This is a genomic window from Microbacterium sp. 2MCAF23 (genome assembly GCF_052115565.1).
GTDB lineage: Bacteria > Actinomycetota > Actinomycetes > Actinomycetales > Microbacteriaceae > Microbacterium.
Genome location: NZ_JBFRGY010000012.1, coordinates 1 through 112,074, shown reverse-complemented (window position 1 = coordinate 112,074; position 112,074 = coordinate 1). Strand labels below are relative to the sequence as shown.

The 112,074-nt window shown below is 68.3% G+C and carries 116 protein-coding genes and 1 rRNA gene (1 of these 117 only partly in view); 32 read left to right on the top strand and 85 right to left on the bottom strand.

What is annotated here, in order from left to right; genetic code table 11:
• Both AB4078_RS13865 and AB4078_RS13860 read left to right on the top strand, forming a co-directional pair.
• A protein-coding gene (locus tag AB4078_RS13865) for a UDP-glucose dehydrogenase family protein (RefSeq protein WP_441977618.1) crosses the window boundary here: on the top strand, positions 1-684 show its 3' portion. 627 nt of this gene lie to the left of the window's left edge; the window shows 684 of its 1,311 coding nt (coding positions 628-1,311); the start codon falls outside the window, past its left edge; its stop codon occupies positions 682-684.
• Positions 681-1,283: an acyltransferase gene (locus AB4078_RS13860; protein ID WP_441977617.1), complete on the top strand. Its 603-nt coding sequence runs from the start codon at positions 681-683 to the stop codon at positions 1,281-1,283. The genes AB4078_RS13865 and AB4078_RS13860 overlap by 4 nt, the downstream gene beginning before the upstream one ends.
• On the opposite strand, the gene lhgO is transcribed toward AB4078_RS13860, so the two are convergent.
• Positions 1,276-2,466, bottom strand: coding sequence for an L-2-hydroxyglutarate oxidase (lhgO, locus tag AB4078_RS13855; RefSeq protein ID WP_441977616.1), 1,191 nt, complete (start codon positions 2,464-2,466; stop codon positions 1,276-1,278). The genes AB4078_RS13860 and lhgO overlap by 8 nt on opposite strands.
• Positions 2,467-2,699: 233 nt before the next feature.
• On the opposite strand from lhgO, the gene rplM reads away from it, so the two are divergent.
• The 5 genes from rplM to AB4078_RS13830 all read left to right on the top strand — a co-directional run bounded on the left by rplM (position 2,700) and on the right by AB4078_RS13830 (position 6,197).
• Positions 2,700-3,146, top strand: coding sequence for a 50S ribosomal protein L13 (gene rplM / locus AB4078_RS13850; protein ID WP_441977615.1), 447 nt, complete (start codon positions 2,700-2,702; stop codon positions 3,144-3,146).
• Between the two features lie 26 nt (positions 3,147-3,172).
• Positions 3,173-3,655 (top strand): 30S ribosomal protein S9, encoded by a 483-nt coding sequence (rpsI, locus tag AB4078_RS13845; RefSeq protein ID WP_441977614.1) that lies wholly within the window; start codon positions 3,173-3,175, stop codon positions 3,653-3,655.
• A gap of 14 nt (positions 3,656-3,669) precedes the next feature.
• Positions 3,670-5,025 (top strand): phosphoglucosamine mutase, encoded by a 1,356-nt coding sequence (gene glmM, locus AB4078_RS13840; protein ID WP_441977613.1) that lies wholly within the window; start codon positions 3,670-3,672, stop codon positions 5,023-5,025.
• A gap of 95 nt (positions 5,026-5,120) precedes the next feature.
• Positions 5,121-5,567, top strand: a complete 447-nt coding sequence (locus AB4078_RS13835; protein WP_441977612.1) for a VanZ family protein — start codon at positions 5,121-5,123, stop codon at positions 5,565-5,567.
• A gap of 210 nt (positions 5,568-5,777) precedes the next feature.
• Positions 5,778-6,197, top strand: coding sequence for a VanZ family protein (locus AB4078_RS13830; RefSeq protein WP_441977611.1), 420 nt, complete (start codon positions 5,778-5,780; stop codon positions 6,195-6,197).
• A 33-nt stretch (positions 6,198-6,230) separates the two neighbouring features.
• Here AB4078_RS13830 and AB4078_RS13825 read toward each other — a convergent pair whose 3' ends face one another.
• From AB4078_RS13825 to AB4078_RS13795, 7 genes are all read right to left on the bottom strand, one after another.
• The gene (locus AB4078_RS13825; protein WP_441977610.1) at positions 6,231-8,039 is read right to left on the bottom strand and encodes a DUF4012 domain-containing protein; all 1,809 of its coding nucleotides are present in this window, start codon (positions 8,037-8,039) and stop codon (positions 6,231-6,233) included.
• A 58-nt stretch (positions 8,040-8,097) separates the two neighbouring features.
• Positions 8,098-9,084, bottom strand: a complete 987-nt coding sequence (locus AB4078_RS13820; protein WP_441977609.1) for a Gfo/Idh/MocA family oxidoreductase — start codon at positions 9,082-9,084, stop codon at positions 8,098-8,100.
• The gene (locus AB4078_RS13815; protein WP_441977608.1) at positions 9,084-10,181 is read right to left on the bottom strand and encodes a DegT/DnrJ/EryC1/StrS family aminotransferase; all 1,098 of its coding nucleotides are present in this window, start codon (positions 10,179-10,181) and stop codon (positions 9,084-9,086) included. Before AB4078_RS13815 ends, AB4078_RS13820 begins: the two co-directional genes overlap by 1 nt.
• Positions 10,178-10,789, bottom strand: a complete 612-nt coding sequence (locus AB4078_RS13810) for a DapH/DapD/GlmU-related protein (RefSeq protein ID WP_441977607.1) — start codon at positions 10,787-10,789, stop codon at positions 10,178-10,180. The genes AB4078_RS13815 and AB4078_RS13810 overlap by 4 nt, the downstream gene beginning before the upstream one ends.
• 37 nt (positions 10,790-10,826) lie before the next feature.
• The gene (locus AB4078_RS13805; protein ID WP_441977606.1) at positions 10,827-12,119 is read right to left on the bottom strand and encodes a nucleotide sugar dehydrogenase; all 1,293 of its coding nucleotides are present in this window, start codon (positions 12,117-12,119) and stop codon (positions 10,827-10,829) included.
• A gap of 71 nt (positions 12,120-12,190) precedes the next feature.
• Positions 12,191-13,090: a nucleotidyltransferase family protein gene (locus AB4078_RS13800; protein ID WP_441977605.1), complete on the bottom strand. Its 900-nt coding sequence runs from the start codon at positions 13,088-13,090 to the stop codon at positions 12,191-12,193.
• Between the two features lie 32 nt (positions 13,091-13,122).
• Positions 13,123-13,929 (bottom strand): glycosyltransferase, encoded by an 807-nt coding sequence (locus AB4078_RS13795; protein WP_441977604.1) that lies wholly within the window; start codon positions 13,927-13,929, stop codon positions 13,123-13,125.
• A 208-nt stretch (positions 13,930-14,137) separates the two neighbouring features.
• Between AB4078_RS13795 and wecB the strand changes: the two genes are divergently transcribed.
• The 3 genes from wecB (at position 14,138) to AB4078_RS13780 (ending at position 17,957) form a co-directional block, all read left to right on the top strand.
• On the top strand, positions 14,138-15,208 hold the full coding sequence (gene wecB, locus AB4078_RS13790; RefSeq protein ID WP_441977603.1) for a non-hydrolyzing UDP-N-acetylglucosamine 2-epimerase: 1,071 nt from the start codon (positions 14,138-14,140) through the stop codon (positions 15,206-15,208).
• Between the two features lie 203 nt (positions 15,209-15,411).
• Positions 15,412-16,566, top strand: a complete 1,155-nt coding sequence (locus tag AB4078_RS13785; protein ID WP_441977602.1) for a glycosyltransferase — start codon at positions 15,412-15,414, stop codon at positions 16,564-16,566.
• Positions 16,563-17,957, top strand: coding sequence for an O-antigen ligase family protein (locus AB4078_RS13780; protein ID WP_441977601.1), 1,395 nt, complete (start codon positions 16,563-16,565; stop codon positions 17,955-17,957). The genes AB4078_RS13785 and AB4078_RS13780 overlap by 4 nt, the downstream gene beginning before the upstream one ends.
• A 31-nt stretch (positions 17,958-17,988) precedes the next feature.
• Here the strand turns inward: AB4078_RS13780 and AB4078_RS13775 are convergent, their stop codons facing one another.
• From AB4078_RS13775 to AB4078_RS13750, 6 genes are all read right to left on the bottom strand, one after another.
• On the bottom strand, positions 17,989-19,086 hold the full coding sequence (locus AB4078_RS13775; protein ID WP_441977600.1) for a glycosyltransferase family 4 protein: 1,098 nt from the start codon (positions 19,084-19,086) through the stop codon (positions 17,989-17,991).
• Between the two features lie 61 nt (positions 19,087-19,147).
• Positions 19,148-20,449, bottom strand: a complete 1,302-nt coding sequence (locus tag AB4078_RS13770) for a lipopolysaccharide biosynthesis protein (RefSeq protein ID WP_441977599.1) — start codon at positions 20,447-20,449, stop codon at positions 19,148-19,150.
• 8 nt (positions 20,450-20,457) lie between these two features.
• Positions 20,458-20,772, bottom strand: coding sequence for a glycosyltransferase (locus AB4078_RS13765; protein ID WP_441977598.1), 315 nt, complete (start codon positions 20,770-20,772; stop codon positions 20,458-20,460).
• The gene (locus AB4078_RS13760) at positions 20,730-21,911 is read right to left on the bottom strand and encodes a glycosyltransferase family 4 protein (RefSeq protein ID WP_441977597.1); all 1,182 of its coding nucleotides are present in this window, start codon (positions 21,909-21,911) and stop codon (positions 20,730-20,732) included. The genes AB4078_RS13765 and AB4078_RS13760 overlap by 43 nt, the downstream gene beginning before the upstream one ends.
• A gap of 2 nt (positions 21,912-21,913) precedes the next feature.
• A complete protein-coding gene (locus AB4078_RS13755; RefSeq protein ID WP_441977596.1) occupies positions 21,914-23,716 on the bottom strand; it encodes an NAD-dependent epimerase/dehydratase family protein in 1,803 nt (600 codons plus the stop codon).
• A 185-nt stretch (positions 23,717-23,901) separates the two neighbouring features.
• Positions 23,902-25,782, bottom strand: a complete 1,881-nt coding sequence (locus tag AB4078_RS13750) for a polysaccharide biosynthesis protein (protein WP_441977595.1) — start codon at positions 25,780-25,782, stop codon at positions 23,902-23,904.
• 299 nt (positions 25,783-26,081) lie between these two features.
• Between AB4078_RS13750 and AB4078_RS13745 the strand changes: the two genes are divergently transcribed.
• The 3 genes from AB4078_RS13745 (at position 26,082) to AB4078_RS13735 (ending at position 29,430) form a co-directional block, all read left to right on the top strand.
• On the top strand, positions 26,082-26,372 hold the full coding sequence (locus AB4078_RS13745) for a PqqD family protein (RefSeq protein ID WP_441977594.1): 291 nt from the start codon (positions 26,082-26,084) through the stop codon (positions 26,370-26,372).
• A 39-nt stretch (positions 26,373-26,411) separates the two neighbouring features.
• The gene (galE, locus tag AB4078_RS13740; RefSeq protein ID WP_441977593.1) at positions 26,412-27,440 is read left to right on the top strand and encodes a UDP-glucose 4-epimerase GalE; all 1,029 of its coding nucleotides are present in this window, start codon (positions 26,412-26,414) and stop codon (positions 27,438-27,440) included.
• A gap of 73 nt (positions 27,441-27,513) precedes the next feature.
• Positions 27,514-29,430 (top strand): DUF4012 domain-containing protein, encoded by a 1,917-nt coding sequence (locus AB4078_RS13735; RefSeq protein ID WP_441977592.1) that lies wholly within the window; start codon positions 27,514-27,516, stop codon positions 29,428-29,430.
• 6 nt (positions 29,431-29,436) lie between these two features.
• On the opposite strand, the gene AB4078_RS13730 is transcribed toward AB4078_RS13735, so the two are convergent.
• From AB4078_RS13730 to truA, 4 genes are all read right to left on the bottom strand, one after another.
• Positions 29,437-30,603: a hypothetical protein gene (locus AB4078_RS13730; protein WP_441977591.1), complete on the bottom strand. Its 1,167-nt coding sequence runs from the start codon at positions 30,601-30,603 to the stop codon at positions 29,437-29,439.
• Between the two features lie 176 nt (positions 30,604-30,779).
• Positions 30,780-31,448, bottom strand: coding sequence for an endonuclease/exonuclease/phosphatase family protein (locus AB4078_RS13725; RefSeq protein ID WP_441977590.1), 669 nt, complete (start codon positions 31,446-31,448; stop codon positions 30,780-30,782).
• Between the two features lie 62 nt (positions 31,449-31,510).
• The gene (locus tag AB4078_RS13720) at positions 31,511-32,431 is read right to left on the bottom strand and encodes a hypothetical protein (RefSeq protein WP_441977589.1); all 921 of its coding nucleotides are present in this window, start codon (positions 32,429-32,431) and stop codon (positions 31,511-31,513) included.
• 213 nt (positions 32,432-32,644) lie between these two features.
• A complete protein-coding gene (gene truA, locus AB4078_RS13715) occupies positions 32,645-33,571 on the bottom strand; it encodes a tRNA pseudouridine(38-40) synthase TruA (RefSeq protein WP_441977588.1) in 927 nt (308 codons plus the stop codon).
• A gap of 255 nt (positions 33,572-33,826) precedes the next feature.
• On the opposite strand from truA, the gene AB4078_RS13710 reads away from it, so the two are divergent.
• Positions 33,827-35,401: an AMP-binding protein gene (locus AB4078_RS13710; RefSeq protein ID WP_441977587.1), complete on the top strand. Its 1,575-nt coding sequence runs from the start codon at positions 33,827-33,829 to the stop codon at positions 35,399-35,401.
• A 115-nt stretch (positions 35,402-35,516) separates the two neighbouring features.
• Here AB4078_RS13710 and AB4078_RS13705 read toward each other — a convergent pair whose 3' ends face one another.
• Positions 35,517-36,014: a GtrA family protein gene (locus AB4078_RS13705; protein WP_441977586.1), complete on the bottom strand. Its 498-nt coding sequence runs from the start codon at positions 36,012-36,014 to the stop codon at positions 35,517-35,519.
• 162 nt (positions 36,015-36,176) lie between these two features.
• Here AB4078_RS13705 and AB4078_RS13700 point away from each other — a divergent pair, with 162 nt between their 5' ends.
• Together AB4078_RS13700 and AB4078_RS13695 are read left to right on the top strand one after the other, a co-directional pair.
• Positions 36,177-37,043 (top strand): glycosyltransferase family 2 protein, encoded by an 867-nt coding sequence (locus AB4078_RS13700; protein ID WP_441977585.1) that lies wholly within the window; start codon positions 36,177-36,179, stop codon positions 37,041-37,043.
• Positions 37,040-38,623: a hypothetical protein gene (locus AB4078_RS13695; RefSeq protein ID WP_441977584.1), complete on the top strand. Its 1,584-nt coding sequence runs from the start codon at positions 37,040-37,042 to the stop codon at positions 38,621-38,623. Before AB4078_RS13700 ends, AB4078_RS13695 begins: the two co-directional genes overlap by 4 nt.
• A gap of 337 nt (positions 38,624-38,960) precedes the next feature.
• Here AB4078_RS13695 and rplQ read toward each other — a convergent pair whose 3' ends face one another.
• From rplQ to AB4078_RS13450, 49 genes are all read right to left on the bottom strand, one after another.
• On the bottom strand, positions 38,961-39,650 hold the full coding sequence (gene rplQ, locus AB4078_RS13690) for a 50S ribosomal protein L17, sunset domain variant (RefSeq protein ID WP_440734020.1): 690 nt from the start codon (positions 39,648-39,650) through the stop codon (positions 38,961-38,963).
• Positions 39,651-39,716: 66 nt separating this feature from the next.
• A complete protein-coding gene (locus AB4078_RS13685; protein WP_233312352.1) occupies positions 39,717-40,706 on the bottom strand; it encodes a DNA-directed RNA polymerase subunit alpha in 990 nt (329 codons plus the stop codon).
• Between the two features lie 126 nt (positions 40,707-40,832).
• The gene (gene rpsK, locus AB4078_RS13680; RefSeq protein WP_017829189.1) at positions 40,833-41,231 is read right to left on the bottom strand and encodes a 30S ribosomal protein S11; all 399 of its coding nucleotides are present in this window, start codon (positions 41,229-41,231) and stop codon (positions 40,833-40,835) included.
• 27 nt (positions 41,232-41,258) lie between these two features.
• Entirely contained in the window at positions 41,259-41,633 is a 375-nt protein-coding gene (rpsM, locus tag AB4078_RS13675; RefSeq protein WP_440734021.1) for a 30S ribosomal protein S13, read from the bottom strand.
• Between the two features lie 185 nt (positions 41,634-41,818).
• Positions 41,819-41,935, bottom strand: a complete 117-nt coding sequence (gene rpmJ / locus AB4078_RS13670) for a 50S ribosomal protein L36 (RefSeq protein ID WP_005050492.1) — start codon at positions 41,933-41,935, stop codon at positions 41,819-41,821.
• Positions 41,936-42,001: 66 nt separating this feature from the next.
• Complete coding sequence (gene infA, locus AB4078_RS13665; RefSeq protein WP_017201569.1) at positions 42,002-42,223, bottom strand: translation initiation factor IF-1; 222 nt, start codon at positions 42,221-42,223, stop codon at positions 42,002-42,004.
• Positions 42,224-42,369: 146 nt separating this feature from the next.
• Entirely contained in the window at positions 42,370-43,041 is a 672-nt protein-coding gene (locus AB4078_RS13660) for a DsbA family protein (RefSeq protein WP_440734022.1), read from the bottom strand.
• 128 nt (positions 43,042-43,169) lie between these two features.
• Positions 43,170-44,021 (bottom strand): type I methionyl aminopeptidase, encoded by an 852-nt coding sequence (map, locus tag AB4078_RS13655; protein ID WP_441977583.1) that lies wholly within the window; start codon positions 44,019-44,021, stop codon positions 43,170-43,172.
• 1 nt (position 44,022) lies between these two features.
• Entirely contained in the window at positions 44,023-44,637 is a 615-nt protein-coding gene (locus tag AB4078_RS13650) for an adenylate kinase (protein WP_441977582.1), read from the bottom strand.
• Positions 44,634-45,956, bottom strand: coding sequence for a preprotein translocase subunit SecY (secY, locus tag AB4078_RS13645; protein WP_233312356.1), 1,323 nt, complete (start codon positions 45,954-45,956; stop codon positions 44,634-44,636). Before secY ends, AB4078_RS13650 begins: the two co-directional genes overlap by 4 nt.
• Before the next feature lie 104 nt (positions 45,957-46,060).
• Positions 46,061-46,588, bottom strand: coding sequence for a 50S ribosomal protein L15 (rplO, locus tag AB4078_RS13640; protein ID WP_440734025.1), 528 nt, complete (start codon positions 46,586-46,588; stop codon positions 46,061-46,063).
• Positions 46,588-46,773 (bottom strand): 50S ribosomal protein L30, encoded by a 186-nt coding sequence (rpmD, locus tag AB4078_RS13635; RefSeq protein ID WP_018171461.1) that lies wholly within the window; start codon positions 46,771-46,773, stop codon positions 46,588-46,590. The genes rplO and rpmD overlap by 1 nt, the downstream gene beginning before the upstream one ends.
• On the bottom strand, positions 46,773-47,465 hold the full coding sequence (gene rpsE, locus AB4078_RS13630) for a 30S ribosomal protein S5 (RefSeq protein ID WP_440734026.1): 693 nt from the start codon (positions 47,463-47,465) through the stop codon (positions 46,773-46,775). Before rpsE ends, rpmD begins: the two co-directional genes overlap by 1 nt.
• The gene (rplR, locus tag AB4078_RS13625) at positions 47,462-47,821 is read right to left on the bottom strand and encodes a 50S ribosomal protein L18 (RefSeq protein WP_267920971.1); all 360 of its coding nucleotides are present in this window, start codon (positions 47,819-47,821) and stop codon (positions 47,462-47,464) included. Before rplR ends, rpsE begins: the two co-directional genes overlap by 4 nt.
• Before the next feature lie 2 nt (positions 47,822-47,823).
• The gene (gene rplF / locus AB4078_RS13620; protein WP_440734027.1) at positions 47,824-48,360 is read right to left on the bottom strand and encodes a 50S ribosomal protein L6; all 537 of its coding nucleotides are present in this window, start codon (positions 48,358-48,360) and stop codon (positions 47,824-47,826) included.
• Positions 48,361-48,366: 6 nt separating this feature from the next.
• The gene (gene rpsH, locus AB4078_RS13615; protein ID WP_233312358.1) at positions 48,367-48,765 is read right to left on the bottom strand and encodes a 30S ribosomal protein S8; all 399 of its coding nucleotides are present in this window, start codon (positions 48,763-48,765) and stop codon (positions 48,367-48,369) included.
• Between the two features lie 151 nt (positions 48,766-48,916).
• Positions 48,917-49,507, bottom strand: coding sequence for a 50S ribosomal protein L5 (rplE, locus tag AB4078_RS13610; RefSeq protein WP_440734028.1), 591 nt, complete (start codon positions 49,505-49,507; stop codon positions 48,917-48,919).
• A complete protein-coding gene (gene rplX / locus AB4078_RS13605) occupies positions 49,507-49,866 on the bottom strand; it encodes a 50S ribosomal protein L24 (protein WP_045249916.1) in 360 nt (119 codons plus the stop codon). Before rplX ends, rplE begins: the two co-directional genes overlap by 1 nt.
• Before the next feature lie 3 nt (positions 49,867-49,869).
• Entirely contained in the window at positions 49,870-50,238 is a 369-nt protein-coding gene (rplN, locus tag AB4078_RS13600) for a 50S ribosomal protein L14 (protein ID WP_045271048.1), read from the bottom strand.
• Positions 50,235-50,552, bottom strand: a complete 318-nt coding sequence (gene rpsQ, locus AB4078_RS13595; RefSeq protein WP_052674221.1) for a 30S ribosomal protein S17 — start codon at positions 50,550-50,552, stop codon at positions 50,235-50,237. Before rpsQ ends, rplN begins: the two co-directional genes overlap by 4 nt.
• Positions 50,552-50,866: a 50S ribosomal protein L29 gene (gene rpmC / locus AB4078_RS13590; protein WP_441977581.1), complete on the bottom strand. Its 315-nt coding sequence runs from the start codon at positions 50,864-50,866 to the stop codon at positions 50,552-50,554. The genes rpsQ and rpmC overlap by 1 nt, the downstream gene beginning before the upstream one ends.
• The gene (gene rplP / locus AB4078_RS13585; RefSeq protein WP_045271046.1) at positions 50,866-51,285 is read right to left on the bottom strand and encodes a 50S ribosomal protein L16; all 420 of its coding nucleotides are present in this window, start codon (positions 51,283-51,285) and stop codon (positions 50,866-50,868) included. The genes rpmC and rplP overlap by 1 nt, the downstream gene beginning before the upstream one ends.
• On the bottom strand, positions 51,285-52,040 hold the full coding sequence (gene rpsC, locus AB4078_RS13580) for a 30S ribosomal protein S3 (protein WP_440734029.1): 756 nt from the start codon (positions 52,038-52,040) through the stop codon (positions 51,285-51,287). Before rpsC ends, rplP begins: the two co-directional genes overlap by 1 nt.
• Positions 52,040-52,420, bottom strand: coding sequence for a 50S ribosomal protein L22 (rplV, locus tag AB4078_RS13575; RefSeq protein WP_375903449.1), 381 nt, complete (start codon positions 52,418-52,420; stop codon positions 52,040-52,042). The genes rpsC and rplV overlap by 1 nt, the downstream gene beginning before the upstream one ends.
• Positions 52,420-52,701: a 30S ribosomal protein S19 gene (gene rpsS / locus AB4078_RS13570; protein WP_233312364.1), complete on the bottom strand. Its 282-nt coding sequence runs from the start codon at positions 52,699-52,701 to the stop codon at positions 52,420-52,422. The genes rplV and rpsS overlap by 1 nt, the downstream gene beginning before the upstream one ends.
• Positions 52,702-52,713: 12 nt before the next feature.
• On the bottom strand, positions 52,714-53,553 hold the full coding sequence (rplB, locus tag AB4078_RS13565) for a 50S ribosomal protein L2 (protein ID WP_233312365.1): 840 nt from the start codon (positions 53,551-53,553) through the stop codon (positions 52,714-52,716).
• A 20-nt stretch (positions 53,554-53,573) separates the two neighbouring features.
• Positions 53,574-53,891, bottom strand: coding sequence for a 50S ribosomal protein L23 (rplW, locus tag AB4078_RS13560; RefSeq protein WP_045249924.1), 318 nt, complete (start codon positions 53,889-53,891; stop codon positions 53,574-53,576).
• Positions 53,888-54,544 (bottom strand): 50S ribosomal protein L4, encoded by a 657-nt coding sequence (rplD, locus tag AB4078_RS13555; protein WP_440734030.1) that lies wholly within the window; start codon positions 54,542-54,544, stop codon positions 53,888-53,890. The genes rplW and rplD overlap by 4 nt, the downstream gene beginning before the upstream one ends.
• A 5-nt stretch (positions 54,545-54,549) precedes the next feature.
• On the bottom strand, positions 54,550-55,209 hold the full coding sequence (gene rplC / locus AB4078_RS13550; protein WP_233312367.1) for a 50S ribosomal protein L3: 660 nt from the start codon (positions 55,207-55,209) through the stop codon (positions 54,550-54,552).
• Positions 55,210-55,219: 10 nt separating this feature from the next.
• On the bottom strand, positions 55,220-55,528 hold the full coding sequence (gene rpsJ, locus AB4078_RS13545; protein ID WP_017201594.1) for a 30S ribosomal protein S10: 309 nt from the start codon (positions 55,526-55,528) through the stop codon (positions 55,220-55,222).
• Between the two features lie 441 nt (positions 55,529-55,969).
• Positions 55,970-56,899, bottom strand: coding sequence for a class C sortase (locus tag AB4078_RS13540; protein ID WP_441977580.1), 930 nt, complete (start codon positions 56,897-56,899; stop codon positions 55,970-55,972).
• 171 nt (positions 56,900-57,070) lie between these two features.
• Positions 57,071-58,477, bottom strand: a complete 1,407-nt coding sequence (locus AB4078_RS13535; protein ID WP_441977579.1) for a SpaH/EbpB family LPXTG-anchored major pilin — start codon at positions 58,475-58,477, stop codon at positions 57,071-57,073.
• An 80-nt stretch (positions 58,478-58,557) separates the two neighbouring features.
• Positions 58,558-61,086: a SpaA isopeptide-forming pilin-related protein gene (locus AB4078_RS13530; protein ID WP_441977578.1), complete on the bottom strand. Its 2,529-nt coding sequence runs from the start codon at positions 61,084-61,086 to the stop codon at positions 58,558-58,560.
• Between the two features lie 368 nt (positions 61,087-61,454).
• Positions 61,455-61,679, bottom strand: coding sequence for a hypothetical protein (locus tag AB4078_RS13525; RefSeq protein ID WP_440734035.1), 225 nt, complete (start codon positions 61,677-61,679; stop codon positions 61,455-61,457).
• A 160-nt stretch (positions 61,680-61,839) separates the two neighbouring features.
• Positions 61,840-63,030, bottom strand: coding sequence for an elongation factor Tu (tuf, locus tag AB4078_RS13520; RefSeq protein ID WP_105686027.1), 1,191 nt, complete (start codon positions 63,028-63,030; stop codon positions 61,840-61,842).
• A gap of 168 nt (positions 63,031-63,198) precedes the next feature.
• Positions 63,199-65,313: an elongation factor G gene (gene fusA, locus AB4078_RS13515; protein WP_440734036.1), complete on the bottom strand. Its 2,115-nt coding sequence runs from the start codon at positions 65,311-65,313 to the stop codon at positions 63,199-63,201.
• A 121-nt stretch (positions 65,314-65,434) separates the two neighbouring features.
• Complete coding sequence (gene rpsG / locus AB4078_RS13510; RefSeq protein ID WP_045271034.1) at positions 65,435-65,905, bottom strand: 30S ribosomal protein S7; 471 nt, start codon at positions 65,903-65,905, stop codon at positions 65,435-65,437.
• 5 nt (positions 65,906-65,910) lie between these two features.
• On the bottom strand, positions 65,911-66,279 hold the full coding sequence (gene rpsL, locus AB4078_RS13505) for a 30S ribosomal protein S12 (protein ID WP_017201609.1): 369 nt from the start codon (positions 66,277-66,279) through the stop codon (positions 65,911-65,913).
• A 281-nt stretch (positions 66,280-66,560) separates the two neighbouring features.
• Positions 66,561-70,640 carry an SCO7613 C-terminal domain-containing membrane protein gene (locus tag AB4078_RS13500; protein WP_441977577.1) on the bottom strand — a complete coding sequence of 1,360 codons (4,080 nt, stop codon included), beginning with the start codon at positions 70,638-70,640 and terminating at the stop codon, positions 66,561-66,563.
• A complete protein-coding gene (locus tag AB4078_RS13495; RefSeq protein ID WP_441977576.1) occupies positions 70,637-70,852 on the bottom strand; it encodes a helix-turn-helix domain-containing protein in 216 nt (71 codons plus the stop codon). Before AB4078_RS13495 ends, AB4078_RS13500 begins: the two co-directional genes overlap by 4 nt.
• Positions 70,852-71,328, bottom strand: a complete 477-nt coding sequence (locus AB4078_RS13490) for a DUF2975 domain-containing protein (protein WP_441977575.1) — start codon at positions 71,326-71,328, stop codon at positions 70,852-70,854. Before AB4078_RS13490 ends, AB4078_RS13495 begins: the two co-directional genes overlap by 1 nt.
• 145 nt (positions 71,329-71,473) lie before the next feature.
• Positions 71,474-72,121 (bottom strand): spermidine/putrescine ABC transporter substrate-binding protein, encoded by a 648-nt coding sequence (locus AB4078_RS13485; protein WP_440734037.1) that lies wholly within the window; start codon positions 72,119-72,121, stop codon positions 71,474-71,476.
• A 187-nt stretch (positions 72,122-72,308) separates the two neighbouring features.
• Positions 72,309-72,746 carry a hypothetical protein gene (locus AB4078_RS13480; protein ID WP_441977574.1) on the bottom strand — a complete coding sequence of 146 codons (438 nt, stop codon included), beginning with the start codon at positions 72,744-72,746 and terminating at the stop codon, positions 72,309-72,311.
• 96 nt (positions 72,747-72,842) lie between these two features.
• Complete coding sequence (locus tag AB4078_RS13475) at positions 72,843-73,967, bottom strand: ABC transporter (protein ID WP_441977573.1); 1,125 nt, start codon at positions 73,965-73,967, stop codon at positions 72,843-72,845.
• Between the two features lie 161 nt (positions 73,968-74,128).
• Positions 74,129-74,272, bottom strand: coding sequence for a hypothetical protein (locus AB4078_RS13470; protein WP_440734040.1), 144 nt, complete (start codon positions 74,270-74,272; stop codon positions 74,129-74,131).
• A gap of 100 nt (positions 74,273-74,372) precedes the next feature.
• On the bottom strand, positions 74,373-76,265 hold the full coding sequence (locus tag AB4078_RS13465) for a glycoside hydrolase family 13 protein (protein ID WP_441977572.1): 1,893 nt from the start codon (positions 76,263-76,265) through the stop codon (positions 74,373-74,375).
• 97 nt (positions 76,266-76,362) lie between these two features.
• Positions 76,363-77,295 (bottom strand): sugar ABC transporter permease, encoded by a 933-nt coding sequence (locus tag AB4078_RS13460; protein ID WP_441977571.1) that lies wholly within the window; start codon positions 77,293-77,295, stop codon positions 76,363-76,365.
• 1 nt (position 77,296) lies between these two features.
• A complete protein-coding gene (locus AB4078_RS13455; RefSeq protein ID WP_441977570.1) occupies positions 77,297-78,925 on the bottom strand; it encodes an ABC transporter permease subunit in 1,629 nt (542 codons plus the stop codon).
• A gap of 87 nt (positions 78,926-79,012) precedes the next feature.
• Positions 79,013-80,251 carry a sugar ABC transporter substrate-binding protein gene (locus tag AB4078_RS13450; protein WP_441977569.1) on the bottom strand — a complete coding sequence of 413 codons (1,239 nt, stop codon included), beginning with the start codon at positions 80,249-80,251 and terminating at the stop codon, positions 79,013-79,015.
• Positions 80,252-80,575: 324 nt separating this feature from the next.
• Here AB4078_RS13450 and AB4078_RS13445 point away from each other — a divergent pair, with 324 nt between their 5' ends.
• Together AB4078_RS13445 and AB4078_RS13440 are read left to right on the top strand one after the other, a co-directional pair.
• Complete coding sequence (locus AB4078_RS13445; RefSeq protein WP_441977568.1) at positions 80,576-81,595, top strand: LacI family DNA-binding transcriptional regulator; 1,020 nt, start codon at positions 80,576-80,578, stop codon at positions 81,593-81,595.
• A 25-nt stretch (positions 81,596-81,620) separates the two neighbouring features.
• Positions 81,621-82,109 (top strand): YajQ family cyclic di-GMP-binding protein, encoded by a 489-nt coding sequence (locus AB4078_RS13440; protein ID WP_440734046.1) that lies wholly within the window; start codon positions 81,621-81,623, stop codon positions 82,107-82,109.
• A gap of 386 nt (positions 82,110-82,495) precedes the next feature.
• On the opposite strand, the gene AB4078_RS13435 is transcribed toward AB4078_RS13440, so the two are convergent.
• Complete coding sequence (locus AB4078_RS13435) at positions 82,496-83,956, bottom strand: hypothetical protein (protein ID WP_441977567.1); 1,461 nt, start codon at positions 83,954-83,956, stop codon at positions 82,496-82,498.
• A 225-nt stretch (positions 83,957-84,181) separates the two neighbouring features.
• Here AB4078_RS13435 and AB4078_RS13430 point away from each other — a divergent pair, with 225 nt between their 5' ends.
• From AB4078_RS13430 to AB4078_RS13420, 3 genes are all read left to right on the top strand, one after another.
• Complete coding sequence (locus tag AB4078_RS13430) at positions 84,182-84,571, top strand: VOC family protein (RefSeq protein WP_441977566.1); 390 nt, start codon at positions 84,182-84,184, stop codon at positions 84,569-84,571.
• Positions 84,568-84,852 (top strand): DUF1905 domain-containing protein, encoded by a 285-nt coding sequence (locus AB4078_RS13425; protein WP_440734049.1) that lies wholly within the window; start codon positions 84,568-84,570, stop codon positions 84,850-84,852. Before AB4078_RS13430 ends, AB4078_RS13425 begins: the two co-directional genes overlap by 4 nt.
• A 188-nt stretch (positions 84,853-85,040) precedes the next feature.
• Entirely contained in the window at positions 85,041-85,676 is a 636-nt protein-coding gene (locus AB4078_RS13420; protein WP_440734050.1) for a GntR family transcriptional regulator, read from the top strand.
• Between the two features lie 54 nt (positions 85,677-85,730).
• Here the strand turns inward: AB4078_RS13420 and AB4078_RS13415 are convergent, their stop codons facing one another.
• On the bottom strand, positions 85,731-86,780 hold the full coding sequence (locus tag AB4078_RS13415; RefSeq protein ID WP_441977565.1) for an alpha/beta hydrolase: 1,050 nt from the start codon (positions 86,778-86,780) through the stop codon (positions 85,731-85,733).
• A gap of 90 nt (positions 86,781-86,870) precedes the next feature.
• Between AB4078_RS13415 and AB4078_RS13410 the strand changes: the two genes are divergently transcribed.
• The gene (locus AB4078_RS13410) at positions 86,871-87,305 is read left to right on the top strand and encodes a hypothetical protein (RefSeq protein WP_441977564.1); all 435 of its coding nucleotides are present in this window, start codon (positions 86,871-86,873) and stop codon (positions 87,303-87,305) included.
• Between the two features lie 53 nt (positions 87,306-87,358).
• Here the strand turns inward: AB4078_RS13410 and AB4078_RS13405 are convergent, their stop codons facing one another.
• Genes AB4078_RS13405 through AB4078_RS13390 form a run of 4 tightly spaced genes read right to left on the bottom strand, consistent with a single transcriptional unit; the run spans position 87,359 to position 91,176 of the window.
• On the bottom strand, positions 87,359-88,732 hold the full coding sequence (locus AB4078_RS13405) for an FAD-dependent oxidoreductase (RefSeq protein WP_440734065.1): 1,374 nt from the start codon (positions 88,730-88,732) through the stop codon (positions 87,359-87,361).
• 25 nt (positions 88,733-88,757) lie between these two features.
• Positions 88,758-89,819 carry a polyprenyl synthetase family protein gene (locus AB4078_RS13400; RefSeq protein ID WP_441977563.1) on the bottom strand — a complete coding sequence of 354 codons (1,062 nt, stop codon included), beginning with the start codon at positions 89,817-89,819 and terminating at the stop codon, positions 88,758-88,760.
• 43 nt (positions 89,820-89,862) lie between these two features.
• Entirely contained in the window at positions 89,863-90,585 is a 723-nt protein-coding gene (locus tag AB4078_RS13395; RefSeq protein ID WP_441977562.1) for a class I SAM-dependent methyltransferase, read from the bottom strand.
• A gap of 9 nt (positions 90,586-90,594) precedes the next feature.
• A complete protein-coding gene (locus AB4078_RS13390) occupies positions 90,595-91,176 on the bottom strand; it encodes a hypothetical protein (protein ID WP_441977561.1) in 582 nt (193 codons plus the stop codon).
• A 74-nt stretch (positions 91,177-91,250) separates the two neighbouring features.
• Between AB4078_RS13390 and AB4078_RS13385 the strand changes: the two genes are divergently transcribed.
• Complete coding sequence (locus AB4078_RS13385) at positions 91,251-92,564, top strand: isochorismate synthase (protein WP_441977560.1); 1,314 nt, start codon at positions 91,251-91,253, stop codon at positions 92,562-92,564.
• Between the two features lie 96 nt (positions 92,565-92,660).
• Here the strand turns inward: AB4078_RS13385 and AB4078_RS13380 are convergent, their stop codons facing one another.
• The 3 genes from AB4078_RS13380 to AB4078_RS13370 all read right to left on the bottom strand — a co-directional run bounded on the left by AB4078_RS13380 (position 92,661) and on the right by AB4078_RS13370 (position 95,674).
• Complete coding sequence (locus AB4078_RS13380; RefSeq protein WP_441977559.1) at positions 92,661-93,518, bottom strand: polyphosphate kinase 2 family protein; 858 nt, start codon at positions 93,516-93,518, stop codon at positions 92,661-92,663.
• Positions 93,519-93,581: 63 nt separating this feature from the next.
• On the bottom strand, positions 93,582-95,249 hold the full coding sequence (gene menD / locus AB4078_RS13375) for a 2-succinyl-5-enolpyruvyl-6-hydroxy-3-cyclohexene-1-carboxylic-acid synthase (protein ID WP_441977638.1): 1,668 nt from the start codon (positions 95,247-95,249) through the stop codon (positions 93,582-93,584).
• A 77-nt stretch (positions 95,250-95,326) separates the two neighbouring features.
• Positions 95,327-95,674, bottom strand: a complete 348-nt coding sequence (locus tag AB4078_RS13370) for a PLDc N-terminal domain-containing protein (protein ID WP_440734071.1) — start codon at positions 95,672-95,674, stop codon at positions 95,327-95,329.
• Positions 95,675-95,844: 170 nt separating this feature from the next.
• Between AB4078_RS13370 and AB4078_RS13365 the strand changes: the two genes are divergently transcribed.
• Positions 95,845-96,141 (top strand): DUF4229 domain-containing protein, encoded by a 297-nt coding sequence (locus AB4078_RS13365; protein WP_441977558.1) that lies wholly within the window; start codon positions 95,845-95,847, stop codon positions 96,139-96,141.
• A 38-nt stretch (positions 96,142-96,179) separates the two neighbouring features.
• Here AB4078_RS13365 and AB4078_RS13360 read toward each other — a convergent pair whose 3' ends face one another.
• The 3 genes from AB4078_RS13360 to AB4078_RS13350 are packed head-to-tail and all read right to left on the bottom strand — an operon-like array spanning position 96,180 to position 97,536.
• Positions 96,180-96,824 carry a dihydrofolate reductase family protein gene (locus tag AB4078_RS13360; RefSeq protein ID WP_441977557.1) on the bottom strand — a complete coding sequence of 215 codons (645 nt, stop codon included), beginning with the start codon at positions 96,822-96,824 and terminating at the stop codon, positions 96,180-96,182.
• A gap of 34 nt (positions 96,825-96,858) precedes the next feature.
• Positions 96,859-97,152 (bottom strand): DUF4287 domain-containing protein, encoded by a 294-nt coding sequence (locus AB4078_RS13355; RefSeq protein WP_441977556.1) that lies wholly within the window; start codon positions 97,150-97,152, stop codon positions 96,859-96,861.
• 27 nt (positions 97,153-97,179) lie between these two features.
• Positions 97,180-97,536: a cupin domain-containing protein gene (locus AB4078_RS13350; RefSeq protein WP_441977555.1), complete on the bottom strand. Its 357-nt coding sequence runs from the start codon at positions 97,534-97,536 to the stop codon at positions 97,180-97,182.
• 67 nt (positions 97,537-97,603) lie between these two features.
• Here AB4078_RS13350 and AB4078_RS13345 point away from each other — a divergent pair, with 67 nt between their 5' ends.
• Entirely contained in the window at positions 97,604-98,620 is a 1,017-nt protein-coding gene (locus tag AB4078_RS13345; protein WP_441977554.1) for a DUF5937 family protein, read from the top strand.
• Between the two features lie 3 nt (positions 98,621-98,623).
• Here AB4078_RS13345 and helR read toward each other — a convergent pair whose 3' ends face one another.
• On the bottom strand, positions 98,624-100,813 hold the full coding sequence (helR, locus tag AB4078_RS13340) for an RNA polymerase recycling motor ATPase HelR (protein ID WP_441977637.1): 2,190 nt from the start codon (positions 100,811-100,813) through the stop codon (positions 98,624-98,626).
• 403 nt (positions 100,814-101,216) lie between these two features.
• Here helR and AB4078_RS13335 point away from each other — a divergent pair, with 403 nt between their 5' ends.
• Positions 101,217-102,503, top strand: coding sequence for a M18 family aminopeptidase (locus AB4078_RS13335; RefSeq protein WP_441977553.1), 1,287 nt, complete (start codon positions 101,217-101,219; stop codon positions 102,501-102,503).
• 135 nt (positions 102,504-102,638) lie between these two features.
• Here AB4078_RS13335 and AB4078_RS13330 read toward each other — a convergent pair whose 3' ends face one another.
• Positions 102,639-104,012 (bottom strand): pyridoxal phosphate-dependent decarboxylase family protein, encoded by a 1,374-nt coding sequence (locus tag AB4078_RS13330; protein ID WP_441977552.1) that lies wholly within the window; start codon positions 104,010-104,012, stop codon positions 102,639-102,641.
• 332 nt (positions 104,013-104,344) lie between these two features.
• Between AB4078_RS13330 and AB4078_RS13325 the strand changes: the two genes are divergently transcribed.
• Complete coding sequence (locus AB4078_RS13325) at positions 104,345-105,805, top strand: purine-cytosine permease family protein (RefSeq protein ID WP_440734079.1); 1,461 nt, start codon at positions 104,345-104,347, stop codon at positions 105,803-105,805.
• Positions 105,802-106,407 carry a cysteine hydrolase family protein gene (locus AB4078_RS13320; RefSeq protein WP_441977551.1) on the top strand — a complete coding sequence of 202 codons (606 nt, stop codon included), beginning with the start codon at positions 105,802-105,804 and terminating at the stop codon, positions 106,405-106,407. The genes AB4078_RS13325 and AB4078_RS13320 overlap by 4 nt, the downstream gene beginning before the upstream one ends.
• Positions 106,408-106,479: 72 nt before the next feature.
• On the opposite strand, the gene AB4078_RS13315 is transcribed toward AB4078_RS13320, so the two are convergent.
• Positions 106,480-107,076 carry a TetR/AcrR family transcriptional regulator gene (locus tag AB4078_RS13315; protein ID WP_441977550.1) on the bottom strand — a complete coding sequence of 199 codons (597 nt, stop codon included), beginning with the start codon at positions 107,074-107,076 and terminating at the stop codon, positions 106,480-106,482.
• 69 nt (positions 107,077-107,145) lie between these two features.
• On the opposite strand from AB4078_RS13315, the gene AB4078_RS13310 reads away from it, so the two are divergent.
• The 3 genes from AB4078_RS13310 (at position 107,146) to AB4078_RS13300 (ending at position 110,487) form a co-directional block, all read left to right on the top strand.
• Complete coding sequence (locus AB4078_RS13310; protein WP_441977549.1) at positions 107,146-108,180, top strand: agmatine deiminase family protein; 1,035 nt, start codon at positions 107,146-107,148, stop codon at positions 108,178-108,180.
• A 107-nt stretch (positions 108,181-108,287) separates the two neighbouring features.
• Complete coding sequence (locus AB4078_RS13305; protein WP_441977548.1) at positions 108,288-109,979, top strand: amidase; 1,692 nt, start codon at positions 108,288-108,290, stop codon at positions 109,977-109,979.
• A 160-nt stretch (positions 109,980-110,139) separates the two neighbouring features.
• Positions 110,140-110,487: a hypothetical protein gene (locus tag AB4078_RS13300; RefSeq protein ID WP_440734084.1), complete on the top strand. Its 348-nt coding sequence runs from the start codon at positions 110,140-110,142 to the stop codon at positions 110,485-110,487.
• 50 nt (positions 110,488-110,537) lie between these two features.
• Here AB4078_RS13300 and AB4078_RS13295 read toward each other — a convergent pair whose 3' ends face one another.
• Positions 110,538-111,026 (bottom strand): FBP domain-containing protein, encoded by a 489-nt coding sequence (locus tag AB4078_RS13295; RefSeq protein WP_441977547.1) that lies wholly within the window; start codon positions 111,024-111,026, stop codon positions 110,538-110,540.
• A gap of 280 nt (positions 111,027-111,306) precedes the next feature.
• On the opposite strand from AB4078_RS13295, the gene AB4078_RS13290 reads away from it, so the two are divergent.
• Positions 111,307-111,735, top strand: coding sequence for a hypothetical protein (locus AB4078_RS13290; RefSeq protein ID WP_441977546.1), 429 nt, complete (start codon positions 111,307-111,309; stop codon positions 111,733-111,735).
• Positions 111,736-111,972: 237 nt separating this feature from the next.
• Here AB4078_RS13290 and rrf read toward each other — a convergent pair.
• A 5S ribosomal RNA gene (rrf, locus tag AB4078_RS13285) occupies positions 111,973-112,074 on the bottom strand; the annotation flags it as partial.

The following is a 112,074-nucleotide window of genomic DNA, read 5'->3' as shown; positions in this document are numbered from 1 at the left end:
AACGCCTTCCTCGCCACCAAGATCTCGTTCATCAATGCGATGGCGGAGATCGCCGAGGCGACCGGGGCGGACGTCACCCAGCTCGCCGACGCGCTCGGTCACGACACTCGCATCGGCCGCCGCTTCCTGGGCGCGGGGATCGGGTTCGGCGGAGGCTGCCTCCCGAAGGACATCCGCGCGTTCGCGGCCCGCGCCGAAGAGCTCGGACTGCGCGACTCCGTCGCGTTCCTGCGCGAGGTCGACGCGATCAACCTGCGCCGCCGCGAGCGCGCCGTGCAGCTCGTTCTGGAGGAGACCGGCGGATCCGTGGTCGGCAGCCGGGTTGCGGTACTGGGGGCGGCGTTCAAGCCATTCAGTGATGACGTGCGCGACTCGCCCGCGCTCGACGTGGCCGTGCGGCTGCACGGCCTCGGCGCCAGCGTCATCGTGACGGATCCGCAGGCTGTTCCGAATGCGCGCGCGCTGCATCCGCAGCTCACCTACACGACGTCGCGGGACGAGGCCCTGCGCGATGCGGACGTACTCGTCGTCGTCACCGAATGGGACGAGTACCGCCGCCAGATGTCACCGGAGGACGTCGCCGCCCTCACCGACGGCAGGATCGTGATCGATGGGCGCAACTGCCTCGACGCCGCCCTGTGGCGAGCCGCCGGGTGGCGCTATCGAGGACTGGGCCGGCCATGACCGACGACGGCCCGGCTCTCATCGCGACCACCGCCGATGTCGACCCGCGCGCGATCATCGGCGCAGGGACGCGGATCTGGCATCTCGCTCAGGTGCGCGAAGGGGCTCGGCTCGGTGCCGACTGCAACATCGGCCGGGGCGCCTACGTCGGACCGGACGTCATCATCGGGAACAACTGCAAGCTGCAGAACTACGCCCTCGTCTATGAGCCGGCGCGACTGGGTGATGGTGTGTTCATCGGGCCGGCCGCGGTGCTCACCAATGACGAATTCCCCCGGGCGGTGAATCTCGACGGCTCGCTGAAATCGGGCGACGACTGGCACGCGGTCGGCGTGGTCATCGGCGACGGTGCGTCGATCGGCGCCCGCGCGGTGTGTATCGCTCCTCTGACGATCGGCGCGTGGGCGCTGATCGCCGCCGGAGCCGTGGTCACCAAGGACGTCCCCGCCCATGCGCTCATGGTCGGCGTTCCGGCCCGCCGGATCGGCTGGGTCGGGCGGGCGGGGCGGCCGCTCGTGCAAGACGGCGAGGACTGGGCATGTCCCCAGAGCGGCGAGCGCTACCGCGAGCAGGACGGGGCGCTGCAGCTCATCAGCTGAGGTGGTGCCGGATCAGATGGTCGGCGATGGCGAGCGAGCTCGTGGCCGCAGGCGAAGGCGCGTTGCGCAGCAGCGTCACGGATCCGACCTGATCGATCGCGAAGTCGTCCAGCAGCTCTCCCCCGCGCCCCCAGGCCTGGGCCCGAACCCCCGCCGCGGACGTGCGGCGCAGATCCGCCATCCGCAGCTCGGGGATGAAGCGCTGCGCCTTGCGGAAGTACCGCGGCTTCAGCAGGGATCCGCTGATCTCGTCCGCTCCCATGCGCCAGTGCTGTCTCGCGAGCGGCCACGCGCCTGGCCACCTCAGCGAACCCCAGGTGTCGGCCGCCGACCAGTGCAGCCAGCTGTAGCCTTCACGAGCGAGCGCGGGCACCGCGTTGGGGCCGACGTGCACGTCGTCGTAGACGCCGCGGGTGAAATGCACGCCGAGGAAGGGGAACCGCGGATCCGGCACCGGATAGATCATCCCGCGCACCAACCCTGCCCGCTGCGGGCGCAGCGCCCAGTACTCGCCGCGGAACGGCAGGATCCGGGGTGACGCGTCCGCACCGACGAAGCGCGCCACCACGTCCGACTGCAGCCCGGCGCACACGACGACGCGTTCGAAGGCGTGCTCCGACGCTGCGGTGCGCACGTACACCTTCCCGCCCTGCTCCCGCATCGCAGTCACCTCGTGGCCGAGCAGGATCCGCCCTCCGCAGGCACGAACATCCTGCGCCATCGCCTCGGTGATCGAGGCGTAGTCGACCACGGCCGTGTGCGGCGAGTGCACGGCGGAGACGCCCTGCACATGCGGTTCGATCTCGGCGATCCGGGCGGCGTCGTCGATGCGTTCCAGGTCGGGCACACCGTTCGAGGTCGCCCGCCGTTCGATCTCATCCAGCGCACCGCGCTCACTCTCATCCACGGCGACGACGAGCTTGCCGACCTCGCGGTAGGGCAGCCGCTTCTCTGCGCAGAAGTCGCGGATCTGGCCACGGCCTTCGGCGCACAGGGTCGCCTTCAAAGAGCCGGGCGCGTAGTACAGGCCCGCGTGCACCACCCCCGAGTTGTGCCCGGTCTGGTGCGCGGCGAGACGGTTCTCCTTCTCGAGCACCGTGACGTCGTCGCCGCGGAGTGCGAGCGCTCGGGCGAGCGCCACTCCGACGATCCCGCCGCCGACGATCCCCGTGCCCTGCCCCATGCGGTCATGCTAGCGGCTGCACGACCCGGGATTTGGGCCTCGAGCGTCCATGCCGTAAGCTTTCTCTTTGGTGTGCGATCACTGCTGGTCGCACCCGCGAACGTGAGCCCTCCACTGGCGTGTTCACCTCATCCGCTTCCCGGGCCCTTCGACAGGCTCAGGGAGCGGGCGGGAGAACCACCCCGGAGTGGGATTCACGAACCTCTCCGTTCGATCAAGAAAGCAGCACTATTGTGACGCGCACTTACACTCCGAAGGCCGGCGAGATCCAGCGTGACTGGGTCGTCATCGACGCCACCGACGTCGTTCTCGGCCGCCTCGCCTCGCACGCCGCAGCGCTCCTGCGCGGCAAGCACAAGGCCACCTTCGTCAACCACCTCGACTCGGGTGACTTCGTCATCATCGTGAACGCCGACAAGGTCGCGCTCACCGGTCAGAAGCTCCAGAAGAAGATCGCCTACCGCCACTCGGGTTACCCGGGCGGACTCAAGGCCGTCGCCTACTCCGAGCTGCTCGAGAAGAACCCGGTCCGCGCCGTGGAGAAGGCCATCCGCGGCATGCTCCCGAAGAACAGCCTCGGCCGCCAGCAGCTGACGAAGCTCAAGGTCTACACGGGCTCCGAGCACCCGCACGCCGCTCAGCAGCCCAAGACGTACACCCTCGACCAGGTCGCCCAGTAAGCGCCGTTACGAATAAGGACATACTCGTGGCTGACATCGAAACCACCGACTTCCCGCAGAACTTCTCGACGGAGACCCCTGAGGCCGCCGCCGTCGAGACCGCTCCGCGCCCCGTTCTCAACGTCCCCGGCGCTGCCGTGGGCCGTCGCAAGCAGGCCATCGCCCGCGTGCGCCTCGTCCCCGGCGCCGGCACCATCACGGTGAACGGCCGCACCATCGAGGACTACTTCCCGAACAAGCTGCACCAGCAGCTGATCAACGACCCGTTCACGGTGCTGAACCTCGCGGGCTCGTACGACGTGATCGCCCGCATCTCCGGCGGTGGCCCCTCGGGCCAGGCCGGCGCCCTGCGCCTGGGTATCGCTCGCGCGCTGAACGAGATCGACGCCGAGAACAACCGTCCGACCCTGAAGAAGGCCGGCTTCCTCTCCCGCGACGCTCGCGTCAAGGAGCGCAAGAAGGCTGGTCTCAAGAAGGCCCGCAAGGCGCCTCAGTACTCGAAGCGCTAAACCTACAGTCCTCTATGGCTCTGTTCGGTACGGACGGGGTGCGGGGGCTGGCCAACGGCCCCCTCACCGCCGATATCGCGCTCACCCTGGCCCAGGCGACAGCTGTCGTCCTGGGCCAGGGCCGTATTGCCGAGGCTCGCAAGGCCGCCGGCAAACGTCTCACCGCTGTGGTCGCCCGGGATCCGCGCATCTCGGGTCACTTCCTCAGCGCCGCCGTCGAGGCGGGTCTCGCCTCCTCCGGGGTGGACGTGCTGGATGCGGGCACGTTGCCGACCCCGGCCGCGGCGTTCCTCATCGCCGACATCGACGCCGACTTCGGCGTAATGATCTCGGCGTCGCACAATCCCGCGCCCGACAACGGCATCAAGATCTTCGCCCGCGGCGGAGTGAAGCTGCCCGACCTCGTCGAGCAGCGCATCGAAGAGGCCATGGCCGGCGAGAAGCTGCGCCCCACCGGCGCCGACGTCGGTCGCGTGCAGCGCTTCTCCGATGCCGAGGACCGCTACGTCATGCACCTGCTGGCGTCGCTGCCGCATCGTCTCGACGGCATCCACGTGGTGCTCGACTGCGCCAACGGCGCAGCCTCGGGCGCCTCGCCCGAAGTTTTCCGCAACGCCGGCGCGAGAGTGACCGTGATCGGTGCGGATCCTGACGGGATCAACATCAACGACGGCGTCGGATCCACGCATCTCGACAAGCTGGCCGCCGAGGTCATCCGCGTCGGCGCCGACGTCGGCATCGCGCACGACGGCGACGCCGACCGCTGCCTCGCGGTCGACGCCGACGGCCACATCGTCGACGGCGACCAGATCATGGCGATCCTCGCGGTCGCCATGAAGGACCGCGGCCGCCTGGTCGAGAACACCCTCGTCGCCACCGTCATGAGCAACCTGGGCCTGCACGTCGCGATGCGCGAGCACGGCATCACCGTGCGCCAGACAGCTGTCGGCGACCGCTATGTGCTCGAGGACATGAACGCCGGCGGGTACTCGCTGGGCGGCGAGCAGTCGGGGCACGTCATCATGAGCGACTTCGCCACCACCGGCGACGGCGTGCTCACCGGTCTGCACCTGGTGGCCGAGATGGCCCGCCAGAAGAAGTCGCTGGCCGAGCTCGCCGCGATCATGACCGTGTATCCGCAGAAGCTCGTGAACGTCAAGGGCGTCGACCGTACCCGGACCGACGACGAGCACCTGCAGAAGGCCGTGCAGGCGGTGGAGGCCGAGCTCGGCGACACCGGCCGCGTGCTGCTGCGCCCCTCGGGCACCGAGCAGCTCGTGCGCGTGATGGTGGAGGCCGCCGACGAGGTGTCCGCCCACGAGTACGCTCATCAGCTCGCCGAGGTCGTGCGCGAGCGACTCGCGCTCTGACATCCGCACCATCCAGAACGGCCGCACAGGAATCCTGTGCGGCCGTTCTGTCACAATGGACGTTCTGTCACGCGAGCATCTTTGGGGATGAAGACGTGAGCGATTCTCCGTCGTCTACGGCGCCGTTCTGGCGCCGGCTGACCACCTGGGCTCTCTTCTACGGCGTCGTCGTCGCGATCATCGTCTTCTCGCCGTATCCGTTCCTCTCCGCGTTCGATCCGCTGATCCACAGAATCGGAGCGGTGATCCCGGGGCTCACCCTCGTCCGCGCCGAGTTCATCGCGAACATCGCGATGTTCGTGCCGTTCGGCATCTTCCTGGCCGTGTTCCTCCCACGACGCAGATATCTCGTGCTCCCGATCGGTTTCGTCACCACCGTGACCATCGAGACCGTTCAGGGCCTCTTTCTGATGTCCCGCAGCGACTCCGTGCTCGACATCCTGTCCAACACTGCGGGCGCCGCCATCGGGCTCCTCATCGTCGAGCTCATCGACGCATCCCGGCGACGCTCCCGCAGGTTCGCACGGGCTGACGGGGCCTGAGGGCGCCCGCGATATTCCGCGGTCTGGATTCTGTGCCGAGTCCGGCCAACCATGAACCCACGTTCGCTTCCTGCAGCTCGACCCATTCGACTCGCGAATCCTGAATGAGCGGCTTGGCCCTGCTCGGTTCGCACCCGAGCTTCGGGAGTTCGTAGAGGTGTGGAGCCCCAGAGCACCTATCCTTCTGAGGTGCCGCCTGAACCTCTGTCGATGACTCGGACACCGCCCCCATCTCGACGCATCGCTCTCACGGCGCGGATCCTGCTCGTGCCCTACGCGATCGCGGTGCTGCTCCTCACGTGGCTGCCCGCAGAAGACGCCGTCAAGGTGACCGGTATCGTCGCCGTACTCGCCCGCCTGGTCGCAGCTTGGGGCATCCCGTTGGAGGCCGCCTATGCCGTGTTCGAGTTCGCGGCGAACATCGCCATGTTCGTGCCGCTGGGCGTGTTCCTCGCCCTGGGCTGGCGCCGGACACCTGTGTGGGTCATCGTCGCCATGGGATGCGGCGCCAGCGTGGTCATCGAACTCGTGCAGCTGGCCATCCCGAGTCGTTACTCCACGCTCTCCGACGTGATCGCCAACACCCTGGGCACGGCTGCAGGCGCGGTGGCCGTGCGCGCGTTCAACTGACTACACCGGATCCCGAGGGTTCGCTCTCCGACGCTATTTGCAAATCGGCTCGACGGTCGTCGGCGTGGCTCGCGACATCGGCGTCGTCCAGACCTTGAGCGGCCCGCCCGGTCCCGGTGCGGTGAACTCGACGTTCACGGTGTGAGTGTCGGCGTAGTGGCTCAGCACCTCGATCTTCGCGGCAGGGCGGCCGAGGTGCTCACCCTGACTCATCGGCGTGACCGGTTGCCCGTCGACGGTGATGCTCTTAAGCGAGCCACCGGCGGGTCCATAGAACACGACATAGCTGCTGATGTCACCCGGGGCGAAGTAGGGGCCCTTAATGTAGGGTGGCAGGCCAGCAGCAGCCTGCTCTGTCAGACTCGAGGTGAGCGTCATCGTGCTCTTGACAGTCTGATCCGTGCGGCACGCATCGATCTTCATGTCCAGGTAGTAGCTCTTCTTCGACCCCGTGTTGTCGTTCAGATAAACGCCGAGAACACTCTGCTCTTTGTCGTCCGCCGGCATGATTCCGCTCATCCGTGAGTTGTCCACCAGCTGTGTCTGTTGCGGATCGGTGCTGAGATACAGCAGCCGCCCTTCGTCAGCGGCACGGAACAGCGCCTGGACGAGCTTCACCGGTGAAGCCTTGCCCGACGTCACGGCCGCGAAGATCGTGTCCGCCGCCGACGCGAAGAACGCATCCTGTTCCGGTCCGTTCGGATACTTGAAATACACCTCGTTGAGCAGCAGCGGCACCGCGTTCTGCGCGTTCAGCTGATCACCGGTCGCGAGCGTCACGGGACCGGTCGCGTCCAGGATGTACGAGAGCGTGACCGGGTCGATCGACAGCACCGCGTCGATGTTCGTCCCGATGTCGCTCGCCCACCACGCGCGCAGGATCCGAGCCGCGTCGGGGAGGTTCGGCACCATCGTGAAGTCGGGCGTGTAGCGGCCGATCTTGTCGCCGAAGATGTTGACGGCCTGAGGGTCCAGTTCGGCGACCGGATCCGGGCGCCCCTGCTGCCTGAAGTCCGCGCTGCTCACGACCGCACCCGGGGTGATCGTTCCGTTGTCGACGGTGATCGGCAGGAATTGCGCTGCATTGCCGCCGAGGCTTCGCGCCTCCGAGTTCCCCTGGAACATCAGCAGGTACGTGCGGGGGCCCTTCGCGCCGAGCGCGTCCGGCAGGACGCCCAGCACCTCGCGCGCCGTCTGCGTCGTCGGCCGCAACTTCGTCAGTTCAGAGTCGAGCTTGCTCACCCCGTCGGCGACAGGACCGACGAGCTGTGCCTTGTCGACCTTGCGAAGATCAGCAGTCGCCCTCTGGATGCCGGCATCGACAGAGTCGAACGTCTTCGCGAGCCCGGTGATGGCGGCAGGATCGATACGCCCGTTGGCGATATTCAGATCGCTCAGCTTCACGCTCGCCGCCGGCCGCACGACATCGGTCGCCAGGCCGTCAGTCACCTCGGCGACAGCGCGGACCGCCGAGAGATTGGATCCGACGACGGGAAGCTTCTCGGCGAAGTGCCACTGCCAGCCCTTGGTCGCGGCGACAGCCGCGGCCGTCTGGGCCGAAACCACGCCGGAGCTCTTCGCCGCCGCGTCGAGGTCTCCGGCGAGCACCGACTTCTGCACCTGCTGCACGCCGGTCATCGCGGCCTCGAGGTGGCCACGGGCGGACATCGCCTTGTCGTAGACCTGCTTGCCGATGATCCCGCCGGCCACGGCCAGCACGATGAGCAGAAGCAACACGCCGCCCACGATCCAGGGCCAAATCCGACGGCGCCGGGGCCGGGACTCGAGACGTTCCGCCTGGCGATCGCGGATCTCGCGGCGCGAGGGGGGCGTGCTGCTCATAGGTCCATCCAACCATCACCGGCAGCGCGCCTTCGCCTGCACATTCACAGCCAAAGGCCTAGCCGATCTTGACGGCCTCCATGAGCAGGGCCGATTCCAGCGCAGCCTCGACGACGGTGAGCGTTCGCAGCCCCTGCTCCATCGTCACCACGTCCGAAGGCTCGCCCAGGACCGCATCCCGGAACGCCTCGTGCTCTACGCGGAGCGGCTCGCGCTTGGCGAATGCATATCGGATGACGTCTCCTTCCGAGACCCCACGGAAGCTCGACACCGACTCCCACTCGAGAGGGATCGTGCCGTTCGCGAAGAACGTCAGGTCGCCGGTCGCAGTGTCGGCGACGAACGCCCCCTTCTCCCCCGTGACGACCGTCACTCGCTCCTTCATCGGGCTCAGCCAGTTCACGATGTTGTTCACGATCACGCCGCTCTCCGTGCGTCCTGTGATCGTGATCATGTCCTCGTGCTCACGGCCACTCTTGAACGCGGTCTGTGCGAACACGCGCTCATAGTCGGACTGGACGACCCAGGCCGTCAGGTCCACGTCGTGCGAGGCCAGGTCCTTTGCGACGCCGACGTCCGCTATCCGGGACGGGAAAGGTCCCTGACGCCGCGTGGTCACCTGGTAGACGGCGCCCAGCTCGCCCGCCTCGAGTCGGCGGCGAAGCTCCTGCAACGCTGGGTTGAAGCGCTCGATGTGTCCGACTGCACCGACCAGGCCGGCCTCCGAGAAGACCTCGACCATCCGACGTCCCGCATCGAGGCTGTGCGCGATCGGCTTCTCGACGAGAGTGTGCACTCCGGCCGCGGCGAGCTTGAGCGCCGCCTCCTCGTGGAATCGCGTCGGCACCGCGACGACGGCGGTGTCGAGACCTGCGCCGATCAGAGCATCGATGTCGGGCAGGATTTCCAGGTCGCCGGCGACACCGTGCGGATCCCCGCCCGGATCCGCGATCGCGACGAGCTCGACGCCCTCGAGCTCACGCAACACGCGAGCATGGTGGCGCCCCATCATGCCGACGCCGAGCAGACCGGCGCGGAGGGCCATCAGGCTCCCGCCCCTGCGACGATGTTCACCGCGGCCACGATGCGCTCGAGGTCGTTCTGGGACAGCGACGGGTGCACGGGCAACGAGACGACCTCGCGTGCTGCTCGCTCCGTCTCCGGCAGCTCGACGCCGGGCGCGAAGCGCGTCAGCGACGGCAGGCGATGGTTCGGGATCGGGTAGTAGACGCCCGCGCCCACGCCGTGCTCCTCCTTGAGTGCCCTCACGAAGCCGTCCCGGTCCTCCGGAACACGGACGGTGTACTGGTGGTAGACGTGCACCGCGCCATCGGCGACCGGGGGGACGACCACACCGCGGAGGTTCGCATCGAGGAACACCGCGTTGTCCTGTCGCGTCTTCGTCCACGCGTCGATCTTCGTGAGCTGCACACGGCCGATTGCCGCGTGGATGTCGGTCATGCGCGCGTTGAAGCCGATGACCTCGTTCTCATACTGGCGCTCCATACCCTGATTCCGCAGCAGCTTGACCGTGCGCGCGATCTCGTCCGTCGCGGTCGAGACCATCCCGCCCTCGCCACTGGTCATGTTCTTGGTCGGATACAGGCTGAACATTGCGAACTCGCCGAACGTACCGACAGGACGTCCGTCCAGCGCGGCGCCGTGCGCCTGTGCCGCGTCCTCGTAGAGGGCGATACCTGTCGCGGCGGCAAGCGCCTCCAGCTCACGCATGCGCGCGGGGTGACCGTAGAGGTGCACCGGCAGCACACCGCGAGTCTTCGACGTGACCGCGGCGGCGACCGCATCGGGGTCCAACGTGAAGGTGTCCGGTTCGATGTCGACGAACACGGGAGTCGCGCCGGTGAGCGCAACCGAATTGCCGGTCGCGGCGAACGTGAACGAGGGCACGATGACCTCGTCGCCCGGGCCCACGCCTGCAGCGAGCAGCCCCAGGTGCAGGCCCGCGGTGCCGGAGTTCACCGCGACGGCGGGACGCCCCTGCACGAAGTGCGCGGAGAACTCAGCCTCGAAGGCGGCGACCTCAGGCCCTTGCGCGATCATGCCGCTGCGCAGCACTCGATCGACGGCTTCTCGCTCGTCGTCGCCGATGATCGGCTTGGCGGGGGGAATGAAGTCGCTCACGCGTTCTCCTTTGTCAGGGTGTCGTTCTGCTCGCGGTAAGTCGTTCCGTTCTGGGGACAGATCCAGGTGCCCGCCTCATCGCCGGCGGTCAGTGGCACGCCGGCCTCCCCGACCCAGCCGATGCGCTTCGCAGGGACCCCCGCGACGAGTGCATAGTCGGGGACGTCCTTGACGACGACCGCGCCCGCGGCCACGGTCGCCCACGCGCCGATCGTCACCGGGGCGACGCACGTGGCTCGTGCTCCGATGGCCGCGCCTCTTTCGATCGTCACGCCGACCGGTTCCCAGTCGTGAGCGCTCTTAAGAGATCCGTCGGCATTGATCGCCCGCGGGTAGGTGTCGTTGGTGAGGACGACGGCAGGGCCGATGAAGACACCGTCGGCGAGACGTGCCGGTTCGTAGACGAGCGCGTAGTTCTGCACCTTGCAGTTGTCGCCCATGACGACGCCCGTGCCGACATAAGCGCCTCTGCCGATGATGCAGTTCTCGCCCAGACGGGCCTGTTCCCGCACCTGGGCGAGGTGCCAGATGGATGACCCCGCCCCGATCTCCGCGTCATCGGATACGTCGGCGGACTCGACGATCCGCACGTCAGCTCTTTCGGTCATGCTGCAGCACCCCCCGTTTTGATGAAATGCCGGAAATTCAGGCGGAACCGACGACGATCCGAGGCGTGCCGGCCCAGAGCGCGGCGTCGCTCGCCGCACGCCCGTCAACGAGCAGCTTCACACCGGGGATCTGAGTCGGCGACAGGGTGCGATATTCGGCGTGGTCGGTCTGCAGGACGGCGACATCCGCCGCCTCACCGATCGCGAACGGCTCGAGACCGAGTGCGCGCAGCTCGTCCTCCGTGTACAGCGGATCGTGCACGCGGACGTCGGCGCCGCGCTGACTCAGGGCTTTCACCGTCGGGAACACTCCGGAGAACGCCGTCTCCTTCACGCCGCCACGGTACGCCGCGCCCAGCACGACCGCGGTCAGGCCCGACAGAGACCCCAGTAGCGTCTCGGCCTGCGCGATGAGCCGCTCTGGCATCGATGCATTGAGCTGCCTAGACGCGCGAATGATGTCTGCATCAGGGTCGGTGGACAGGTACAGGCGTGGGTACACGGGAATGCAGTGTCCGCCCACGGCGATGCCGGGACGGTGGATATGGCTGTACGGCTGCGAGTTGCATGCCTCGATCACCTTGTAGACGTCGATCCCGTTGGCTGCGGCGAAGAGGCCAAACTGGTTCGCGAGGCCGATGTTCACGTCGCGATAGGTCGTCTCGGCGAGCTTCGCCATCTCGGACGCTTCCGTCGTCCCGAGATCCCACACCCCGTTGGGGCGCGGCAGATCGGAACGCTCGTCGAACTGGAGCACCGCCTCGTAGAACTCGCGTGCACGCCGAGTACCCTCCGGCGAGAGCGCGCCGATCAGCTTCGGGTACTTGCGCAGGTCCTCGAACACGCGCCCGGTGAGCACCCGCTCGGGGGAATAGGCGAGGTGGAAGTCGACGCCCTCCGTCAATCCGGAACCTGCCTCGAGCATGGGCTTCCAGCGGTTGCGTGTCGTGCCGACCGGCAGAGTCGTCTCATACGAGACGAGCGTGCCCGCCGTAAGGTGCTCCGCAAGTGACGCCGTCGCCGCATCCATGTATTTGAAGTCGGGTTCCCAGGTCTCGTCGTTCACGAAGACCGGGGCGACCAGAACGACTGCGTCAGCACCGGGAATCGCCTCGGCGTAGTCGGTGGTCGCACGGAGGCGACCCGACGGGATCAGTTCGGCAAGCTTCTCCTGCAGGTGCGCCTCGCCGGGAAATGGCTCCCGCCCCGCGTTGATCGTGTCGACGGCCTTCTGGTTGACGTCGACCCCGATCACGTCATGTCCCGACGTAGCGAACTGGACAGCGAGTGGTAGGCCAATTTTCCCCAAGGCCACGACGGCAATGCGCATGGAGCCATGCTATCGGTGCCTCTTGAGCCCTCGCGCCGCCGCGTCCGATGCCGAGCCTGCGCTTGCGCGCGTCACCGCTTGTTGGAAAAGTACCTCAGCGTCGCGCCCGCGCCGCGACGCCATCGATGCGCCTGGTACTTCCACATGTCGCGTCGCGAAGGGACTTCCTCGGGATCGTTCCGTGGCATGTCCTTGCGTGAGACCCAGATCGCCCTAAGAATCCAGCCGGGCTTCTGTGCCCAAGACGCGGCGCGCACGTGCCGCCACCAGGCAACACTTGAAGCGTCGTCCACACAGCTTGAGAAGAGCTCCCACTGACGCTGCTGTTCGACGTCGGCATCGACGACCACTGGACTGAGATCGGCCGTATCGAAGTAGTCGCGCAAGGTCCAGACCGCTCTCCCCGCGCGAGCGATCTCCACGAACTCGTCGCGTTCGGTTCCCGTGAATGTCTCGTTCAGCGCCGTCAGGACCAGCTCGTGTTCTTCTGCGTGCTTGGGAGAACGACGGTCGCGCTCGGCATGCAGCGCCATGATTACGGTCGCGCCGGCCTTCGACGGTGCCTGCACCGGAGAGTGTGCCAAAGAGACCTCTAGACGGGAAGACCAAAGAACATCGAACACATCCTCGGCATCGGCGAAGAACCCCGGGAACATCCAGTGCACGTCGATGTCGCATGGCCAGTCCGAGTGGATGTAGGTCATCGAATGCTGCGGGAGCAATGCCGGTGTCGCTCGACCGACGCGGGTGTGCCACCCTCGACTCTCGAGCGCCGCGCAGAACTCGGCGAAGCGCTGGGGCTCGATCAGCACGTCGGCATCCGCCGAGGCGCGCGGGGGACGCAAGGCATAGTGCGCGGCGATCGGCCCCTTGAGACTGAGGGCGCGCACACCCAGCCCCCGAGCGATGGTCGCGGCGAGCGCATGTGCAAGCTGCGTCGCGGCGTCCAACTCGAATGTTCCCGAACCCACAGTTCTCATCCTAGGGACGCTGATCCGATCGGTCAGCCATGTCGATGAAGCCGCCCCCGGATCGCTCGGACCGTGGACACCGGAAGGAGACCGCTCAGAATCGACTTCCCGACGCGCAGGTATTCTCGTGGCCCAGCACCGAGCTTCGGGTAGTAGCGCAGACGCACTCGAATCTCGTCGCCGCGGTGACGCAAAGACCGCTTCGCGAAGTCGGCCTTCTCAACCCTGTAGTGGTAGACGACTTTAGGGATCACGTAGAGGCGATAGCCGCGCAGGAGCATCTCGCACCACAGGGCGAGGTCTTCGGCCCTCCTGTACGGTGGGTACCCCCCTGCAGCTTTGACCGCACTCACCCGCATGATCGATGCGGCATGGATGGGCGTGAATCCGCGCATCGCCAGCTTTGCGGTCTGCTCGCCGGGGCGCCCCAGCACCAGACCAGGCCCATCCGAGGAGATCTCACGCGCCTGACCGGACACGACCGCGTACTCCGGGTGCTGCGAGATCCAGCCGTAGACCGACTCGAGGTAGTCAGGCTCGACCGTGTCGTCGGTGTCCATACGTGCGATGTACTCGCCGCGGGCCTGCTCGACGCCATAGTTGAGCGCAGCCACGAAGCCTCTGTTCTCGCCGTAGCCGACCACGCGAAGACGATCGTCGTCGAATTCGGCCGCGATTCCGCGGACGTCGGTCTGAGAACCGTCGTCGACGATGACGAACTCGAACCGCCGCTCGGTCTGGGCGAGGATCGAGCCGATCGCGGCTCGCAGCCGATCGGGGTCGGTGTTGTACTCAGCCATGAGGACCGAGATCAGGATGCGGTCACCAATGTCTGTCACGCCGCTACCCTACCGAGTCGTCAGGAGGACGGGCCGCCACGGGTCAGGACGCGGTGCGAGCACGCAGCACTTCGCGTCAATCGCACTGGACAGAACGGCCGTCGTCGAGTTCATCATCAACAAGGTCTTCTCCCCCCGGAGCTCCGCCACCGCGAGCAGCCCTTGATCGCTGGCAATTCGGGCCCGTCGACAACCGTAAACTCTCGACATGAGGATCATGAGCGTCGTAGGCGCCCGCCCCCAGTTCGTAAAACTGGCCCCGATCGCGAAGGCGGTCGTCGACGCCAGCCACGAGCACGTGATCGTGCACACCGGTCAGCACTACGACCCGATGCTCTCGGACGTATTCTTCCGCGACCTGGACATTCCGGCACCGGACGCCCACCTCGGCGTGGGCTCGGGCTCGCACGGTGTCCAGACCGGCGCCATCCTGGCTCAGATGGACGAGGTGCTGGAGCGCTTCCGACCTGACACAGTCCTCGTTTACGGGGACACCAACTCGACGCTTGCCGCAGCGCTCAGCGCGACCAAGCTTCACTTCCCCGTCGCACATCTCGAAGCCGGGCTGCGGTCTTTCAACCGGGACATGCCGGAGGAGCACAACAGGGTGCTCACGGATCATGCGGCCGACCTCTGCTTGGCGCCGACACAGGTCGCGATGGGACATCTCGCCGCCGAAGGACTCGCCGCGCGCTCGGTTCTCGTCGGGGACGTCATGACCGATGTCCTCTACCAGGTCAGGGATGCCGTCGCCCAACGCAATGGTCCGCATCCTCTGGTTGGTGAGGCGGAGCCGGGGAACTACTATCTCGCCACCATCCATCGCGCGGAGAACACCGACGCACCCGATCGACTGCGTCAGATCGTCGACGCCCTGGCCGCCGCAGATCGACCCGTCATCCTCCTCGCCCACCCACGGGTACGCGCGAAAGCCGCCGAACACGGCATCTCTCTGGATGCCGGCGCTCTGCAGACCCGCGACCCTCTGCCATACCCCGAGCTGATCGCGGCCGCGCGTACGAGTGCCGGCATCGTGACCGACTCCGGTGGCTTGCAGAAGGAGGCATTTCTACTTCGAGTGCCGGGCACGACCGTCCGCCGGGAGACGGAGTGGGTCGAGACCGTGGAGCTCGGCTGGAACGTGCTCGCCAACACTGCGGAGGAGATCGCCGCCGCGCTGACCCGCACCCCCCCTGCCCCCACAAACGCCTCACCGTACGGCGACGGCCATGCTGCGGCACGTGCGGTCGGCGCGATCGAGGATGCGTTTGGCCGCTGAGCGCAGCCGCGCCGTTTGCGCCGTTGGATATCGTCAGGTCGAGCCGAATGACCAGCCTCAGCCATACTGAAACGTCGCTTCTTCTCGCGGAGACGGCACATCAGTTCACAGCCATCGCCCGTTAGAATCGGTCGTACCATCAGACATTCGAGGCCTCTCATGGGATGCGCCCGATGCCGCCAACCGAGGATGCAACGCCCCACATGAGAATTCTTCACGTCGGACTCTTCCACAAGCTGGGAAGCGGACAGCGTGCGCAACTGGAGTACGAGCGCGCAGCGGCGCAATCGCTCAAGGGCGTCATCTGGGAGACGCACACTCTGACGCCGACTCCGGAGCGGACCGACGGCGGCCCTCGTATCCCAATCTGGGCGCGACGGTTTCAGCTCGCCAAACTCTATGCCTGGTGGCACATCTGGCGCCGCAGCTCTCAATATGACATGGTGCTGATGCGGTCGATCTCTCCCGACCCGTTCGCAGCCCTGATGGCTCCGCTCATCCCCAATCTGCTCACCATCCACCACAGCAAGGAGATCGAGGAGATCTCGCTCGTCACAAAGGGGCCCCGCCTGGCGCTCGCCCTCTTCCTTGAGGGAGGCCTCAAGCGCTGGGCGTTCCGTCGGCTTCGCGGGGTTGTCGGGGTCACGGAGGAGATCGCGCAGTATGAAGCCGAGCGCTATCCGCGCGCTCAAATCGTCGCGACCTATCCGAACGGGATCGACATCGCAGGCTTCAAGATCGCTGAGGAGCCTTCCCCCGGTTCTGCTCCGCTGCGCGCCGTCTTCGTCTGCAGCGTCTTCTACGCTTGGCACGGCCTCGATCGGCTCCTCGAAGCGCTCGCAGCGCTGCCTGCCAACGATGGGCCTCCGCCCGTGGTGGTGGACTTGGTGGGGACGCTCGACGACGAGCAGCAGGCTCAGATCGAGGCACTCGCGGAGAGAGGCCTCGTCGTGGTGCACGGCAACCTCTCGTCCGCGGAGATGCTCGACGTCTTCAAAGAGGCACGCGTCGCGATCGCGTCGTTGGCCCTCGACCGGAACGGTCTCCGTCAGGCGAGTACGCTCAAGGTCCGCCAGTACCTGGCGGCCGGACTCCCGGTGTACTCCACCCATGTCGATGCCGGCCTCCCCGGAGAATTCCCCTACTACGTCTGTGATGACGGCGGATTCAGCATCGGGCGGATGATGGCCTTCCACGACGCGCTCGAGGATCGTCGCCGCAAGTCTGTCCGCGAGGCCTCCCGACCCTTTGTGGACAAGCAGTCGATCATGGAATCGCTCATCGAACAGCTCGGCACTGGGCGCGGCCCTGCCCCGACGAAGGAAAACCATCAGGGCGAACGCAGGCAACAACGATGAACGCGACCGCGGCCCGCTCTCGTGTCGAGATCACTGCGCAGCGACCGTTGACCCGAGTCGGGCGGGTGCTTCTCATGCTCGTCACCCCCGTCAGCGTGCTCAATCCGGTCCTCCCGCACCTCGGTCCGGTCTCCGCTTTCACGGGCTTCTCCGCGCTGTTCTTCCTCTACGGGATCCTGCACTTGCAGAAGCAGCAACACATCGGCCTACGGCAGCTCATCGTGCTCCTCTGCGTACCAGTCGCCGCGATCTCCCTTGCGGCTGTGGTGAACAGCTTCAACGTGCAGTACGTCTTCGCTCAGGCCGTCGTGGTGTCTGGTGGCGCGTTCATCACCCTGGGCATGCTCGCGCTGCCGCACACAAGGGACCTGATCCGGGCTGTGCTGCTCGGCTGGCTCATCGCGTCGTTGTGTACGTCGCTCTTCGCCCTGATCGAGATCACGACGGGCCGACATTTCGGTGCCACCTACCTGGACGCCAACCCCGACGCAACGAAGCTCGGTGTGGTCACCGTGTTCTACAACCCCAACAACTACGCCGCGTTCCTGGCCTTGACCATTCCGCTACTTCTCGCGGGCGCCGCGATGACGACGCGGAAATGGCTCCGCCTCATCTACTTCTTCGCCGCGATGGTCTCCGTTCCCCTCATGTTCGCGACCAGCAGCCGCTTCGGGCTCGCCACACTGTTCATCGCCCCCGCCACCTGGATCATCCTCCGTCTCCGCTCCCACGTCACGCAAGCCATCGCGTGCGTGTTCGCTCTGGTCGGTGCAATCCTTATCCTGCGGTTCCAGCAGGGCTCTGCAGCAGGGGACATCGCGCCGATCCAGGCCAGCGGCAGCTACGAGATCGACTTCCTCGGGCTCCAGATTCCGGCGGACAGTTCGCTGCTCACGAGATGGAACCTCATCCTAAACGGCTTCGACATGATGGCCCAGAATCCGCTCGGCTCGGGCCCTGGCGGATACACGGTCACTGCGAAGGCTGAGGGGTCGTCACGCTTGACGTTCAACATCACCAACCCGCACAACGGCGCGATCGAATTCTTCACGCAGTACGGCGTCCTGCTCGGGATCCTCGCCGTCGTGGTCACCGTCGCTCTCTTCACTCTGTCGATCCGCGCCAACAGCAGGTATGAAAAGGGGGCGCCCGAGCGTGCGCTCGCTTCGGCGCTCGTGTGCGTGCTCGCCTCGCTCCCACTGATCCTCACGATGAACAGCTCGTTCGTCGGCGTCCCGCACGAATGGGCGGGGTTCGCGACGTGCGCGGCCATCGGCATCCACCTCCGTTCCCGGCGCGGCGCCGCCATGGCGCCCGAGCAGATCCAGTCCGATGACGATGCGGCTTCGCAGTTCGCGCCCCGCGCAGACCAGGCGAAATCGACCAGGTAACGGACCGCCAGACGCACACGTCCGTGGCCGGTCAGCGACCGCCAGAGTCGGCCGCCCTTCGATAGACCTTCCGGTATCCGTCCCCGCGCGTCTCGGCGCCGAACTCCGACGCCGCATACGTGCGTAGTTCCTCGGAGGATAGACGCTCCTCGTCGCGGATCAATGATTCCACCCCGTCCGCCAGCGCCTCGGGTGTGCGTTCGCGCACAATCCTAGATCCGCGCGGAGGCAGGAACGACTGGTACTCACCGGTACCGGACGTCACTACAGGAAGCCCTTGAGCGATCGCCTCAGCGATCGACACGCCGAACGTCTCATAAGCGGTGGGGAGGAGGAAGAGCTGATGCTCGCGCAGCAGTTCCGGAATCTTGGACGTGTCCACGTGCCCCAGGAAACGTACAGCCCCCTCGATGCCGAGATCCCGCGCGACCTGTTCCGACTCTTCACGCAGCGGCCCGTTGCCTGCCCAGGTCAGAGACACATCATAGCCGCGCTCGCGGAGAAGCGCGGTCACCCGGACCGCCTCCACCGGACCCTTGTTGACGACGAGCCCGCCCGTCGCGATCATCCGGATCGGCGATGAGGCGTTGAGCGAGTCGGGCAGCGGTGCGTCCACACCCGGCAGCGCGACATCGTTCCTGATCACGGACACCGATGAGGCACCACTCCGGCGGATCGCGGCCGCCAGCTCCTGCCCGACCGCGATCACCTCATCTGGGCGCCGGAGCAGGCGACGCATCGGAGCGCTCGTGAGCAAACCCGCGCGCCAACTCGGCGCCTTCGCGATGAGAAGACTGTAGTGCTCAGTGTGCACCCAGGGGATACCTACCCGCAGCCCTAGGAATGCCGTCAGCGTCGGGTAGGCCATCGTGTGCAGGAGGTCGGCCTCGCCGAGCATCCGACGCAACAGAGGCCGTACCGTGCCACCCGGGCGGATGTCCTTCGTCCGGAAGGGGACGCGGACGACCCGAAGCGAATCTGAGAGACGGACGTCGGGATCGGAGCTACCCAGATGCAGAACCGTCACATCGTGATCCTCGGCGAGGAGCCGACAGTCCCTCATGTTGAAGACGCCGCTCATAGCCGAATGCGAATCAGGGAACCAACGAGTTACCACGAGCACGCGCATGGACGCATCCTATCGAAACCCGTTCACACCTCCGCGGGGCGCTGGTGTCCGCCTCTGAGATTCAGGCGGTCAGGGTGCGCTCACTGTCATATCGCCCGGCAACGCGATGGGCGAGCGCGATGAGGAAAGCGAGGAGCAGCGTCATGGCAGCACTCGTGAACCACACCGCGCGCACGAGGTCACCTCCCGCCATCAGCAGAATCGTGATCGGCACGATGAGATAGACGATCGCGAAGATCAGCATGGCTCCCTGTCGCTCGGCGACGATGAACACGGTCGACAGCGGTGCGGTCGCGACATTCAAGTAGAGCCACGGCGTGAGCGCCTGCACGATGAGCCCCGCCTCTGACCACTGCTCGCCGAGGAACCACGGCACAACGACGGGTGCCACGACGCCTAGCACCAGGAAGGGGAGGAAGCCGAGGAGCAGCGCGCGCCTCGTCACGCCCCTCACTAGAGTCTTGAGCGTCCCCGGCTCAGCGACCGCCATCCGCTGGTAATACACCTGGGAGATCGCGCTCGCAATCAGCGCCATCGGTGCCTGAGCAAGCTTCCACGCCATCGAGAACTGGCCCAGCGCGTGCAACGAGCGACCTCCGATGATCATGTTGATGCCGTTGAGTCGCAGCGAATCCACGAGCGCGTTGGGAGCGTTGAGGAGCGGCATCTTCTTGTAGCGCACCATGAGTTCCCACCGGCTGCGATGGTCCCGGACGGGTGCGGTCTTGCGAGCATCGTCCGTGACGAGCAGGAGACCGACGCCGAAGACCTGACCGACGAGATAGCCGACGATGAGCCATTCGCCGGTTGGAGCGAAAAGAAGCCCTAGGCCGGCCTGAGTGACCGCGGTGACTAGCGCCTGGACGATGCGTGAGACGCTCTGCATGCGGTAGCGACGCTTTCGCGTTAGCCAGAAGTACAGAATCGTTGTCTCCCCGGCTAGGAAGACGCTCACGCCGATCAGCAGGACCCACCAGTGCTGGTTCGCCGGCCCGGACAGACAGAACACTAGGATCGTCGCGACAACGGTGAGTGCCGAGATCACACTTACCAAGCCCGTGGAGAGCTGCCGGAGCCGATGCGCGTCCTCGTCGCGCTCCGGGAGCACGATCGCGTACTCGTAGCGCAGCGCCGCGACCATGCTGACCACTGCGCTCACCGAGAGGAAGATCGCCAGGATTCCGAACGCACCAGGACCGTAGATCCGGCTGAGGATCGGCATCGTGACCACACCGAGGATCTGTGACGCCACCGTGCCGGTGAGCAGGGTGGCGATGCTGCGTAGGGTCGACGAGCCACTCGTGCCGGACGACTTCCGGGACTTCTCGCGCACGACACCCAGGTCGTCATCTTCTTCAGACATCAGCGGACTCAACTACGCGAGCCAATAAGAGCATCGAAATGATCAGCGCATTGACGCCACGCACGGCCCGTCGAGTTGTGCGTCGCGGCCCGCGCCCACGCCGCCGCGCCCCATGCGCGCACCCGATCGGGGTCGCCGGTCGCACGCCCGGTAGCGGCCGCCAGCGCAAGCCTGTCTTGCACGGGCACGATCAGGCCGGCCTCTCCGTCGACGATCGTGTCTCGGGCGTCTGTCGCCTCGGTAGTGATGGTTAAAACTCCGAGGCCCAAGGCTTCGAAGATCAACTGGCCGAATCCCTCGCGCAAGGTGGACAGGCAGAGCATATGGCGGTGACCCACCGAGCCTGCACCACGTCCGCGGAAAATTCTCCTCTCACGAGACGCCCACCTTCAGCAGCCAGGCGATCAGCGAGATCGGCGTCGACTGTCAGTTCCAGAATCGCTTCTGCGAGCCTGTGTGAGTCGTCGATCGGCACCATCCGCCCAGTGCGACCATCCTTCACGAGATCCTTAATCCCTGTGGCTGCCGTGGCTACCACGGGCACCCCGGCGGCGAAAGCTTCGAGGATCACCACGCCGAGCCCCTCTCGGCGACTCGGCAGACAGAAGACATCCGCGATGCTGAAGTAAGGCGCGACATCATCCACTTCACCGGCGAACATCACGTGCGATAGGGACGAACGTAGCCGCTCGGCACCGACTTGGCCCGATGCATCATCGATACCGCCGACGACTAGGAGCTGCACCTCACGCTTGCGCTCGACTGCGGCCATCGCTTCTGCAAGAGCTTCCAGTCCTTTGTCCGCGGTGAGTCGACCAATGAACAGAACAACCGGCACTTCGGGCGCAACCCCGAATCGTGCTCGCGTGCGGGCCTGAATCTCAGTGTCTTGCGCTGCCCAGGCAAAATGATCGATGTCGACGCCATTGGGACTGCCTGCACCAAGAACCTCGATCTTGCTCGATCGGACGATGCCCTCCTCGATCGCTCGCAAACGCAACGATGGGCTCACCGCGACCACCTTGGTTGCCGCTCCTGATGTGATCCTTTCCATCAGGCGAAGCACCTGGCGCAACATCCCCTCGGCGCTTTCGAGACGGAGACCGTGCATCTCATATATGCGCACTGGCACCGCGCATAGCCGGGCCGCCAAGCTTCCGATCAGACCAGCTTTGGGTGTTCCAGCGACAACCACTTGCGGTCGCACCGTGCGCAGGAGCCTCACCCAACGCGAAAGTGCGACCAGATCGGCCAACGGACTGGGGTTGCGAGCCATCTTGAGTTCATGCACCGTGATTCCGGCATAACGCGAGAGCCGTTCGCCGATCGATCCAGCCTCGGAAATGAGATGAACTTCCCAGCCATCATTGGCAAGCCGCTGATAAAGGCCGTCGTGATAGCGGAGCTGATAGTCAATCGTCACGCCGAACACGATCGTTCGCGTTTTGTGCTTCGACGCCATGTTTACGCCCCTCCGAGGATCTGCAGCAGATCCGCAGACTCGTCAACTTGACTACCCTGCCGCCACCCTGGCGTCTGGCTCTGACCGAACCACATGACCTCGACGCGCCTCGCGGTTCCCGTGAACCGCGGAACAATTCGACCAGCCGCGAACCCCATCCCCACCACAGTACGGCACAGCCAGGCGGGTAACATGCGAGGCTGCCTGTCGGGAGCCGCTGCCTCGAGAACACGTCGAGTAGTGAATCCCTCCCATGGCTGCAACACGATTCCCCGAACCGATTCGTTCGTCGCACCGAGCCCGACCACCGTCTGAGCGAGCTGCGTAACACTGCTGGTTGCCGACGGTGCGGTCCCTGGCGCCGCGACACTTGCCAAGGGCGAATGCGCCAGACGAATCAGGCTTTCGGTGGTCGATCTTCCGCGCCCCTGCACCGATGTGGCTCGCAGCACGATCACCTGAGTGGGAACTCCCCGGTCGGCGACAGCCAACAACGCCCGCTCACCGAGCGCCTTGGAATGGGAGTAGGGCGAGAAGGGGGCCACATCGCTGGAGTCATCGAGACGGGAACGTCGCCCCTGAACGGCAGCCGAACTCAAATGAACGATTCGATCCACACCGGCGTCAGCGCTCGCGAGAACAACTGCGGCCGGCAGCAGTGCATTGGCACCGTAAAGGGCGTCGTCGCCAGCCGAGTCTGGGGAAGCCATGCCCGCAGCGTTCACCACCACGTCGATACCCGTGAACTGTTCCGCCAGTCGCGCCCGCTGCGCCTCGATCCCAGCCTGTTCGAGTAGCTGCGAGAGATCTGACGCCGTGGGTGCTGTCATCTTCAGCCGCGGGGCCGAGATCTCGGAGATCTCGACGTTCTGCTCGGACAGATATGCGACAACGGCCGACCCGACAAAGCCCGATGCCCCGACCACGGCCCAGCGCTTCGCAAGGTGCCCAGGTGAGGCGGGGATCTCGCAAATGGACGGAGCCGCAGGAACGACAAATCCGGTCGACGGAAGCCGAGAGCCGCGCCAACGTGGAATCCACAGGTAAACGACGCAAAGCCCGACGATCAGAGCCCAGCCGAGCCAGGGCGAGACTCCAGCCATGCTGACGATAATCGCAATAGCGCTGCTCCCCGCGGAGAACGCTGTAACCAAAGCCGCCACCGACAAATGCGACAGCCCCGTATCGGTCAGCCGCTGGTATGAGTGCGAGCGGTGCGCCGACATGATTCGCTCGCCTCGCATCTGGCGTCGTGCCATGGTTACCGCCGTGTCGGCGACGTAGATGCCCAAGGGTGCGAGCACGAGAAGCGGTGAAACGCCAGCCGCAATGGCAAGGGTAGCGGTGGTCGCGATCGCGCCCCCTAAAAGATAGCTCCCGACGTCCCCAAGGAAGAAGCCCGAACGCTGGAGATTCCATGGCACGAACGCAAGAAACGCTGCGGCGAGGATCGCTCCTAGAACTGCTAGCCACGTGGTGTGAACCAGCCACCCCGCGACCACAAACGACGCGCCAACGATGGCTCCATGCAAACCGGAGATACCGTTGATGCCGTCCATGAAGTTGGTCGAGTTCACGTAGCCGGTGATGAGGACAGCTCCGAGGGGAACGACCCATCCCGAAGCTCCGGTCGCCACCGCGCAGGCGATCGCTGCGAGCAATCCAACAGTAATCTGAGCTCCAAGCCGCGGCACAGCAGGAAGGTTGCGGAGATCGTCGATGAATCCAACAATCGCGAGAGCGAGCGCCGTAACCCCGGCGATTGCCGTCAGCCCATTCGTACCGGGCTCCACGAAAAGTGCCAACGCGACTCCAACGATCCAGCCACTCAGAGGGGCAAGCCCTCCGGCTCGCAACGTCGGAATGGAATGGGAGGAACGCTCATTCGGCATGTCAACAGCTCCGAGCCTGCGAAGCAGTGGTCGGAAACCGAGTGGCGAAGCGAGGCTAATCGCAAAAACTACAGCGGCGATCCCCCCCACGCTTGGAGTCACGTTGACATACCCTCGGCGCTTGCCCCGGTCATGAGCTGATCCACCACGATCCTGTCGACCACGGCTGTGTCGTTGTTGCGCGGCTCAGCCTTCATCCGCGCTTCCCAGCCGGCCTTGTCGAGGCGCTCGGGGCTGATCGTGTCCGCGTGGGCGTGGGAGATCTGCGGATGGAACGGGCGCTCGAGGTTCTCGCGGGCCCCGACGAGCTCCTCGTGCAGCTTCTCGCCGTGGCGGAGACCGGTGAACACTATCTCGACGTCCTTGCCCGACATCGAGATCATGCGTTTCGCGACCTCGAGGATAGAAACAGGCTCGCCCATGTCGAGGATGAGCACCTCGCCGGCGCGGCCGATGCCGCCGGCCTGGATCACCAACTGGCAGGCCTCGGGGATCGTCATGAAGTAGCGCGTCGCGTCAGGGTGCGTGACCGTGATGGGTCGCCCATCAGCGATCAGGCGCTGGAACGTCGGCAGCATGGATCCGCGACTGCCGATCACGTTGCCGAAGCGCACCGAGAGGTACTGCATCCCGGTCTGCTCCCCCGCCCAGGCGGTGAGCTTCTCCGCGACACGCTTGGAGTGCCCCAGCACGCTCGTCGGGTTCGCTGCCTTGTCGGTGGAGATGTTGACAAAGTGGCTCACTCCAACGCGCTGTGCGGCCTGCAGCACGTTGAGCGAGCCCAGGACGTTCGTCTTCCATGCTTCATCCGGGTACTGCTCGAGCATCGGAAGGTGCTTGAGCGCGGCAGCGTGGAAGACGACCTCCGGGCGGCGCTCGTCGAAGATGGCGTTCAGTACGGCGACATCGCGGATGTCGGCCAGCACGACCTCGTTCGAGTCGAGGAGGCCATTGCCCGCGGTGCCGAGTTGAGCGCTCTGCAGTCCGGTTTCGTCCCGGTCGAGCATGATCAGCTCGCTCGGGCCGAACTTCGCGAGCTGACGGCACAGTTCGGATCCGATAGATCCACCCGCCCCCGTCACGAGCACACGCTTACCGGTGATGTAGCCTGCGATCAACTCCACGTTGGTGTCCACCGGGTGCCGACCGATGAGGTCTTCGATCTCGATGTCACGAACGTCGACCTTGACACGCCCGTCAAGCATGAAGTCGGTGATGCTCGGCGTGACCGACACCTTCATGCCTGCGGTCTCCGCGGCGTCGCTCAGCTTGCGCAGCAGCACACTGTCGGCGTTGCCGAGCGCGATAACGAGTCGGGTCGCTCCGGTGCGCTGGGCGATCTCGGCCAGCTGGCTTGAGCGCCCGAGTACGGGCACTCCGCGTAGCCGCAGGTTCTTCTTCAACGGGTCGTCGTCGATCAGGCCCACTGGGCGGATCGGCGATGTGGGGTCGGTGATGACTGTATACAGCAACCGATCACCCAGGTAACCGGCGCCGACCACGAGCGTACGCTCAGCGCTGTCGCCCGGCTTGCGCGAGCGCTCGACCGCAAGACGTGCCGCATAGCGAATCCCGAACATGACGAGCAGTACGAACGGCCCGGCGAGCAGCATGGTTGCGCGGGGCACGCCGATCATGTTCCCGAAGGGCACGACGAACAGCGAGAGCAGCACCGAGATCCCGAGCACGATGATCGCGAGGGTGCGCACCACCTCGAATGAACCGTAGGCGTACCGGCCTCGATAGAGCGCGACGTAGTAGCCCACGCCCACCTGAATCGCGGCCGCAACAAGGCCGAGCACGATCGTCGCCACCCAGGCCGGAAGAGTCAGCGTGAAGTCCAACCGCAGGGTTACCGCAAGGAACGTACCGAACACCCAGGCCAGCACGTCGAGCAAGGCGACCAACCGACGTCGACGCTGCTGATGCACAGGGATTCGGATCTCCCCGGTCACTGCCTCACCAACCTGCGAACTCACACTGCACCCCAATCCTCCGTGCTCGGCCGCTTCAAGGCTCCCCCCTCGCCGAACAACGCACGTTCGACGATTGTCCCACACTGGGAGACTGCTGAAAGAAGGCATGACCCCAGCTGAACCAATATGTCGCAAGTTTCACTCGCATACGTCGCATCATGCGCCTCGCGATATCTAGTGACCGTCGGCGTGACGCGCCGCGGAGCAACTGCAGCCGACGAACTGCGCATTGGCCGAGACTGGCGCTCGTGGGCGACGTCGGTACCCGATCGTCATAGCGGAGCTTTCGCTAGGCTAACCGCGTGACCGGGGAGCAGAGCGAGACGTGGCGTATCGCCGGTGCGGTGGCGTGGACGGCGAGCGGCAACGACATCGTCGCTCTTGATCTCGAATCACCGACGGCGCATCCGATGACGCTCCAAGAGACCGCGGCTTACGTGTGGGAGGAACTCGCGGAGAGCGGGCCGATCTCTACGGATGCGCTCGTGAAGAACATCGCCGAGGCGTACGACGCCACCCAAGACGTCGTTCGCAACGACGTCCTAGAGCTGCTCGAACGCCTCCACGAGCAGCACCTCATCATCGCTGGCTGACTGCCTCGCGGCTCGCCATTCGACACGAAGGATCGATCCATGCACGTACTCGTCACAGGCGGCGCTGGTTTCATCGGCTCGCACACGGTGGTCGCACTCCTTGAGCGAGGGCATGACGTAACGATCGTCGATGACTTCGAGAACAGCTCACCGGTGGTCATCGACCGGATCGAGCAGATCACCGGGATCCGCCCCGCGCTCGCCGAGATCGATCTCCTTGACGAGGACGCGTTCGAAGTTGCTTTCGCTGCGGCGGCGCCCGACGCCGTCATCCACTTTGCCGGCCTGAAAGCGGTCGGCGAGAGTTCCGCTGACCCACTTCGCTACTACGCGCACAACCTGGGCAGCACGTTCTCCCTGTTGAAGGCGATGAAGCGGCACGGGACTCAGACCCTGGTTTTCTCTTCGTCGGCCACCGTGTACGGCGATCTGCAGGAGCCGCCGTACACCGAGGAAGGTGGTCGCCTGGACGCAACCAACCCCTACGGCATGACCAAAGTGATGCTCGAGCGGATACTCAGCGACATCGCCGCCGCCGAGCCCGGCTGGCACATCGCTCTGCTGCGGTACTTCAACCCCATCGGCGGCCATGAGAGCGGCCTGATCGGCGAAGACCCCAGCGGCATCCCGAACAACCTCGCACCGTACGTGCTGCAGGTGTCGATCGGGCGGCGCCCGCACGTGAACATCTTCGGCGACGACTACCCCACCGCGGACGGCACGGGGGAGCGCGACTATATCCACGTCGTCGATCTCGCTCAGGGGCACGTCGCCGCGCTGGAAAGGCTCGCCGAGGTCGACGGAGCGCGCGCCTGGAACCTCGGCACCGGGCACGGCACGTCGGTGAAACAGCTCATCGCCGCTTTCGAATCCGCCGCAGGCAGGACCATCCCTTCGGTCGTCGTCCCCCGGCGCGACGGCGACCTGCCGCGCAGCTGGGCTGACACGACGCGCGCCGAAGCCGAGCTTGGATGGAAGGCCACCCGCGACATCGCCGATATGGCCCGCGACGGCTGGCGCTGGCAACAGCGGAACCCGAATGGCTTCGCCGACGACCGGACGCGCTGACGGCTCCGCACCTCCGGTCGGTTCCACTCGCCGAACCATGGCCAAGGGACCGCCGGATCCCTAGACTCACAACGTGCCTTCCCGACACGAAGAACGCGGGGCACGCCCGGCTCCCGAGGATTCTTCACCCGAAACGGACGATCCACTCGCGCGCCTCCTCGTCGGCGCAGACTCCGAACACGGGAAGTCGCGGAAGCACTACCGCCGCCCGCTGCTGAAGAGCGCCCGGTTCTGGGTGCCGATCGCGATCCTGCTGGTGCTCATCGCGCTGGCGATCCTCGGCGTCCTCGCGGCGAAGCAGCTGTATGGGCATGCGATGGCGGCGAAGGCCGATCTCGAGAAGGCGATCCCCCTCGTCGACACCGTGCAGCAGCAGATGCTCGACGGTAACGCCGCTGGCGCCAAGGCCACGATCGCGCAGATCTCCCAGCTGACCGCCGCCGCCGAGAAGGAGACCACCGGCCGGCTCTGGAAGAGCGCGGAGTGGGTGCCCGTCGCCGGGCCGAACCTCGTCGCCGCGCGCGTGGTCGCCGGCTCCGTCAACGACCTTGTCGCCAACGCGATCACGCCGCTCACCGCGGTGGACTTGAACGCCCTGATGCCGAAGGACGGCGGCATCGACGTCGCCAACCTCTCCAAGCTCGCCGCCACGATCGAGACGGCGAACAAGAGCGTCACCCGGATCAGAACGAATCTCGACGAACTCGATCGCTCCGCACTCGTGCCGCAGGTAGCCTCGGGCGTCGCTCAACTCGATGCCGCCATGGCGAAGATCGAACCTGCCGTGACCCCGATCCACAACGCGCTCACGATCCTGCCGAAAGCCCTCGGTGCCAATGGGCCACAGCACTACCTGCTCATCTTCCAGAACAACGCCGAGTCCCGCGGCACCGGCGGCAACCCCGCCGCGATCGCGATGCTCACCGCGGAGAACGGCAAGATCTCGCTCACGCAGCAGGCCGCGACCGCCGACTTCAAGAACGGCCGACCGGATCCGATCTTCGCCCTGAATCCCGAGACCCAGGCGTTGTACGGCACGAAGATCGGACGCTACATCCAGGACACCACGCTCTCCCCCGACTTCAGTGAGACCGCGCAGATCGTGCGCGCCTTCTGGACGGAGTCGTTCGGGACACCGATCGATGCCGTCGTCTCGGTGGATCCGGTCGCGCTGAGCTACGTGCTGCGCGCGATCGGCCCGGTGACCCTGCCCGCCCCGTTCGGCGAGACCCTCACCGCCGACGAAGCCGTGCCTCTGCTTCTCAACGAGGCCTATGCGAAGTATCCGGATCCGGCGACCCAGGACGCATTCTTCGCCTCCGCCGCGCAAAGCGTCTTTGAGGCGCTGCTGACCACCCACGCCGATCCGAAGGCGCTGCTGACCGCGCTCGTGCAGGCGGCGAACGAGGGACGCCTGATGTACTCCCCGAGCGACAAGGCTCAGGCCGACCTGCTCGCCGGCACGCCGGTGGGCGGCAACATGCCCACCGACAACCGCAAGACCACTGACCTGGGCGTGTACATCGACGACGTCACGGAAGGCAAGCTCGACTACTACATGGAGTTGGGTATCGCCGCGTCGAGTACGCAGTGCCAGAAGGGCACCTCTCCGACATTCACCACCACGGTGACGCTGCAGAACACGCTCGACCCGGGAGCCGTCGCAAGCCTGCCGGAGTACATCTCGCCCGGACACTACTTCCCCAAGGGCGACGTCTCGACCGACGTGTACCTGTACGGTCCGGTCGGATCCAGTCTCACCAGCGTCACTGTCGATGGCCAGCCTGTCGCTGCCTCTGGGCAGCCGCACCTGGGGCGCACCGCGGTGAAGGTGAACGCGCTGACCCAGCCCGGGCAGACTGCGAACATCGTGGCGACCTTCAGCGCGCCCGCCGGCGAGTACGGGCCACTTGAGGTGCGGCACACGCCGATGGTGAAGCCGACGCCGGTCACGCTCGACACCCCGGGGTGCAAACCGGCCCAGAAGTAGCGGACGTCAGGGCGTCGGCAGGACGATCGGCGGATCCGTCGGCGTACCCGGGTCGGAGGGCGGGGGCGACGGCGGAGTCGTCTCGACGGGAGCAGGCGGCTGCGTCGGCTCCGTCGGAGTCTCCGTGCCGGTGCCACCGGATCCGCTCGACTGCGCCTCGGCGACAGCGCGCGCCTGGTCGGCGATCAAGGCAGCGAGGGCACTGCGCCACGCATCCATCGCAGCGAAGGGCGTCGGACCGAACGGATCGGATGCGGCCGCTGCGGACGCCGCCTCAGTCGCCGCCGTGCGGAACGGCTCCGCCGCATCGCCGTTGTCCGCCACAGCGATCTCCGCGAACGCCGGGATCGACTGCCGGAAGGTCGTGATCGCCGCCCGGAAGCCTGCGGTCGCGGCCGTGAGTGTGGAGTTCGCCGCCGCCAGGTCGCGCTCGACCTGATCCAGCGACGCGTTGGTCGCGTTCTTGGTGGGGAGCTTCGGCACCTTTACCGCGGCGAGCGCGGCGATGTACGCCTGCCGCGCGGCGTCTGCCGCAAGCCGCGCCGACTCGTCGCTGGATCCTGCCATCGCTGCCAGCGGAGCTGCGAAGGAGTCGGCACGCGCCTGCTCGGACTTCACGGCGGCGGCCAGCGCGCCGACGGAATCGTCCACCTTCGCCATCCGCGCCGGATCCAGCGTCGCCGTCGGAGAAGCGACGACCGTCACCGGGGAGGAAGGGGGCGGCGTCGCAAGCGCCCACCCGGCTCCCAGCGCCGTGACCACGAGCCCCGCGGCCATGGCGATGACCTGCGGGCGGCTCATGCCGTATTTCGGCGAGGCGTGCAGCGGCTCAACACGAGCCGGTGCGGGCGCGGGGAACGAATGCGTGTACGGATGCGCGACACGCTCGGCCTCGTCGAAAAGGTGCCCCTCGGCCGTATCGATCAGCACCGTCGCAGGAGCAAGGTGCAACTCATCGACCGGATCCGCGCGGCTGGACGGATCCGACGGCTCCCACAGTCCGCCGAAAAGGATCCCCACGTCGTCGTGCCCCTGTGCGGCGTCTGCTTCCGAGGGCTCGTGCAGGAACAGCGACGAGGCATCGAAGGCGCGTGCGTCGTCGATCGACGGCCTATCGGCATGCGGTGCGCCCGCAGTGCCGGTGCCGCCTGCAGGCAGATCCCCGTCGGTCATGTGTGTCCTCGGTTCTCCCATCGACGCGATACCAGGACTCTATCGACAAAGCACGATCACCCGAGCAGCGCAGGGCGGGCGAGCCGAGGTGCATACCGTCCTCTCCGCCGATCGGGGTCGAGGCACCGGGACGCGGGTACGTGAACCACCGAGCGTGACCGCCCACCTGGACCGGGCTACTTCGGGGTCGCCGTCACCAGGATCGGCAGGTGGTCCGACTCGCCCTGCGGCAGGGTGCGCACCGACTCGACGACGAACCCCGACGCCGCGGCGAAGTCGTAGAACCCGCGGAACACCCGATAGCGGGTGTACGTGTGCTGATCGCTCATGACCAGCTCATACCCGACGTCGCGCATGTGCTCGCTGAGCCGCTCCTTGAACACGGGGTAGTTGAAGTCGCCGACGATGAGCTGCGGCAGGCCCCAGCCGAGTTCGGAGAGCTCCGACAGCGCGGCGCGGATCTGGTCCCGCCGCAGCGCGTTGCGCGCCGTGAGCGGGGCCGCATGCAGCGATGCCACCAGGAAGTCCCGGCCGGCGTCGATGTCGCGCAGCCGCACGCCCAGCAGGCGCTCGTGCGCGGGACGCAGCACGTGATCGTGCAGCGACTTCTTCACCGAGACCGCCGCCATGTCGACGAGGCGGAACGCGCTGGAGCGGTAGTAGATCGCAAGACCCAGCCGGTTGCGCTGCGTGGTGTGCGCGAGCACCAGCCCTCCGGCCTGCTCCGGCAGTGAGGCCGTGTCGCCCTCCTGCAGGCACAGCACGTCGGGGTCATGGGCGTCGACGAGGGCGTCGAGCTCATGCGCCGCGCGATGCTTGCGCAGGTTGTAGGAGATGATCCGCACGCCTCCACGCTACCCGCGCGCGCTCCGGACTCGCTGGGCGGGCGCGCGAGTTCACCGGGATGTCAAGGAACCGGATGCACCGCGTCCACCGCTGCGGAGCTTCCTCCCCACCGCAACCCGAGCACGCCCGGGCCGAAACCATGCCGGACCGCGTGCGCGATCCGGCCGCGGAACGTCGCTGGTCCGGCGAACTCCTCGCCCGATTCCGACTCGACGTACTCCTCGCACCAGTCGGGCTCGGCGCCCTCGGGGAAGATGACCCGGATCAGCGTCTCCTTGGCAGGCCGCGCCGTCGCATGCCAAGCGCTGCGCCGGGCGGGGTAACCGAGCGGCAGCTGCTCGGCGAATTCGATCATGGCCGTCTCCCCCGCGGCGACCGGCTCGTCCAGCGCGATGACGATCCCGGACACCAGCCGGCCGGGGTGCTGGAACTCCCGGTCGAGCCGGCCACCCACGACCTCGACGATCTCGCTCATCACGTCGGTCTCCTCCGGTGCGACGTCGATCAGGGGCAGCTCCGTGACGATTCCGCGCGTCACCTGGATCAGGCACTGGAACTCGGTCCGCCGCACCGTGCCGTCGGGCCTCGTGAAGACGGTCATGTGCGTCGAGATGTCCCGGATTGCGACTTGCGGTGCGGCGTTCAGCGCGGCGAACGTCTCCTCCGTCTCGCGCCGCTCGCGCTCTTCGTCGAAGGGAACGCGCGGCTCGGCCAGCGTGCCCAGACGCGCCGTGGGCGGGATCAGCGCGGTGAGCGAGCCCGGATCGAGGTCGAGGATCGTCTCCAGGTCCTCCACGGCGCTCAGCGAGACCGCCCCTTCCGGGTGCCGGGCTCCGGATCGCCAATAGCTGAGGGTCGCCAGGGAGATCCGATTGCCGTGCGCGGCGAGGCGTGCCTGCGTGGCACTCAGCGAGAGCCCCTTGTCGGAGATGGCACGGCGCAGTGCAGCGGCGAAGGCCGTGTGCTCCTCGGGCTCGGCCATCACAGTCCCCCCTCCGCGTGTGAAATGGCTCCTCGTAGAATTCAGGATACGGTTCACGCCTCCGGAGGCAGGCGAATCGACGGTGGCCGGCGGCTGGGGGAGCCGGCTCCGGTCCTCCCCCGTTCGGGGGCCGCCGTGTGGGGACGGCGGCCCCCGATCAGCTCCGGTGCATTCGTCGACCGGCCGCCATCCGCCTCGACCGCCGGATCCGGTTCAGTCGTCCTGGTCGCGGCGGTTGCGGGTCTGCTCGGCGCGGGCGGCGAGCAGTTCATCCGCGGGGTAGCCGACGTCGGTCAGCGTGAGGCCGCGCGCGGCGAGCACCTTGAACGCGCTGGTGCGGGTGAGCTCGTCGCGCAGGCGGGCGAGGTCGGCGACCTCGAGGCGCCCCTCCCCCACGGCCGCGCACGCGCCGACCAGCGCGCGCACCATGCTGTGGCAGAAGGCGTCGGCCTTCACCTCGGCCACGAGCACGCCGGTCGCATCGCGCGTCCAGCGGTAGTCGAGCAGCGTGCGGATCGTGGTGCCCTCCTCGCGCGGCTTGCAGTACGCGGCGAAGTCGTGCAGGCCGATCAGGGTCTGCGCAGCGGCGTCCATGGCGCCCTCGTCGAGGGCGCCCTTGATCGTCGTCGTGTCGTGGCGCAGCAGCGGGTCGTAGCCGGCCCGGGCGTCGGCGAGGCGATAGCGATAGCGGCGCCACACCGCCGAGAAGCGCGCGTCGAAGCCCTCCGGCGCGAGCGCGGTGCGCGACACCGTGACGTCGGGGTAGTGCCCGAGCACCCCGCGGATCCGCGCCGCCAGAGATGCAGCCGGATCCGACGCGCCCCGGCCGTTGCGGGAGGCGACCCTCGCCCACTGCCGTTCGTCCAGATCGACGTGCGCGACCTGCCCCGTGGCGTGCACGCCGGCATCGGTGCGGCCGGCGACGACGAGCCGCGGGCCGGGTCCGGGTGTCTCCCCCGGCATCACCGGTCCGCCGCCGGTCGCGGAGTCGGATCCGTCGCCGCGCTCGGCGACTGCCGCCGGGCCGACGATGCGCGCGAGCGCGTCCTCGATCGTGCCCTGCACGGTCCGCAGACCCGGCTGCTTCGCCCAGCCCCGGAAGTGGGTGCCGTCGTAGGCGATGTCGAGACGGATGCGCACGGATCCAGGGTACCCAGTCCCCTTCTGCTCGCTGGTCGCCTATTGTCGTTCTCACGCCCGCGTCACCGCGATTCGCGACCAGCGAACCGCAGAAAGCGGGCCGCAGGATCGCACCCCATGGGAGCGGGCAGGACGGATCCGCCCGGCTTCATCGTCACCCAAAAGGACCCTGACACTCAGTCCCATATTGTGCGACACTGAATCGCAAGCGACGGCGGCGCCCGACCGCACGCGACCGAGATCGAAGGAGATCCCATGGTCAGCAGCATCCTCCCTGATGTCGAGATCCCCGCGGTCCCGATCCACGAGTATCTCTTCGGCGACATCTCCGAGCACGACCTCGACCGTGTCGCGCTGGTCGACGGCATGTCCGGGGCCGAGACCACCTACCGCCAGCTCATCGGGCAGATCGACCTCTTCGCCGGAGCCCTCGCCGCACGCGGCATCGGCGTGGGCGACGCGGTGGGCCTGCTCTGCCCGAACGTGCCGGCATTCGCGACCGTGTTCCACGGCATCCTCCGCTCCGGCGCGACGGCCACCACGATCAACGCGCTCTACACGGCCGACGAGATCGCGAACCAGCTGCGCGACGCGTCCGCGTTCTGGCTCATCACGGTGAGCCCCCTGCTGCCGCAGGCCGAGGCCGCCGCCGCCCAGCTCGGGCTGCCGGCCGACCAGCTCATCGTGCTCGACGGCGCCGAGGGGCACCCCTCGCTGCGCGACCTGCTCTCCGAGGGGCATCACGCTCCCGTCGTGACGTTCGATCCGGCCACGCACGTCGCCGTGCTGCCGTACTCCTCGGGAACCACCGGGCGCCCCAAGGGCGTGATGCTCACGCACCGCAACCTCGTCGCCAACGTCGCGCAGAGCACGGTCTCGATCGAGCTGAACGACGAGGACCGGATCCTCGCCGTGCTGCCCTTCTTCCACATCTACGGCATGACCGTGCTGCTCAACCTCGCCGTGCGGCTGCGCGCCACGCTCGTCACGATGCCGAAGTTCGACCTCGTCGAATTCCTGCGCATCATCGCGGAGCAGCGCACGAGCTGGCTGTTCATCGCGCCGCCGATCGCCGTCGCGCTCGCCAAGCATCCGCTCGTCGCGCAATACGACATGAGCGCGGTCAAGGTCGTGTTCTCGGGAGCCGCCCCGCTGGACGGCGCACTCGCGCACGCGGTCGCCGAGCGGCTGGACTGCACCGTGCGGCAGGGCTACGGCATGACCGAGACGAGCCCTGTGACGCACACGATCCCGGTGGAGCGCGACGACATCGACCTCTCCTCGGTCGGGCTGCTGATCCCGAACACCGAGGCGCGCCTGCTCGCCGAGGACGGCTCCGACGTGGTCGTGCCGGCCGAGGGTGCGAGCGAGCCCGGTGAGCTGCTCATCCGCGGACCGCAGGTCATGAAGGGCTACCTCAACCGCCCCGACGCCACCGCCGACATGCTGGACGCGGACGGCTGGCTGCACACCGGCGACGTCGCCACGGTGACCGCCGGCGGGGTGTTCCGGATCGTGGACCGTCTGAAGGAGCTCATCAAGTACAAGGGCTACCAGGTCGCGCCCGCCGTGCTGGAGGCCGTGCTGCTCGAGCACCCCGCGATCGCCGACGCCGCCGTGATCGGCGTCGCGGACGAGGACGGTCAGGAGGTGCCGAAGGCCTTCGTGGTGCTGCAGCCGGGCGCGGTGCTCGATGAGGAAGGGGTGAAGGCGCACGTCGCCGCACACGTCGCCCCGCACGAGAAGGTGCGCCTGGTGGAGTTCATCGACGCGATCCCGAAGTCCGCCTCGGGCAAGATCCTGCGCAAGGACCTCCGCGCCCGGGCCTGAGCCTCGGATCCGCGCCCCTACTGACGACGGAACCGGATCCCCTCGCTGACTGGTCGCGAATTGTCGTCTTCAGTGCCGCTTGACGGCAATCTGCGACCAGCGAACGCCGGCCTGCTCAGTCGCCCGAGACAGCCCCGGAACGGTCATCGGATCCCGCGGTCTCGGCCGTCGCGTCCTTGGGAGTGTGCCGGAACACGATGTAGTGGTACAGCACGAAGCGCACCAGCACGATCACGGCGATGCTGCCGAGGTTGATCAGGTTCACGACCGGCAGGCTCGGGCTGTGGCCGGTGGCGCCCTGCACCATCTCGGCGCCGAGCCACACGATGCCCGCACCGAGCAGGGTGCAGACCAGGTTGACCGCGAGGAAGAGCACGATCTCGGCGACGCGTCCGCGCCGGTCGCGCCCGCGGAACGCCCACTCGCGATTGCCGATGTAGGCGTTGACCAGCGCGACCAGGCTCGCGGCGATCTTGCCGACGACGAGGTCCCATCCGAAGACGAAGACGAAGAGGTTGAACGCCCCGACCTCGATGAGCGTGCTGATGCCGCCGACGATCAGGAAGCGGGTGCCGACTCCCGCCAGACGGCGCAACCGGGAGCGGCGATCCATAGCCCTACTAGAATACCCGGGGGACGGTGCGGCCCAGGACGCCTGGCATGAACGGGGCGGATCCCCGCTCCTCCCTCGCGAAGACTCCGCCGGTGCTGCCGTGGCGCCGACGGGTCCCGCCCCGGCCCGCACGGGCCCTCCAGGAGAAGGCTCGAGGTTCGAGTGCAGTACGCCCACCTGGCCGTCGTGATGCCGGCCTACAACGAGGCCGAGGGCATCGGCGGCTTCATCGACGAGATCCGCACCGCCGTCGCCCCGCTGGCCGAGCGCGTGAGCTTCGTCGTCGCCGACGACCGCTCCACCGACGGCACTGCCGCCGCCCTGGCCGGCATCGACGACGTCGACGTGCAGACCCAGCCGGCCAACCGCGGCCACGGCCCCACCGCTCTCGCCGCGTACCGCGCTGGACTCGCCCTCTCCCCCGACGCGCTCGTGCACGTCGACGGCGACGGGCAGTTCCTCGGATCCGAGATCGCCTCCGCCGTGCGAGCGCTGAGCAGCACCGGCGCGGACGTCGTGCACGGCGTGCGCCACTCCCGCACCGACGCCTGGTACCGCCGCCTGCTCACCGCTGGCGTGCGGCTGCTCACCGCCGCGATCGTCGGACGCGGTGTGCCTGATGTGAACACCCCCCTGCGTGTGTATCGCCCCGAGGCGCTGCAGATCCTCGTGAACGCCGTGCCCTCCGACGCCCTCGTGCCGCATGTGCACTTCTCCCTGGGCGAGGTGCGCGCCGGATTCGCGGTGCGCTACCTGCGCGTGCGCAGCATCCCGCGCCGCGGCAGCTCCAGCACCGGCACGATGTGGGGCAAGGTCGCACGTCCGTCGCTGCCGCCCAAGAAGCTCGTGCTCTTCGCGCTCAGCGCCCTGCGCGAGGCATGGATGTGGTCACTGCGCCCCGGCGCCCCGCTGCGGGCGCTCGAGCTCGAGGGGCTCCCGGCGCCGCGTGCCCCTCGCACCGCCGCGTCCGACGAGGGATCCGCAGCTCCCGACGAGGTTGGTGCCGACGAGGGATCCGGATCCGCATGACTCGTCGCCTCTCCGGAATCGCATTCTGGATCCTGCTCGGGCTGCTCCTCGTCGCGAACGCGATCGTGATGTGGCACAGCCTGACAGCGCTGCGATTCTGGGAGGACGAGGCCTTCAACCTCACCGTGCCGCGGAACCTGCTGGCCGGCCTCGGCTACACCAGCGACGGCACACTGTCGGGCTCGACCCTGACGCCGTTCGATCCGCGGATCTCCACCGGTCCGGTCGTGCTGCTGCCGGTCGCCGGAGTGCTCGCGTTCGGCGTGGATCCGGTGATCGGCGCACGACTCGTGCCGCTCGCGTACTGGGTGCTCCTGCTCGTCGGGCTCGGCGTGCTGGGACGGCGCATCGCCGGACCCTTCGGCGCGCTGATCGCCGTGGCGCTGCCACTCGCGTTCAACACGGCGGACAGCGTCTCCCCGATCCAGGGCCCGGCGGACCTGCTCGGCGAGATCGCCGCGGCCGCGCTCATCGTGTGGGCGCTGATCGTGCTGCCGCGCCGCGCGTGGCTCGCGGGGCTGCTACTGGGGCTCGCCGTGCAGGCGAAGCTCATCGCGCTGCTCGCGCTGCCCGCATTCGCCGTGGCGCTGTTCCTGCTCACGCCCGCCGCGCCGTTCTGGCCGCGCCTGGTCGCGGCCCTGCGCCGCAGCGTGGTGCCGCTGGTCTTCGTGGCCGCGCCCACGGTGCTCATGGAGCTGATCGCGCTCGCCTCGATGGGCTTCACGGGCTACGTGCGGCACGTGCGCGCGCTGGGCGGCTTCCTGCTCAGCGGCGGACAGCACATCGAGCCGACCACGGTGCCGCAGAAGCTCGGAACGCTGGCGGGATCCTGGTTCGTGCCGTGGTGGCTCGTCGCGGTCGCCGTGGTGCTCGCGACCATCGCGGTGGTGTGGGCCGCGGTGCCCGCACGGGGCGATGCCGTCGGCATCCGGACCTTGAGCCCGTCGAAGGGCTCGGAACTCGGCCGCGCTTCGTCCGCCCCGGTCGCAGTCGTGTCGGATCCGCAGCGCCCCCGCTGGTGGGGGCGGGATCCGCAGCTTCTCGCGCTCGGGTTCGGATCGGCCGTGGGCCTGCTCGCCTTCGTCGGCTGGTGGGCGCAGGCGGCGCAGCTGCCGCTGTGGGTGCGCCACCCCGCGGTCGGCGTGTTCGCGTTCGCCCCGATCGTCGCCGCGATCGCCGTCCGTGCCGCAGCAGCGCTGTGGCGGCGACGCGGGAACATGGTCGCACCAGCCCTCACGCGGGTCGTCGCCGTCGCCGTGGCGGCCGTTGTGGCCGTGATGGTGGCCGGAGGCGTCGTCGGCGACACGGTGCGCACCGCGCAGCCGCCGACCACCCAGACCCTGGCTCAGCAGCGCGCCGAGATCGCCCCCCTCGCCGCATGGGTGCGCGAGAACGACGTGCAGTGGCTCGCCGCGAAGCCCTGGGGCTGGCCGGTGTCGGCCGTGGTGCTGACCGGAGCGCACGTCGGCCTGTTCGACGCTCCCGCGATGCAGCACACCCGCACTCTCACGCCCGAACCCTGCGCCGATGGTGCTCCCCTCGTCGCATCGGGCGGCGCGAACATCTGCCCCGCGCGCTGACCGGATCCAGATCCGCCCCTCGGGACTTCACCCCACCCATGCCGCTCACACCCGCTCCACTTCCGCTCACTGGTCGCAGATTGCGGCTTCGCGCTCGCCATGACCGCAATACGCGACCAGCGAGCGCCACGGGGATCCGCCCCTCGACCTTCACTGGTCGCAGATTGCGGCTTCGCGCTCGCCATGACCGCAATACGCGACCAGCGAGCGCCAGGGGCAACCACCGAACAGCACGGGCGACCACCGACCAGCACGCCCCAGCGCCACGCCCCACCCCAGACAACGACGAAGCCCGCCGCCCCACACAGGGGCGACGGGCTTCAGAACGCGAGCTGGCTTACTTGCCGGCCTCCACGAAACCGGCGGCCTCAGCGGCCTCCGCCGTGCGGAAGTACACCTCGGCGACAGTGGCGTCGTACCACTGGCCATCGGGGCGGTGGAACTTCATCGAGTCCTTGTTGCCCTTGATGTCGAAGCCTTCGGGGGCGGAGCCGTCCTCGAGCGGAGCAGCGGAGTCCTCACCGAAGCCGCCGTCGACGAGCGCAGCCGGAGCGGCGGTCTCCTCGACCTCGGCCTCGACGACCTCGGCCGGAGCCTCGGCGACGGGCTCAGCAGCCTTCTTGGCGGCAGCCGGCTTCGCAGCGGCCTTCTTCACCTTGGGGGTGACGGGCTCGAGCACGAGCTCGATGACGGCCATGGGCGCGTTGTCACCCTTGCGGTTGCCGACCTTGGTGATGCGGGTGTAGCCGCCCTCACGCTCGGCGACGAGCGGCGCGATCTCGGCGAACAGGATGTGCGTCGCCTCCTTGTTGCTGCGCAGCACCGTCAGCACGCGACGGCGCGCGTGCAGGTCGCCGCGCTTGGCGAAGGTGACGAGACGCTCGGCCAGCGGACGCAGGCGCTTGGCCTTGGTCTCGGTGGTCTTGATCGACTTGTGAAGGAACAGCTGTGCGGCGAGGTTCGCGAGCAGCAGACGCTCGTGGGCCGGGCCGCCTCCGAGGCGGGGACCCTTGGTGGGCTTAGGCATTGTTCTTACTCCTGGATCGGAAAGGTTCGAGTCAGCTGGCCACTGCCAGATGACAGAACGGGTAGGTCAGAAGGACTCGTCTTCGGAGCCGCCGTAGAAGTGGGCGCCGTCGAAACCGGGCACCGAATCCTTCAGCGACAGGCCGAGCGAGACGAGCTTGTCGCGCACCTCGTCCACCGACTTCTGTCCGAAATTGCGGATGTTCATGAGCTGCGTCTCCGAGAGGGCGACGAGCTCGGACACCGTGTTGATGCCTTCACGCTTGAGGCAGTTGTACGAGCGGACCGACAGATCGAGATCCTCGATCGGCATCGACAGCTCGTTCGAGAGCACGGCCTCGACCGGCGCGGGGCCGATCTCGATGCCCTCGGCCTCGACGTTCAGCTCGCGGGCGAGGCCGAACAGCTCGGTCAGCGTGCGGCCGGCCGAGGCCACGGAGTCGCGCGGGATGATCGAGTTCTTGGTCTCGACGTCCAGCACGAGCTTGTCAAAGTCGGTGCGCTCGCCGGCGCGGGTGGCGTCGACGCGGTAGCTGACCTTGAGCACGGGCGAGTAGATCGAGTCGATCGGGATCTGGCCCGCCTCGGCGTACTCGCTGCGGTTCTGCGCCGCGGAGACGTAGCCACGGCCACGCTCGATGGTGAGCTCGAGCTCGAACTTGGCGGTCTCGTTGAGGGTCGCGATGACCAGCTCGGGGTTGTGCACCTCGACACCGGCCGGGGCGGAGATGTCCGCCGCGGTGACCTCGCCGGCGCCCGTCTTGCGCAGGTAGGCGGTGATGGGCTCGTCGCGCTCCGAGGAGACGACCAGCTGCTTGATGTTGAGGATGATCTCGGTGACATCCTCCTTCACACCGGGGATGGTGCTGAACTCGTGGAGGACGCCGTCGATGCGGACGCTCGTGACGGCCGCGCCGGGGATCGAGGAGAGCAGGCTGCGACGCAGCGCGTTGCCGATCGTGTAACCGAAGCCGGGCTCAAGCGGCTCGATGACGAACCGGCTGCGGTTCTCGGAGATCTTTTCCTCGGTGAGAGTGGGACGCTGTGCGATGAGCACTGTGTGTTCCTTTCGATCACGTGCCCGCTATATGACACGTGTGGGTGAGGTCTTGAGTTGTGGAGGAAACGCGGGTGAGGATCCCCGGTCTCGACAGGATCGAGATCCGAGGATCCTCAGAACGCGTCAGACGCGACGGCGCTTCGGCGGACGGCAGCCGTTGTGCGCCTGCGGCGTCACATCCTGGATCGAACCCACCTCGAGGCCGGCGGCCTGCAGCGAGCGGATCGCGGTCTCGCGGCCGGAGCCCGGACCCTTGACGAGGACGTCGACCTTCTTCACACCGTGCTCGGCAGCCTGACGGGCGGCCGACTCCGCGGCCATGCCGGCGGCGTACGGGGTGGACTTGCGGGAGCCCTTGAAGCCCACGCCACCGGACGAGGCCCAGGCGATGACAGCGCCGGACGGGTCGGTGATCGAGACGATGGTGTTGTTGAACGTCGACTTGATGTGGGCCTGGCCCAGCGCGATGTTCTTCTTTTCCTTGCGGCGCGGCTTGCGCGCGGCGGCCTTGGGTGCAGCCATGAAAGTGTTCTCCTATTCCCTGGCCGCTTAGCGGGCCTTCTTCTTGCCGGCGACGGTGCGCTTGGGGCCCTTGCGGGTACGCGCGTTGGTCTTGGTGCGCTGACCGCGGACCGGCAGGCCGCGACGGTGACGGATACCCTCGTAGGAGCCGATCTCGACCTTGCGGCGGATGTCGGCGGCGACCTCACGGCGGAGGTCACCCTCCACCTTGTAGGTGCCTTCGATGTGGTCGCGGAGGGCGACGAGCTGGTCGTCGGAGAGGTCCTTGACGCGGATCGACTCGTCGATCTCGGTGGCCTTGAGGATCTCGACCGAGCGGGTACGGCCGATGCCGTAGATGTACGTGAGGGCGATCACCACGCGCTTGTCGCGCGGGATGTCGACGCCGGCAAGACGTGCCATGCGGTAACTCCTGGAGTGTTGTGGAGGTGTGGAGCAGGATCGGTGCCCGGGCCTCCGCCCGAGGTGTCAGCTTCTCGCGGCCGCCGGCCGGTTCCCCGGTCGCTGAGCCTGTCGAAGCGTCTGATCCTGCCTGTTTCAGATATTGAGTTGTGGATTGCGAGAGCGACGGGACAGAGCCCGGCGATTCAACCCTGGCGCTGCTTGTGGCGCGGGTTGCTCTTGCAGATCACCATGACGCGGCCGTGACGACGGATCACCTTGCAGTGGTCGCAGATGGGCTTGACGCTGGGGTTGACCTTCATGTTGTTTCCTTATCGCTGTCTTCACCGGGCAGGCGCGAGCGCCTGGGGTGTTACTTCTCGACCGGTCTAGCGGTAGCGGTAGACGATGCGGCCGCGCGTGAGGTCGTAGGGAGAGAGCTCCACGACGACGCGGTCCTCGGGGATGATGCGGATGTAGTTCTGCCGCATCTTGCCGGAGATCGTGGCGAGGACCTTGTGTCCGTTGCTCAGCTCAACGCGGAACATCGCGTTGGGGAGAGCCTCGGAAATCACGCCCTCGATCTCGATGACACCGTCTTTCTTAGCCATAGCCTCGCTGACGCTTCTGCAGACCGGTCGATCTGCGGTGGGTGGGTGGTGGTGGAACTGTGCGGATCCGGACACGCCGGACCAAGGCGCAAAGCACCAAAGATCTATGGTAGTCCGGATCCGCGGATCCGCAAAATGCGGAGCTGTTACTTCTGGTCGACGATCTTCTGCAGCTTGGCGACGTCGGCCTGCTTGCTCGTGTCGAGACGCTCGCCGTTGATCTCGATCGTCGGCGTCCCCTGGATCTTGTGCGCGGTGGCCTGCGCCGTCGGGAACTTGAAGAACGTGTTCGCCTTGATGACCGCCTCGGCCTTGTCGGCGCCGACCTGCTTCGCGTAGTCGATCAGCTGCTGATCGGTGAGGCCGGGGGTGTTCTCGGTCGGCTGGTTCTCGAACAGGATGTTCAGGTAGTCCAGGAACTTGTCCGGGTTCTCCTGCGCGACGGCGTACGCTGCGGAAGCCGCACGCGAGGAGTAGTTGGTGCCCTGCGAGAAGCGGTCCAGGATCGCGATCGGGTGGTACTCGAGCGTGATCTTGTCCTCCTTCGCGAGCGCCTGCAGCTGCGACCCGTACTGGGTCTCGAACTGCTTGCAGATGGGGCACTGGAAGTCGACGTACAGCGCGACCTTGTCCTTGCCCTTGCCGGTGGTGACGGCGCCGGTGTCGGAGTTGACGATCGCGCTCTTCGGCGCGGCGCCCGGGTCCGTGGCCTTGTTGTTCAGGTACACGACGACGCCGACAAGTGCGATGAGCACGGCGACGACCGCCGCGGTGATTCCGATGGCGAACCCGTTGGTCCTGCCCTTGGCAGTGGCCATGTCTGTGTCTCCTTGTCCAGACCCGCCCGGCGGATCCGCTCAGCTATGTCTTCCCATTGTGCCGTGCGAAGCCTTTGAGGTCCGTGGGAGCACTCCGCGGGGCGCGCGGGGCAGGTCGACGCTCGGTGCTACGCGATCGGCGCGGGGGTGATCCCGAAGGCGGCGAGGCCTGCCGCTCCCCCGTCGGCGGCGGTCAGCACCCAGATGCCGTCGTCATGCAGAGCGACGCTGTGCTCCCAGTGCGAGCCGTCGGATCCGTCGGTCGTGGTGACGGTCCAGTCGTCGTCCTCGACGTAGGTCTGCTCGGAACCCGCGGTGACCATGGGCTCGATCGCGAGCACGAGGCCCGGGCGCACCTCGGCGCCGCGGTCCGGGGTCCGGTAGTTGAACAGACTCGGCGCCTCGTGCATCTTGCGGCCGATGCCGTGTCCGACGTACTCGCGCAGGATGCCGTAGGGCTTCCCCGAGACCGCCGAGGGACCTGCGGCGAGGATGTGGTCCTCGATGGCCGCGGAGATGTCCCCCAGGTGCTTTGCCGAGGCCATCGCGGCGATACCGGCCCACATGGATCCCTCGGTCACGTCAGAAAGCGTCTGGCGTGCGCCGGACGACGCCGAAGGAGACGGATCCGGGACGATGACCGTGATGGCGCTGTCGCCGTTCCAGCCGCGGAACTGAGCCCCGCAGTCGATCGAGACGATGTCGCCGGGCTGCAGCACGCGGGATCCGGGGATCCCGTGCACGACCTGGTCGTTGACCGAGATGCAGGTGGTGTGCCGGTAGCCGCGCACGAGCTTGAAGTTCGACTCGGCGCCGCGATCCAGGATCACACGCTCCGCGATCGCGTCGAGCTCGCCCGTCGTGATGCCGGGGCGCACAGCGGCACGCACCGCGGTGAGCGCCGCGCCGGTGATCAGACCGGGCTCGACCATCGCCTCGAGCTGGGCGCGGCTCTTGTAGATGGAGCGGCGGAACGCCACGTCAGACCGCAGCCGTGCGCACGAGCCCGCGGGCGTTCAGCGCCGCGAAGACGCGCTCGGTGATCTCGTCCAGGCTGCCGACGCCGTCGATCCTGTCCACGATGCCACGCGCGCCGTACACGTCGAGGATCGGGGCGGTCTGCGCCTCGTAGATGTCCAGACGCTTCGCGATGGCCTCGGGGGTGTCGTCCCCGCGGCCCTGCTCCACCGCGCGCACGGTGATCCGGGCGATGCTCTCCTCGCGCGGCACGTCGAGCAGGATCACGGCGTCGAGTGCGGCGTCCGACTCGGCCAGGAACGTGTCGAGGTCTTCGACCTGCGCGGCGTTGCGGGGGTAGCCGTCGAGGAGGAAGCCGGCCTCGGCATCGGGCTGGGACAGGCGGTCCCGCACGAGCGCACCCGTCAGCTCATCCGAGACGAGGTCCCCCGCGTCGAGGATCGCGGTGACCTGCTTGCCGAGCGGGGTGCCGTCCTTGATGTTGGCGCGGAAGATGTCGCCGGTGGAGACCACCGGAACACCGTAGGCCTCAGCGATCCGCACTCCCTGCGTGCCCTTGCCGGAGCCCTGCGGGCCCACGATCAGCAGGCGTGCGGTGGAGGTTGCGGATGCCGTCATCGGAGAAGCCCTTCGTAGTGGCGCTGCTGCAGCTGTGCGTCGATTTGCTTCACCGTCTCCAGGCCGACGCCGACGATGATCAGGATCGACGCGCCGCCGAACGGGAAGTTCTGGTTCGCACCGACCGTGGCCAGCGCGATCAGCGGGATCAGCGCGATGATGCCGAGGTAGAGGGATCCGGGCAGCGTGATGCGGGTGAGGACGTAGTCGAGGTACTCGGCCGTGGGGCGACCCGCCCGGATGCCGGGGATGAAGCCACCGTACTTCTTCATGTTGTCCGCGACCTCGGTCGGGTTGAACGTGATCGCGACGTAGAAGTACGTGAAACCGATGATCAGCAGGAAGTACGTGATCATGTAGATCGGGTGGTCGCCCTTGACGAAGTACGTCATGATCCAGGTCGCCCACGCCGGCGGCGTCTTGCCGTCCTGCGGGATGTTGAACTGCGCGACCAGCATCGGGATGTACAGCAGCGACGAGGCGAAGATGACCGGGATCACGCCCGCCATGTTCACCTTGATCGGGATGTAGGTGTTGGTGCCGCCGTAAGTGCGACGACCGACCATGCGCTTGGCGTACTGCACCGGGATGCGTCGCTGCGACTGCTCGATGAAGACGACCAGCGTCATCACGACGATGCCGACGAGCAGCACGAGCAGGAAGACCTCGAAGCCCTTCGTCTGCATGATGGCCCACATGGCGCCGGGGAAGGTCGCGGCGATCGAGGTGAAGATCAGCAGCGACATGCCGTTGCCGATGCCCTTCTCGGTGACGAGCTCGGCGAACCACATGATGAGGCCGGTGCCGGCCGTCAGCGTGATGATGAGCAGCAGCTGCGCCCACCACACGTCGTTGGTGAGCAGCTGGTTGCACGCGGCGACGCCCGTCTGGCCGAACAACTGGCCGGTGCGCGCGACGGTGACGAGAGTCGTGGACTGCAGCAGCGCCAGAGCGATGGTGACGTATCGCGTGTACTGGGTGAGCTTGGCCTGACCGGCCTGGCCCTCCTTGTGCAGCGCCTCGAAGTGCGGGATGACGACGCGCAGCAGCTGGGTGATGATCGAGGCCGTGATGTAGGGCATCACGCCGAGTGCGAAGATCGACAGCTTCAGCAGCGCGCCGCCGGAGAAGAGGTTGACGAGCCCGAGCAGGCCCTCGGTGCCGCTGTTCTGAGCAAGGCACTCGGAGACGTTCGGGAAGCTCACGAACGGAGCGGGCACGGTGGATCCGAGGCGGTAGATCGCGATGATCGCGATCGTGAAGCCGATCTTGCGTCGAAGATCAGGCGTGCGGAAGATCCGCGCGATGGCGCTGAACAAAAGCTTGCCTTCCTGCAAAGGGAATGACGCCCGATGAGGGACAGTCGATTACCCAGGGTAACGCAAGAGGGGCCGGAGAAATCTCCGGCCCCTCTCGACGAGTGTTACTTGACGGATCCGCCGGCGGCGACGATCTTCTGCTCTGCGGAGCTGGAGACCTTGTCGACCGACACGGTCAGAGCCACGGCGATGTCGCCGTTGCCCAGGACCTTGACCTTCTCGTTCTTGCGAACCGCGCCCTTGGCCACGAGGTCGGCGACGGTGACGTCTCCGCCCTTCGGGTAGAGCTCGGCGAGCTTCTCCAGGTTCACGACCTGGTACTCCACGCGGAACGGGTTCTTGAACCCGCGCAGCTTCGGGGTGCGCATGTGCAGCGGCATCTGCCCACCCTCGAAACCGACGCGAACGGTGTTGCGGGCCTTGGTGCCCTTGGTGCCGCGACCGGCGGTCTTGCCCTTGGAGCCCTCACCGCGACCGACACGGGTCTTGGCGGTGTTGGCGCCGGGGACCGGACGCAGGTGGTGCACCTTCAGGACGCCGGGACGGGAGACCGTGGTCTCCTCGGCCTTCTTGGCGGCCGGCTTCTTGGCATTCGCGGCGGTGGTGGTGGCCGCTTCCTTCTTCTCAGCCATTAGTCGATCTCCTCAACCTTGACGAGGTGAGCGACCGTGCGGACGTAACCGCGGGTCTGGGCATCGTCGGGACGGACGACCGAGTCGCCGATCCTCTTGAGGCCGAGCGAACGCAGCGTGTCGCGCTGGTTCTGCTTCTCACTCACCTTGGACTTGACCTGCGTGACCTTGAGGCGCGCAGCCATCAGGCACCTGCCTTCTGCGCAGCGATGGCCTCAGCCTCTGCGCGGACGAGACGCGCCGGGGCGACCTGGTCGAACTCGAGGCCACGACGCGCGGCGACCGCACGGGGCTCCTCGAGCTGCTTCAGGGCGGCCACCGTCGCGTGCACGATGTTGATCGTGTTCGACGAACCGAGCGACTTCGACAGCACGTCGTGGATACCGGCGCACTCGAGCACGGCGCGGACCGGACCACCGGCGATAACACCGGTACCGGCGGCAGCCGGGCGGAGCAGCACGACGCCGGCAGCGGCCTCGCCCTGCACCGGGTGCGGGATGGTCGATGCGGAGCGCGGCACGCGGAAGAAGTTGCGCTTGGCCTCCTCGACACCCTTCGAGATGGCGAGGGGAACCTCGCGGGCCTTGCCGTAGCCGACACCCACGAGACCGTTGCCGTCACCCACCACGACGAGCGCGGTGAAGCTGAAGCGACGGCCGCCCTTGACGACCTTCGACACGCGGTTGATGGTCACGACGCGCTCGAGGAACTGGTTGTCCCCGCGGTCGCGCGAGTTGCGGTCGCGACCGCCCTGACCGCGGTCGCGGCCACCACGGCCGCCGCGGCGCTCATCGCGCTGCGGAGCCTCGGTGCCGGCCGCCGTCTCGGCGGGAGCCGTAGCCGTCTCGGTCACTTCGTTCTCCTTGTTGTCACTCACAGTGCCAGACCCCCTTCGCGGGCGCCGTCGGCGATGGCCGCGACACGACCGGCGTACCGGTTGCCACCGCGGTCGAACACGGCCTCCGAGACACCGGCGGCCTTCGCGCGCTCGGCGACGAGCTCGCCGACCTTGCGGGCCTTGGCGGTCTTGTCACCGTCGAAGCCGCGCAGGTCGGTCTCGAGGGTGGAGGCACTGGCCACGGTGTGGCCCTTGCTGTCGTCGACCAGCTGCACGAAGACGTGGCGGGCCGAACGGGTGACGACCAGGCGCGGACGCGCCTCGGTGCCCTGGATCTTCTTGCGAAGGCGGGCGTGACGACGCGAGCGGGCGTCGGACTTCGTCTTGATAGCCATGGTTACTTACCACTCTTTCCGGCCTTGCGACGCACGACCTCGCCGGCGTAGCGCACACCCTTGCCCTTGTACGGCTCGGGCTTGCGGATCTTGCGGATGTTCGCAGCCGCCTCGCCGACGGCCTGCTTGCTGATGCCGCTGACGGTGAGCTTGTTGTTGCCCTCCACCGTCAGGGTGATGCCGGCGGGCGGGTCGATCAGGACCGGGTGCGAGAAGCCGAGGGCGAACTCGACCGAGTTGCCCTTCTGCTGCACGCGGTAGCCGGTGCCGACGACCTCAAGGCCCTTGGAGTAGCCCTGGGTCACGCCGATGATGTCGTTGCTGATGAGCGTGCGGGTCAGACCGTGCAGCGAACGCGAGGCGCGCTCGTCGTCCGGACGGGTGACGAGAACCTGGTTCTCCTCGACCGACACCTCGATGGGGGAGGCCACGGTGAGCGAGAGCTCGCCCTTCGGGCCCTTCACCGACACCGCACGGCCGTCGACCGAAACGGTCACGCCCGCGGGGATCTCGATGGGAAGTCGTCCAATACGCGACATTTCAGATCACCACACGTAGGCGAGAACTTCTCCGCCCACGCCCTTCTGCTCAGCCTGGCGGTCCGTGAGGAGCCCCGAGGAGGTGGACAGGATCGCGACGCCGAGGCCACCGAGCACCTTGGGCAGCTCCGTCGACTTCGCGTACACGCGGAGGCCGGGCTTGGAGACGCGCTTGATGCCGGCGATCGACCGCTCGCGGTTCGGGCCATACTTCAGCGAGATGGTGAGGTTCTTGCCGACGCGGGCGTCGGAGATCTCCCAACCCGAGATGTAGCCCTCCTGCTGGAGGATCTCAGCGATGTGGGTCTTCAGCTTGCTCGACGGCAGGGTCACGGAGTCGTGATGCGCCGAGTTCGCGTTGCGCAGACGGGTCAGCAGATCTGCGACCGGGTCTGTCATCGTCATAGTTGTCTTCTTTCGTTCATGAGGTTCCGGCTGCCGTTACACGGCAGACGGCCTGCGATGAGCACGCAATTTTCAATTGTACGTCACGTGCAACACGCCCGAAGACCGGATCCCGAGGAAGCCCCCGGGATCCGGTCTTCAAGACATGGTCTTACGCCTGCGCGTCGTTCGACTTGAACGGGAAGCCGAGGAGACGCAGCAGCGCCCGGCCCTCGTCGTCGTTCTTCGCCGTGGTGACGACAGTGATGTCGAAACCGCGGACGCGATCGATGCGGTCCTGATCGATCTCGTGGAACACGCTCTGCTCCGTGAGACCGAAGGTGTAGTTGCCGTTGCCATCGAACTGCTTGTCCGAGAGACCGCGGAAGTCGCGGATACGGGGCAGTGCGAGGTTCACGAGGCGGTCCACGAACTCCCAGGCGCGGTCACCGCGGAGGGTGACGTGCGCGCCGATGGGCTGACCCTCGCGCAGCTTGAACTGCGCGATGGACTTGCGGGCCTTCGTGACGATCGGCTTCTGGCCGGTGATCTTGGTGAGGTCGTCGACCGCACCATCGATCACCTTGGAGTCACGAGCCGCCTCACCGACACCGGTGTTGACGACGACCTTGACCAGGCCGGGGATCTGCATGACGTTCTCGTAGCCGAACTCGTCCTGCAGAGCCTTCTTGATCTCGTTGTTGTACTTCGCCTTCAGGCGGGGCTGCACCTTGACAGCGCCCGCGGCGTCAGCAGCCGCCATCAGAGGTCCTTACCGCTCTTCTTCGCGTAGCGCACGCGGACCGTGCGCTTCACGCCGTCCTTGACCTGCTCCTCGACGCGGTGACCGACCTTGGTCGGCTTCTTCGTCTCGGGGTCGACCAGGGCGACGTTCGAGATGTGAATGGGGGCCTCGATGGTCTCGATGCCGCCCGTCTTCGTGCCGCGCTGCGTCTGTCCGACGCGGGTGTGCTTGGTGGCGTAGTTCACGCCCTCCACGATCACGCGGTTCTGCTCGACGAGGACCTCGAGGACCTTGCCCTGCTTGCCGCGGTCGCCGCCCTTTTCCTGCTTGCGGCCGGAGATGACCTGAACCAGGTCACCCTTCTTGATGTTCGCCATGAGTTACAGCACCTCCGGGGCGAGCGAGACGATCTTCATGAACTTCTTGTCACGAAGCTCACGACCGACCGGGCCGAAGATACGGGTGCCGCGGGGCTCCCCGTCGTTCTTCAGGATCACGGCGGCGTTCTCGTCGAACTTGATGTACGAGCCGTCGGGACGACGGGTCTGCTTCTTGGTGCGGACGATGACGGCCTTGACCACATCACCCTTCTTCACGTTCCCACCGGGGATCGCGTCCTTGACCGTCGCGACGATGATGTCGCCCAGGCCGGCGTAACGACGGCTGGAACCGCCGAGCACGCGGATGGTGAGCAGCTCCTTGGCGCCGGTGTTGTCGGCGACCTTGAGTCGGGACTCGGTCTGGATCACTTTGCCTTCTCCAGGATCTCCACCAGACGCCAGCGCTTCGTGGCGCTCAGCGGGCGGGTCTCGTTGATGAGAACGAGGTCGCCGATGCCGGCGGTGTTGTTCTCGTCGTGCGCCTTGACCTTGGTCGTACGGCGGATGACCTTGCCGTACAGCGGGTGCTTCACGCGGTCCTCGACCTCGACGACGATGGTCTTGTCCATCTTGTCGCTGACGACGTAGCCGCGGCGCGACTTGCGGTAGCCACGAGCGTCGGCGTCGCGCACGTCGTGCGAGACGACCTCTGCCTCAGCGGCAGCAGCCTTCTTCTCAGCCATTACTCGGCCTCCTCCTTCGGCGCGTCAGCCTCGTCGGCCTTCTTCGCCTTTGCCTTGGACGCCTTCTTGGCCGGAACCTCGACCGGAGCAGGCGTCGCACGGATGCCCAGCTCACGCTCGCGGATCACGGTGTACAGGCGCGCGATGTCGCGCTTGACGGCGCGGATGCGGCCGTGGCTCTCCAGCTGGCCGGTGGCCGACTGGAAACGGAGGTTGAACAGCTCCTCCTTGGCCTTGCGCAGCTCCTCGACGAGGCGCTGGTCTTCGAACGTGTCGAGCTCGGTCACACCGAGCTCCTTGGTGCCGATCGCCATTACGCGTCGCCCTCCTCGCGCTTGATGATGCGTGCCTTGAGCGGCAGCTTGTGAATGGCACGGGTCAGGGCCTCGCGAGCAAGTTCCTCGCTGACGCCCGCGACCTCGAAGAGGACGCGACCCGGCTTGACGTTGGCGACCCACCACTCGGGGGAACCCTTACCGGAACCCATGCGGGTCTCGGCAGGCTTCTTCGTGAGCGGACGGTCGGGGTAGATGTTGATCCACACCTTTCCACCACGCTTGATGTGACGGGTCATCGCGATACGAGCGGACTCGATCTGACGGTTGGTCACGTAAGCGGGGGTGAGTGCCTGGATACCGAACTCGCCGAAGGAGACCTTCGTGCCGCCGGTCGCCGCACCATCACGCTTGGGGTGATGCTGCTTGCGGTACTTGACCTTACGAGGGATAAGCATCAGGCAGACGCTCCTTCTGCGACGGGAGCCTCGTTGCGCGGGCCACGGCGGCGGTCGCCACCACGGTCGTCACGACGGGACTTCGGTGCGTTGGCCTGCTCGCGAGCAAGCTCCTTGTTGGTGAGATCGCCCTTGTAGATCCAGACCTTCACGCCGATGCGGCCGAAGGTGGTCTTGGCCTCGTAGAAGCCGTAGTCGATGTTCGCACGCAGCGTGTGCAGCGGCACACGACCCTCGCGGTAGAACTCCGACCGGCTCATCTCCGCGCCGCCGAGGCGGCCCGAGACCTGGATCCGGATGCCCTTGGCACCAGCGCGCTGGGCGCCCTGGAGGCCCTTGCGCATGGCGCGACGGAAGGCGACACGAGCAGAGAGCTGCTCGGCGATGCCCTGCGCGACGAGCTGAGCGTCGGCCTCGGGGTTCTTCACCTCGAGGATGTTCAGCTGGATCTGCTTGCCCGTGAGCTTCTCGAGGTCGCCACGGATGCGCTCCGCCTCGGCGCCGCGGCGGCCGATGACGATGCCCGGGCGAGCGGTGTGGATGTCCACACGCACGCGGTCACGGGTGCGCTCGATCTCGATGTTGCTCACGCCGGCGCGGTCGAGCTGCGTCTGCAGGAGCCGGCGGATCTTGATGTCCTCGGCAACGTAGTCGGCGTAACGCTGACCCGGCTTGGTCGAGTCAGAGAACCACCGGGACACGTGGTCCGTGGTGATGCCGAGGCGGAAGCCGTACGGGTTTACCTTCTGTCCCATTACTTGCTCGCCTTCTCGTTCTTGGCGACCTCAGGGGTGGCCAGCACGACCGTGATGTGGCTCGTGCGCTTCTTGATCTGGAACGCGCGGCCCTGGGCGCGGGGCTGGAAACGCTTCAGCGTCGTCCCCTCGTCCACGAAGGCGTTCTTGATGTAGAGATCCTGCTCATCGAGGAACTCGCCGTCACGATCGGCCTTCACCTGGGCGTTGGCGATCGCGGAGTGCACGAGCTTGTAGATCGGCTCGGAGGCGCTCTGCTGCGCGAACTTCAGGATGGCGAGGGCTTCCTGCGCCTGCTTGCCCTTGATCAGGGCGACGACACGACGAGCCTTCTGCGGGGTCACGCGGATGTGCTTCACGCGTGCGACGGATTCGACCATTAGCGGCGCCGCCCCTTCTTGTCGTCCTTCACGTGGCCGCGGAAGGTGCGGGTGGGCGCGAACTCGCCCAGCTTGTGACCGACCATGCTCTCGGACACGAACACGGGGATGTGCTTGCGTCCGTCGTGCACGGCGATGGTGTGTCCCAGCATGGCGGGGATGATCATCGACCGGCGGGACCAGGTCTTGATGACGTTCTTGCTGCCGGCTTCGTTCTGCACGACCACCTTGCGAAGCAGGTGCTCGTCGACGAAGGGGCCCTTCTTAAGACTGCGAGGCATCTTCTCTTACTCCTACTTGCGCTTCTTGCCGGCGTTGCGACGACGCACGATGTACTTGTCGCTTTCCTTGTTGGCGTGACGGGTGCGTCCCTCAGCCTGGCCCCACGGGGAGACGGGGTGACGTCCACCGGACGTCTTGCCCTCTCCACCACCGTGCGGGTGATCGACCGGGTTCATGGCGACACCACGGACGGTCGGGCGAACGCCCAACCAGCGCTTGCGGCCGGCCTTGCCCCAGTTGATGTTCGACTGCTCGGCGTTGCCGACCTCGCCGATCGTCGCACGGCAGCGCGCGTCGACGTTGCGGATCTCGCCGGAGGGCAGACGCAGCTGGGCGTAGGGGCCATCCTTCGCGACCAGACGCACGGAGGCGCCGGCCGAGCGGGCCATCTTCGCGCCGCCGCCGGGGCGGAGCTCGATGGCGTGGATGACGGTACCCGTCGGGATGTTCTTCAGCGGAAGGTTGTTGCCCGGCTTGATGTCAGCGCCGGCACCCGACTCGACGATGTCGCCCTGCTTCAGCTTGTTCGGCGCGATGATGTAGCGCTTCTCGCCGTCGAAGTAGTGCAGCAGCGCGATGCGCGCGGTGCGGTTGGGGTCGTACTCGATGTGAGCGACCTTGGCGTCGATGCCGTCCTTGTCATTGCGACGGAAGTCGATGACGCGGTACTGGCGCTTGTGGCCACCACCGATGTGACGGGTCGTGATGCGGCCCTGGTTGTTGCGGCCACCGGTCTTGCTCAGCGGGCGCAGCAGCGACTTCTCGGGCGTCGATCGGGTGATCTCGGCGAAGTCGGCCACCGACGAGCCGCGGCGACCCGGGGTCGTGGGCTTGTACTTGCGAATAGCCATGTTCTGTCCTTATCCCCCGGTCAGTTCACTGCCGTGAAGATGTCAATGGTGCCCGACTTCAGGGCGACGATGGCGCGCTTGGTGTCCTTGCGCTTGCCCGTGCCGAAGCGGGTGCGGCGAGCCTTGCCGACGCGGTTGATCGTGTTGACGCTGGCGACCTTGACGTCGAAGATCTTCTCGATGGCGAGCTTGATCTCGGTCTTGGAGGCGCGGGGGTCCACCAGGAAGGTGTACTTGCCCTCGTCGATCAGGCCGTAGCTCTTCTCGGAGACGACCGGCTTCAGGATGATGTCGCGCGGGTCCTTGTTGGCAGCCGCGGCGAGGATGTTGTCGCTCATGCGGAGACCTCCTCGGTTGCGCCGGACTTCAGCGCGACGAACGCGTCGAAGGCCGCCTTGGTGAAGACGATGTCGTCGGAGTTGACCACGTCGTAGGCGTTCAGCTGGTCGAAGTACAGCACGTGCACAGAGGCCAGGTTGCGGACGCTCAGGGCGGTGAGGTCGTCCTCGCGGTCGATGACCACGAGGAGGTTCTTGCCCGGGAGCGCCTTCAGGAAGGCGGCGGCCGTCTTGGTGGACGGCTTGCCCTCGATGCCGAAGGACTCGACGACGTGCAGGCGCTCACCGCGGAAGCGGTCGCTCAGCGCACCCAGCAGGGCGGCGGCGATCATCTTCTTGGGGGTGCGCTGCGAGTAGTCGCGCGGCTTCGGGCCGTGGACGATGCCACCACCGGTCATGTGCGGCGCACGGATGGAGCCCTGACGGGCGTTACCCGTGCCCTTCTGCTTGAAGGGCTTGCGACCGGCACCGGAGACCTCACCACGACGCTTGGTCGAGTGGGTGCCCTGGCGTGCCGCGGCGAGCTGCGCGACGACGACCTGGTGGATGAGCGGAACGTTGGTCTTGGCGTCGAAGATCGCGGCGGGGGCGTCGACCGTACCGGTCTTCTTGCCGCCGGCGAACACGTCGAGCGTCAGAGTGGTGTCAGCCATGGGACTCAGGCACCCTTCACTGCGTTGCGGACGTAGACGATGCGGCCGCGCGCGCCGGGGACGGCGCCCTTGACGAGCAGCAGACCCTTCTCGGCGTCGACGGCGTGCACCGTGAGGTTGAGGACGGTCACGCGCTCGCCACCCATACGACCGGCCATGCGCATGCCCTTGAAGACACGGCTCGGGGTCGAGGAAGCACCGATGGAACCGGGCTTGCGGTGGTTGCGGTGCGAACCGTGCGAGGCGGAAACACCCTTGAAGTTGTGGCGCTTCATGACACCGGCGAAGCCCTTGCCCTTGCTGGTGCCGACGACGTCGACCAGCTGGCCGGCCTCGAAGGTGCCGTCAACCGTGAGCTCCTGGCCCAGGCTGTAGTCGCCGGCGTCCGCGGTGCGGATCTCGGTGACGTGACGGCGCGGGGTGACCCCGGCGGCCTCGAAGTGGGCGGTGAGCGGCTTGTTGACCTTGCGCGGGTCGATCTGACCGGCCGCGATCTGAACGGCGTTGTAGCCGTCCTTCTCGGGGGTGCGGATCTGGGTGACCACGTTCGGGGCCAGCTCGATCACGGTGACCGGGATCAGCTTGCCGTTCTCGTTCCAGACCTGGGTCATGCCGAGCTTGGTGCCGAGCAGGCCCTTGGAAATCTTTGCGTTGATGTCGACCATCGTGATCCCCTTACAGCTTGATCTCGATGTTGACGTCAGCAGGAAGGTCGAGACGCATGAGCGAGTCAACGGCCTTCGGCGTCGGGTCGACGATGTCGATCAGACGCTTGTGGGTGCGCATCTCGAAGTGCTCGCGGCTGTCCTTGTACTTGTGGGGCGACCGGATGACGCACACGACGTTCTTCTCGGTCGGAAGCGGCACCGGGCCGACGACGGTCGCGCCCGCACGGGTCACGGTGTCGACGATCTTGCGGGCCGACGTGTCGATGACCTCGTGGTCATACGACTTCAGGCGAATGCGGATCTTCTGTCCCGCCATTGTCTGCTCTCTCTCATTAAGCGTCGTACCAGCCCGGATCGGATGATCCGGGGGCATTGGACGCGCGACGGCGCGTTCTGCGCCTTCGCACTCCTCCTCCTGGCCCGGATCCTTGCGGATCGGACCTCTTGAAGGGGCGCACCACTGTTCTGCTGTCAGCCCGGGGCCTCACGACCCGCGGAAGCCGACCCCCGCACATGGCAGGGCCTCGGTGAGGAGGTGTCGGTTGTCTGTTCTGCTGCCCGCGGCCCAGATCCCTGCGCCCGCTTCCATGGATCTCTCCGTGGAAGGGCGCCGTCTGTGCACTGCCCTGGCAGTGATCCAGCGCGCATCGGGACGCGCACCGGAATGTGGAACCTCAATAGTCTACGTGCAGCCCGGGCGTGTCGCAAACTCGGGCGTGTCTCATCGCGTGTCGCAGCGCAACCGAAGGGACATCCCTCATTCTGCGGGCGCGGGCGTCTCTCGGTTCGCCTCACGACGGGGACGACCCGATGCCACGACGAGCCCGGCCAGCACGATCAGAGACCCGCCGATGATCGGCGCCCACCACGGGAAGCCCGGGATGTCCGGGACGGCGCCGGCGGCGTCGAGATCCTTCTGCGGCGTCGGCGTCACCCGCTCTCCCGTGACGAGGATCCGATGCGAGTTGATACCGAGCGGAGTGCAGGTGACGAGAGTGACCAGGTCCTCCCCTGCTTGCGGGTACAGCGCCTGCGTCTCTTCCGGGAGCACCACCCTGGTGTCTCGTACGCGATACGTCAGGACCTGTCCGAACACCTCGACGGTGAAGGTGTCGCCGACCTTGACCTGGTCCAGGTTGTCGAACAGCGTGGCACCGGCGAGCCCGCGGTGCGCAGTGAGCACCGCGTGCTGATCCTCACCGCCAACGGGAAGAGACGTCCCTTCGAGGTGCCCGACCCCCTTCGCCAAAGTCGAGTCCGCGGTGCCGTGGTAGATCGGCAGGTCGACGCCGATCGAGGGGACGCGCAGCCGCGCCATGACACCGTCCGCGTCCGCATGCAGCAGGCTCTGGTAATCGAACCCTGGGGCCGCGGCACTCGAACTCGTCGGATTACGCGATCCGGCCGCGACGAGAGCGCCCCCGACGAGGGCCTTGTTGTACGCCCTCGCCTCCGCGAGCTCGGTCGCGCGCATACCCTCCGCGGCCCCTCCGACCTCGGAGTCGACCTTCACGATCAGCTGCGACTGGTTGTACTGCGACCACCAGCTGGCAACGGTCGGGTACATCAGCAGGAGGAGCCCGGCGAAGGCGATGACCGCGAGGATTGCGGTCATCCAAGGCATCTGCCACCGCGGGCCGGGCACCGGTCGCGCATCGCGACGGCGCAGTGGCGCAGTCTCGGTCACGATGGCTCCTTCGACGTGCTGATTCGAAACGGATCCCGGAATCCGGGACGACGTGCTCCGGTCCGGCCCGAGGCCCGCAGAAGCAGGGAAGAGGAGGGCGGGAACTGGGATCCCGCCCTCCTCCAGTCCGTCAGCAGTCGCACTGGGAGGCGACCGCTGACGGACTCGTCATCAGGGACGACGTGCGCGCACGCGGCGCAGCACGATTGCCCCGATACCGGCTGCAACCAGGGCACCGCCGATGACGGTGAACAAGGTGCTGCCCGCACCACCGGTCAGCGGAAGGTTGGGGCCCTGCTGCTGAATGTTCGCGATGGTGACGCTCGTGGGTGCCGCGGTGCCCGCGGCGGTGACGGTGACCTGGGTCCACGGGTCCGCCGGAAGGACGTAGCCCGCGGGCGCCTGAGTCTCCTTGAGCCAGTACGCCTTGCTCTTCACATCATTGTTGCCGACCCACAGACCATTGACGAGAAGCTCGCCCGCATCGTTCGTCGTGAACGGGCCGGCGACCTTCGTGCCGTTCTTGGCGTCGTAGACCTCGAAGACCGCGCCCTTCAGCGTGTTCTTCGTGTTGCCGTCCTGCTTGACGACCTTCAGCGGACCCCAGTTGGTCTGCGGCGTGTTGGTCGTGCGGGCGGAGCCGTTGGTGTTGACCACGGCGGTGTTCAGGATCTGACCGTCGGCACCGAGCGCCGTCACGGCCGTGGTGATGTCGGCGGTCACCGCCGTCTTGCCGGCGAGCTTGGCGAGGCCGGGCGCCTTGAACGTGATCACGGTGTTGCCGGACACGGCGTAGTCCGTGCCCTCAGTCAGCGTGGTGCCATCGATCTTGACGACCGCGCCGACGTAGGTCAGCCGCGCGTCCAGGTTGTCGGTGATGGAGAAGCTGCGGTAGGTGTCACCGGCAGCGAGCGCGGGGATCGGCGTGTTCACCGTCCACACGATCTGCGAGCCCAGCACCGGCGCCTTCGGATCGGCGACCGACTTGGTCGGATCCGTGGTGTTCAGCTTGTTCTTCGGGTAGACGTGCACGTTGTAGAGCCAGGTGCCCTGGTTCGGGTACGGCACGGACACCAGGAACGGCTGCACCGGCGAGACGATCGGGTTCGCGCCGGGGCTGGTCTCCGTGACGAGGTAGAGACCATAGGGAAGATTCGGGACGACGGCCTGTCCGGTGGCGTCCGTGGTCGCCGTGGCGCCGGCAGCGACCGAGAATGGCGCCGTCGTGACGTTCGCCGGGGTGGCGGTCTTCGCCTGATCCCACCCTGCGGCGGTGGTGAGGTCGATCGGGGTGCCGTTCGCGCTCACCCGCTGCACGCTGAACTGGACCCCCTGGAGGCCCTGCCCGAGCGCCGCAACCTTCGCCGGGTCGGTGATCTGGGTGCCGTCCCCGGCTGCCCCCGGGTCGCCGGCGTGCTTGTGAATGGTCAGCGTGCCCGTTGTCCCGGTGATGTTGGACGGGCTCAGCGTGTCAGCGGCGTTCGCGGCCGGCGACACTGCGAGCGCACCCAGGGCGGCGAGAGCCGCGACCCCGAGGCCGGCTGCGATCTTGCGCAGCCCGAGAGACCTTCTAGTCATTGTCGTTCCTGCTTTCTCTGTGATTCGTCGACCGACACCGCCGGCCGACAGTTGTCCTGCTGTCGGTGAAGTGGTGGTGGTCAGGAAGGCCGGTGGGCGCGTCGGCGGAGTCGGACGATCCCGAGCGCTGTCAGCGCGCTGAAAAGGATCGCGCCGCCGGCGAGCAGGAAGGCATCGCTTCCGAGACCGCCGGTGAGCGGGAGCACGGCGCCTGGCTGCTGCTGGTTGGCCTGCGGCCCCGTGTTCAGCGTCGTGCCCGCGTTGGCCGCGTTCACGGTGAAGGTGAAGGTGCCGGCTGCGACGTAGCCCGCGGGGGCAAGGGTCTCCTTCGCGGTGTACGCGCCCCAAGCGAGCTTGTCGAGACGGAAGGCGCCGGGCGCAGGATCCAGGTCGGGACCGACGCAGGGGGCGGTCGTGCAGTCCTTGACCACGACGCCCTGCGCAGGGAGCCCGGGGCCGGTCAGGGTCCATTCGGATCCGGCGAGCTGGTCGCCGGTGGTCTGCGACGTCTTGGTCCAGATGGCGGATCCCGGCTTGCTCGCGTTGGTGATCGTGCACACGGCGTTGGCGTTCGCCGCCACGGTCACAGCGGATCCACTCACCGTGGCGCCGGTGCAGGTCCAGGTGCCGGCGGCATAGCCCGCCGGGCTTCCGCTCTCTGTCAGCGCGTAAGTCCCGGGAGCGACGACCGCCCCGGTGACGCTCGCATCACCGGTCTTGCCGGTGATCGTCTGCGAGCCGGTCGCCGTCAGCGTCCAATCGGAGACGACCGAGCCGCCGCCGTAGGTGTTGTCGACCTTCTTCTTGAGCGTCAGCGCCGCAGACGAAGGCTTGTTCGTGATCGTGCACGCGACCGCGTCGCCCGGGGCGACGCCCGTGACGTCGGCTCCGGCAGCGCCCGGCAGCGTCACCGTACGCGCCGCGCCGTTGAGCGGAGTGACAAGGCAGCTGCCGCTGACGAAGTCCCACCCGCTCTTCTGCGTCTCGGATACGCGCACGGTCGCCCGCGAGGTCTGCTTGTCGAAGGCGACAGTCCAGCTCACGTCGCCGGAGGCCGGCGTGGTCTGCGTCGTCGCCGACGGCGCGGACGTGGCGGATCCGGTGCTCGGGGTCGTCGCCGCACCGAGCGTCCAGCCCGAGCCTGCCGCCGGGTTCTTGCCGTTGATGTCGAGCACCGTCTTGTGCACGGTGACGGTCGCGAGAAGCGGAGTGTTCGTGATCGTGCATTCGACGCTGGCACCGGAACGATTCGGGATGGTGAGCTGCCCCGCGGCATTCGTCGGCACCGCCGCACCCGTCTCGTCGACGCAAGCGAGAGAGCTGGCGTAGTCGGCCAGGGAGCCGGGAGACCCCGCGGCCATCGACTCGGACACGCTGTAGACATTGCTCTGGATCACCGGAAGCGGGCCCACCTGTGCGGTCTGCACACCGTTCGTGGTGCCGGACGTCGTGGCCGTTCCGGCCTCGGTCGAGCCGCTCTTGACAGACAGGCGGACCTGGTCGCCGGCGTGCGCGCGGGCGACCACGTTCTTCTTCAGAGTCAGGTTCGCGGGCGAGTTGCAGCTCGCGAGGTCGGTGCTGCTCAGGCTCGACGTCACGTCGCTCCCGATCTGCCCGCCCGTCGAGGCGTTGTACTCGCGGACCGTGCTTCCGTTGCCGAGGTACATCGAGCCGGTCGTGTTGAACGCCATCCCGTTGATCGACGAGAAGCCGAGGGGCGTGAAGGAGAACGACTGCGACGCCGCGAGCTGCCCTCCGGTTCCCCCCGAGATCGACGCTGCGGTGACCGAGTAGACCGTGGTCGTCGCCGAGCTGCCGGCGATGTACAGGTTGCCGCTCGCGTCGAACGCCATGTCGCCGTTCGTCCCGCCCGAGGACGAGGTGTCGATCGTGCCGACCAGCGAGAACGCGCCGGTGCTCGGAACGTACCGGTAGATGTAGAAGCTGCCCGACGCGAAACCGCCGAAGAAGTAGTTGCCGGTCTTCAGGTCGACCGCGCCGGCGACGAGCGACGCGGAGGTGGTGTAGCTGTCGCCGGTGGACTTCCACGTCGTGCCGTCGAAGTACCAGATGGTCGCGGTGCGCGAGTTGTTCGTGCGCTCGTAGCCGAGCGCGGTCGCGCCGTTCGCGCCGATGCCGAGTCCGTTGAAGGACGACGTGCCGGAGGCCGGCGAGCCCACAGGCGTGACCGCGCCGTTCGAGACGCGCTGCAGCTGCCCGCCGCTCGAGACCGCGTAGAAGGTGCCGGTGGCGCAGACGAGGCCGGCCGTGACGGAGGGCGCGACGCGTGCGGCCAGCGGAGCGGCGGCGAGCGAGCGCGGCGCGGTGCCGGTGGTCGTCGTGAGGGGCACCAGGGGCGCGGAGCTCCGAGCTCCCGGCACTGCCGACGGCGCGGCGCTCTCGGGCGCGGCAGCGCTCTCGGACGGGGTCGGCGTCGGCGTCGGTGCAGGCGTCGGCGTCGGTGCAGGCGTCGGCGTCGGCGTCTCGGTGAGGGCGAGCGCGGCAGGGCCGACGACCGCGGCCTGCGCAACGGGCGTCGCGGTCAACGCGAGGCCGATGCTCAGTCCGAGCGCCACGACGGCGCGCGCGAAATACTCCCCAGGCTTCATTGTGCTCCCCAGCCACAGTGAAGAACGGATCCACTCCCATGGATCCTTCTTCGTGAGCGCCGCAAGCGGCTCTCTTCTCCCCAGCGGACCGTCCCCCGGTCCGATGTTCGGCAACCCATTTCCCCTGGGTTCCCTGCGGCTCACACTCCCATGAGAACCGCGGATTCCGTTCTGCTTCCGAGACGTCCGGCGGATCCTGCGGATCTTTCGGCGTTCTGAACTCGAACAGCGAATCTTCTGTCGACCCTAGGACACGATCGCAACGAAGGCAAAATCCACATCGGTGTGGCGTGGCATAGACCATCTCGCCACATGCCAGAGGGCGGAGCGCCGCAGCGCTCCGCCCTCCGAAAGTTCTCAGTTCGAGATCACTCGTTGCCGACCTGCTTGTCGAGGTTGTCGCGGACGCCGTCGATCTGCTCGGCAGCCCCGGGGGCGACCTTCTTGGCGAGGTCCGCAGCGCCACCCAGCACGGTGTCGCTGACGCCCTCGGCCTGCTCGCTGTGCAGCAGCTCCTCGACCTTGTCCTTGTTCTCCTCGAAGAACTCCTTGCCCTTGTTCACCGCGTCGTTGATGGCGTCTCCGAGACCCATGGGGTTCCCCTCCCTTGATCGAGCCGGCTGTCGGCTCGCACCCCGCCATTCTGCACGGCGGACCTGGCCTTCGACAAGACCCGGCCCGAAGCCGGAGCACCGCGGGAACGACAAAGGGGCCGAGCCCGAAGGCTCGACCCCTTTGCGCGGAAGCAGATGCTTACTTGACGATCTTCGTGACCGTGCCGGCGCCGACGGTACGGCCACCCTCACGAATCGCGAAGCCGAGGCCCTCCTCCATGGCGATCGGCTGGATCAGCTCGACCGACATGTCGGTGGTGTCACCAGGCATGACCATCTCGGTGCCCTCGGGCAGCGAGATGACGCCGGTGACGTCGGTGGTACGGAAGTAGAACTGCGGGCGGTAGTTCGTGTAGAAGGGGTTGTGGCGGCCACCCTCGTCCTTGGACAGGATGTACGCGGTGCCCTCGAAGTTGGTGTGCGGGGTGATGGAACCCGGCTTCACCACGACCTGGCCGCGCTCGACGTCCTCGCGCTTGGTGCCACGAAGAAGAAGACCACAGTTCTCGCCGGCCCACGCCTCGTCGAGCTGCTTGTGGAACATCTCGATACCCGTGACCGTGGTCTTCTGCGTCGGGCGGATGCCGACGATCTCGACCTCGGAGTTGATCGCGAGGGTGCCACGCTCGGCGCGGCCCGTGACGACCGTTCCACGACCGGTGATTGTGAACACGTCCTCGATCGGCATCAGGAACGGCTTGTCCTTGTCGCGCACCGGGTCGGGGATCGAGTTGTCGACGGCCTCCATGAGGTCGAGGATGGACTGGGTCCACTTCTCGTCACCCTCGAGCGCCTTCAGGCCCGAGACGCGCACGACGGGCGCGTCCTCGGCGAAGCCCTGGCTGGCGAGCAGCTCGGAGACCTCGAGCTCGACGAGCTCCAGGATCTCCTCGTCGTCGACCATGTCGGCCTTGTTCAGCGCGACGAGCAGGTACGGCACGCCGACCTGCTTGGCGAGCAGCACGTGCTCACGGGTCTGCGCCATCGGGCCGTCGGTGGCGGCGACCACGAGGATCGCGCCGTCCATCTGAGCCGCACCGGTGATCATGTTCTTGATGTAGTCGGCGTGACCGGGGGCGTCGACGTGAGCGTAGTGACGCTTCGGGGTCTCGTACTCGACGTGCGAGATGTTGATCGTGATACCGCGCTGACGCTCCTCGGGCGCGGAGTCGATCGACGCGAAGTCGCGCTGAACGTTGGTGGCCGACGGGAACTTGTCGGCGAGCACCTTCGAGATCGCAGCGGTGAGCGTGGTCTTGCCGTGGTCGACGTGACCGATCGTTCCGATGTTCACGTGCGGCTTGGTCCGCTCGAACTTGGCCTTAGCCACTGGGTCCTCCTCAGGACGTCATGTAGGGGCACCGGGCACTGGATTGTGACCGCTTTCCTACGGGTTTGATTCTCAGTTTAGTAGAGAGACGATGTGAAGTTGTCTGAGTGCCTGTGAGGCCCGGCCCTTCGACAGGCTCCGGGACCGAGCCTCACAGGCTCCTAGGGCTTACTCGCCCTTGGTCTTCTGGACGATCTCGTCGGCGACGGCGCGCGGGACCTCAGCGTAGCTGTCGAACTCCATCGAGTAGACGGCACGGCCGGACGTCTTCGAGCGCAGGTCGCCGATGTAGCCGAACATCTCGGACAGCGGGACCGACGCGCGCACGACCTTGACGCCCTGGGCGTCCTCCATCGACTGGATCTGACCACGACGCGAGTTCAGGTCGCCGATGACGTCGCCCATGTACTCCTCGGGCGTACGCACCTCGACGGCCATGAGCGGCTCGAGCAGCACCGGGTTCGCGCGCTTGATGGCCTCCTTGAAGCCCATCGAGCCCGCGATCTTGAACGCCATCTCCGAGGAGTCGACGTCGTGCGAGGCGCCGTCGAGCAGGGTCGCCTTGACGCCCACCATCGGGAAGCCCGCCAGCGCGCCGGCCGCCATCGCGTCCTGGAAGCCCTGGTTGGTCGGCTCGATGTACTCGCGCGGGATGCGCCCACCGGTCACGCTGTTGACGAACTCGTACGACTTCTCCGAGTCGAGGTCGAGCGGCTCGATCGTGAACTGGATCTTCGCGAACTGACCCGATCCACCCGTCTGCTTCTTGTGCGTGTAGTCGTACTTCTCGACGGCCTTCTTGATCGTCTCGCGGTACGCCACCTGCGGCTTGCCGACGTTGGCCTCGACGTTGAACTCGCGCTTCATGCGGTCCACGAGGATGTCCAGGTGCAGCTCGCCCATGCCCTTGATGGTCGTCTGACCGGTCTCGGGGTTGAGCTCCGTGCGGAAGGTCGGGTCCTCTTCGGCGAGCTTCTGGATGGCGACACCCAGCTTCTCCTGGTCGGCCTTGGTCTTCGGCTCGATCGCGACCTCGATGACCGGCTCCGGGAACGTCATCGACTCGAGGACGACGGGCGACGCCGGGTCGGTCAGGGTGTCACCGGTGGTGGTGTCCTTCAGACCGATGACGGCGTAGATGTTGCCGGCAGTGACCGCGGGAACCGGGATCTCCTTGTTGGCGTGCATCTGGAAGATCTTCCCGATGCGCTCCTTCTTGCCCTTGGTCGAGTTGATGACCTGGGCACCGGACTCGAGCTCGCCCGAGTAGACGCGCACGTAGGTGAGGCGACCGAAGAACGGGTGCACGGCGACCTTGAACGCAAGGGCCGCGAACGGGTCCTTCGCGTCGGGGTGACGCTCGATGATCGTGTCGTAGTCCTTGGGGTCGTGCGCCTCGATCGAGCCCACGTCGAGCGGGTTCGGGAGGTAGTCGATGACGGCGTCGAGCATCGGCTGGACGCCGCGGTTCTTGAACGCCGAGCCGCACAGGACCGGGTAGATCTCGGAGGCGACCGTCATCTTGCGGATCGCGCCCTTGATCTCGGCGACGGTGAGCTCCTCGCCGCCGAAGAACTTCTCGAGCAGGACGTCGTCGCTCTCGGCGACGGTCTCGAGCAGCACCTGGCGGTACTCCTCGGCCTTGTCCTTGAGGTCGGCGGGGATCTCCTGCACCTCGTAGGACGCACCCATGGTCACGTCACCCTTGGAGTCACCGGCCCAGACGAGCGCGCGCATCTCGATGAGGTCGACGACGCCGACGAAGCTGCTCTCGGAGCCGATCGGCAGCTGCATGACGAGCGGCTTGGCGCCGAGGCGGTTCACGATGGTGTCGACGGTGTAGTAGAAGTCCGCGCCCAGCTTGTCCATCTTGTTGACGAAGCAGATGCGGGGGACGTTGTACTTGTCAGCCTGACGCCACACGGTCTCGGACTGGGGCTCGACGCCCTCCTTGCCGTCGAACACGGCGACCGCACCGTCGAGGACGCGGAGCGAGCGCTCCACCTCGACCGTGAAGTCCACGTGACCGGGGGTGTCGATGATGTTGATCTGGTTCTTGTTCCAGTAGCAGGTCACGGCGGCAGACGTGATCGTGATGCCGCGCTCCTTCTCCTGCTCCATCCAGTCGGTCGTCGAGGCGCCGTCGTGGGTCTCGCCGATCTTGTGGTTCACACCCGTGTAGAACAGGATGCGCTCGGTCGTCGTGGTCTTACCGGCATCGATGTGCGCCATGATGCCGATGTTGCGGACCTTGCTCAGGTCGGTGAGCACTTCTTGTGCCACGGGGGTGTGTCCTTATCTTCTTGCTGTCGTCACGCGACGAAGGAAAAGTGTGGGGTGCCGGGACCGGATCCGATGTCTCGACAAGCGAGGCAGCCGGATCCGATCCCGGCCCGACTGGTGATTACCAGCGGTAGTGCGCGAACGCGCGGTTCGACTCGGCCATCTTGTGAGTGTCCTCGCGGCGCTTGACCGCGGCACCCAGGCCGTTCGAGGCGTCCAGGATCTCGTTCTGGAGACGCTCGGTCATGGTCTTCTCACGGCGGCTCTTGGCGTAGCTGACGAGCCAGCGGAGGGCGAGGGTGTTCGCGCGGTGCGGCTTCACCTCGACCGGGACCTGGTAGGTCGAGCCACCGACGCGGCGGCTGCGGACCTCGAGGGTCGGGCGCACGTTGTCGAGCGCCTTCTTCAGGGTGGCGACAGCGTCCTGACCGTTCTTCGCCTCGACACCCGAGAGGGCGCCGTAGACGATCGACTCGGCGAGGGACTTCTTGCCGTCGACCAGGATCTTGTTCACCAGCGAGGTGACGATCGGAGCACCGTAGACCGGGTCGTTGACAACGGGGCGCTTGGGGGCGGGGCCCTTACGAGGCATCTAACTCAACCCTTCTTCGCGCCGTAGCGGGAACGAGCCTGCTTACGGTTCTTGACGGCCTGGGTGTCCAGGGCGCCACGGACGATCTTGTAGCGGACACCGGGGAGGTCCTTGACACGACCACCGCGCACGAGCACCAGCGAGTGCTCCTGCAGGTTGTGGCCCTCACCGGGGATGTAGGCCGTGACCTCGGTACCGTTGCGGAGCTTCACACGAGCGACCTTGCGCATCGCCGAGTTCGGCTTCTTCGGGGTGGTGGTGTACACGCGGGTGCACACGCCGGCCTGCTGCGGGTTCGACTTCAGAGCGGGAGCCTTGGTCTTGGTGACCTTGGGCGAACGACCCTTGCGAACCAACTGCTGAATAGTTGGCACTGCTTCTCCTTGTTGTGCTGCACGGTGACAGCGTGATGGGTTCACATCAGACCCGCCCGCGCGCCGAGGACGACGTGCGTTTGAATGGTGGGTATGCCGTGGGGGCGGAACCGGCGAATGCCGGTGCCCGGTACGCGCGCGTCAAGACACACGCATACCCGCTCTATGGTAATGCGCCGTAACACGCCCGGTCAAATGCGCACGAACGGCGCGCCGGGGCATCCGTGCGGACCGTCCGGCCGCCGCGCTCCGCCGCATCCGGGGGGCGGATCATCGTGAGCTCAGCGCAGGTCGCGCAGGCGTGCGGCCATCGGGGCGCGCTCGGCTCGCCGTTCGGCCGTGGTCGCGATGATGAGCAGCACCGCACCCATCACGGCGAGCGTGATCCACCAGGGCATCGACTCGATCCCCCGGCCGATCTGCACCGCGAACACGAACAGGTTCTCGATCGGCAGCACGATCAGCCCGATGAGGAACGACGCCGCCAGCCGCCGGGTGGCACCGACGAGGATGGCGATCAGCGCGCACACCATGACCAGGATCGCGCGCCAGGTGAGCGGATCCGTGAACGTCGACACGACCGAGGCGAGCATGGTCACGACGATGCCGGGCGCCAGCAGCGCCCAGGACCCGGTCACGCCCTTCGGCCAGTCGTGCAGGCCGGTGGACGGAGCGGGAGCCGTCTCCCCGGACGCGCCGGGGCCGGCCTCGCCCGACGCCGCATTCGCGCTCGCTGGTCGCAGATTGCGGTTCTCGGCCTGTGATGGCCGCAATTCGCGCCCAGGGAGCGACCAGGGCGCGTCGAACCGGCCCTGCATTCCCGCCGCGATCAGGAACAGCCCGAGCGGGAGCGAGAACCACTCCACGCGCAGATCACGCGGGCTCCATGCAACGACAGCGGTCACGAAGGCGAGCGCGAACAGGATCCACACCGGCGCGACCGCGAACCCGCCGCGGACGATCCGACGCGCGGTGAGCGCCATCGCCGCCAGCAGCACGAGCATGAGCGACCACATGCCCCAGATCGAGAACCAGTCCCGCTGGATTGCGGGCCATACCCCCGCCGTCGTCGCCACGAGCGCGGGGACGAAGAGCCATCGGGACCGGCGCACCACCTCGAGCGGAGCGACCGCACGCAATGCCGCGGCGCCCGCGGCCATGCCCACTCCGCCCGCCGCCGAGAGGCCGGCGCACGTGAGGAACAGCGCAGCGGCGGCGAGCGGCGCGGGCAGCAGCCCGGCCAGACCCTGCCCTCGCGCCAGCAGAATCGCCTGCACGGTACCGGCCAGCCCCGCCGCGATCGATGCCGCCGCCAGCCACGACACGGCGGGCCGCAGCCGGCGCACCGTGGCGGATCCCCCCGGCGCCGCGGTGGGGACGCTCCTCGCCGCCGCGGACGCCCCCGCCACTGGGATGCTTCTGCCTGCGTGGTCGCCGTCGTGACGAACGCCGCCGCCTCGCTTCCTCGCGAGCACGTCGCCGCCGCGCAGCTTCCGCGCGAGCACGCCGCCGCCGCGCAGCTTCCGCGCGAGCACGCCGCCGCCGGCAGCGAGCACCCAGGACACCGCGAGCAGCACGCCCGTGCGCCAGGGCGAGGCATCGGCAGCGCCCGCCCCGATGAGCACCAGCACCGGAATCACCGCACCGGCGGATCCGGCCGCGACGAACGCCGCCCCGGCCCCGCCCCGCAGCGCGCGCACGATGCCGAACGCCACGGCGGCGAGCGCAGGCGGCAGCAGGTACGCCTCCGCAAGCCCGACCCCGGCGGCCGCGCAGGCCGCCCACAGCGCACCCGTGGCCGCGATCGCGGCGACCGCGCGCAGGTGCCGCCGGCCCGTCGTGGCGGCGGCGCTGCCCGATCCGCCGGCGAGCAGCGCCAGCACCGCGCACGCCGTGCCGAACCCCGCGGCCTCGCGTACGAGCGCCAGCACCACGGCGAGCCCACCGGTGAGCAGGGCGCCCGCCTCGAGCGCGGTCTGGACCTGCGCCGCCACGATGCCACCCACCCCGCGGTCGGCGAGCACGCGGCGGATCGCCCCGGTGCACGGCAGCACGCCCCCCACGAGGGCGGCGATCACCGGCAGCACCACGGGAGAGGCGCTCGTCGCGAGCATCTGGGCGCCCAGGCAGAGCACCGACACCGCGAGAGCCGGCACGATCACCGCGGCAGCCAGCAGCCGTACCGCGGTCACGGCGCCCTCGCGCCGCGTGCCCAGCAGCAGCGCGGCCAGTACGGCCATCGCGGCCGTGGGCAGCGCTGTCCAGCCGCTGCGTTCGACGAGCACCTGGGCGACCCCGATCGCGAATGGCGCTGCGGCCACCACGAGCATCGCCTGCCACGAGCGTCCCGGCACCGCCCGCACCGCCGTGACCGCGGCGACCGCGAGCAGCCCCGCCGTCGCGGTGAGGCTGAGCAGCGCGACCCCGCCGATGCCGGTGAGTGTGAGCCCCGAGCAGAGCACCCCGAGCGCATAGCCGAAGCCCGCCGCGACGAGCAGGAACCGCCAGCCCGCCGGCAGCGCCGCACCGAGAGCGAAGAGGGAGAGCAGGGTCACGACTCCGGCCGCGGGCATGAGCGCGGGATCCTCCGCCCCGACGAACGCCGCGAGCACGACCGCGGCGAAGGCGGCGATGAGAAGCAGGATCCGGGCGATCTCGCCGATCCATCGTCGCGGCACCCGCGCGACCAGCGACACCGAGACTCCGGCGACCAGCAACAGGCCGACGCGCAGCGGCGCCTCCAGGAGTGCAGAGGCCCCGAGCGCGAGCACCGCGAACGAGCCGGGCACGATCGCCAGCACCGCGAACACGGCGCGGAAGGTCGCGCTCCGCCTCCGCGCCAGGACGGCCACGGCGCCGAGTGCGGCGGCTCCGATGACGAGGTTCACGACCAGTGCCCACCCCAGATCGACGGGCAGCTCGCCGGCGGGACCGTCGGCGAGCGCTGTGCGCCCGGCCACGCGGGCGAGGACGGAGCCGCCGGCGAGCGCGGTGAAGATCCCTCCCGGTGCGAGTGCGACCGCGAGCACGGCAACCGCACCGCCCGCGACGGCGACCGGGCGCGCCGTACGCGGCAACGGCGCCACCGCGACGAGCAGCACCAGACCCAGCCCCACGCCGGCCGCGCACGCGACCAGGAACCCGGTCTCCCCCATGCGAGGCGCGATGCTGAGGGCCACGAGCACGGGTGCACCCGAGCCGGCGACGCCCGCGACGATGCTCCAGGCGACCGCACCGCCGTTGCGCGTGGCGAGCAGGGCCTGCGTGCAGACGAGCACTGCGGCGAGGGCGAGCACTGGCATCGTCGCTGTGAGGGTCAGCAGCCGGCCGGCGCTCACGAGCAGCACGATCGTCACGGCGACCGCCTGCGCGACGATGAGCGAACCGCGCTCGAGGGCGAGCGGTACCGGATCCGGCTCGGCGGCGGCGATGAACCGCGCCCCGATCCTCGGCAGCAAGGCCACCTCGGCGAGCGCCAGGAAGGCGACCGCGAGGACCGCGAGCATGCCGGCATCGCCGATACCCGTGACGCCGGCGAGCATCGCCGGCGCGACCGCGAGCCCGACGGCGCCCGCCCAGAGCCAGATGCGCAGTCTCGCCCGGCCGGCGATCCCGAGGAGCAGCGCTGATCCCGCGGCCGTCACCCCGGCGCCGAGCAGCCACCGGTCGGACTCCGGCGCGGCGGCGACGATGCCGTGCGCCGCGAGCCCGGCGAACACCAGCGCGAGTCCGGCCACGGTCTCTGCGGAGAACCGCAGTCCGCGGCGGGCGAGCGCCACGCCGCCAACGAGGAACAGTGCGCCGGTGGCGCCGACGATCGCGGTGCGCGCCGCATCGGAGAGATCCGGGGTGAAGAAGCTGAACACGATCGCCGCCGTGGCGAACAGACCGGCTCCGGCCAGCGACAGCAGGGACTGCAGCGGCGTGCTGCGCTCCGGCTCTGCTCCGGGGCGGCTCGGAGCGGGTAGGCGCATAGGCGGCGGGGGGACGGGCATCCCTGATGTCGCTGCGAGCGGCTGAGTACCGGCCACCGCCGTCCGGCCCGACCCGGATCCGCTCGGTCTGAAGCCGCTCGGCCCGAATCCACGTGGACCGGAGTGTCGGAGACCTTCCTCCGCCGCAGTCGCCTTCCCTGCAACGATTCCTCGTCGAGGCAGCGCGGCCAGCAGCTGCTCCCGACGGGCGAGCGCGGCGGCGGCCTGCACGGAGGCCGACCAGAGTTCCTGCGCGGCCGCGCCGCGGAAGTCCGCGCCGCAGGACCAGCACGTGGATCCCGCGACCGCGACGCCGCAGACGGGGCAGTGCGAGTCGTCGCGCAGCCGCTCGAGCGCCGTGGTCACCCAGGTCGCGGAGGCGCTCATGCCTCGCCCTCCGGGATCCAGCGCAGGATGTCGCCCGCTTGGCACTCCAGCACCCGGCAGATCGCGTCGAGGGTCGTGAAGCGCACCGCCTTGGCACGGCCGTTCTTGAGCACCGCAACGTTGGCCGGCGTGATGCCGATGGCGTCGGCGAACTCCTGCACGCTCATCTTCTTCTTGGCGAGCTGCACATCGAGATCGATCACGATGGGCATCAGACGACCTCGGACAGATCCTGCTCGAGCTCGAGCGCCTTGCGCAGGAGCCCGCGCATCACCGCGACCAGCAGCGCGAGCGCGATGCCGATCACGACGCCGACCACGCCGAGCAGCAGGATCGAGGGATTCACCGCATGTCCCAGCAGGAGCACGATCATGGCTCCGGCGATCAGTACCGCGGAGGCAGCCATCGTCACCATGATGATGTCGACGTAGAGGAACGACCCGGGACTGAAGATCCGGTCCTGGCGCACGAGCGACAGCAGCCGCCAGACGCAGACCAGCACGATTTCGATGAGCGCCACCAGCACGATGCCGCCGACGATGCCGGGGCCGACCAGATATCCGAGCTCGGGATTGCGCTCGGCGGTGAGCACGGCGACGCCCGGGATGAGCGCCACCTGAGTGGCCAGCAGCAGCGCGAGCAGGACGACGATGAGCGCCTTGAGGGCGGCGGTGATCCGGGGTTGCATGGCACTCCTATCGAAAAGCGATCTGTATCTATCGAAAAACGATAGCCATGCGGGTGCGTCGGCGCCAGCCCGGATCCGGCTTCCCAGGCAATGTTCGGCTGTGCGGGCGCCTCTCGCGGATCCGGCTCCGATCGCGCGGATCCGGTCAGAGCGTGTCGGGGTCGAAGGGCGAGTCCAGCGCCTCGGTCAGCTCGGCGAGCATCGCCTCGATCTGCGGCTCGACGTATTCGCTGATCGCGGCCTGCACTCGCAGGCGGTGCCGGAGCAGCAGCCCGCAGATCTCGCGGCCCACGACGTTCGCGTAGTCGTCGGCGAGGGCGACCTCGTGGCGCAGCGCGGCCTTCGCATCGTCGCTGAGCGGCGGCAGGGGAGGCAGCTCCCCCGCATCCTCGTCGGCCATCCCGGCGAGCGTGAACAGGAAAGGGGCGCCGGGAACCGGATCCGGATCCAGCGGCATGCCCTCGTACTCGGGCTCGAGGTCCTCCGTCGGGCGGTAGGCGCGGGCGCGATTGCGGGCGGCCTGCTGGTCGAGCTCGCCCTGCAGCATCGGCAGGTTCCGCGCGGTGTACTCGGCGACGGCGTGGTCGACGATGGTCTTGATGCGGGTGGACAGTCCGTGCTGCACGCCGTGCGGCACGTTCCCGCCGATGCCCGCGGCGGAGAGCACGGGAGAGCCCAGGCAGCGGCGGCACGGCGCCACCCGCCCGCGGTGGGTGGCGGGCTCCCAGCGCGGCACCCAGCGCAGCCAGGCCTCCACAGCCAGGTCGACCTGCGTCTCCAGCGAGCGCTCCACGCCTCCAGCGTACGGGGCGGACACGCCCGGGAGGTCGCGGCACGCGAGATCGAGTGCCGCGGTGCCGGCCGAGATCAGGTCGATGGACCGAGAACAGGAGGATCCCGATCGGATCCGCCCTGTTCTCGGGCGACTCACCTGATCTCGGCATGCGACGTCAGCCGCCGCGCGGGGCAGGACGATCGCGTCAGGGCTGCTCGTCGTCGTCCTTCTCCCACGGCCAGCGGGGAGGCCGGGCCTCCGTGCGACGCAGTGCGATCGCCACCCACGCCGCGATCAGTGCGGCGATCACGATGACGGCGCTCGCCCCGCCCAGCACGAGCTGCCCGGCGGCGGCCGTGGCGTCGACCGCGCCCGCGCCCTCCGCCACCGCGGCCCCCCACACGCCGCCCAGGTGCACGAGCGCCGCGCCGAGCGCGAGGAAGACCGTCGCGACGAACGACGGATGCGGGTTCGCGAGCACGCCCCGGAGCGACAGCGCGAACACCACCACGGCCAGCACCATGCCGACGATGCCGGGCAACTGGCCGAGCCGGGGCAACGCGATGAGGTCGTGTTCTGTGAGCAGGCTGAGCATTCCGAGCCCCATGATGGCCAGCGCGAAGAACGAGACGACCCCGATCACCCAGGCGAGGACAGGACGAACCCCCGCGGGCAGTGGCTCGCGGGGGTTCGGCGGGAAATCGTTCGTGATGCTCTCCTGCGGTGCAGGCCGGCGCCGCTACGGCAGCTGGGGTCCGGCTTCGAGGACGCGCTCGTACTCGCGCTGCGCCTCGTCGTTCTGCGCGGTGCGGCGGGCGCCGGCGCGGGCGGCCCAGGCGCCGAACCAGATGGTGAGCTCGCGGCCGAAGATGAACGCGGCGATCGCGAGCGGGGCGAGCAGCTGACCGTTCACGTTCTCGGCCAGCTGGGTCGCACCGAGCTTCCAGAACTCGACGGATCCGATCGCGCCGAGCAGGTGGCCGCCGTACGCGAAGCCGCCGACGATGATCCCGAAGACGACCCAGTAGCCCCAGCGCCCGCGGTTGATGATGCCGCCGAGCAGCCAGAATCCGATCGCGAACACGACGACCGGGATCCACAGCCCAGGGCTGCGGAGCTGGTCGAGCAGGTAGGTGCCGATGCTGTCGGTGGTGACCTTGCCGTCGAACGCGGCGATGCCCAGGGCGGTGCCGAGGTAGAGGATCGCGAAGGCGATGGCCGCCAGCAGGCCGATGCCGAAGATCGCACCGCGGTTGCCGCGCTCGCGCGGAGGCTCGGGAGCCTGCACGAAGATGGGTGGCGGCACGTCGCCGGCACCCGGGGCGATGACCGCCGGCGCGAGCACCTGCGTCGGCGCCTCGGCGACGGCGTCGACGCGGGTCGTCGCGTGCTCGAACGTCGAGGTCTCCGTGGCGGCCGCCGCAGCGGCCACAGTGGGGACCTCGGGAGACGGCGGCGTAAACGTGCCGCCGAACGTGCCCGGGTACGCGGCCTCGGCCGCCTCGAAAGCGGCGAGATCGGCGTCCGCGGCACGCTGGTCCGCGGCACGCGCATCCGCGGCAGTCGCCCCGTCGGCGGCGCGCTCGGCCTCGGCGAGGCTCTCGTTCGCGCTCTGTGCGACGGCGGCATGGTCGGGCTGCACGGCATCGGCGACATCCTCGCCGGTGCGCTCGGCTGCAGTGGCCGGGACATGCGCGTCGGCGCCCTCGGCCGGGGCCGGCTGCACGACTGCGGCCTCGACCGCGGCGCCCTCAGCGGGGACAGCCGCGGTGTCGGCACCCTGGGCGTCCGCCTCGGGCGCGGCGGCCACGGCGTCGTCGACGTCGTGCGCCTGCGCCGGCTTCGAAACCTCGTGGTCACTCATATGAGCTCCTCCATACGGATACGGTGATTCGAGGCTATCTCCGAGGCAGGGCACCGCCGCGCAGACCTGCCGGAAACCGCGGATGCCGGATCCGGATCGGCGTCGTATCCGGATCCATCGCCCGCGTCACGGGTCGGATCCGCGTCACATCCGGATCGGCGTCACCGATGCAGCAGGCCGGAGAAGTAGGTCACCATCACCGGCCCCATGGGTGCGGCGAGGTACACGAGCCCTGCGATGACCCCGGCGCAGACGACGCCCGCGAGCCACGCGATCCCGGTGTTGCGCCCCCCGATCCGTGCCATACCCCGAGGGTACGAGAGCGGAGCGCGCGGGCGCGGGCGGCGCGCGGCGGACGCGTCGCCCGCACCCTCGGCGGACGTCAGGGAGGCCCCGGTGCGGGGCTCAGCCGGCGTCCGGCGCGGCCACGCCGGGCAGCGTCCACGCGGCGAACACCGGCCCCTCGGCAGCGAGCGCAACGGCGCCGTCGTCGGCGACGGCGAGGGTCGCGTCGCCGAACAGCGCCTCAGCCGCCGCGGCTCCCGCGAGCGCCCCGGCCGGGAGCTCGATGTCGACGTCGCCCCGGGCGGCGAGCACGAGAACGGTCTCCTCGGCCGACTCCCGCACGAACACGAGGCCGTCGTCGTCGACGTGCAGCCACCGCAGCCCGCCGGTGCCGAGCACGGGGTGCGCGCGGCGCAGCCCGACCAGGTCGCGGTACAGCGCGATGCGCTCCGCGGTATCCGGCTGCACCTCGGTCCCCCACGGGATCGGTGTGCGGCTGGCCTCGCCGTCCACGCCGGTGAGGCCGAACTCGTCGCCGGCGAACACGACGGGCAGCCCCGGCAGCGTCATCGACAGGCCGACAGCGACGGGCACCGTCCCCGGGGCGGCGTTGGTGGCGAACCGTGCGGTGTCGTGCGTGTCCAGCGGCTGCATGTTGCCGAGCCGCACCCGCCACGGGATCCCCCCGGTGAATCGGGTGATCGAGTCGACCACGTCGCGCGCGGTGTAGCGCGGGATGCCGCCGGTCTGCATGCCGAAGAACCAGCTCTCGGTGCGTTCCTCCCCTTCCGCGGTGAGGTACGAAGCACCGTTCGGCTCGCTGAGCCAGGCCCATACAGGGCGGGTGAAGGACGGATAGGTCATCGCGCCGTCCCAGCCGTCGCCCTGCAGATCGCTCGTGGCGTCGTTGGTGGACTCGCCGAGCAGGATCGCATCCGGGTTGATCCCCCGCACGGTGTCACGCAGCAGCCGCCGGACATCCGCGTTCAGGTCGATCGCCCCGAGGCGCCCGGTCATGTTCGCGACGTCGACGCGCCAGCCGTCGGCGCCATAGGGCGGCTTGAGCCAGCGGGCGACGGCCGAGTCCTCGCCTGTGATGAACCGCTCGCGCAGCTCCTCACTGGCCCAGTCGAACTTGGGCAGGCTGCGTGCACCCAGCCAGCACTCGTACTCGGTGTTGTCGTCGTTCGTGAAGTAGTAGAACCGCTCCTCGGGCGCTCCGGGGGTACCGAACGCCGCCCGGAACCACTCGTGGCCGTCGCCGGAGTGGTTGCTGGTGAGGTCGCCGATCACCTTGATGCCGCGGGCATGCGCCTCCTCGATGAGGTGCGCGTACGCCTCGTCGCCGCCCAGCAGCGGGTCGACGCGCAGGAAGCTCGAGGCGTCGTAGCGGTGGTTGGACGCGGCCGGGAACACCGGCGTCAGGTAGAGCAGGTTGACCCCGAGCTCGACCAGGTGGTCGAGATGCTCCACGATCCCGGGAATGTCTCCCCCGTAGAACTGATGCGCCCGGCCCGGCATGACCGGATCCACCGGGGTGTCCCATTCCGCCGGGATCGCCCAGTCGGGCGTCGGGTGCTCGTCGGCCTGGGCCGAACGGGCGAAGCGGTCCGGGAACACCTGGTACATGACCGACTCGTGCAGCCAGGCGGGCGGCGCGGGTTCGGCGACCAGGGCGAAGTCCTCGGCGTCGAGCGTCTCCAGACGGTGGATGCCGGTCTGGTTCAGCCATTCGATCCGGCCGTCCTCGTGCTGCAGCAGGAACCGGTAGCCGTGCCGCGGATTGCGCACGGTGACCGGCGCCTCCCACCACTCCCAGCCATCGGCGCTGCCGATCCGCTCGGCGTCGGTCCACTCCGGCTCGTGGTCGGGGTTGGATCGGGTGCGGACGGCCGCGATCGGGCCGTAGCCGGCAGGCACGCGCAGCCGCACTCGGACGACATCGCCCAGAGCGGGGGCGTCGTCGGAGACGTGCAGCGGGGATCCGTCGTGGTGCGGGAGCAGAGCGGTCATGTCGAGGCCTTTCGTGGTGCGGCGGCAGCCCGCCGGAGTCGACGTGGTTGCACGACCGATGCCGTGACAGAGCCCTTGGATTGTGTTTCGAGGATCGTTACTTCACGCTACCGGCGGTGAGGCCGCCGACGATGTACTTCTGCAGCGACAGGAACAGGATCATCGGCAGGATCGCCGCCAGCACGGCCCCGGCCGCGAAGACCGCGTAGTTCTTCGCGTCGGTGGACACGTACTGGTACAGCCCGACAGCGAGCGTCTGCTTCTCCGGAGAGATCAGCACGGTCGACGCGATCAGGAAGTCGCCCGTGATGCCGATGAAGGCGAGGAGCCCCACCACCGCCAGGATCGGCGCGACCAGGCGCAGGATGATGGTGAAGAAGATCCGTGCGTGACCCGCTCCGTCGATCTTCGCGGCCTCGTCGATCGAGGCGGGGATCGTGTTGAAGAACCCGTACATCAGGAACGTGTTCGCCCCCAGTGCGCCACCGAGGTACACGAGGATCAGGCCGATCTGCGAATTGAGCCCCAGCGCCGGGAAGATGTCGCCGATGGCCGACATCAGCAGAAAGATCGCGACGATCGCCAGCAGCTGCGGGAACATCTGCACGAGCAGCAGGGTCATGAGCCCCGTGCGGCGTCCTCGGAATCGCATGCGCGAGAAGGCATATGCGGCGAGCGCGCACAGAAACACGCTGCACACGGCGGCGAACACGCCGATGAAGATCGTATTCAGGAACCAGGCGCCATAGGGCCGGGACGGATCCTGGAACAGCTGCACGTAGTTGTCCACGCTGATCTTCGAGAACAGTCCGTTCGTGCTCAGCAGCGTCCCGCCGGGGTTCAGCGAGGCGGACAGCACGTACACCAGCGGGAAGCCGGCGAACACGAGCATCACGACGCCGATGATGTGCCGCCAGCCGGTCTCCCGGAACCACCGGCCGAACGGTCGGCGGGGGTGGCGCGCCGGGGCGGCGAGGAGCGCGGCGGTCGCGGTCGACGCAGGGGCCGAGGTCTTTGCGATGTCGGTCATGTCAGTTCAGATCCTCCAGCACCTTGGTCTGCCGGAATCCGATCAGGGAGATGGCGGCGACCAGCACGAAGATGATGATCGAGAAGGCGCTGGCGAGGCCGTAGTCCCGCTCGGAGCCGACGAAGGCGACCTTGTAGACCATCGAGATGAGCAGATCCGTGGATCCCACGTTGATGCTCGCGTCGGTGAACTGCGGACCGCCGTTGGTGAGCAGGAAGATGAGCCCGAAGTTGTTGAAGTTGAACGCGAACGAGGCGATCAGCAGCGGCGCGACGGCCACGAGCAGCAGCGGGAACTTGATCAGCCGGAACGTCTGCCACACGCTCGCGCCGTCCACGCGCGCCGCCTCGACGACGTCGTCGGGCAGCGATTGCAGGGCGCCGGTCGTGACGAGGAACATATAGGGGAAGCCGAGCCACAGATTCGCGATGAGGATCGCTGCCTTGGCGAGCCACGGATCCGTCAGCCACGGAATCGACGCCCCGCCGAGGACGACCTGGTTGATGAAGCCGAAGTCCTTGTTGAAGAGCCCTGCCCACACCAGCGCCGACAGGAACGCGGGGAACGCGTACGGCAGGATCATGATCAGCCGGTAGTACTTGCGGCTGCGCATCTTCGGATCGTTGAACACGATCGCGAGGAACAGGCCGAGGATGAACGTCGTCGCGACCGAGAGGATCGCGAACGCGAAGGTCCACAGCAGCACCGCGAGGAACGGGCCCCGGATGGACTGGTCCGAGAACGCGCGGACGAAGTTGTCGCCGCCGACCCACACCTGCCAGCCGGGCAGCAGTGCCTTGCCGTCCTTCGCGGTGAACGCGCCGCGGCCGGTGTCGCTGTAGACGACGCCGGTCTTGGTGTCGGTCATCGTGTCGGCCGTCGGATCCCAGGTGAGGGTCGAGGTGAACAGGTACGCCTTGGAACCGTCGGTGGTCTTGAGATAGCCCTTGTTCAGGTCGTGCGAGAGCGGCACGGCCAGGGCGGCGATGTCGTCCTGGTGGGCGATGACGCTCGGGAAGTCGAGGGTGGTGAAGCCGGGGGCGCCATCGGCGCTGATACCGGGTTCGGTGGAGAGCGGGCGGTCGGCGCCGCCGATCAGCGGCTCGTCGCTGCCGGGCTCTGCGGTGAGGAAGAAGAACTTCCCGTCCTTCTCGAGGATCTTGACGGAGAACGTCGGGGAGTCCGCCACGCGGGTCTGCGACTGCAGCAGCAGCGCCTGCACCGCGTCGTCCTTGGTGGAGTTGTGCCCGGATCCGTAGTTCGTGAAGGCGACGTAACCCGAGTACAGCACGACGAAGATCTGGAAGATCAGCAGGAACACGAGGCCCGGCGTCAGATACTTCGCGGGCAGCAGGCCGGGAATGAGGTAGACGGCGTTGATCGCCAGCACGCCCACGGCGACCAGCACGGCCGGCGTCCACTGCGCACCCGCGGCGAGCGCGAACACGGCGTAGAGCGCGAGGGCGTCGATCACCGCGAGCGCGACGATCTTGACCAGCCACACCTTCCAGCCGGCCGATGCGGCCTCGGCATAGGCGGCAGCTCGCCGCTGGCGGCGGCTGCGCGCCCTGTCCTCGGCGGACATGGCCGAGGACTCCTGCGTCTTCTCCTGCACGGCAGGACCCGTCATCTCGACCCCTTCACAACGTCGTCAGCGGGCGGAGGTGCAGGGAGGCGGCGCGATCGCGCGCCTCCCCGCACCGGATTCACGAGCGGATCAGCCGATCTTGGTCTGGATGGCCTGGGTCATGCCCGTCCAGGTGCTGGCCGGGTCGCCGCCCTTGATGATCGCGACCTCGGACTTGCCCCAGTCGTCCCACACGGAGCCCATCTCGGGCACCGACGGCATCGGCACGGCGTTGGCGCCAACCTTGGCGAAGCCGGCCACCGCGGGGTCGGACTGCGCAGCCTGGAACGACTCCGTCAGTGCCGGCGGGCGGCCGCCCGCCTTGTAGAGCGCGGTCTGCACGGCGGGGGTGGCGAGGTAGTTCACCAGGAACTCGTTCGCGGCGAGGGTGTTCTTCGACTTCGCGTTCACGAAGAACGCCTGCACGCCTGCGAACGGACGGGCCTCCTGGCCGCCGGCGCTCGGGATGGGGTCGACGGAGACCTTGATGCCGGCCTTCTCCGCGTCGGGCAGGTTCCAGGGGCCGCTGATGAAGTACGGAGCCTCGCCCGCGTTGAAGGCGGCCTTGGCGAGATCGCCGGTCAGGCCGGGGTTGAAGATGCCGGCCGCGCCCTGCGCGCCCAGCCAGGTGGCGAACTTCTGCCCGGCCTCGTCGCCGATCGTGAGCTTCTTGGCGTCGTAGCTGCCGTCCGCGTTCTGCGCGAAGACCTGGCTGCCGAACGAGGTCTGGAACGGGTACGTGTGGTACGCGTCACCGGTGGCCGCGTCGAGTCCGATCAGGAACGGGTACTTGGTGCCCGCGGCCTTGCCCTTGGCGATCATCTCGTCGTAACTGGCCGGAGTGGAGTCGGCGAGCGCGGTGTTGCGCAGGATCGCGATGTTCTCGATCGCGTAGGGCAGGCCGTAGACCTTGCCGTCGTAGGTGACCGCGGAGACGGCGACCTTCTCGAACTTGGAGGCGGAGTCGCCCAGCTCGATCGGAGCGACGAGGCCGTCCTTCACGAAGGATCCGATCCAGTCGTGCGCGCCGATCGTGATGTCGGGCCCCTTGCCGGTGGGGACCTGGGCGGTGAAGTCGTCGCGGATCTTGCCGAAGTCCTTGACCACCAGGTTGATGGTGATGCCCTTGTCCTTCTTGAAGTCGGCGGCGACCTGCTTCATCGCAGCCGCGCGGTTGGAGTCGACCCAGACTGTGAGCGAGCCCGTGGTCTTGTCGCTTCCGGCGGACGAGCCACCGCCGTTGCTGCTGCCGCCGCAGCCGGTCAGCGCCAGTGCGCCGGCCACGAGGAGTGCGCCGAACGCGACGACGCTCTTCCTGTTCACCTTCATCGGTGTACCTCTCTCGGTCTTCAGGGAGCGCAATCGGCTCCGATCTCGCGCCAGAGGGCGCTCGCTCCGCCTGCGAGGATTGCAAGCGTTTACAGTATGCGGATCCGCGACGCTTCGCGCAACCCCTCGCTAGGAGGGCCTGACTGGGACGCGAGCTGGCTGCATCCGCACTGCTATTGATAAGCGAGCCTGCCGCATTGAGGGTTGCGTTGCTCGGAAACGTTTACAACAATGAGCCGAACAAACATCGGGGAACGTCACGCATCCGTCGTCCGCCGGTCCGGACCGATACCCTTCCTTGACCCGACTTCCTAGGAGGCCCGTGTGGCTGACATCGCCGATGTGGCGCGTCTCGCCGGCGTGTCCACCGCCACGGTCTCGCGCGCCCTGAACGGGAAGACGGCGTCGCCGGCCACCAGGGAGAAGGTCCTGGCGGCGGCCGCGGAGCTCGGCTACGTGATCTCCTCGAACGCCTCGGGGCTGGCGTCGGGGCGCACCCGGCACATCGGGTTCATGGTGCCGTTCATCGACCGCTGGTTTTTCACGGATCTGCTCACCGGCATCGAGTCCGTGCTGCTCAGTCAGGGCTATGACGTGACCCTGTACGACCTGCAGGGCAACGAGTCCCAGCGCGACCAGGTGTTCGGCAGCTCGCTGCGTCGGGCCAGCATCGACGGCCTGATCGCGGCCAGCATCGAGCTGACACCCGACGAGATTCGCGCGCTGCGCGCGCTCGGCAAGCCCGTGGTCAGCATCGGCGGCTACATCGAGGGCGCCACAGCGGTCGACGTCGACAACGCGCGAATGGCGACTCTCGCCACGGAGCACCTCCTCTCGCTCGGCCACACCCGCATCGCCTACGTCGGCGCGGGCAGGACGATCGCGAGCGCCTTCCAGCTCGGCGATGCGCGCTACGACGGGTGGCTGTCCGCCATGCGCGCGGCGGGGCTCGAAGTCGAGGAGACGGGGTTCTGGGAGGCGGACTTCGACATCCCCTCCGGATACGCGGCCGCGAAGGCGCTGCTCGCGCACGATCGGCCCACCGCGATCTTCGCGGCGAGCGACGAGATCGGGATCGGCTGCATGCTCGCCGCGCGCGATCTGGGCCTGCGCGTCCCCGACGATCTCTCGATCGTCGGCATCGACGACCACAAGCTGTCCGCGTTCTTCGGTCTGACCACGCTGGCGCAGGATCCAGCTGGGCAGGGTCGCCTCGCCGCGCACCTGCTCCTCGCGCAGCTGGACAACCCGGGAGCAGCACCCGAGCACCGCACGCTCACCCCGCGGTTCGTGGTGCGCTCGTCGACGGCGCGTCCGGGCGGCGCCGTGCACGAGACCGCGTGAGCTCGCTGCTCGTTACACTGCCTGTATGGCTGACAGCTCATTCGACATCGTGTCCAAGGTCGATCGCCAGGAGGCGGACAACGCCCTCAACCAGGCCCGAAAGGAGATCGAGCAGCGCTACGACTTCAAGGGGGTCGGCGCCTCGATCGCCTGGAGCGGCGACAAGATCGTGATCCTGGCGAACTCGGACGAGCGCGCCCGTGCGGTGCTGGACGTGTTCCAGACCAAGCTCATCAAGCGCGGCATCTCCCTGAAGAGCCTGGAGTCCGGCGACCCCACGGCCAGCGGCAAGGAGTTCCGTCTCGAGTCGACCCTCAAGGAGGGCATCAGCTCGGAGAACGCGAAGAAGATCGGCAAGATCATCCGCGACGAGGGCCCCAAGTCCGTCAAGTCGCAGATCCAGGGCGATGAACTGCGCGTGCAGTCCAAGAGCCGCGACGACCTGCAGGCCGTGATCGCGCTGCTCAAGGGATCCGATCTGGACCTGGATCTCCAGTTCATCAACTTCCGCTGAAGCCCTGACCCTGGGATTCTCACCCAGCATCCCCAGATCCCGCAGGAGTGGCGCTGGAGCGTTTGGCCTCGGTCGGTCCTGCAACTTGTCGAAGAGCTCGGGGCGAAGCCGGAGATCCGCGCTACCCACATCGAACGCCTCTTGCTCGACGCAGACGACAAGCCTCACAGAGGGCTTCAAGAACCCGGCCACGACGCCACGGAGATCGCAGTCGGATACGCAGCAGCGGGACGTTTGTCATGCCTTCTCGCAGCCTGACTCGCTGAAGTAAGTGCGCCAGCGTTGCCGAGCACGCCCGACTACGCTGACCCTCTCGGCTGCGCGGAACCTCGATGACACGAAATCGCCCCCGCGTCGGAGAGGCAGGGGCGATTTCGTCGTACGGTCTAGAGGAGTGATTGAATCTCGTCGATGAAGACCTGCTCCACTCCCGTGACTGAGGTGCCGGCAGGGCGGCCTCGAAAATGGGCGAGATGACCGTAGGCGGCCATTGACGCCGCTGCCACTCCCGGGTGGTCGGCGGCATACCCGGCTTCGTATCCGGGATTCGCGAGGATCTCATCGCTGGGAATGTAACCGGGGACCTCATTGGCATAGGCCGAGAACCAGAGTTGGTTCGCTCCGCCGCTTATCGATCGGAAGTACACGGCGTAGCCGGAGACGACCTCGCCACCCGAGAAGATCATCGTTAGCCCCGGTGCACCTCCGAACTGCCAACGTTGCACCGGGAGCGGGACGGTGTCTTCGAGCGGGTCTGGCGACGCGGCGACCTGCTCCATGACTTCGCCATGCCGATGTTCGTAGTCCGTCGCGGGGTTGACCTGTCGAGCTTGGAAGACTTGCTGCAGAGCGACCCGGTTCGACGGAGTGTCGGTGACGTCCAAGGGCAGTTCCGCCTCAGACAGCGCCGTACTTATCGGTGCTGTGATCGTCCGTCCCGGGGTATTGATGCTGTTGACGACGGTCAGGCCAAGATCGTAGCCGTACGCGTCCGACTGCTGGATTCCGTCCATTAGCGCAGGATTCTGATCGCCGGCAGGACCGAGGATGAACTGTGCGAACGCGCCTGAGTAGGCGGCTTCGATCGTCTTGATCGCTTCGCTCGGATAGTCGGGATCGAACAGGGTTCCGCCATTTCCGGCGACCGGGTGAGCGCCGTAGCTGAACAGCACCGCGCGCGGTGTCCCGTCTGTAGCGCGGGCGACAAGGATGGGTACGTCGCGTTCGACGTAGCTCAACCCAACGCGGTTGATCGAGAAGTCTTCGTCCGCCACCTGATAGTCGAGGGTGCAGGTGGTACGCGTGGCCCCAAGCGCGGTCTGAACGAGTGAGATGATCTCGTTTACGAGCCAATCGGAGTAGTCCGAGATCTCGGCCATGTCCGTCACCGCGTAGGCGATGTACGGGTCGAGGCGCTCGATCAGCACTGGCCCATTGTGGGTATGGGTCGCGTTGAGAACAAAGTCCGAACTACTGACGCCGAGGGCAATCACGCCGTCCCGGATTGCCTGGTGCATGGTTCGGCCAAACGCGAGAACGTCTGCAGACACGATGACGTTCGGGGCACCGTTGTCCCACAAGACGATGCAACGCGCCATCAGCGGTTCATTGACGCCTTCGGAGCGCCGCGGTTCAGTTTCGGTTGCGAACCCGGCCATCGGGTAACCGGTGTCCGGGGTGATCTCCACCTTCGCGGTCGACACCTGCAAAGACGTATCCGCATATGCAGGGGAAGAGATTCCCACTGAGATCGCCGTTGCCGCTAGCGAGCTGCCAATGATGAAGCCGCGCCGGGTCAGGCGTGGTCCGAATGGTGCACCGAGAGGCGACTTGTCGTATTGAGTCATGGTCTCAACATATTGACCTTGGGCGACGCTAGCTGTCCCCCGTTTTCCCTACAGACGTCGATGCGGGGACATCGCTAAGTTTGCTGTTGGTAGTCCCTGAGTTCTTGTTCCACCCGACCTGGACGGCAGGCCTCGTCAATGCGCTCCTGGGGCGGCCTGTCGATCGCGCACGACGTCGAACGTCATCTTCCTGGACGGAACCTCCGCTCAGGAAAGGGACACATCATGGACAGCACCCCCATCACCGGCATCCGCGCGGTGAGCATCCCTGTGAACGATCAGGACGACGCGCTGCGCTTCTACCGGAGCCTCGGGTTCACGCTCCTGCGCGACACACCCACGCCGAACGGCCGCTGGATCGAGCTGACGCCCGGCGGTGACGTGGTCGTCACCCTCGAGCCCGCGGATCCGGCCGTCCACCGCGGATCGATCGGGATCCGGTTCACTTCGGATGACGTCGACGCCGCCCACGCCGCCATGGTGGCCGAGGGCATCGACGTCGACGAGATCCTGCGCTGGCCCGGGACTCCGGCGATGTTCGCGTGGCGGGACCCCGACGGCAACGCCTTCTCCCTCACCGGGACAGTGCCCGAGACGGACGGCGCGGGGTCATGAGCACGGTCGGGCCTCTGGACATCACCTTCACCGCCACGCTCGGCCGCGTGCGCGCGGGTGACACGTGGATCTGCGTGCAGCTGCCGGACTCGGCGACGGTGTTCGGCACGCGCGGGCTGGTCAAGGTGTCCGGAACCGTCGACGGGCATCCTTTCGACGGCGCGTTCATGGCACTGGGCGACGGCACCCACAAGCTGCCGATCGCGAGCACGATCCGCCGGGCGATCGGCAAGAACGAGGGCGAAGACGTCACCGTCCACCTCACCCGCCGGCGCAGTTGACGCCTCATCCGGTCCGGGATTCCCCGACCCCCGAAATCACCCCTGACGTCGCAAAAACGCCTCTGAATGTCGCGGGATGCGCGACGCGCGCATCACTTCGATACCGGTATTTGGGTTTGCCCCCGAGCGGTGAGATAGTGCTGTTCTGGGGAAACTACTTGGGGGTAGTGATGGGCGAACGCGGTCCGATGACTGGCGTGGTTCGGTCGCCGCTGGGGGCGACGAAACAACTCCTCGCAGAAGAGGTGTATCAGCAGGTCGGTGCGTCGATCATCGACGGCACATTGCCGCCGGGATCACGGATCCGGGATGCGGATCTTGCAGAGAAGTTCGGCGTGTCACGGATGCCGATCCGTGAGGCGCTGCAGCGGCTCGAGCGGGTCGGCCTGGTCGAGATGTATCCGAGCCGGTACACGCAGGTCACCGAGGTGCCTCCGCAGCTCACGGCGAAGACCCTCGAGTACGCGGGCTATCTCGGCGGCGCGGTCGCCGCGATCGCGGTGCCGCGGCTGAGTGATGCGGAGCGCGAGGAGGCCGCTGCTCTCGCTCGCAGCCTGGACGACGGCCTCGACGATCCGGCGGCGCTCTCCGCCGAGCGCTGGGCGCTGCTGCACTACCTCGCCGAGCGCTGCGAGAACGACATCCTCAGCTCGGTGCTCGACGAGACGAGCATGCCGCTGACCCGCAACCTGCGGCCGTGGTCCGTCGACGCCTCTCAACGAGACGCCATGCGCGCGCTGCACGCCGAGCTCGCCGAGGCGATCCTCGCCGGCGACGGGCACTCCGCGGAGCATCTCGTGCGCGCCATGCACCTCGTGGACTGAGGCACGCCCCCGCGTCTCGTGTGGGCCGGCGGCCGGCCCTTCGCCGCGTTCGGGTCAGGCCGGCCGCCGCGGCACCCGCCGTGCGATGCGGTCCGAGGCGGACCAGCCGTCGACCCAGTATCCGAGGCGGGCGTACGCCTCCTCCCGCGCCTCGTGCCGGGACAGGAACACGTCGTGCAGCGCGCCGTCGATGCGCTCGATCGTCACCGAGGGGCCGATCCTCAGCGCGGCGCGGGCGATGTCCTCGACGACCAGCACGCTGTCGGCGCGGGTGAGGTCATCCGACCATGCCGTCGGTACGGCGCTGCGTGCGGACAGCAGCACGCACACGGGAACGTCGATCGCGATCCCCGCGGCGATCGCCGCATGCCCGCCCAGGATCGCGTGCAGCCACCCGGCGTGCACGGCCATCGTCTGCGCCGGCCGCCAGCTGAGATTGACGTCCATCGGATCCGCCGGATCCGCGGCCTCCTGCTGCGCACGCGTGTAGTAGCCCAGGTCGACTTGCGGCGCACGATCGAGCGGGCGGTATTTGGCGCGCAGCCCCACGAGCGGCGTGATCGTCTCCCGCGTGAAGCGCGAGAGCTGGAACTCCAGCCACGGGCTGTTCAGGATCACGGCCGACGCGACGCCGGGATTCCGTGCGGCCCAGAGGCTCAGGATCAGCCCGCCCGTGGAGTGGCCGAGCAAGACCAGCCGGCGCCCGACCGCGCCGGATCCCTCCTGCATCGCGGCGAGCGCGGCGGCGATGTCCTGGTCGTACTCGACGAGATCACCGATGTAGCCCGGGGTCTGGTACTCGCGCAGGCTGCGGCCGTACTTGCGCAGGTCGAGTGCGAAGAAGCGTGCGCCGCGGCCGGTCCAGAACCGTGCGAGCCGCTTCTGGAAGAAGTAGTCCGACCACCCGTGCACGTACAGCACATCGGTGTCGGCGAGCTGCCGGCCATCCCCGAACAGGCGCTGCCAGGCCGTGCGTCGCGGAAGCGCCCGCACCAGGGTCGCGACGATCTCTCCCTCGTCATCGGATCCGAGCGGCAGAGGGAGCTGCTCGAACTCGTCGCCGAGCACGTCGGGCATCCACGTGGCGGAGACGGGGTGGCTCATGGATCCAGAGTATCCGCGCCGTTCGGCGGCGCCTCGGAGCACGCCTCCTCTACGCTGGGCCACATCGACGCGCACTGCTCAGGAGGAATCATGATCCGCACTCGACTGCACCGCTCGATCGCCGGCCTCGTGGCGGTCGCCGCCCTCACCACGGGGGCGTTCGCCCTCGCCGGCTGCTCCGGGGGCGTCGCGCCCGCCACCAGCACGAGCAGCACCCCCGAGACGACCGGCAGCGATATGCTGCCTCCGATCATCGTCGACCTCGGCACGGTCGACGGGACCACGGTGAAGGCGCCCGTCGGCAACACCATCGACCTCACCGGCGACGACAAGGACTTCGCGCACTGGACCGCGGACATCGCGGATGCGAAGGTCGTCGCCTTCGTTCCGGGCAAGGACGACGGATCCGCTCAGTTCAATCCCGGACTCGACGCACTGGCCGAGGGCACCACCAAGGTCACGCTGGACAACAGCGCCTCGGGCGCCCACGTCACCTTCACCGTCGAGGTGACCGCGAAGAAGTAGACCCGGCAGGCGGCCGGGTCACTCCCCGCGGGAGATGCGGGAAAGGACTCGGCTCACTCCCCGCGGGAGATGCGGACCATGTCCTCGCGCGGCACGACCTTGACGCGCGCGCGCTCCTCCGGGGCGCCGAGCGCGACCTCGTGCTCATCGAGCCGGTGCCACCCGTCGAGGTCGGTCCAGCGCACGTCGCGCTCGGCGAGCAGAGCAGGGATCGCCTCTTCGGACGGATCCTCCGGCTGCCACCAGGAACCCTGGTCGTTGATGAGGTGACGCACGGTCTCCATGGCGTCGGACTTGGTGTGCCCGATGAGGCCCACGGGACCGCGCTTGATCCAGCCGGTGGCGTAGATGCCGGGCACTCGCTGGTTGGAGTCCTTCGCGAGCACCTGGCCCTCGCGGTTGGGGATCACGCCGTGCTTCTTGTCGAACGGGACGCCGTCCAGCGGCGAGCCGAAGTATCCGACCGCGCGGTACAGCGCCTGGATCGGCACCTCGCGCATCTCTCCGGTGCCGACCGCGCCGCCCGTGCCGTCCGGCTTCGTGCGCTCGTAGACGAGCGCCGCGACGCGACCGTTCTCGTCGGCCTTGACCTCGACGGGCCGCGCCCAGAAGTGCAGGTGCAGACGGCGCGACGCGGTGCCGCCGGCGTTGTTCACCGAATCGCGCTTGCGCCAGGCCTGCAGCACCCGGTCGATGACCATGACCTGCTTGTTGCTGGCGATCGCGTCGCGGGAGGCGTCGTCGTATTCGAAGTCCTCGTCGTAGACGACCATGTCGACGTCGCGCAGCTCGCCGAGCTCGCGCAGCTCGAGCGGGGTGAACTTCACCTGCGCCGGGCCACGGCGTCCGAACACGTGCACATCGGTGACGGCGCTCGACTTCATGCCCTCGTAGACGTTCGCCGGCACCTCCGTGACCAGCAGGTCCTCGGCGTGCTTGGCGAGCATGCGCGACACGTCGAGCGCCACGTTGCCGTTGCCGATGACGGCGACCGATGCCGCGTCCAGCGGCCACTCCCGCGGCACGTCGGGGTGCCCGTCGAACCAGCTCACGTAGTCGGCGGCGCCGTAGGATCCGACCGCGTCGATCCCGGGGATGTCCATGCCGGTGTCGCGGCGGGCTCCGGTCGCGAAGATCACCGCGTTGTAGTGCCGCTTCAGGTCCTCGAGCGTGATGTCGGTGCCGAAGTTCACGTTGCCGAACAGGCGGATGTCGCCGCGGTCCAGCACGTCGCGCAGGGCCGTGATGATGCCCTTGATGCGCGGATGGTCGGGGGCGACGCCGTAGCGCACCAGGCCGTACGGCGCGGGCAGCTGCTCGAACAGGTCGATCGAGACGTCGAAGCGCCGTTCGGCCTTCAGCAGGAGGTCGGCGGCGTAGATGCCGGCGGGGCCAGCTCCGACGATGGCAAGCCTGAGCTTTGTCATGGTGGTTCCTTTCGGCAGCAGGACGTCAGCTGCTGCGGTCCGCGAGCGACTCCGCGAACCGGGTCAGCGCATCGCGCACGGGGCCCTTGGGCAGCACGGAGAGCTCGTCGATCGCGCCCTGGGTCCAGCTGCGGGCGAGGTCGAGGGTCTTCCGGGTGACGGCGTGGTCGCGCAGGCGCGCGAGGGCGTCATCGAGGATCGCCGGATCCTCGCCCGCGGCGATCCGCTGCACGCCGGCGTCGATCTCCGCGGCGAGCGCTGTGGATTCCGGATCCGTCTCGACGCTCAGCAGCAGAGAGGGCATGGTGGGAACGCCCGCACGCAGATCCGTGCCCGGAACCTTGCCGGTGTCCTCGGGCTTCGCCGACAGGTCGATCACATCGTCGAGCAGCTGGAAGGCAACGCCGACCTTCTCGCCGTAGTTGCGCAGCGGCACCTCGTATTCGGCGGGGGCGCCGGAGAAGATGGCACCGGCCTGCGTGGCTGCGGCGATGAGGGATCCGGTCTTGTCGGCGAGCACCTGGATGTAGAACTCGACAGGGTCGTCACCCTCCTGCGGGCCCACCGTCTCATGCATCTGCCCGAGCACGAGACGCTCGAAGGTGTCGGCCTGCAGACGGATCGCGCGGTCGCCGTGGCGCGACATGAGCTGACTCGCCCGGGAGAACAGCAGGTCTCCGGTGAGGATCGCGATGTTGTTGCCCCACACGGTCTGCGCCGCCGGCACACCGCGGCGGCGGTCCGCGCCGTCCATGACGTCGTCGTGATAGAGCGAGCCGAGGTGCGTCATCTCCAGGGCCTTGGCGATGTCGATGACCGCGGGCACGTTTCCTGCGCCGAGCTGCGCGGTGAGCAGCGACAGCACGGGGCGCACGCGCTTGCCGCCCGCCTCGTAGAGGTAGCGGCTCGGGGCGTCGGCGATCGAGTCGGCGATGCGCAGGTCGACCGCGAGGCCCTCTTCGACGAGATCGAGACCGGCCTCGACCTCGCGGGCGAGCTTGCGCGCGGCGGGGCCGACGAACACGCGGTCGCTGAAACCGAGACGGCTCGCGAGGCGCGAACCCGTGGCGGCGGGGCTCGAAGTCACGTCGTCCAGCCTACCTGGGCGCGCACCGTACCCGGTTCCCGCGTCACGCCTTCGGCTTGCGGGCGCGGTGCAGCGCCACGATCCCGAAGGACAGGTTGCGCCAAGCCACGTCGATCCAGCCCGCTTCGCGCAGCCAACCGGCGAGCGTGCGCTGATCGGGCCAGGCGCGGATCGACTCGTTGAGGTAGTCGTAGGCCTCGCCGTTGCTGCCGGCGAGGCGGGCCACGCGCGGCAGCACCTGCGCGTTGTAGACCTTGTAGAAGCCGCGCAGCAGCTTCGCCGGCGGCGTGGAGAACTCGTTGATCACGACGCGGCCGCCGGGCTTGGTTACCCGGTACAGCTCAGCGATGGCCTTCTTCGGATCCTGCACGTTGCGCAGGCTGTACGACATCGTGACCGCGTCGAAGGTCTCATCGTCGAACGGGAGGTTCGTCGCGTCCGCCTCGACGAAGCTGAGGTTCGGCAGGTCGCCGTGCCGGCGCTTGCCCTCCGCGAGCATTCCCGGCGAGAAGTCGGCCGCGACCACATCGGCGCCGCTGCGGGCGAGCGAGGCCGAGGAGGAGGCGGTGCCCGCGCCGAGGTCGAGGATGCGCTCGCCCTTCTTCGGCGCGACCGCGCGCGTCGTCGCCGCCCGCCAGAGAGCGTCGTTGCCGACGGTCATCACCGTGTTGGTGCGGTCGTAGCCGGCCGCGACCTGGTCGAACATGCCGCTGACGCGGGAAGGGTCCTTGCCGAGGTCGGCGCGGTTGTGCTCAGACGGGGTCACCCGTCCAGCCTACGCGCGCGGCGGCAGCGCGAGCTCCGCGAGGCGGTCCAGCCAGACGTCGGCCGAGGCGTCGTCGAACGGTGGCAGCTGCGCACGCACCCGCTCTGCGAGGTCGGCCGCGAGCGCCTCCAGGTGCCGCTGCACGTCGGCGGGATAGCCGTACTGCACGCGGTGCTCGTCCCACTCGTCCTCGTCGTCGATCCACGTGCCGCGCTCGCCGTCGACGCGCACGACGTCGAGGTCCATGTCGATACCTGTGAAGAGCACGGGCGCTTCGCCCGCCTGCGGTCCGCCCGCGGGCTCGGCGTGCACGTCCCACGCGAGGTCGATGTAGATGCGCATTCCCTTGGGGTGGTCGCGGTTCACCGTGAGGGCGTAGTCGCCGCTCGGCGGCACGAGCGTCACGTTGGGCGCCGCCGCGGTGAAGGTGCGCCCCGGGCGTTCACTCCCCCAGCCGGCGGGCTGACCGACCCAGTCGCCCCATTCGTCCGCACCCAGGTAGACGCATTCGTGGCGCCAGTGCGGGGAGCCGTCCCACTTGCGCCACTGGAAGACGATCTCGGTTCCGGGTGCAGGACGTTCGGCGATCACGGTGCCACTCTATGTCGCGCCTCGGACGCTGCGCGGGGCGCAGCGACGCTTCCGGCACGCAATAGGCTGGTTCCGTGAGTGCCGGCCTGGTCGTTCAGACGCGAGAGTTCGACCTCGCCGATGACCTGCTCGCCTATGCCGATCCAGTGGATCCGCGCGCGTGGTTGCGCCGCGGCGACGGGATCGTCGCCGTCGGATCCGAGACCGCGCGCGTCGTGCGCGTCGCCGCCGGTTCCGAGCCGCGCACCGCCGCTCTCAGTCACGCGTGGGACGGCATCCGCTCCTCGGCCCGCATCGACGACGCCGTGCGCCTGCCCGGCACCGGTCTTGTCGCGTTCGCGGCCCTGGTGTTCGACGAGGGCTCCACCGCTGACAGCGTGCTCATCGTGCCGCGCACCGTGATCGGACGACACGGCGGACGCACCTGGATCACCCGCATCCTCGATGCCGGCGATGCCGTGAACGGCAATCCCGACGACAGCGATCGATCCACCGACGGACTGGACGCCGACGCCGCCCCGGGGCCGACGGCCCTCGGCCCGCACTGGGCGGGCACGCTCGGTCCCGGCGCGCAGTCGGCGCAGGGCTACCAGGCCTCGGTGCGACGGGCGCTGGCGGCGATCGCCGACGCCCGCTACGGCAAGGTCGTGCTCGCGCGCGATCTGGTCGGCACGGTGCCGGCCGGATCCGACCTGCGCCGCCTGGTGCGCGCCCTCAGCACCGAGTACCCCGACACATGGGCGTTCGCCGTGGACGGCCTCATCGGCGCGAGCCCGGAGACCCTCGTCACGGCGCAGGACGGCGTGGTGACCGCCCGTGTGCTGGCCGGCACGACCGCGCGCGGCGCCGACGCCGTGACCGATGCGCGCGCCGCCGCCTCCCTGGCGGACAGCCCCAAGGACAACGACGAGCACGCATTCGCGGTGCGCAGCGTCGTCGCCTCGCTCGCGCCGCACACCACGGCGCTCGACGCCGAGGGCGGCCCGTTCATCCTGGAGCTGCCGAACCTGTTCCACCTCGCGACCGATGTGCGCGCGCGGCTCAGCGACGGCGCGTCCGCGCTGGACCTCGCGGCCGCGCTGCACCCGACGGCCGCCGTCGCCGGCACCCCGACCGATGCCGCGATCGCCGCGATCCGCGAGCTCGAGCCCTTCGACCGCGGGCGCTACGCCGGTCCGGTCGGATGGATCGACGCGCACGGCAACGGCGAGTGGGCGATCGCGCTGCGGTGCGCGCAGTTCGATGTGACCGGATCCGGATCCGATCTCGGGGCGCCGATCCCGCTCACGGCCTATGCCGGAGCAGGGATCGTGGCCGGCAGCGACCCCGAGGCGGAGCTGCTGGAGACCCGGGTGAAGTTCCGCCCGATCGTCGACGCCCTGGCCTGAGCCAGAGCCGGGGTCGGACTTTCAAAGCGCGCGAATTGCGGTTTCCGGCCGCTGATTGCGACCATTTGCGCGCTTCGAAAACAGAGCGAGCGCCGCTCAGCTCGCGGCGAGGCGCTTGCGTTCGGCCTCGACGTCGTAGTCGGCGACGGGCCACTGCGGGTCGATGTCCTCGAGCGCGGCGAGCAGCAGCTCCTGCACGGCGAGGCGCGCGTACCACTTGCGGTTCGCGGGAATCACGTACCAGGGCGCGTCGTCGGTCGAGGTGCGCTCGAAGACGGTGTCGTACGCGGCCATGTAGTCATCCCAGAGCAGGCGCTCGTCGGTGTCGCCCGGGTTGAACTTCCAGTGCTTCTCGGGACGCTCCAGCCGCTCCATGAGGCGCTGCTTCTGCTCATCGCGGGAGATGTGCAGCATGACCTTGATGATGCGCGTTCCGGAGTCGACCACGCGCTTCTCGAAGTCGACGATCGCCCGGTAGCGGCGCTCGATCTCCTCGGCGGGCGCGAGCGAGCGCACCCGTCCGATGAGCACGTCCTCATAATGCGAGCGGTCGAACACGCCGATCTTGCCCTCGGCCGGCAGCCGCTTCTCGATGCGCCAGAGGAAGTCGTGCTGCAACTCCTCGGCGGTCGGCGCCTTGAACGCGGCCAGCTCGATGCCCTGCGGATCCACGCCTCCGACGACATGCCGGACGATCCCGCCCTTGCCCGCCGAGTCCATCGCCTGCAGGACCAGCAGGACGCTGGCCTGCGCCTCGCCCACCGCGGAGCGCGCGAACAGCCGCTCCTGCAGGTCGTCGAGCGCGGCGAGCCCGGTGGCCAGCGACTCGGCGCCGTCCGCCTTGCGACCCTGGTACCCGGGCGTGGACTCGGGATCGACTGCGGCGAGGCCGGCGGACGTGACGCGGAGGACATCGGCGGCCGGGGCGGTCCACCCGGCGGAGTGCTGGCTCATGTCCCCATGATGCCGCATCGGTACGGCGCCGATCGGGCCCGCTCGCTGCGGCGCGCCGGGGGCTCAGCGTGCGAGCGGCACCTCGATCAGCTGCGGACCGGCGATCTCTGCAGCGAGAGCGTGCGCCAGCTCGGCGACGCCGTCGGCGCGCACGTACGTCCAGCCGTAGGCGGCGGCGAGCGGCGCCAGCGCGACGGCCTGCGGCGTGTAGAAGGCGCGGTCGAGGTCCTCGGCCGCGGCGGTGCCCGCGACCTCGAGACCGTCGAAGATCGTGCCCCCGCCGTCGTTGCCGACCACGACCTGGATCCGGGGCGCCGGTTCGTCAGCGGGAATCAGCAGGGATCCGACATCGTGGAGGAGCGAGAGGTCGCCGAGGAGGACCCGGGTGACTCCGGTCCGGCCCGCTCCGGCATCGGCGGTCTGCGCGCGGGCCTGTGCGGCGAGGGTGATGCCGATGCCCGTCGCGATCGTGCCGTCGATGCCGGCGAGCCCGCGATTGGCGTGCACGCGCACGTCCTTACCCGCGAGCGCCTGGTCCGCGACGCGCACGATCCGCGAGGAGCCGAACAGCAGACGGTCATCGGATCCGGTGGCGTCCCACACCGCCCGCACGAGCGCGGTGCGGTCCAGCGCCCCGTCGGGGGCGAGGTCCGCGTGAGTCCCCTCCGCTCGGGTCCAGGCGGCCAGCCACGCGGCGTCCTCGTCCGTACGGGCGGCCGGGACCGCCTCGACCTCGATCGCGCGTGCGTCGACCGTCGCTCCGGACAGGTTCAGCGACTCGCCGCCCCGGGCCACGGCGATGACTTCGACGTCGGTGCGGCGCAGCAGGGCCGCGACCTCACGGCTGAGCGTCGGGTGCCCGAACACGATGACGCGCTCGATCCGGCCGGCCAGCGCCGGCTCGCGCAGCCGCTCCCGGTACGCGGGCACGACGTGATCTCCGAAGCGCGAGCCGCTCACGATCTCCGCGATCAGCGGCCAGCCACCGGTGCGGGAGATCCGCTCGGCGTCCGGGCCGGCGTCGGCTCCGGCGACGACGACGGTACGCGGACCACGGACGAGATGCAACGGCGCGGTTGGGCCGAGGCGCGGAACGGATCCGCGGTCGGCGCGGAGCGGATCCGGCAGCGTCCCGGACAACGGCTCGCGCACAGGCAGGTTCAGGTGCACCGGGCCGGCTACACCCGCGAGCCCCTCCCCCGTGGCGCCGACTGCGGCGGCGACCGCGTCGGCGGCGAGGTCTGCGAACACCGTCGGATCCGCTTCGCCCGGCACGGGAGCATCGATGCTCAGCCGCACCCAGGGGCGGTACATCCCGGGCTGGATCGTGGCCTGGTTCGCCCCGACGCCGCGCAGCTCGGGTGGCCGGTCCGCGGTGAGCAGGATCAGCGGCACGCCCGCGTGGAATGCTTCCATCGCCGCGGGCAGGTAGCCGGCCGCCGCGGTGCCCGAGGTGCAGACGACGACAGCGGGCGCCCCCGACTCCCGGCCGAGGCCGAGGGCGGTGAAGCCGGCGACGCGCTCATCGATCCGCACGTGCACGCGCACGGATCCCGACCGCGCGAGGGCGACGGCGGCGAGCGCGAGTGACTGCGAGCGTGACCCCGGCGACAGCACGATGTCGCCGACGCCGTGGGCGACGAGGCCCGTCAGCAGGCGCACGGCGGCCTCGGTGGCGGGAGCCCCCTCCTGCCCGGCCGCCGCGGCAGGATCGGGCGCCGCGGCGTGCATGGAGTCGGCGGCAGGACCAGGGTCCGCGGAGGGCACGGGGTCCGCGGAGGGGGTGAAGCCCGCGGAGGGCGAGGCCGTCACGGGCGCGGGCCGGGAGTGTCGGGGTCGCCGCGATCGTCGAGACGCGACAACTCCTCCTGGAGCTCCCGGATCAGACGCTCCTGCTCGGCAGGGCTGATCCGGGTGGCGGGATCGACGTCATCGAGCGGGAGATAGCGCTCCTGATCCGCGGTGTGCCCGCGCCGGGTGCGCCCGATCGTGAACCACAGCAGGCCGCCGATCACGGGGATGACGACGACGATCGCAATCCAGACGGCTTTGGGCACGCCTCGGTGCCTGCTCGCCGGCTGCACGATGCAGTCGACGATGCTGTACACCCAGAAGACCGCGGCCAGGAAACCGCCGATCACGAGGAAACGTGCCACGACTCCAGTCTAGGCGTGCGGGGGGATGCCGGATCCGGCACGGGCGTCGCCGGAGGACGCGATCCCGTGGCACCGTCCTGCGGCCGCGTTCATGCGGCGCACATCTGATCGAGACGGATGCCATACGCCCCTCACAGCGCATGCCGAACGCACCCTCCTAGACTGAACCTGTGAAACTTCCTCCCCTGCTCGTGTACTCGGTGCTGCGCCTGCTGGCGTTCCTCGTGCCGTTGGGGATCCTGTGGTTCTTCTTCCCGATCTTCCGGGAGTTCTGGTGGCTCGCGGCGCTGTTCGCCGCGCTCATCGGCATCAGCATCTCGCTGCTGTTCCTGCGCAACCCGCTGTCGGACGCCTCCCGCGCGATCTATGAGAAGCGCTCGGCGAAGACCGGATCCGCTCCCTCCGACGAAGACATCGAGGACGCGGACGGGTCCGACGACGCGGAAGGCACCCGCCACGCGGTCTGAGCCGTCGGTCTGGACCGCGGCGTCTCTCGCGCGCAGCCTCAGCCGCGTGCGAAGGTCACGTGCACGACGCCGCTCTCGGCGACCTCGCTCGTGACCGCGTAGTCGTTCTCCAGTCCGCGCAGGTCCGCCCACAGGTTCTTGCCGCGGCCGAGCAGGATCGGCGTGATGCCCACATGCAGGCGGTCGATGAGCCCTGCGGCCAGGAACGAGCGCACCGTGTCGACGCCTCCGCCGATGCGCACGTCCGCGCCGCCGGCCGCCTCGGTCGCGAGGGCGAGGGCCTCCTGCGGTGCGGCGTCGAAGAAGCGGAACTCCGTGCCGTTGGCGAACGAGATCGGCGCCCGGCCGGTGCTGTGCGTCAGCACGAACACCGGGCAGTGGAACGGCGGCTCCTCGCCCCACCAGCCGCGCCACTCCACGTCATCCGGGAAGTTGTGCAGCCCGAACATCCCGGCGCCCATGATCTCGGCGCCGATGTTCTCGAAGTACTCCGCACCGTAGCGGTCGTCGACCCCCGTGGTGCCGCCGGACGGATCCCCCATGACGCGCTCGCGGAACGTGCGCGTGGCCGTGTACGCGGCCACCAGCCGCCCCCAGTCCTCGCCGAACGGGTTCTCCGCCGTCTGGTCGGTGGTGGTCGCGTATCCGTCGAGGGAGATGTTGAGGTCGGCGCGAACGGCCATGTCGTGTGTCCTTGCTGTCGCGGGTGGGCGGCGCTCAGGCGCCGTGCGGGTTGGAGTCCTTGCCGTCGAGCCAGAGCGTATCGCTCTCGTCGCGGTGCACGCCGTCGGTCCCGACGTGCTTGGTGCTGATCGTGGGGCCCTTGGTGATGACGTGCACGATCGCCATGCCGTGGCCGCGCCCGAGGTCGTACTCGCTCTTCAGCCACTCCAGGATCGGTGTGGCCTTGGTGTCAGGGCCGAAGCCCTGGGCGGCTGCGAGATCGATGATCTGCCGAGGGGTGAGGCCCGTCTTCGTCTCGACGGCGTCGAGATATGCCTGGAAGGACATGTTCTACTCCTTGCGCGGGGATCGCGGTCAGTCGACCACGGTCTGGATGATGACGGCCGAGGCGTGGATGCCGATCAATCGCATTGTGCCGGATCCGACGTTCTCGAAGCGATGCGGCACGAAGGCGGGACCGGTGACCGTGTCTCCCGCGGTCGCGGCGATGATGCGGTCGCCGACGGTGAAGGCGACGTCGCCCTCCAGCACGACCCAGGTCTCGGGGTACGGGTGCCAGTGCAGAAGGGAGCCCTGACCCGGCTGGTTGTCGACGTAGAAGTACGAGACGCCGGCGCCGTGGTCGGCGCCTTCGAAACGACGACCGTTGCCGGTGCCGAGGCGGATGTCCGCGGGTGCGACGACTGCGACATCGGGGGCGATGCTGCTCATGATCTGGTCCTCTCGGTGGTGTGATCCCACTCTCGCGAGGTTCTGGTGTGCCCCGTAGAGTTTCGATGTGGATCGAAACATGGAGGGCGTGGAATGGGAGCACCACCATGTCGACTTCCACCTCAGCCCGGGCGACATCCAGGCGGTGCGGTTCGGGGTCTCGCCCGGTCATGAGCTCGCGCACGCCGTGCGCGTGCTGCTGCGCCCCGAGCAGTACCCGCTCGCCTGGGGCTGGCTGAAGGACGCCCGCGGCCGGCTGCCGCGGGACGCGTTCGGTGTGCTCGCGCATGTGATCGGCGCCGACGGATACATGCCGGACTTCGTCACATCGACCGCGCGCTGGGATCTCGTGCCTGAGGACGAGCTCGCAGCTCTCCGCGAGGCTCCGCTCGCGGGCATGCGCGTAGACCTCGGCAAGATGGTGGTCCGCTCCTCCGGCCGGCGCCAGCAGGCACTGCGCCGCATGCAGGAACGGCCCGCCCGGGCGCGCTCGATCATCACCGACGCCTGGGCCGAGGTCTGGGAGAGCACAATGGCACCGGTCTGGCCGCAGCTGGAGCGGATCCTGCGAGCGGACATCGCGGTGCGGTCCCGCACGATCGCGACAGACGGCCTGGCAGCGATGGCATCCGGGATCCACCCGCAGGTGAGCTGGGGCGACGGCTCGGTGCGGGTGCGACTGCGCCGGCACAGCGAGGACGTGGACTGCCGCGGTGGCGGCCTGGTGCTGGTGCCGTCCGTGATGTCGTCGTGGGGCTGCATGGTGATCACCGAGGCGCCCGCCCAGCCGACGCTGTTCTACCCTGCCCGCGGCGTGACCGCGGGTTGGGCCCAGGACGCGGAGGATCTCGTCCGGGCGCTCGAGGCCCTCGTCGGGCCGGTGCGAGCCGGGATCCTGCTCACGGCGCATGTGCCGCGCACCACGAAGCGTGTCGCGGAGGAGGCGGGGATCGCCGCATCCACCGCCTCCCACCACCTCACGGTGCTGCGCGACGCGGGCCTGATCGCGAGCACGCGCGACGGCGCCCGCATGCTGCACTTGCGCACCCCGCTCGGGGAGGCGCTGGTCGGTGCCGCGCTCTGATCCTCAGCTGAGGATCACCAGCTCCTGCGTGGCGCGGGTCATCGCGACGTAGCGGTCCACCGCTCCCTCGATACCGTCGCCGAAGGACTCGGGATCCACGAGCACGACGAGGTCGAACTCGAGCCCCTTGGCGGTCGTCGGCGTGCGGAACCGCACCCGCGCGTCCGGGAACGGCCGCTCGCCGCCGATCACGCAGGCGATGCCGTCCTCGTGCGCGGTGAGCCACTCCGCGAGGATCCTGTCCCGCTCGGCGAGCACTGCATACCGCACCGGTATTCCGCTCGCGCGCACCGAGACCGGGACGTTCGCGTCGGGCAGTGCGGCGCGGATCACGGGTTCCGCCACAGCCATGACCTCCTCCGGCGTGCGGTAGTTGATGCGCAGCGACGCGCGCTCGATGCGACGAAGCCCCACCCGCTCGAGCCTCTCGGTCCACGACTCGCCGAACCCGTGTCGGGCCTGTGCGCGGTCGCCGACGATCGTGAGACTCTGCGACGGGACGCGGCGCAGCAGCATCGCCCATTCCGCGTCGCTGAGCTCCTGGGCCTCGTCCACGATCACGTGCGCGAACGGCCCTGCGAGGGCGTCGGGGTCGCGCCGCGGCAGGGCGGCTTCGTCCTGCAGCATCGCGCGCACGCCGGCGCTGTCGTCGCCGAAGAAGAACCCGGTGATCGCGCTCTCCTTGTCGTCGTCGGCGGCGAGCAATTCGTCCAGCACGCGCTCGCGCTGCTCGCGCTCCTCGGCGGTCACGGCCTCCTGCCGCCGACGCTGCCGAGAGCCTTCCGGATCCCCGGTCAGCGCGCGGGCCGCGTCGAGCAGCGGCAGGTCCTGGCGCGTCCACGCCCTCGGGTCCTCCCGCCGCAGGGCCGCACGCTCGTCCTCGGCGAGCCAGGGAGCGCAGATCCGCAGGTACGCCGGCGTCGACCACAGGTCGGCGACGACCCCGGCGGGATCCAGCACCGGCCAGGCGGCCACGAACGCGCGCTGCAGCGCGTCGCTCTGCCGCAGGGCGCGATCGAGCCGCCGCGGCGGCACGTCGTCGTCGGCGTTGTCCTCGACGAGCGCGCCGATCAGTGCCTCCCACACGTCGTCCCTGGCGTCGTTGTGCGGCGTACCGGGCTCCGGGGCGTCGAACGCCTCGTCCCACACCGCCGGCTCCACGATCACGTCGCGCCACGGCGTCTCCACGAGCAGCGGCTCGTTCGGCGCATGCTCGTGGTAGCGGACCGCGGCGGTCACCGCGTCGAGGAGTCGCGCGCCCGACTTCAGCGCTCGCGCGAGCGGATCCTGCTCCTCCGGCATGCGATCGCCGGCTCTGCCCTCGGGTGCCAGATCCGACAGCGTGCACACCCGGACGCTGTCCTCCCCGAGGCTGGGCAGCACGTCCTCGATGTAGGCGAGGTAGGGCTGGTGCGGCCCGACGAACAGGATCCCGCCATGACTGAGACGCTGCTCGGCATGCATCAGATAGGCGGCGCGGTGCAGCGCGACGACGGTCTTCCCGGTGCCGGGGCCGCCGTCCACGACCAGCGGGTGACGTGAGGATGCGCGGATGATCGCATCCTGGTCCGCCTGGATCGTGCTCAGCACGTCCCGCATCCGCGGCGAGCGCGAGGCGCCGAGGCTGGCGATGAACGCGGACTGGTCGTCGAGCGCGGCCGCCCCCTCCGGGTCCTCGCCACGGTAGAACGCGGGGTCGAACACCTCGTCCCAGTAGTCGGTGATGCGGCGCGAGGCCCAGCGGTACCGGCGTCGGCTGATCAGGCCCTGCGGATCCGCGTGGGTCGCCGCGAAGAACGGCTCGGCCGCCGGCGCGCGCCAGTCCGCGAGCAGCCGTCGTCCTTCGGCATCGGACAGCCCGATGCGCCCGATGTAGACGAACTCGGGCCGGGCGGCACCGGATCCGGGTCCGTCCGCTTCGCTGTCACCGGCGACGGCCATGCGCCCGAGGCAGAGGTCGACCCCGAACCGGCGCAGAAGTTGCAGGCGCGAGGTCGAGCGGTGGATCTCGAGGTCGCGGTCGAGCGCCTCGTGCCCGAGCCGGGCGGGGGCAGCGCGCAGCCGCACGAGACGGTCCTCGAGGGCGGCGACCTCCTCGGCGAGGCGGTCGCGGATGGCGATCAGGTAGGCGTCGTCGGCGGCGATCAGGGCCGGATCCGCCTTGCGGGACAGGGCGGGCGGCAGGGCGAAGATCGTCGGCGACCAGGCTGCGGCCGATGCGGCGGCCGGCGGGGTCGTGGTGAGAGTGGTTTCGTGGGTGGATTCAGGGCGCACGGATCCTCCGATTCCTGGGCGAAACCACACAGTCTGCCCCCGCAGGGGGGCCTTGCCGCAAGCCCCACCCCCTCCGGTATCCTGGAAATGCAGGGAGCGGTCCGCACGGATCCGCTCCCTTCGTCGTCCGCCCTGTTTCATCCCGCACGTTCAGGTCGCACTCCCTCCGCTCAGGTCGCACTTTCGGCGCGAAAACAGCGCCCGGAAGAGCAGAAATCGCGACCTGAGGCTCGGCCCCGTCCGCTTCGAGCACAGCCCGCGCGGTTACGATCGAAGTGCTCTGCGTCGCTTCGGCTGTCGCGCCCGCCTCGGAAGGATCCGCATGTCCCACGCCGCCTCCGCCCGCACGCATGTCGAGGATCTGGCCGACTTCGTCGCCGCTTCGCCGTCCAGCTACCACGCCGCCGAGGAGGTCGCCCGTCGCCTCGAGGAGCAGGGATTCACCCGTCTGGACGAGACCGAGGCGTGGCCCGCGCAGCCCGGCGGCCGCTTCGTGATTGTGCGCGACGGCGCGGCCATCGCGTGGGTAGTGCCCGCCGGGGCCACCGCCACCACGCCGACGCACGTGCTCGGCGCGCACACCGACTCCCCCGGGTTCAAGCTCAAGCCGCGTCCGACCACCGGGACCAAGGGCTGGCTTCAGGCCGCCGTCGAGGTGTACGGCGGACCGCTGCTGAACTCGTGGCTCGACCGCGAACTGCGCCTGGCAGGGCGGCTCGCACTCGCCGATGGCCGGGTCGTGCTCGCCGCGACCGGTGCGCTGCTGCGGCTGCCGCAGCTCGCGATCCACCTCGACCGCGGCATGAACAACGGTCTCGCGCTCGACAAGCAGAACGAGACCCAGCCGGTGTGGGGGCTGGGCGACCCGCTCGAGGCGGACCTGCTCGCCGAGCTGGCCGACGCCGCGGGGATCGATCCCCGCGAGATCCGCGGCTTCGACGCGGTCGTCGCCGACAGCGCCCGCGGTGCCGTGTTCGGCAAGGACGACGCGTTCTTCGCGAGCGGACGCCTGGACGACCTCGCCTCGGTGCACGCAGGCGTGGTCGCGCTCGGCGAGGTCGCTGCCCACGGCGAGCCTGACGCGATCGCGGTGCTCGCCGCGTTCGACCACGAGGAGCTCGGATCCGGCTCCCGCTCGGGCGCCGCAGGCCCCATCCTCGAGGACGTGCTGGAGCGCATCTACGCCGGTCTCGGCGCCGACGCCGTCGACGTGCACCGCGCCTACGCGGCGTCGTGGTGCCTGTCCAGCGACGTCGGGCACTCGGTGCACCCCAACTACGCCGGCAAGCACGACCCGGTCGTGCAGCCCGTGCTCGGATCCGGTCCGATCCTGAAGATCAATGCGAACCAGCGCTACGCGACCGACGCCGTGGGCGCCGCCGCCTGGCATCGCTGGTGCGACGCCGCCGGCGTCTTGACCCAGGAGTTCGTCTCCAACAACGACGTGCCCTGCGGATCCACGATCGGCCCGATCACGGCGACCCGCCTCGGGATCCGCACGGTCGACGTCGGCATCCCGATCCTGTCGATGCACTCCGCCCGCGAACTCGCGGGCGTGAGTGACCTGCACGACCTCACCGCCGTCGCGAAGGCCTTCTTCGCCGGCTGAGCCCGCTCGCGTGCCCTGCTCTTCGGGGTCGTTGAGCGAGCACCGGCGCAGTCGGAGTGAGACGAAACGCGGTCACCGTCAAGGGCACGGCGTTTCGGCTCGCTCCGCTCGCTCAACGACCCCGAAAGGACCCGATCAGCGCATCGTGTCGAGGATCCCGACGAGGTCCTCGAACGTCGTCAGGGGGTTGAGGATCGCGAAGCGCGTGTTCACCCGGCCGGCGTGCGAACTCGGCACGACGAGCGCACGCTGCGACTGCAGCAGCTCGTCCGACCAGCGGTCGTAGTCGGCGCGCTCCCAGCCCTCGCGTTCGAACACGACCACCGACAGCTCGGGGTCGCGCACCAGGCGCAACTCGGGACGCGAGGAGATCTCGTGCGCGATCCGGCGGGTGAGCGCCAGCGTCTCCGAGACCGCCGTGCGGTACGCGTCCACGCCATAGGTCGCCAGCGAGAACCAGAGCGGCAGTCCGCGCGGACGCCGGGTGAGCTGGATCGAGTAGTCCGAAGGGCTGAACTCATCGGTGTCGGTGAGTGTGTCCAGGTACTCCGCGTGCTGAGTGTGCGCGAGGCGGCCGTCGGTCGGGTCGCGGTACAGCAGCGCGCAGCAGTCGAACGGCGCGTACAGCCACTTGTGCGGATCCACGACGAGCGAGTCGCACCGTTCGACGCCCGCGAACCACGCCCGCGCCTCGGGCGCGAGCATCGCGGTGAGCCCGTAGGCGCCGTCGATGTGCAGCCAGAAGTCGAACTCGTCCTTGAGCGCGGCGATGCCGGCGATGTCGTCGAGGATGCCGAAGTTGGTGGATCCTGCCGTCGCGACGACGGCGAACACGGCCTCGCCGTGCTCTTCCAGCGCGGCGCGCACCTCGTCGGCGTGCAGCTTGCCGTCAGCACCGGCCGGGACCGCGATCACGTCGACGTCCATGATCTTCGCGGCCGACTTGTTCGAGGAGTGCGCCTCCAGGCTGCACACGAGCTTCCACCGCGCGGGCCGCGGCGTGCCTGCGGCGTCAAGGCGCCGGCCCGCCTTGTCACGGGCCGCGGCGAGCGCGGACAGGTTGCCGATCGTGCCGCCCTGCACGAAAACGCCGCCGGACGTGTCGGGCAGACCGAACTCGGCGGCCAGGAACGACAGCACCTCGTTCTCGGCGTGCACGGCGCCCGCGCCCTCGAGCCAGCTGCCGCCGTAGAGCCCCGATGCGGAGACCACCAGGTCGAACGCCATGGCCGCGACGGTCGGCGCGTTCGGGATGAAGGAGAGGTAGTTGGGGTGGCTCGTGGTCAGACAGGCCGGCGCGAGGATGTGCTCGAACACGCTCAGCGCGCGCTGCCCGCCGAGCCCCGCGTCCGTGATGGTCGTGCCGACCAGGCGACGAAGCTCGGCCTCGGGCTGCGGTTTGTCGAGGGGCACATCGGTGGCGAGCATCCGGCGGCGGGAGTAGTCGAGCACGGCGTCGACGATCGCGGCGGATTCGGGCGAGGCGGCATGCATGCGCGAGGCGTCCATGAGGATCCTTCCGACCCGGAAGCCTACGAGCGCCCGGCGACGAGCAGAATGCCGCGCCGGATCAACGGGTCGGCGATATCGTACCGGCAACGAAGCTTCGAATTCGATGGGCATCCGGCGCGAAGATCCGTTCTCGCTCCGCCCACCTGACCGCGAGACTTCATCTGCGCTCCGAGAATGCAGCTGGCCGCCGCAGTCTCGTGACTCAGATGGAGTCTCGCGTGCACCAGGGGTCCACTCGCGTGCACCAGGGGCCCACCCGGAGTTCCCCCAATCGCCCGGAGTTCCCCGGATCCGCCCCGGATCCCGCCAGTGCCTGCCAGGATGAAGCCATGTCCGCCGATTCACAGCCCGGATCCGCCGCCCTCATCGAGCGGCGGGGCATCGAGATCGTTCCCGAGTCCGAGCGCACCGCGCGCCCCCGCGACCTGTTCTGGCCGTGGTTCGCCGCGAACGTGTCGGTGTTCGGCATGTCCTACGGATCCTTCCTGCTCGGATTCGGGATCTCGCTGTGGCAGGCGACGATCGTGGCGATCATCGGCATCGTGGTGTCGTTCGCGCTGTGCGGACTCATCGCGATCGCCGGCAAGCGCGGATCCGCGCCGACCATGGTCCTGTCCCGCGCGGCGTTCGGCGTGCAGGGGCAGAAGATCCCCGGCATCGTCTCGTGGCTGACCTCGATCGGCTGGGAGACCTCACTCACGATCACGGCCGTGCTCGCCACCACGACAGTGCTGCACGCGCTCGGCTGGGTCGGAGCAGACGGCGACGTCGCCGTGCACCTCATCGCGACCGTGTTGGTCGCGGCGCTCATCGTGGGCGCGTCGGTGCTCGGCTATCACACGATCATGAAGCTGCAGTCGGTGCTCACCTGGCTGACCGGCGCGTTCACGATCCTGTTCCTCATCCTCACCGTGGGCAGCATCAATTGGACCACCGCGTTCTCTCGCCCTGACGGCACGCTCGCGCAGACGATCGGCGCGCTGGTCATGGTGATGACAGGCTTCGGGCTCGGCTGGATCAACATCGCCGCCGACTGGTCGCGCTATCAGAAGCGCACGGCTTCCGATGCGCAGATCGTCACCTGGAACACGATCGGCGGATCCGTCGCGCCCATCGTGCTGGTGTTCTTCGGCCTGCTGCTGGCCGGGTCGAACGACAAGCTCAGCGCCGCGGTCGCCGCCGATCCGATCGGCGCGCTCGCGACGCTTCTGCCGGCATGGGCGCTGTTCCCGTTCCTCATCGTGGCGATCCTCACGCTGGTCTCCGGCGCGGTGCTGGGCATCTACTCGTCGGGCCTCACGCTGCTGAGCCTGGGCATCCGGATCCCTCGTCCCGCGGCCGCGGCGGTCGACGGTGTGATCCTCACCATCGGGACCATCGTGGTGGTGTTCTTCGCGCAGGACTTCATCGGACCGTTCCAGTCGTTCCTCATCACGCTGGGCGTGCCGATGGCGGCCTGGGCGGGGATCCTGATCGCCGACATCCTGCGCCGCAAGAAGGACTACGACGAGGCGGCGCTGTTCGACGCGCGCGGACGTTACGGCGCGTGGGACGGCGTCTCGATCGTCACCCTGATCGTCGCGTCGGTGATCGGCTGGGGCTTCGTGATCAACACCTTCGCCGAGGCCGCGCCGTGGAACAACTGGCAGGGTTACTTCCTCGGCCTCATCGGCGGCAAGGACGGCGAGTGGGCCTACGCGAACCTCGGCGTGTTCTTCGCACTCGTGCTGGGTTTCGTCGTCGGCTGGTTCGCCCGTGCCGGGAGGATCCGCCGCCAGGAGCAGGCATGACGGATGCGGCCGAAGCGGGCCGGTCCCTGACCCCATCGAAGGGTCCCTGGCTGGTCGTGATCGACCCGCAGAACATCTTCGCCGCGCCGGACTCGGCCTGGGGCTCGCCGATGTTCCCCGCGGCGTTCGCGAACATCCGCCGTCTCGCCGACGTCGCGGCCGACCGGGTGCTCGTGACCCGCTGGCTGCCGACCGCGGATCGCCGCACGTCATGGGGCGATTACTTCGCGGCCTGGCCGTTCGCGGACAAGCCTGCCGACGATCCGCTGTACGACCTCGTGCCCGCCGCGCGGAGCCTCTCCCCGCATCCGACGCTGGATCTGCCCACGTTCGGCAAGTGGGATGCCATCGATCGGTTCCTGAGCCTGTCGAAGGACATCGGATCCGCCCCCGTCGTGCTCGCCGGCGTCTCCACGGACTGCTGCGTGATCTCGACCGCGCTGGCCGCAGCCGATGCGGGTGCACGTGTCACGATCGCCGCCGACGCCTGCGCCGGCTCGACACCGGAGAATCACGAGGCCGCGATCCAGGTCATGGGGCTGTACCCGCCGCAGCTGACGGTGTCGGACACGACCTCAGCGCTCCGGATCCTCGCCGGCTGATCGAGGCTCCGGATCCTGCGTCGACCACCTGCTGCTCACTGGGCTCTGCCGGCCAGCTCCGCGATCTCCGGCTCAGCCCAGAACCGCCGACACCGTGCGCCGGGCGAGCGCACCCCGATCCTCGGGCGCCCATTTCACGAGCGAGTGGGCGCTCATCCCGTCCACGGTCGCGAGCAGCAGCCATGCCGCCCCCTCGGCCTGTGCCGCGGCGATCTCCCCCGCCTCGACGCCCTCGGCCAGGACCGCCTCGAGATCCTGCTGCCATCGATCCATCTCGATCCGCACCCGGGCGGCGAGCACGTCGTTGCGCGCGCCGGCCGCCCAGGCCTGCACCCAGACCAGGGTGACGTCGTCGCGGTCGCCGTCGAGCAGGGTCTCCACGATGCGGGTGATCCGCGCCCGGAGGTTCGCGGCTGCACGGCCGTCGGCGACGACCTCCTCGCGCTCGGCGCCGACGATCGTGCCGAACACCTCGGCCACGAAAGCGTCCATGCTGGGCCGGTAGTGCGTGACGAGCGCCGGCGTCACGCCCGCCGCAGCGGCGACCGTGCGCACAGTCAGCGCGGCGATCCCGCCCTGCCGCGCGAGGGCGACGGCGGCGTCGAGGATCGCCTTCTCCCGCTGCTCCGGGGGCATCCTCTTCGGCCGGGGGGTTGACGAGGTGCTCATGGGGCTATACCGTATCGCTAGTTGGCCGCTTGTTCAATAAGCGGGATGAACCCGATCCGAGGAGCACCGATGCCCTGGTTGATGCCCAGCGAGACCGCCCGACACGACCGCGTCTGGATGGCCTTCCCCGCCGAAGGCGAGACCCTCGGCGACACCGACGCACTGCGTGAGGAGGGCTACGCCACGTGGACCGCCGTCGCCCACGCCGTCTCCGCCTTCACCCCGGTGACGATCCTCGTGGATCCGAGTGAGATGGCCCGCGCTCGGCGCATGCTGTCCTCCGACATCACGATCCTCGAAGCCCCGGTGGACGAGTTCTGGATGCGCGACTCCGGCCCCACGTTCGTGGTCGACCCCGAGCGGCCCGGCGTGCTCGGTGCAGTGGACTGGGTGTTCAACGGCTGGGGCGCACCGGAGTGGGCCCGCTGGCACGACGCCGCCCAGCACGCGCGCATCATCGCCGCGGAGACGGGCGCCGAGCTGGTGAGCTCCACGCTCGTGAACGAGGGCGGCGGCATCCACGTCGACGGCGAAGGCACGGTGCTGCTCACGGAGACCGTGCAGCTCGACCCGCGCCGCAACCCCTACCTCGACCGCCAGCGCGTGGAGGCCGAGATGCTCCGCACCATCGGCGCCGCCAAGGCAGTCTGGCTGCCGCGCGGCCTCACCCGCGACTACGACGACTTCGGCACCAACGGCCACGTCGACATCGTCGCGGCGATCACCTCCCCCGGACGGATCCTCCTGCACGCCCAACAGGATCCCGGACACCCCGACTTCGAGGTGTCGGCCGCACTGCGGGAGCACCTGTCGGCGCAGACCGACGCCGCGGGGCGCGCGTTCGAGGTCGTCGACCTGCCGGCTCCGGCGACGCTGCGCGACGAGGAGGGCTTCGTGGACTGGAGCTACGTCAACCACCTCGTCACGAACGACGGGGTGATCGCGTGCGGGTTCGGGGACGACATCGCCGATGCGCGCGCCCGCGACATCCTGTCGGCGGCGTACCCCGGCCGTCGTGTCGTGACCGTCGACGCGCGCCCGCTGTTCGACCGCGGCGGCGGCATCCACTGCATCACCCAGCAGCAGCCCACGCTCTCCGCCTGAGGCCCGCCGCCCCTGACCCCTCCCCGTCTGTCTGCGCCAAACCGTGGCATTGCGCTTCTGGATCCCACGGTTCGGCGCAGACAGACGCACGACCGAAGGATCCGCCCATGTTCGACGTCGTCGAGACCCCCATCGCCCGCCTGCGTGAGGCCCTCGAGGCCGGCGAGACCACGGCTGTCGAACTGGTCGACGCCTATCTCGCCCGCATCGACGCCTACGACGGGCCCGACACGGCGACAGCGCTGAACGCCGTCGTGGTGCGCAACCCGGAGGCGCGCGCCGAGGCCGCGGCCTCCGATGCCCGTCGAGCCCGCGGCGAGATCCTCGGCCCGCTCGACGGCATCCCGTACACGGCGAAGGACAGCTACCTCGTGCGCGGGCTGACGGCGGCAGCGGGCTCCCCAGCCTTCGCCGAGCTCGTCGCCCAGCGCGACGCGTTCACGATCGAGCGCCTCCGTGCCGGCGGTGCGATCTGCCTCGGGCTCACGAACATGCCGCCCATGGCGAACGGCGGCATGCAGCGCGGCGTCTACGGTCGCGCCGAGAGCCCGTACAACGCGGACTGGCTGACCAGCGCCTTCGGATCCGGTTCGTCGAACGGCTCGGGCACGGCGACCGCGGCATCGTTCGCCGCCTTCGGCCTCGGCGAGGAGACCTGGTCGAGCGGTCGGGCGCCGGCGTCCCACAATGCGCTCGTCGCGTACTGCCCCAGCCGCGGCGTCATCTCGGTGCGCGGCAACTGGCCGCTCGTGCCGACGCAGGACATCGTGGTGCCGCACGCGCGCACCGTCTCCGATCTGCTGGAGATCCTCGATGTGGTCGTCGCCGACGATCACACGACGCGCGGGGACTTCTGGCGCGCGCAGCCGTGGGTGCCACTGCCTGCGGCGTCGGAGGTGCGTCCGGAGTCGTACGTCGCCCTGGAGCCCGCGGAACTGGGCGGCAAGCGGTTCGGCGTCCCCCGGATGTTCATCAACGCGGATCCCGAGGCCGGCACGGGGACCGGGATCGGCGGGCCGACGGGACAGCGCATCGAGACCCGGGAATCGGTCATGGAGCTGTGGCGCGCCGCCCGCGCCGCGCTGGAGGCGGCCGGCGCCGAGGTGGTCGAGGTCGACTTCCCCGCCGTCTCCAACTACGAGGGCGATCGTGCCGGGGCACCGACTATCGCGACCCGCGGCATCGTTCCGCCCGAGTTCCTGCGCAGTGAGGTCATCGAGCTGTGCGCATGGGGATGGGACGACTTCCTCGGCGCGAACGGCGATCCTGCGCTCAACACGCTGACGCAGGTCGACGGCGCGAAGATCTTCCCCGCCCCCGCGGGTGCTCTCCCCGATCGCTACACCGGTTTCGACGACGACATCAACGAGCTGCCCGACCTGTTCTGTGCGAACCCGGTCACCGACATGACGGTGATCCCGCACATGGAAGCCGGCCTGAACGGTCTCGAGGAGACGCGCCGCATCGATTTCGAGCAGTGGATGGACCGCCTCGGACTGGACGCCGTGATCCACCCGACGATGGCCGACATCGGGCCGGCGGACATGGACGTGAATCCCGCATCCGCCGACAAGGGCTGGCGCAACGGGGTCTGGGTCGCGAATGGCAACATCGTGCCGCGGCACCTCGGCGTCCCCTCCGTGACGGTGCCGATGGGCACCCTCTCCGATATCGCGATGCCGGTCGGCCTGACCATCTCCGGCCGCGCCTATGACGACACCCGCCTGCTGCAGCTCGCCGCCGCCTTCGAGGCGACCGGCGACCGCCGCACCTCACCTCCGCGTACGCCTCGGCTCTGACCCCTCACGGAAACACGATCGGATCCGGCCCCTCACCGGAACATGATCGGATCCGCGCACAGGCGCAGATTCGATCATGTGTCGGCACATTTCACGGGCGTTACCGTCCGCGACACGCCCGGCCGTAACCTGATCGGACCGATCCTGTGAGGAGACCATCGTGACCACGCCCCGCATCCACCTTTCGCCCCTTCCGGTGCGTGAGGCTGCCCGGTGCATGTGCGACCACGGCGACGTCTGCTCCTCCTACGCTCCCGGCCACGCGCTGCATCTGATCCAGGCGCGCCTCGCCGCCGCGACGACCGCCGGCTGGACCGATGCCCTCGTGTCGGGCGTCGATCGGCAGGCCGGCATCGTGCAGGTCGCCACGCTCGACGGCGAGACGCTCTCACTGTGGAACGCCGGCGGCGCCGCCCTCGAGGTCGAGCCCGGTCAGCCTGTCGCCGTGCACACCCGATGGGACGTGCTCGCGATCGGCGCTCTGCGCTACAACGTCGCCCGCGCCTGACCCGCTTCCGGTCGGTGCCCCTCGCCCCGAAGGACGAAGGGCACCGACCGCTACGCCCCCAGTTCGCGGAGGAAGCCCCGGATGTGCTGCTGCAGACGGAGGATCCGCTGTTCGCGCGCGGCCTCCCGGTCGTATCCCTCGTAGGCCAGCGGCGGCAGGCGCCGCACGTTGCCAGAGCAGCCGAAGTTCGCGCAGATCAGCACGCCGAGAGAGTTGCCGTTGCGCCCCTCGGAGCCGGCCTTGCGCGCGGCGAAGAACTGCACGTCGTTGCGCAGCGTGACGTCCTCACACCACGAGCACTGCGCACGGGCACTCGTGCGCTGCTCGGCCTGCTGCAACAGCACCGCGACCGGTGAGCCGTCATCGCGGTGCGCCGCGATGTAAGCCCGGCGGGGCATCTTCGGATCCGACCACCCGAGGTAGTCGAGCTGGGTGAAGTCGACCGCGCCGAACTCCGGCGGCGGGGTCATGGAGGAGGCCTCTTTGCGGGAGGCGTTGCGGAAGGACGCGCGGATGGCGCGCTCATCGATGGGAAGCATGTCGTGCTCTCTGTGCGAGGTCAGAACGGCTGCCGCTGCGGCAGACGCGAGAAATCGGCTGGTGAAACCAGCCGGAGGATGTCCCGCGGAATGTTCACGCGGGCGCGACGAACGAGCCGGCAGTAGACCGCCGGCAGGGGCGTCAGCCTCTGTCACCGGCGCAGATCGCGCCAGTGACCTCCTTCAGCACCGCACGGGCGCCTCGAACAACGAGCATGCTCCGATCCTAGATCACCCGGCATCAACCGGGACCCGAGACCCCGCCGCTCAGGCTGCCATCATGGAGTCGCGCATCGCCATGCAGGCGTCCATGCAGGCCTTGCACGCGGCCGCGCACATCCGGCAGACCTCGCTGTGGGCCTCGTGCTTCATGCACATGTCCATGCAGAGCTGGCACATCGCCATGCAGGCGTCGAGCATCGACATCATGACCGCCGGGGTCATCCCCTGCATGCGCATCATCGAGCGCATCATGGTGTTGCACATGTCTGCGCAGTTCATACAGGACGGCGAACAGTCCATCATCTGCGTCGCGCACACCGTGCATGCCTGCTCGCAGGCCGAACACGCGTCCATGCACGCCTGCATGAGAGTCATGTCCATCATCTTCATGCCGGGCATCATGTCCATGCTCTTCATCGAGTCCATCATCATCGCGTCCATCGAGAGCTCCTTCGTCCACCGGGAGGCGGGCGAACGGCCCGTCTGACGCCCAGAGTAGCCCCGCGTCGTCGTCGCGTCGATGCCCAAACGGACTCGGGCGAGACCTTCCCCGAACTGCCCCTCGTCGGCGCTCAGGTCGTGTGCGGACCCGCGAATCCCGCCGCGCAGCGGCGGAGGTCGCGGGTCGGCACACGAAAAAAGGCCGCCCGTGAGGGCGGCCTTGAATCTGATCCAGAAACGCAGAAAGGCCACCCTGCGTTGGGTGGCCTTTCTGTTAAAGGAAGTCCGGCGGTGTCCTACTCTCCCACAGGGTCCCCCCTGCAGTACCATCGGCGCTGTGAGGCTTAGCTTCCGGGTTCGGAATGTGACCGGGCGTTTCCCTCAC

Coding starts and splice junctions, on each gene's coding strand:
- AB4078_RS13860 (WP_441977617.1), top strand. CDS start 681: ATGACCGACGACGGCCCGGCTCTCATCGCGACCACCGCCGATGTCGAC.
- lhgO (WP_441977616.1), bottom strand. CDS start 2,466: ATGGGGCAGGGCACGGGGATCGTCGGCGGCGGGATCGTCGGAGTGGCG.
- glmM (WP_441977613.1), top strand. CDS start 3,670: ATGGCTCTGTTCGGTACGGACGGGGTGCGGGGGCTGGCCAACGGCCCC.
- AB4078_RS13830 (WP_441977611.1), top strand. CDS start 5,778: ATGACTCGGACACCGCCCCCATCTCGACGCATCGCTCTCACGGCGCGG.
- AB4078_RS13825 (WP_441977610.1), bottom strand. CDS start 8,039: ATGAGCAGCACGCCCCCCTCGCGCCGCGAGATCCGCGATCGCCAGGCG.
- AB4078_RS13820 (WP_441977609.1), bottom strand. CDS start 9,084: ATGGCCCTCCGCGCCGGTCTGCTCGGCGTCGGCATGATGGGGCGCCAC.
- AB4078_RS13810 (WP_441977607.1), bottom strand. CDS start 10,789: ATGACCGAAAGAGCTGACGTGCGGATCGTCGAGTCCGCCGACGTATCC.
- AB4078_RS13805 (WP_441977606.1), bottom strand. CDS start 12,119: ATGCGCATTGCCGTCGTGGCCTTGGGGAAAATTGGCCTACCACTCGCT.
- wecB (WP_441977603.1), top strand. CDS start 14,138: ATGAGGATCATGAGCGTCGTAGGCGCCCGCCCCCAGTTCGTAAAACTG.
- AB4078_RS13785 (WP_441977602.1), top strand. CDS start 15,412: ATGAGAATTCTTCACGTCGGACTCTTCCACAAGCTGGGAAGCGGACAG.
- AB4078_RS13780 (WP_441977601.1), top strand. CDS start 16,563: ATGAACGCGACCGCGGCCCGCTCTCGTGTCGAGATCACTGCGCAGCGA.
- AB4078_RS13775 (WP_441977600.1), bottom strand. CDS start 19,086: ATGCGCGTGCTCGTGGTAACTCGTTGGTTCCCTGATTCGCATTCGGCT.
- AB4078_RS13770 (WP_441977599.1), bottom strand. CDS start 20,449: ATGTCTGAAGAAGATGACGACCTGGGTGTCGTGCGCGAGAAGTCCCGG.
- AB4078_RS13765 (WP_441977598.1), bottom strand. CDS start 20,772: ATGCTCTGCCTGTCCACCTTGCGCGAGGGATTCGGCCAGTTGATCTTC.
- AB4078_RS13760 (WP_441977597.1), bottom strand. CDS start 21,911: ATGGCGTCGAAGCACAAAACGCGAACGATCGTGTTCGGCGTGACGATT.
- galE (WP_441977593.1), top strand. CDS start 26,412: ATGCACGTACTCGTCACAGGCGGCGCTGGTTTCATCGGCTCGCACACG.
- AB4078_RS13730 (WP_441977591.1), bottom strand. CDS start 30,603: ATGACCGACGGGGATCTGCCTGCAGGCGGCACCGGCACTGCGGGCGCA.
- AB4078_RS13720 (WP_441977589.1), bottom strand. CDS start 32,431: ATGGCCGAGCCCGAGGAGCACACGGCCTTCGCCGCTGCACTGCGCCGT.
- AB4078_RS13710 (WP_441977587.1), top strand. CDS start 33,827: ATGGTCAGCAGCATCCTCCCTGATGTCGAGATCCCCGCGGTCCCGATC.
- AB4078_RS13705 (WP_441977586.1), bottom strand. CDS start 36,014: ATGGATCGCCGCTCCCGGTTGCGCCGTCTGGCGGGAGTCGGCACCCGC.
- AB4078_RS13695 (WP_441977584.1), top strand. CDS start 37,040: ATGACTCGTCGCCTCTCCGGAATCGCATTCTGGATCCTGCTCGGGCTG.
- rplQ (WP_440734020.1), bottom strand. CDS start 39,650: ATGCCTAAGCCCACCAAGGGTCCCCGCCTCGGAGGCGGCCCGGCCCAC.
- rpsK (WP_017829189.1), bottom strand. CDS start 41,231: ATGGCTGCACCCAAGGCCGCCGCGCGCAAGCCGCGCCGCAAGGAAAAG.
- rpsM (WP_440734021.1), bottom strand. CDS start 41,633: ATGGCACGTCTTGCCGGCGTCGACATCCCGCGCGACAAGCGCGTGGTG.
- rpmJ (WP_005050492.1), bottom strand. CDS start 41,935: ATGAAGGTCAACCCCAGCGTCAAGCCCATCTGCGACCACTGCAAGGTG.
- infA (WP_017201569.1), bottom strand. CDS start 42,223: ATGGCTAAGAAAGACGGTGTCATCGAGATCGAGGGCGTGATTTCCGAG.
- AB4078_RS13660 (WP_440734022.1), bottom strand. CDS start 43,041: ATGGCCACTGCCAAGGGCAGGACCAACGGGTTCGCCATCGGAATCACC.
- AB4078_RS13650 (WP_441977582.1), bottom strand. CDS start 44,637: ATGACGGCATCCGCAACCTCCACCGCACGCCTGCTGATCGTGGGCCCG.
- rplO (WP_440734025.1), bottom strand. CDS start 46,588: ATGGCTGAGAAGAAGGAAGCGGCCACCACCACCGCCGCGAATGCCAAG.
- rpmD (WP_018171461.1), bottom strand. CDS start 46,773: ATGGCTGCGCGCCTCAAGGTCACGCAGGTCAAGTCCAAGGTGAGTGAG.
- rplR (WP_267920971.1), bottom strand. CDS start 47,821: ATGGCTATCAAGACGAAGTCCGACGCCCGCTCGCGTCGTCACGCCCGC.
- rplF (WP_440734027.1), bottom strand. CDS start 48,360: ATGTCGCGTATTGGACGACTTCCCATCGAGATCCCCGCGGGCGTGACC.
- rpsH (WP_233312358.1), bottom strand. CDS start 48,765: ATGACGATGACAGACCCGGTCGCAGATCTGCTGACCCGTCTGCGCAAC.
- rplE (WP_440734028.1), bottom strand. CDS start 49,507: ATGGCGGCTGCTGACGCCGCGGGCGCTGTCAAGGTGCAGCCCCGCCTG.
- rplX (WP_045249916.1), bottom strand. CDS start 49,866: ATGGCGAACATCAAGAAGGGTGACCTGGTTCAGGTCATCTCCGGCCGC.
- rpsQ (WP_052674221.1), bottom strand. CDS start 50,552: ATGGCTGAGAAGAAGGCTGCTGCCGCTGAGGCAGAGGTCGTCTCGCAC.
- rpmC (WP_441977581.1), bottom strand. CDS start 50,866: ATGGCGATCGGCACCAAGGAGCTCGGTGTGACCGAGCTCGACACGTTC.
- rplP (WP_045271046.1), bottom strand. CDS start 51,285: ATGCTTATCCCTCGTAAGGTCAAGTACCGCAAGCAGCATCACCCCAAG.
- rpsC (WP_440734029.1), bottom strand. CDS start 52,040: ATGGGACAGAAGGTAAACCCGTACGGCTTCCGCCTCGGCATCACCACG.
- rplV (WP_375903449.1), bottom strand. CDS start 52,420: ATGGTCGAATCCGTCGCACGCGTGAAGCACATCCGCGTGACCCCGCAG.
- rpsS (WP_233312364.1), bottom strand. CDS start 52,701: ATGCCTCGCAGTCTTAAGAAGGGCCCCTTCGTCGACGAGCACCTGCTT.
- rplB (WP_233312365.1), bottom strand. CDS start 53,553: ATGGCTATTCGCAAGTACAAGCCCACGACCCCGGGTCGCCGCGGCTCG.
- rplW (WP_045249924.1), bottom strand. CDS start 53,891: ATGAGCGACAACATCCTCGCCGCGGCTGCCAACAAGGACCCGCGCGAC.
- rplD (WP_440734030.1), bottom strand. CDS start 54,544: ATGGCTGACACCACTCTGACGCTCGACGTGTTCGCCGGCGGCAAGAAG.
- rplC (WP_233312367.1), bottom strand. CDS start 55,209: ATGGTCGACATCAACGCAAAGATTTCCAAGGGCCTGCTCGGCACCAAG.
- rpsJ (WP_017201594.1), bottom strand. CDS start 55,528: ATGGCGGGACAGAAGATCCGCATTCGCCTGAAGTCGTATGACCACGAG.
- AB4078_RS13535 (WP_441977579.1), bottom strand. CDS start 58,477: ATGACTAGAAGGTCTCTCGGGCTGCGCAAGATCGCAGCCGGCCTCGGG.
- AB4078_RS13530 (WP_441977578.1), bottom strand. CDS start 61,086: ATGAAGCCTGGGGAGTATTTCGCGCGCGCCGTCGTGGCGCTCGGACTG.
- AB4078_RS13525 (WP_440734035.1), bottom strand. CDS start 61,679: ATGGGTCTCGGAGACGCCATCAACGACGCGGTGAACAAGGGCAAGGAG.
- rpsG (WP_045271034.1), bottom strand. CDS start 65,905: ATGCCTCGTAAGGGCCCCGCCCCCAAGCGCCCCGTTGTCAACGACCCG.
- AB4078_RS13500 (WP_441977577.1), bottom strand. CDS start 70,640: ATGAGCGCCTCCGCGACCTGGGTGACCACGGCGCTCGAGCGGCTGCGC.
- AB4078_RS13495 (WP_441977576.1), bottom strand. CDS start 70,852: ATGCCCATCGTGATCGATCTCGATGTGCAGCTCGCCAAGAAGAAGATG.
- AB4078_RS13490 (WP_441977575.1), bottom strand. CDS start 71,328: ATGCAACCCCGGATCACCGCCGCCCTCAAGGCGCTCATCGTCGTCCTG.
- AB4078_RS13475 (WP_441977573.1), bottom strand. CDS start 73,967: ATGAGTGACCACGAGGTTTCGAAGCCGGCGCAGGCGCACGACGTCGAC.
- AB4078_RS13470 (WP_440734040.1), bottom strand. CDS start 74,272: ATGGCACGGATCGGGGGGCGCAACACCGGGATCGCGTGGCTCGCGGGC.
- AB4078_RS13465 (WP_441977572.1), bottom strand. CDS start 76,265: ATGACCGCTCTGCTCCCGCACCACGACGGATCCCCGCTGCACGTCTCC.
- AB4078_RS13460 (WP_441977571.1), bottom strand. CDS start 77,295: ATGACCGACATCGCAAAGACCTCGGCCCCTGCGTCGACCGCGACCGCC.
- AB4078_RS13455 (WP_441977570.1), bottom strand. CDS start 78,925: ATGACGGGTCCTGCCGTGCAGGAGAAGACGCAGGAGTCCTCGGCCATG.
- AB4078_RS13450 (WP_441977569.1), bottom strand. CDS start 80,251: ATGAAGGTGAACAGGAAGAGCGTCGTCGCGTTCGGCGCACTCCTCGTG.
- AB4078_RS13440 (WP_440734046.1), top strand. CDS start 81,621: ATGGCTGACAGCTCATTCGACATCGTGTCCAAGGTCGATCGCCAGGAG.
- AB4078_RS13435 (WP_441977567.1), bottom strand. CDS start 83,956: ATGACTCAATACGACAAGTCGCCTCTCGGTGCACCATTCGGACCACGC.
- AB4078_RS13430 (WP_441977566.1), top strand. CDS start 84,182: ATGGACAGCACCCCCATCACCGGCATCCGCGCGGTGAGCATCCCTGTG.
- AB4078_RS13425 (WP_440734049.1), top strand. CDS start 84,568: ATGAGCACGGTCGGGCCTCTGGACATCACCTTCACCGCCACGCTCGGC.
- AB4078_RS13420 (WP_440734050.1), top strand. CDS start 85,041: ATGACTGGCGTGGTTCGGTCGCCGCTGGGGGCGACGAAACAACTCCTC.
- AB4078_RS13415 (WP_441977565.1), bottom strand. CDS start 86,780: ATGAGCCACCCCGTCTCCGCCACGTGGATGCCCGACGTGCTCGGCGAC.
- AB4078_RS13410 (WP_441977564.1), top strand. CDS start 86,871: ATGATCCGCACTCGACTGCACCGCTCGATCGCCGGCCTCGTGGCGGTC.
- AB4078_RS13405 (WP_440734065.1), bottom strand. CDS start 88,732: ATGACAAAGCTCAGGCTTGCCATCGTCGGAGCTGGCCCCGCCGGCATC.
- AB4078_RS13380 (WP_441977559.1), bottom strand. CDS start 93,518: ATGAGCCAGCACTCCGCCGGGTGGACCGCCCCGGCCGCCGATGTCCTC.
- menD (WP_441977638.1), bottom strand. CDS start 95,249: ATGCACGCCGCGGCGCCCGATCCTGCCGCGGCGGCCGGGCAGGAGGGG.
- AB4078_RS13360 (WP_441977557.1), bottom strand. CDS start 96,824: ATGGCCGTTCGCGCCGACCTCAACATCTCCCTCGACGGATACGCGACC.
- AB4078_RS13355 (WP_441977556.1), bottom strand. CDS start 97,152: ATGTCCTTCCAGGCATATCTCGACGCCGTCGAGACGAAGACGGGCCTC.
- AB4078_RS13350 (WP_441977555.1), bottom strand. CDS start 97,536: ATGAGCAGCATCGCCCCCGATGTCGCAGTCGTCGCACCCGCGGACATC.
- AB4078_RS13335 (WP_441977553.1), top strand. CDS start 101,217: ATGTCCCACGCCGCCTCCGCCCGCACGCATGTCGAGGATCTGGCCGAC.
- AB4078_RS13330 (WP_441977552.1), bottom strand. CDS start 104,012: ATGGACGCCTCGCGCATGCATGCCGCCTCGCCCGAATCCGCCGCGATC.
- AB4078_RS13325 (WP_440734079.1), top strand. CDS start 104,345: ATGTCCGCCGATTCACAGCCCGGATCCGCCGCCCTCATCGAGCGGCGG.
- AB4078_RS13320 (WP_441977551.1), top strand. CDS start 105,802: ATGACGGATGCGGCCGAAGCGGGCCGGTCCCTGACCCCATCGAAGGGT.
- AB4078_RS13315 (WP_441977550.1), bottom strand. CDS start 107,076: ATGAGCACCTCGTCAACCCCCCGGCCGAAGAGGATGCCCCCGGAGCAG.
- AB4078_RS13310 (WP_441977549.1), top strand. CDS start 107,146: ATGCCCTGGTTGATGCCCAGCGAGACCGCCCGACACGACCGCGTCTGG.
- AB4078_RS13305 (WP_441977548.1), top strand. CDS start 108,288: ATGTTCGACGTCGTCGAGACCCCCATCGCCCGCCTGCGTGAGGCCCTC.
- AB4078_RS13295 (WP_441977547.1), bottom strand. CDS start 111,026: ATGCTTCCCATCGATGAGCGCGCCATCCGCGCGTCCTTCCGCAACGCC.
- AB4078_RS13290 (WP_441977546.1), top strand. CDS start 111,307: ATGGAGTCGCGCATCGCCATGCAGGCGTCCATGCAGGCCTTGCACGCG.